Annotated in this window: 103 protein-coding genes, 3 pseudogenes and 1 riboswitch; of the genes and pseudogenes, 39 read left to right on the forward strand and 67 right to left on the reverse strand. The window is 59.2% G+C overall.

What is annotated here, in order from left to right; all coding sequences use genetic code 11:
• Window positions 1-166: 166 nt before the first annotated feature.
• From SNL23_RS12095 to cobO, 6 genes are read right to left on the reverse strand one after another with little or no spacing between them, the layout of a single operon-like run.
• On the reverse strand, window positions 167-1,618 hold the full coding sequence (locus SNL23_RS12095) for a cobyric acid synthase (protein WP_318302358.1): 1,452 nt from the start codon (window positions 1,616-1,618) through the stop codon (window positions 167-169).
• Window positions 1,615-2,604: a threonine-phosphate decarboxylase CobD gene (cobD, locus tag SNL23_RS12100; RefSeq protein ID WP_167662677.1), complete on the reverse strand. Its 990-nt coding sequence runs from the start codon at window positions 2,602-2,604 to the stop codon at window positions 1,615-1,617. The genes SNL23_RS12095 and cobD overlap by 4 nt, the downstream gene beginning before the upstream one ends.
• Window positions 2,597-3,505, reverse strand: coding sequence for an adenosylcobinamide-phosphate synthase CbiB (cbiB, locus tag SNL23_RS12105; protein WP_167662678.1), 909 nt, complete (start codon window positions 3,503-3,505; stop codon window positions 2,597-2,599). Before cbiB ends, cobD begins: the two co-directional genes overlap by 8 nt.
• Complete coding sequence (bluB, locus tag SNL23_RS12110; protein WP_076014744.1) at window positions 3,502-4,152, reverse strand: 5,6-dimethylbenzimidazole synthase; 651 nt, start codon at window positions 4,150-4,152, stop codon at window positions 3,502-3,504. The genes cbiB and bluB overlap by 4 nt, the downstream gene beginning before the upstream one ends.
• A complete protein-coding gene (locus SNL23_RS12115) occupies window positions 4,149-5,540 on the reverse strand; it encodes a cobyrinate a,c-diamide synthase (protein WP_167662680.1) in 1,392 nt (463 codons plus the stop codon). Before SNL23_RS12115 ends, bluB begins: the two co-directional genes overlap by 4 nt.
• Window positions 5,537-6,148, reverse strand: a complete 612-nt coding sequence (gene cobO / locus SNL23_RS12120) for a cob(I)yrinic acid a,c-diamide adenosyltransferase (RefSeq protein ID WP_003210751.1) — start codon at window positions 6,146-6,148, stop codon at window positions 5,537-5,539. Before cobO ends, SNL23_RS12115 begins: the two co-directional genes overlap by 4 nt.
• A gap of 80 nt (window positions 6,149-6,228) precedes the next feature.
• Window positions 6,229-6,465, reverse strand: a riboswitch (cobalamin riboswitch).
• A 99-nt stretch (window positions 6,466-6,564) separates the two neighbouring features.
• On the opposite strand from cobO, the gene SNL23_RS12125 reads away from it, so the two are divergent.
• A complete protein-coding gene (locus SNL23_RS12125; protein WP_167662681.1) occupies window positions 6,565-7,878 on the forward strand; it encodes a PQQ-dependent sugar dehydrogenase in 1,314 nt (437 codons plus the stop codon).
• 51 nt (window positions 7,879-7,929) lie between these two features.
• Here the strand turns inward: SNL23_RS12125 and SNL23_RS12130 are convergent, their stop codons facing one another.
• From SNL23_RS12130 to SNL23_RS12150, 5 genes are all read right to left on the reverse strand, one after another.
• Entirely contained in the window at window positions 7,930-8,472 is a 543-nt protein-coding gene (locus SNL23_RS12130; RefSeq protein ID WP_076014747.1) for a C40 family peptidase, read from the reverse strand.
• A gap of 144 nt (window positions 8,473-8,616) precedes the next feature.
• Entirely contained in the window at window positions 8,617-9,246 is a 630-nt protein-coding gene (locus SNL23_RS12135) for a C40 family peptidase (RefSeq protein ID WP_076014748.1), read from the reverse strand.
• 213 nt (window positions 9,247-9,459) lie between these two features.
• Window positions 9,460-10,164: a DnaA regulatory inactivator Hda gene (gene hda, locus SNL23_RS12140; protein ID WP_076014749.1), complete on the reverse strand. Its 705-nt coding sequence runs from the start codon at window positions 10,162-10,164 to the stop codon at window positions 9,460-9,462.
• A 217-nt stretch (window positions 10,165-10,381) separates the two neighbouring features.
• On the reverse strand, window positions 10,382-11,455 hold the full coding sequence (locus SNL23_RS12145; protein WP_076014750.1) for an AI-2E family transporter: 1,074 nt from the start codon (window positions 11,453-11,455) through the stop codon (window positions 10,382-10,384).
• Between the two features lie 53 nt (window positions 11,456-11,508).
• Window positions 11,509-12,549 (reverse strand): DUF2066 domain-containing protein, encoded by a 1,041-nt coding sequence (locus SNL23_RS12150; protein ID WP_318302359.1) that lies wholly within the window; start codon window positions 12,547-12,549, stop codon window positions 11,509-11,511.
• Between the two features lie 359 nt (window positions 12,550-12,908).
• Between SNL23_RS12150 and purM the strand changes: the two genes are divergently transcribed.
• The 4 genes from purM to SNL23_RS12170 all read left to right on the forward strand — a co-directional run bounded on the left by purM (window position 12,909) and on the right by SNL23_RS12170 (window position 15,781).
• A complete protein-coding gene (gene purM, locus SNL23_RS12155) occupies window positions 12,909-13,967 on the forward strand; it encodes a phosphoribosylformylglycinamidine cyclo-ligase (RefSeq protein WP_063032448.1) in 1,059 nt (352 codons plus the stop codon).
• Window positions 13,967-14,617, forward strand: a complete 651-nt coding sequence (gene purN, locus SNL23_RS12160) for a phosphoribosylglycinamide formyltransferase (RefSeq protein WP_017479128.1) — start codon at window positions 13,967-13,969, stop codon at window positions 14,615-14,617. The genes purM and purN overlap by 1 nt, the downstream gene beginning before the upstream one ends.
• Window positions 14,618-14,625: 8 nt before the next feature.
• On the forward strand, window positions 14,626-15,339 hold the full coding sequence (locus tag SNL23_RS12165; RefSeq protein WP_003210742.1) for a DUF3108 domain-containing protein: 714 nt from the start codon (window positions 14,626-14,628) through the stop codon (window positions 15,337-15,339).
• 253 nt (window positions 15,340-15,592) lie between these two features.
• Window positions 15,593-15,781, forward strand: coding sequence for a hypothetical protein (locus tag SNL23_RS12170; RefSeq protein WP_076014753.1), 189 nt, complete (start codon window positions 15,593-15,595; stop codon window positions 15,779-15,781).
• A 198-nt stretch (window positions 15,782-15,979) separates the two neighbouring features.
• Here the strand turns inward: SNL23_RS12170 and SNL23_RS12175 are convergent, their stop codons facing one another.
• The 14 genes and pseudogenes from SNL23_RS12175 to SNL23_RS12240 all read right to left on the reverse strand — a co-directional run bounded on the left by SNL23_RS12175 (window position 15,980) and on the right by SNL23_RS12240 (window position 30,970).
• On the reverse strand, window positions 15,980-16,525 hold the full coding sequence (locus SNL23_RS12175) for a DUF2058 domain-containing protein (protein WP_076014754.1): 546 nt from the start codon (window positions 16,523-16,525) through the stop codon (window positions 15,980-15,982).
• A 25-nt stretch (window positions 16,526-16,550) separates the two neighbouring features.
• Window positions 16,551-17,384, reverse strand: a complete 834-nt coding sequence (mazG, locus tag SNL23_RS12180; protein WP_076014755.1) for a nucleoside triphosphate pyrophosphohydrolase — start codon at window positions 17,382-17,384, stop codon at window positions 16,551-16,553.
• Window positions 17,385-17,523: 139 nt separating this feature from the next.
• On the reverse strand, window positions 17,524-19,767 hold the full coding sequence (gene relA / locus SNL23_RS12185; protein WP_076014756.1) for a GTP diphosphokinase: 2,244 nt from the start codon (window positions 19,765-19,767) through the stop codon (window positions 17,524-17,526).
• Window positions 19,768-19,902: 135 nt separating this feature from the next.
• A complete protein-coding gene (gene rlmD, locus SNL23_RS12190) occupies window positions 19,903-21,255 on the reverse strand; it encodes a 23S rRNA (uracil(1939)-C(5))-methyltransferase RlmD (protein WP_076014757.1) in 1,353 nt (450 codons plus the stop codon).
• The gene (cysM, locus tag SNL23_RS12195) at window positions 21,255-22,157 is read right to left on the reverse strand and encodes a cysteine synthase CysM (protein WP_076014758.1); all 903 of its coding nucleotides are present in this window, start codon (window positions 22,155-22,157) and stop codon (window positions 21,255-21,257) included. The genes rlmD and cysM overlap by 1 nt, the downstream gene beginning before the upstream one ends.
• A 152-nt stretch (window positions 22,158-22,309) precedes the next feature.
• Window positions 22,310-22,609 (reverse strand): annotated as a pseudogene (locus SNL23_RS12200) (transposase); the annotation flags it as partial.
• A 33-nt stretch (window positions 22,610-22,642) separates the two neighbouring features.
• On the reverse strand, window positions 22,643-23,725 hold the full coding sequence (gene dinB, locus SNL23_RS12205) for a DNA polymerase IV (RefSeq protein ID WP_076014760.1): 1,083 nt from the start codon (window positions 23,723-23,725) through the stop codon (window positions 22,643-22,645).
• A gap of 23 nt (window positions 23,726-23,748) precedes the next feature.
• Window positions 23,749-24,192 (reverse strand): hypothetical protein, encoded by a 444-nt coding sequence (locus SNL23_RS12210; RefSeq protein WP_318302360.1) that lies wholly within the window; start codon window positions 24,190-24,192, stop codon window positions 23,749-23,751.
• A gap of 130 nt (window positions 24,193-24,322) precedes the next feature.
• Window positions 24,323-25,855 (reverse strand): annotated as a pseudogene (locus SNL23_RS12215) (ornithine decarboxylase); the annotation flags it as partial.
• Window positions 25,830-27,044 carry an MFS transporter gene (locus SNL23_RS12220; protein WP_318302361.1) on the reverse strand — a complete coding sequence of 405 codons (1,215 nt, stop codon included), beginning with the start codon at window positions 27,042-27,044 and terminating at the stop codon, window positions 25,830-25,832. The gene SNL23_RS12220 and the pseudogene SNL23_RS12215, both read right to left, overlap by 26 nt.
• A 21-nt stretch (window positions 27,045-27,065) precedes the next feature.
• On the reverse strand, window positions 27,066-28,472 hold the full coding sequence (locus SNL23_RS12225; RefSeq protein ID WP_318302362.1) for a coproporphyrinogen-III oxidase family protein: 1,407 nt from the start codon (window positions 28,470-28,472) through the stop codon (window positions 27,066-27,068).
• Entirely contained in the window at window positions 28,469-28,843 is a 375-nt protein-coding gene (speD, locus tag SNL23_RS12230) for an adenosylmethionine decarboxylase (protein WP_318302363.1), read from the reverse strand. The genes SNL23_RS12225 and speD overlap by 4 nt, the downstream gene beginning before the upstream one ends.
• Window positions 28,844-29,462: 619 nt before the next feature.
• Window positions 29,463-30,071 carry a tRNA-uridine aminocarboxypropyltransferase gene (locus SNL23_RS12235; RefSeq protein ID WP_076014765.1) on the reverse strand — a complete coding sequence of 203 codons (609 nt, stop codon included), beginning with the start codon at window positions 30,069-30,071 and terminating at the stop codon, window positions 29,463-29,465.
• A gap of 5 nt (window positions 30,072-30,076) precedes the next feature.
• Window positions 30,077-30,970 (reverse strand): LysR family transcriptional regulator, encoded by an 894-nt coding sequence (locus tag SNL23_RS12240; protein WP_003210734.1) that lies wholly within the window; start codon window positions 30,968-30,970, stop codon window positions 30,077-30,079.
• A gap of 244 nt (window positions 30,971-31,214) precedes the next feature.
• Here SNL23_RS12240 and speB point away from each other — a divergent pair, with 244 nt between their 5' ends.
• From speB to SNL23_RS12260, 4 genes are all read left to right on the forward strand, one after another.
• The gene (gene speB / locus SNL23_RS12245; RefSeq protein WP_003210733.1) at window positions 31,215-32,165 is read left to right on the forward strand and encodes an agmatinase; all 951 of its coding nucleotides are present in this window, start codon (window positions 31,215-31,217) and stop codon (window positions 32,163-32,165) included.
• A complete protein-coding gene (locus tag SNL23_RS12250) occupies window positions 32,165-32,590 on the forward strand; it encodes a YybH family protein (RefSeq protein WP_076014767.1) in 426 nt (141 codons plus the stop codon). Before speB ends, SNL23_RS12250 begins: the two co-directional genes overlap by 1 nt.
• Before the next feature lie 21 nt (window positions 32,591-32,611).
• Complete coding sequence (locus tag SNL23_RS12255) at window positions 32,612-34,117, forward strand: purine-cytosine permease family protein (RefSeq protein ID WP_318302364.1); 1,506 nt, start codon at window positions 32,612-32,614, stop codon at window positions 34,115-34,117.
• A 100-nt stretch (window positions 34,118-34,217) separates the two neighbouring features.
• Window positions 34,218-35,600, forward strand: coding sequence for a sodium:solute symporter (locus SNL23_RS12260; RefSeq protein WP_076014769.1), 1,383 nt, complete (start codon window positions 34,218-34,220; stop codon window positions 35,598-35,600).
• 62 nt (window positions 35,601-35,662) lie between these two features.
• Here the strand turns inward: SNL23_RS12260 and SNL23_RS12265 are convergent, their stop codons facing one another.
• From SNL23_RS12265 to ptrR, 3 genes are all read right to left on the reverse strand, one after another.
• Entirely contained in the window at window positions 35,663-37,762 is a 2,100-nt protein-coding gene (locus SNL23_RS12265; RefSeq protein ID WP_318302365.1) for an amino acid dehydrogenase, read from the reverse strand.
• A gap of 989 nt (window positions 37,763-38,751) precedes the next feature.
• Window positions 38,752-38,874 (reverse strand): PA1414 family protein, encoded by a 123-nt coding sequence (locus SNL23_RS12270; protein ID WP_003210728.1) that lies wholly within the window; start codon window positions 38,872-38,874, stop codon window positions 38,752-38,754.
• Between the two features lie 137 nt (window positions 38,875-39,011).
• Window positions 39,012-39,905 (reverse strand): putrescine utilization regulator PtrR, encoded by an 894-nt coding sequence (gene ptrR / locus SNL23_RS12275; protein ID WP_167662693.1) that lies wholly within the window; start codon window positions 39,903-39,905, stop codon window positions 39,012-39,014.
• Between the two features lie 104 nt (window positions 39,906-40,009).
• Here ptrR and SNL23_RS12280 point away from each other — a divergent pair, with 104 nt between their 5' ends.
• Window positions 40,010-41,218, forward strand: coding sequence for an MFS transporter (locus tag SNL23_RS12280; protein WP_076014773.1), 1,209 nt, complete (start codon window positions 40,010-40,012; stop codon window positions 41,216-41,218).
• Here the strand turns inward: SNL23_RS12280 and SNL23_RS12285 are convergent.
• The 3 genes from SNL23_RS12285 to SNL23_RS12295 all read right to left on the reverse strand — a co-directional run bounded on the left by SNL23_RS12285 (window position 41,130) and on the right by SNL23_RS12295 (window position 44,159).
• Entirely contained in the window at window positions 41,130-42,572 is a 1,443-nt protein-coding gene (locus SNL23_RS12285; RefSeq protein ID WP_318302366.1) for an NCS1 family nucleobase:cation symporter-1, read from the reverse strand. The genes SNL23_RS12280 and SNL23_RS12285 overlap by 89 nt on opposite strands.
• A 200-nt stretch (window positions 42,573-42,772) precedes the next feature.
• Window positions 42,773-43,180: a DUF2177 family protein gene (locus SNL23_RS12290; protein ID WP_318302392.1), complete on the reverse strand. Its 408-nt coding sequence runs from the start codon at window positions 43,178-43,180 to the stop codon at window positions 42,773-42,775.
• Window positions 43,181-43,322: 142 nt separating this feature from the next.
• A complete protein-coding gene (locus tag SNL23_RS12295) occupies window positions 43,323-44,159 on the reverse strand; it encodes a CvfB family protein (RefSeq protein WP_076014775.1) in 837 nt (278 codons plus the stop codon).
• 324 nt (window positions 44,160-44,483) lie between these two features.
• Here SNL23_RS12295 and SNL23_RS12300 point away from each other — a divergent pair, with 324 nt between their 5' ends.
• The 3 genes from SNL23_RS12300 to SNL23_RS12310 all read left to right on the forward strand — a co-directional run bounded on the left by SNL23_RS12300 (window position 44,484) and on the right by SNL23_RS12310 (window position 46,528).
• Window positions 44,484-44,663, forward strand: coding sequence for a hypothetical protein (locus SNL23_RS12300; RefSeq protein ID WP_003210722.1), 180 nt, complete (start codon window positions 44,484-44,486; stop codon window positions 44,661-44,663).
• 206 nt (window positions 44,664-44,869) lie between these two features.
• Window positions 44,870-45,595 carry a TorF family putative porin gene (locus SNL23_RS12305; protein WP_003210721.1) on the forward strand — a complete coding sequence of 242 codons (726 nt, stop codon included), beginning with the start codon at window positions 44,870-44,872 and terminating at the stop codon, window positions 45,593-45,595.
• Between the two features lie 66 nt (window positions 45,596-45,661).
• Window positions 45,662-46,528, forward strand: coding sequence for a DUF6279 family lipoprotein (locus tag SNL23_RS12310; protein WP_318302367.1), 867 nt, complete (start codon window positions 45,662-45,664; stop codon window positions 46,526-46,528).
• Between the two features lie 3 nt (window positions 46,529-46,531).
• Here SNL23_RS12310 and SNL23_RS12315 read toward each other — a convergent pair whose 3' ends face one another.
• A complete protein-coding gene (locus SNL23_RS12315) occupies window positions 46,532-46,921 on the reverse strand; it encodes a transcriptional regulator (RefSeq protein WP_167662698.1) in 390 nt (129 codons plus the stop codon).
• 154 nt (window positions 46,922-47,075) lie between these two features.
• Between SNL23_RS12315 and SNL23_RS12320 the strand changes: the two genes are divergently transcribed.
• The gene (locus SNL23_RS12320; RefSeq protein WP_063032478.1) at window positions 47,076-47,351 is read left to right on the forward strand and encodes a hypothetical protein; all 276 of its coding nucleotides are present in this window, start codon (window positions 47,076-47,078) and stop codon (window positions 47,349-47,351) included.
• Between the two features lie 46 nt (window positions 47,352-47,397).
• Here SNL23_RS12320 and SNL23_RS12325 read toward each other — a convergent pair whose 3' ends face one another.
• Entirely contained in the window at window positions 47,398-48,744 is a 1,347-nt protein-coding gene (locus tag SNL23_RS12325; protein WP_318302368.1) for a DEAD/DEAH box helicase, read from the reverse strand.
• A 193-nt stretch (window positions 48,745-48,937) separates the two neighbouring features.
• On the opposite strand from SNL23_RS12325, the gene SNL23_RS12330 reads away from it, so the two are divergent.
• Entirely contained in the window at window positions 48,938-50,236 is a 1,299-nt protein-coding gene (locus SNL23_RS12330) for a mechanosensitive ion channel family protein (RefSeq protein ID WP_318302369.1), read from the forward strand.
• A gap of 414 nt (window positions 50,237-50,650) precedes the next feature.
• On the opposite strand, the gene SNL23_RS12335 is transcribed toward SNL23_RS12330, so the two are convergent.
• The 4 genes from SNL23_RS12335 to SNL23_RS12350 all read right to left on the reverse strand — a co-directional run bounded on the left by SNL23_RS12335 (window position 50,651) and on the right by SNL23_RS12350 (window position 53,903).
• Window positions 50,651-51,622 (reverse strand): hypothetical protein, encoded by a 972-nt coding sequence (locus SNL23_RS12335; RefSeq protein WP_076014781.1) that lies wholly within the window; start codon window positions 51,620-51,622, stop codon window positions 50,651-50,653.
• Between the two features lie 142 nt (window positions 51,623-51,764).
• Complete coding sequence (locus tag SNL23_RS12340; protein ID WP_318302370.1) at window positions 51,765-52,634, reverse strand: carboxylate/amino acid/amine transporter; 870 nt, start codon at window positions 52,632-52,634, stop codon at window positions 51,765-51,767.
• Between the two features lie 203 nt (window positions 52,635-52,837).
• Entirely contained in the window at window positions 52,838-53,437 is a 600-nt protein-coding gene (locus SNL23_RS12345) for an FMN-dependent NADH-azoreductase (RefSeq protein WP_076014783.1), read from the reverse strand.
• Between the two features lie 151 nt (window positions 53,438-53,588).
• A complete protein-coding gene (locus SNL23_RS12350) occupies window positions 53,589-53,903 on the reverse strand; it encodes a hypothetical protein (protein WP_026078195.1) in 315 nt (104 codons plus the stop codon).
• Between the two features lie 49 nt (window positions 53,904-53,952).
• Here SNL23_RS12350 and SNL23_RS12355 point away from each other — a divergent pair, with 49 nt between their 5' ends.
• The 5 genes and pseudogenes from SNL23_RS12355 (at window position 53,953) to aqpZ (ending at window position 59,053) form a co-directional block, all read left to right on the forward strand.
• On the forward strand, window positions 53,953-54,876 hold the full coding sequence (locus SNL23_RS12355) for a LysR family transcriptional regulator (RefSeq protein WP_076014784.1): 924 nt from the start codon (window positions 53,953-53,955) through the stop codon (window positions 54,874-54,876).
• Between the two features lie 13 nt (window positions 54,877-54,889).
• Window positions 54,890-55,692: pseudogene (locus SNL23_RS12360) on the forward strand (alpha/beta fold hydrolase).
• Window positions 55,693-55,695: 3 nt separating this feature from the next.
• Window positions 55,696-56,259 carry a peptidylprolyl isomerase gene (locus SNL23_RS12365; protein ID WP_167662706.1) on the forward strand — a complete coding sequence of 188 codons (564 nt, stop codon included), beginning with the start codon at window positions 55,696-55,698 and terminating at the stop codon, window positions 56,257-56,259.
• 83 nt (window positions 56,260-56,342) lie between these two features.
• Window positions 56,343-58,175: an ABC transporter ATP-binding protein gene (locus SNL23_RS12370; protein WP_318302371.1), complete on the forward strand. Its 1,833-nt coding sequence runs from the start codon at window positions 56,343-56,345 to the stop codon at window positions 58,173-58,175.
• 179 nt (window positions 58,176-58,354) lie between these two features.
• Window positions 58,355-59,053 (forward strand): aquaporin Z, encoded by a 699-nt coding sequence (gene aqpZ / locus SNL23_RS12375; protein WP_318302372.1) that lies wholly within the window; start codon window positions 58,355-58,357, stop codon window positions 59,051-59,053.
• A 313-nt stretch (window positions 59,054-59,366) separates the two neighbouring features.
• On the opposite strand, the gene SNL23_RS12380 is transcribed toward aqpZ, so the two are convergent.
• The 7 genes from SNL23_RS12380 to aceK all read right to left on the reverse strand — a co-directional run bounded on the left by SNL23_RS12380 (window position 59,367) and on the right by aceK (window position 70,314).
• Window positions 59,367-60,491, reverse strand: a complete 1,125-nt coding sequence (locus SNL23_RS12380) for a GNAT family N-acetyltransferase (RefSeq protein WP_318302373.1) — start codon at window positions 60,489-60,491, stop codon at window positions 59,367-59,369.
• A 228-nt stretch (window positions 60,492-60,719) separates the two neighbouring features.
• Window positions 60,720-62,054, reverse strand: coding sequence for an OprO/OprP family phosphate-selective porin (locus tag SNL23_RS12385; protein ID WP_076014790.1), 1,335 nt, complete (start codon window positions 62,052-62,054; stop codon window positions 60,720-60,722).
• Between the two features lie 339 nt (window positions 62,055-62,393).
• The gene (locus SNL23_RS12390; RefSeq protein ID WP_258344241.1) at window positions 62,394-62,627 is read right to left on the reverse strand and encodes an anti-sigma factor family protein; all 234 of its coding nucleotides are present in this window, start codon (window positions 62,625-62,627) and stop codon (window positions 62,394-62,396) included.
• Entirely contained in the window at window positions 62,621-63,235 is a 615-nt protein-coding gene (locus SNL23_RS12395; protein ID WP_017479164.1) for an RNA polymerase sigma factor, read from the reverse strand. Before SNL23_RS12395 ends, SNL23_RS12390 begins: the two co-directional genes overlap by 7 nt.
• Window positions 63,236-63,260: 25 nt before the next feature.
• Entirely contained in the window at window positions 63,261-64,382 is a 1,122-nt protein-coding gene (locus SNL23_RS12400; RefSeq protein ID WP_318302374.1) for a beta-ketoacyl-ACP synthase III, read from the reverse strand.
• Window positions 64,383-64,610: 228 nt separating this feature from the next.
• A complete protein-coding gene (gene hrpA / locus SNL23_RS12405) occupies window positions 64,611-68,522 on the reverse strand; it encodes an ATP-dependent RNA helicase HrpA (protein WP_318302375.1) in 3,912 nt (1,303 codons plus the stop codon).
• Between the two features lie 70 nt (window positions 68,523-68,592).
• Window positions 68,593-70,314 (reverse strand): bifunctional isocitrate dehydrogenase kinase/phosphatase, encoded by a 1,722-nt coding sequence (gene aceK / locus SNL23_RS12410; protein WP_318302376.1) that lies wholly within the window; start codon window positions 70,312-70,314, stop codon window positions 68,593-68,595.
• Between the two features lie 426 nt (window positions 70,315-70,740).
• Between aceK and SNL23_RS12415 the strand changes: the two genes are divergently transcribed.
• Together SNL23_RS12415 and SNL23_RS12420 are read left to right on the forward strand one after the other, a co-directional pair.
• On the forward strand, window positions 70,741-72,351 hold the full coding sequence (locus SNL23_RS12415; RefSeq protein WP_371916624.1) for a methyl-accepting chemotaxis protein: 1,611 nt from the start codon (window positions 70,741-70,743) through the stop codon (window positions 72,349-72,351).
• Between the two features lie 72 nt (window positions 72,352-72,423).
• Window positions 72,424-73,320 carry a DMT family transporter gene (locus SNL23_RS12420; protein ID WP_318302377.1) on the forward strand — a complete coding sequence of 299 codons (897 nt, stop codon included), beginning with the start codon at window positions 72,424-72,426 and terminating at the stop codon, window positions 73,318-73,320.
• 109 nt (window positions 73,321-73,429) lie between these two features.
• Here the strand turns inward: SNL23_RS12420 and SNL23_RS12425 are convergent, their stop codons facing one another.
• On the reverse strand, window positions 73,430-74,290 hold the full coding sequence (locus SNL23_RS12425) for a DMT family transporter (protein WP_318302378.1): 861 nt from the start codon (window positions 74,288-74,290) through the stop codon (window positions 73,430-73,432).
• Between the two features lie 447 nt (window positions 74,291-74,737).
• Between SNL23_RS12425 and SNL23_RS12430 the strand changes: the two genes are divergently transcribed.
• Window positions 74,738-75,280 (forward strand): hypothetical protein, encoded by a 543-nt coding sequence (locus SNL23_RS12430; RefSeq protein WP_318302379.1) that lies wholly within the window; start codon window positions 74,738-74,740, stop codon window positions 75,278-75,280.
• A 43-nt stretch (window positions 75,281-75,323) separates the two neighbouring features.
• A complete protein-coding gene (locus SNL23_RS12435; RefSeq protein WP_318302380.1) occupies window positions 75,324-75,497 on the forward strand; it encodes a hypothetical protein in 174 nt (57 codons plus the stop codon).
• Window positions 75,498-75,540: 43 nt separating this feature from the next.
• On the opposite strand, the gene SNL23_RS12440 is transcribed toward SNL23_RS12435, so the two are convergent.
• Window positions 75,541-76,479 carry an aspartyl/asparaginyl beta-hydroxylase domain-containing protein gene (locus SNL23_RS12440; protein WP_076014799.1) on the reverse strand — a complete coding sequence of 313 codons (939 nt, stop codon included), beginning with the start codon at window positions 76,477-76,479 and terminating at the stop codon, window positions 75,541-75,543.
• A gap of 186 nt (window positions 76,480-76,665) precedes the next feature.
• Window positions 76,666-77,640: a cysteine synthase A gene (cysK, locus tag SNL23_RS12445; protein WP_318302381.1), complete on the reverse strand. Its 975-nt coding sequence runs from the start codon at window positions 77,638-77,640 to the stop codon at window positions 76,666-76,668.
• Between the two features lie 123 nt (window positions 77,641-77,763).
• Between cysK and SNL23_RS12450 the strand changes: the two genes are divergently transcribed.
• The 3 genes from SNL23_RS12450 to SNL23_RS12460 all read left to right on the forward strand — a co-directional run bounded on the left by SNL23_RS12450 (window position 77,764) and on the right by SNL23_RS12460 (window position 81,112).
• Window positions 77,764-78,840, forward strand: coding sequence for a DUF748 domain-containing protein (locus SNL23_RS12450; protein WP_076014800.1), 1,077 nt, complete (start codon window positions 77,764-77,766; stop codon window positions 78,838-78,840).
• Between the two features lie 236 nt (window positions 78,841-79,076).
• Complete coding sequence (locus tag SNL23_RS12455) at window positions 79,077-79,922, forward strand: AAA family ATPase (RefSeq protein WP_003189627.1); 846 nt, start codon at window positions 79,077-79,079, stop codon at window positions 79,920-79,922.
• A gap of 11 nt (window positions 79,923-79,933) precedes the next feature.
• Window positions 79,934-81,112 (forward strand): vWA domain-containing protein, encoded by a 1,179-nt coding sequence (locus SNL23_RS12460; protein ID WP_003210689.1) that lies wholly within the window; start codon window positions 79,934-79,936, stop codon window positions 81,110-81,112.
• Between the two features lie 136 nt (window positions 81,113-81,248).
• On the opposite strand, the gene SNL23_RS12465 is transcribed toward SNL23_RS12460, so the two are convergent.
• The 3 genes from SNL23_RS12465 to SNL23_RS12475 are packed head-to-tail and all read right to left on the reverse strand — an operon-like array spanning window position 81,249 to window position 83,613.
• Window positions 81,249-82,172 (reverse strand): biotin-dependent carboxyltransferase family protein, encoded by a 924-nt coding sequence (locus SNL23_RS12465; protein ID WP_076014801.1) that lies wholly within the window; start codon window positions 82,170-82,172, stop codon window positions 81,249-81,251.
• On the reverse strand, window positions 82,169-82,873 hold the full coding sequence (locus SNL23_RS12470) for a 5-oxoprolinase subunit B family protein (RefSeq protein ID WP_076014802.1): 705 nt from the start codon (window positions 82,871-82,873) through the stop codon (window positions 82,169-82,171). The genes SNL23_RS12465 and SNL23_RS12470 overlap by 4 nt, the downstream gene beginning before the upstream one ends.
• Window positions 82,870-83,613, reverse strand: a complete 744-nt coding sequence (locus SNL23_RS12475; protein WP_076014803.1) for a 5-oxoprolinase subunit PxpA — start codon at window positions 83,611-83,613, stop codon at window positions 82,870-82,872. The genes SNL23_RS12470 and SNL23_RS12475 overlap by 4 nt, the downstream gene beginning before the upstream one ends.
• 176 nt (window positions 83,614-83,789) lie before the next feature.
• On the opposite strand from SNL23_RS12475, the gene SNL23_RS12480 reads away from it, so the two are divergent.
• Window positions 83,790-84,719: a LysR family transcriptional regulator gene (locus SNL23_RS12480; protein ID WP_318302382.1), complete on the forward strand. Its 930-nt coding sequence runs from the start codon at window positions 83,790-83,792 to the stop codon at window positions 84,717-84,719.
• A 6-nt stretch (window positions 84,720-84,725) separates the two neighbouring features.
• Here the strand turns inward: SNL23_RS12480 and SNL23_RS12485 are convergent, their stop codons facing one another.
• The 3 genes from SNL23_RS12485 to SNL23_RS12495 are packed head-to-tail and all read right to left on the reverse strand — an operon-like array spanning window position 84,726 to window position 86,632.
• Window positions 84,726-85,268 carry a DUF2937 family protein gene (locus SNL23_RS12485; protein ID WP_017479178.1) on the reverse strand — a complete coding sequence of 181 codons (543 nt, stop codon included), beginning with the start codon at window positions 85,266-85,268 and terminating at the stop codon, window positions 84,726-84,728.
• An 11-nt stretch (window positions 85,269-85,279) separates the two neighbouring features.
• Window positions 85,280-86,056: a class II glutamine amidotransferase gene (locus SNL23_RS12490; RefSeq protein WP_003210683.1), complete on the reverse strand. Its 777-nt coding sequence runs from the start codon at window positions 86,054-86,056 to the stop codon at window positions 85,280-85,282.
• Window positions 86,057-86,086: 30 nt separating this feature from the next.
• A complete protein-coding gene (locus SNL23_RS12495; RefSeq protein ID WP_167662720.1) occupies window positions 86,087-86,632 on the reverse strand; it encodes an MFS transporter in 546 nt (181 codons plus the stop codon).
• 21 nt (window positions 86,633-86,653) lie between these two features.
• On the opposite strand from SNL23_RS12495, the gene SNL23_RS12500 reads away from it, so the two are divergent.
• Window positions 86,654-88,708 carry a S9 family peptidase gene (locus SNL23_RS12500; protein ID WP_318302383.1) on the forward strand — a complete coding sequence of 685 codons (2,055 nt, stop codon included), beginning with the start codon at window positions 86,654-86,656 and terminating at the stop codon, window positions 88,706-88,708.
• A gap of 84 nt (window positions 88,709-88,792) precedes the next feature.
• Window positions 88,793-89,266, forward strand: a complete 474-nt coding sequence (locus SNL23_RS12505) for a cyclic nucleotide-binding domain-containing protein (protein ID WP_076014807.1) — start codon at window positions 88,793-88,795, stop codon at window positions 89,264-89,266.
• Here SNL23_RS12505 and SNL23_RS12510 read toward each other — a convergent pair.
• Window positions 89,263-89,550 (reverse strand): hypothetical protein, encoded by a 288-nt coding sequence (locus SNL23_RS12510; RefSeq protein WP_017479183.1) that lies wholly within the window; start codon window positions 89,548-89,550, stop codon window positions 89,263-89,265. The genes SNL23_RS12505 and SNL23_RS12510 overlap by 4 nt on opposite strands.
• 78 nt (window positions 89,551-89,628) lie before the next feature.
• Between SNL23_RS12510 and SNL23_RS12515 the strand changes: the two genes are divergently transcribed.
• Window positions 89,629-90,315: a spermidine synthase gene (locus tag SNL23_RS12515; RefSeq protein ID WP_167662722.1), complete on the forward strand. Its 687-nt coding sequence runs from the start codon at window positions 89,629-89,631 to the stop codon at window positions 90,313-90,315.
• Between the two features lie 22 nt (window positions 90,316-90,337).
• On the opposite strand, the gene rarD is transcribed toward SNL23_RS12515, so the two are convergent.
• The 3 genes from rarD to SNL23_RS12530 all read right to left on the reverse strand — a co-directional run bounded on the left by rarD (window position 90,338) and on the right by SNL23_RS12530 (window position 93,965).
• Window positions 90,338-91,222: an EamA family transporter RarD gene (rarD, locus tag SNL23_RS12520; RefSeq protein WP_076014825.1), complete on the reverse strand. Its 885-nt coding sequence runs from the start codon at window positions 91,220-91,222 to the stop codon at window positions 90,338-90,340.
• 559 nt (window positions 91,223-91,781) lie between these two features.
• Window positions 91,782-92,687, reverse strand: coding sequence for a ParB/Srx family N-terminal domain-containing protein (locus SNL23_RS12525; protein ID WP_318302384.1), 906 nt, complete (start codon window positions 92,685-92,687; stop codon window positions 91,782-91,784).
• Window positions 92,688-92,720: 33 nt separating this feature from the next.
• Complete coding sequence (locus tag SNL23_RS12530; RefSeq protein ID WP_318302385.1) at window positions 92,721-93,965, reverse strand: OprO/OprP family phosphate-selective porin; 1,245 nt, start codon at window positions 93,963-93,965, stop codon at window positions 92,721-92,723.
• Window positions 93,966-94,251: 286 nt separating this feature from the next.
• Between SNL23_RS12530 and SNL23_RS12535 the strand changes: the two genes are divergently transcribed.
• The 3 genes from SNL23_RS12535 to SNL23_RS12545 all read left to right on the forward strand — a co-directional run bounded on the left by SNL23_RS12535 (window position 94,252) and on the right by SNL23_RS12545 (window position 95,677).
• Window positions 94,252-94,626 (forward strand): YajD family HNH nuclease, encoded by a 375-nt coding sequence (locus SNL23_RS12535; protein WP_003210675.1) that lies wholly within the window; start codon window positions 94,252-94,254, stop codon window positions 94,624-94,626.
• Window positions 94,627-94,789: 163 nt separating this feature from the next.
• Window positions 94,790-95,257, forward strand: a complete 468-nt coding sequence (locus tag SNL23_RS12540; RefSeq protein ID WP_003210674.1) for an RNA methyltransferase — start codon at window positions 94,790-94,792, stop codon at window positions 95,255-95,257.
• 69 nt (window positions 95,258-95,326) lie between these two features.
• Window positions 95,327-95,677, forward strand: coding sequence for a YgaP family membrane protein (locus SNL23_RS12545; protein ID WP_318302386.1), 351 nt, complete (start codon window positions 95,327-95,329; stop codon window positions 95,675-95,677).
• A 45-nt stretch (window positions 95,678-95,722) separates the two neighbouring features.
• On the opposite strand, the gene SNL23_RS12550 is transcribed toward SNL23_RS12545, so the two are convergent.
• Entirely contained in the window at window positions 95,723-96,961 is a 1,239-nt protein-coding gene (locus tag SNL23_RS12550) for a hypothetical protein (protein WP_076014812.1), read from the reverse strand.
• 12 nt (window positions 96,962-96,973) lie between these two features.
• Window positions 96,974-97,423, reverse strand: a complete 450-nt coding sequence (locus SNL23_RS12555; protein WP_076014813.1) for a YcgN family cysteine cluster protein — start codon at window positions 97,421-97,423, stop codon at window positions 96,974-96,976.
• Between the two features lie 153 nt (window positions 97,424-97,576).
• On the opposite strand from SNL23_RS12555, the gene SNL23_RS12560 reads away from it, so the two are divergent.
• A complete protein-coding gene (locus tag SNL23_RS12560) occupies window positions 97,577-98,176 on the forward strand; it encodes a nitroreductase family protein (protein WP_076014814.1) in 600 nt (199 codons plus the stop codon).
• A gap of 84 nt (window positions 98,177-98,260) precedes the next feature.
• On the opposite strand, the gene SNL23_RS12565 is transcribed toward SNL23_RS12560, so the two are convergent.
• The 6 genes from SNL23_RS12565 to SNL23_RS12590 all read right to left on the reverse strand — a co-directional run bounded on the left by SNL23_RS12565 (window position 98,261) and on the right by SNL23_RS12590 (window position 106,614).
• The gene (locus tag SNL23_RS12565) at window positions 98,261-101,728 is read right to left on the reverse strand and encodes an OspG family effector kinase (protein WP_318302387.1); all 3,468 of its coding nucleotides are present in this window, start codon (window positions 101,726-101,728) and stop codon (window positions 98,261-98,263) included.
• A gap of 121 nt (window positions 101,729-101,849) precedes the next feature.
• A complete protein-coding gene (locus SNL23_RS12570) occupies window positions 101,850-102,782 on the reverse strand; it encodes a D-2-hydroxyacid dehydrogenase (RefSeq protein ID WP_076014816.1) in 933 nt (310 codons plus the stop codon).
• Between the two features lie 117 nt (window positions 102,783-102,899).
• Window positions 102,900-103,193: a YcgL domain-containing protein gene (locus SNL23_RS12575; protein ID WP_003210667.1), complete on the reverse strand. Its 294-nt coding sequence runs from the start codon at window positions 103,191-103,193 to the stop codon at window positions 102,900-102,902.
• A complete protein-coding gene (rnd, locus tag SNL23_RS12580) occupies window positions 103,190-104,323 on the reverse strand; it encodes a ribonuclease D (RefSeq protein ID WP_318302388.1) in 1,134 nt (377 codons plus the stop codon). The genes SNL23_RS12575 and rnd overlap by 4 nt, the downstream gene beginning before the upstream one ends.
• A 122-nt stretch (window positions 104,324-104,445) precedes the next feature.
• Window positions 104,446-105,096 carry a class I SAM-dependent methyltransferase gene (locus tag SNL23_RS12585; RefSeq protein WP_076014817.1) on the reverse strand — a complete coding sequence of 217 codons (651 nt, stop codon included), beginning with the start codon at window positions 105,094-105,096 and terminating at the stop codon, window positions 104,446-104,448.
• 144 nt (window positions 105,097-105,240) lie between these two features.
• On the reverse strand, window positions 105,241-106,614 hold the full coding sequence (locus SNL23_RS12590; RefSeq protein ID WP_318302389.1) for a glutamine synthetase family protein: 1,374 nt from the start codon (window positions 106,612-106,614) through the stop codon (window positions 105,241-105,243).
• Between the two features lie 386 nt (window positions 106,615-107,000).
• Between SNL23_RS12590 and SNL23_RS12595 the strand changes: the two genes are divergently transcribed.
• Complete coding sequence (locus tag SNL23_RS12595) at window positions 107,001-107,777, forward strand: transporter substrate-binding domain-containing protein (RefSeq protein ID WP_076014819.1); 777 nt, start codon at window positions 107,001-107,003, stop codon at window positions 107,775-107,777.
• On the opposite strand, the gene cynR is transcribed toward SNL23_RS12595, so the two are convergent.
• Entirely contained in the window at window positions 107,752-108,618 is an 867-nt protein-coding gene (cynR, locus tag SNL23_RS12600) for a transcriptional regulator CynR (protein ID WP_318302390.1), read from the reverse strand. The genes SNL23_RS12595 and cynR overlap by 26 nt on opposite strands.
• 110 nt (window positions 108,619-108,728) lie before the next feature.
• On the opposite strand from cynR, the gene SNL23_RS12605 reads away from it, so the two are divergent.
• The 3 genes from SNL23_RS12605 to SNL23_RS12615 are packed head-to-tail and all read left to right on the forward strand — an operon-like array spanning window position 108,729 to window position 110,765.
• Window positions 108,729-109,370 carry a carbonic anhydrase gene (locus SNL23_RS12605; protein ID WP_063032552.1) on the forward strand — a complete coding sequence of 214 codons (642 nt, stop codon included), beginning with the start codon at window positions 108,729-108,731 and terminating at the stop codon, window positions 109,368-109,370.
• Window positions 109,371-109,399: 29 nt separating this feature from the next.
• Window positions 109,400-109,870, forward strand: coding sequence for a cyanase (cynS, locus tag SNL23_RS12610; protein ID WP_076014821.1), 471 nt, complete (start codon window positions 109,400-109,402; stop codon window positions 109,868-109,870).
• A 55-nt stretch (window positions 109,871-109,925) separates the two neighbouring features.
• On the forward strand, window positions 109,926-110,765 hold the full coding sequence (locus SNL23_RS12615; protein ID WP_318302391.1) for a cache domain-containing protein: 840 nt from the start codon (window positions 109,926-109,928) through the stop codon (window positions 110,763-110,765).
• 99 nt (window positions 110,766-110,864) lie between these two features.
• Here the strand turns inward: SNL23_RS12615 and SNL23_RS12620 are convergent, their stop codons facing one another.
• The gene (locus SNL23_RS12620; RefSeq protein WP_083676733.1) at window positions 110,865-112,172 is read right to left on the reverse strand and encodes an IS4 family transposase; all 1,308 of its coding nucleotides are present in this window, start codon (window positions 112,170-112,172) and stop codon (window positions 110,865-110,867) included.
• Window positions 112,173-112,265: the final 93 nt, after the last annotated feature.

Raw genomic sequence — 112,265 nt, forward strand, 5'->3', positions numbered from 1 at the left:
CGTGCCGGAGTGCGGGCATGCCGAGCCTAAGCGAGGCACCGAGTGGTGGGGCAAAGACCTTTTGGTTACTTTTGGGGCGTTTGCCAAAAGTGACCCGCTGTAAGAGCGGAACCCTAAGCGGCCGTTACCGCAGCAACGGATATGTACACGGTCCATTACAACCAACTCAAACCCCACACAACGAACGCAACAAACCCGTATCCAAATGCCGCTCTACCAAATCCGCCAACCGCTCAATATCCCGCTCCCGCAACCCGTGATAATCCACCGATTGCACATCCTCCAACCCAGCCCACCGCAACAACGCCCCACACGCCGCTGGGTTCTCAAACACCCCATGCAAATAGGTCCCAAGAACCTGCCCATCCTCACTCTGCGCCCCATCCCGACGCCCATCGTCCAACTGCACCGCAGCCCGCACCAAGCCAGCGCCACTGGTAACGCCCGCGTGGATCTCATACCCACTCACCTCGGCATCCTCCAGCAACAACCGCCCCCGCACATTACGCAGCTGCTTCTCCTGCGCAAGCGTCGTACTGAACGCCAACAACCCCAACCCCACACTCGACCCGCAAGGCCCTTCCAACCCAAGCGGGTCATGCACCTGCTCCCCGAGCATCTGCAACCCACCACAAATCCCCAACACCTTCCCGCCATAACGCAGATGCCGCGCCACCGCCGTGTCCCACCCATTGGCCCGCAAATACGCCAAATCACTGCGCACACTCTTCGAGCCCGGCAAAATAATCAGGTCCGCCGCAGGAATCGCCTGCCCCGGTCCCACAAACTGCAAATCCACCTGCGGATGCAACCGCAACGGATCAAAATCCGTGTGATTACTGATCCGCGGCAATACCGGCACCACCACCTTGAGCACCTGCGCCGCCTTGTCGATCTGGCGCTGGTCGATGCCGTCCTCAGCCTCCAGATGCAAATCCATCACATACGGCAACACCCCCACCACCGGCTTGCCGGTACGCGCTTCCAGCCAATCCAGCCCCGGCTGCAACAGCGCAATATCCCCGCGAAACCGGTTGATGATGAAGCCTTTGACCCGCGCCTGTTCGCTCGGCGACAACAATTCCAGCGTACCCACAAGGTGCGCAAACACCCCGCCACGATTGATGTCGGCAATCAACAGCACCGGGCAGTCCACCGCTTCGGCAAAGCCCATGTTGGCAATGTCGTTCGCCCGCAGATTGATCTCGGCCGGCGAACCCGCGCCCTCGACCATCACCACCGGATACGCCGCACTCAACCGCGCATGGGAGGCCAACACCGCCTGCATCGCGATGGCTTTGTAATCGTGATAAGCCACCGCATTCATGGTGGTCACGGCGCGCCCATGGATAATCACTTGGGAGCCCGTGTCGCTGTTGGGTTTGAGCAGCACCGGGTTCATGTCGGTGTGGGGCGCCAGGTTGGCGGCCTGGGCCTGCACCGCTTGGGCTCGGCCGATTTCGCCGCCTTCGGCAGTCACGGCGCTGTTGAGCGCCATGTTCTGCGGCTTGAAGGGCACCACCGGTATGCCCTGGCGCACCAGCCAGCGGCAAAGTGCGGTCACCAGCGTGCTTTTGCCCGCGTCGGATGTGGTGCCCTGCACCATCAAGGTACTCATGGGGCTTCCTTGTAGGCGCTTAGCGCCTGATCGAGCCGCAGCCAGTCGGCCTCGGTATCCGGCAGGCCGAAACGCAGACTGCTGTTGTCGACAAACAGGCGCAGCAGAATCCCGCGCTGGGCCAGGAATTCATGCAACTGCCCGGCGCGGTCGGTGATCATCCACTGGAACAACGCGCAGCCACCCTGAGGCCGCAGGCCATGGCGTTCAAGCAGGTCAAACAGACGCTGGCTGGCCGACTCGCAACGCAACCGCTGTTGCGCATGGCCGGCGGTATCACGCAGGCATGCTTGCCCAAGCACCCGCGTCGGCCCACTGACCGCCCACGGCCCCACCTGTTCGGCAAGCAGCTTGAGCAGCTTGCGCTCGGCCAGCACAAACCCTAGCCGCACGCCGGCCAGACCGAAGAATTTGCCAAAGGAGCGCAGCACAATCAGGCCAACCTGATGGGCTTGGCTCGCCAGGCTCAGTTGCGGGGTGATGTCCATAAACGCTTCGTCCACCACCAGCCAGCCGCCACGCTGGGCCAACCGTGCATGCCAGTCCAGCAGGCGTTGTGGCGTCAGGCTCAGGCCGGTGGGGTTGTTGGGGTTGACCACCACCAATACGTCGAGGCTGTCGAGGAAGAAGTCGACTTCCTGCTCCAACACTTCGCGCACGATATAGCCGGCGCGACGCCAGGCTTCAGCATGCTCGGCGTAGCACGGCGACAGCACCCCGACCTTGCCCGTCCGGCGCAGGCGCGGCAATAACTGGATCGCGGCCTGGGATCCGGCCACTGGCAGTACGTGGGTCGCGCCGTAATATTCGCAGGCGGCCTGTTCCAGGCCGTCATCGGTTTCAGGCAGGCGCGCCCAGGCCCGCAGCGGGATGTCCGGGATCGGGAACGGCCACGGCGCCAGGCCGCTGGACAGGTCGAGCCAATCGGCCTCCGGAATGCCGTATTGCAACGCCGCCTTGCGCAGGCGGCCACCGTGCTCAAGCATAAAATTCAGCCCCCACACACAGGATCAACAACCACAGCCACACGCCGCGTTGCACCAGTTGCCAGCCGCGCTCGATGGAATCCGCATCTGCCGGCGGGCCTTCGCCCAGTTGCGGGCGCTGGTGCAACTCGCCGTGATAAATCGCTGCACCACCCAGCTCCACGCCGAGGGCGCCGGCACCTGCCGCCATCACCGGGCCGGCGTTGGGGCTGTCCCAGGTCGGACCCTGAGTGCGCCAGCATTTGAGGGCCAGGCGGGTTTTGCCCAGCAGCGCGTAGGTCAACGCCACCAGGCGCGCCGGAATGTAGTTGAGCACGTCGTCGATCTTTGCCGCGGCCCAGCCGAAACGCTCAAAGCGTTCATTGCGATAGCCCCACATGGCATCCAGGGTGTTGCTCAACCGATAGAGCACTACACCGGGCACGCCAGCCACCACAAACCAGAACAGTGCAGCGAACACTGCATCGCTGCCGTTTTCCAGCACCGATTCGGTGGCCGCGCGGGCGACTTCCGTTTGGTCCAGTTCGCTGGTCTGGCGGCTCACCAGGTAGCTGACGCGTTGGCGTGCCTCGTCCAGGTCATCGCTGCGCAGCGCCTGCGCCACCGGCAGCACGTGTTCGCCGAGGCTGCGCATGCCCAGGGCGCAGTACAGCGCAAGGATTTCCAATACCCAGCCGATATACGGCGCCCACGAGAGGGCCGTGGCCAACAGGGTCAACGGCACCACCGCGATCACCCACGCGGTGACCCCATGACTGCGCCAGCCACGGCCGCCGGAGTTGAAACGCTGCTCGATGCGCCCGGCAAAATTGCCGAACGCCACCAGCGGATGCCAGCGCCTGGGCTCGCCCAGCAGCGCATCCAGCGCCACCGCAGCGACACTCAGCAAGGCCACACTCATTGACTCACTCCCCAAACATTCTCATACAACATGTCACTCAGTGGCCGTGGTTCGGTCCAGCCTTCGAGCTGCAACATCGGTGCCGGGTAGAACTCGGTCACCGGGCCCAGGCACAGCACGGCCAACGGCTTGGCGCCGGGCGGCAGGCCCAGCAGGTCGGCCAGGGCCTGGGGCTCGAACAGCGAGACCCAGCCCATGCCCAGCCCTTCGACCCGGGCTGCCAGCCATAGATTCTGGATCGCGCAGGACAACGAGGCCATGTCCATTTCCGGCAAGGTGCGGCGCCCGAAAATATACCGTTCGCGATCGTCCATCAACGCTGCCACCAGTACTTCGGCGCAGTCGTTGATGCCTTCGACCTTGAGCTTCATGAACTGGTCGGAGCGCTCGCCGAGGGCTTCGGCGGTGCGTACGCGTTCTTCTTCCACCAACTGCTGGATCCGCCCGCGCAGGTTGCGGTCGCTGATGCGGATAAAACGCCAGGGCTGCATCAAGCCGACGCTCGGCGCCTGGTGAGCGGCTTGCAGCAGGCGGTGGAGCAATTCAGGCGCGACGGTGCCGCCGCTGAAGTGGCGCATGTCGCGGCGTTCGGCGATGGCGCGGTAGACGGCTTCGCGGTCGGCCTGGGGAAAGGCGTTGTCAGTCATGGCCTCTTCGCGAGCAAGCCCGCTCCCACAGTAGATTGCGTTTCAACTCGGTCAACTGTGGGAGCGGGCTTGCCTGCGATGGCGGTCTCAAGGCTTGGCGCAAACAGGGCAGCCACCGCTGTCGGGTTGGACGGGAAGTAAAAGTGCACGTAGGAAGCCGTCATCCGGCCCTGACGATAAACCGCCTCGGCGCCGCGCCCGCCATTCGGGCTCAGGCCGCGGGCAATCGGCTGCCACTCGGTGCTGGTCAACGAATGATGGTAGGTGTGGCCGCGCAACAGGCCTTCGGGCAGTTCGACGTTTTGCAGGGCCAGTGCCGCCAGACGCTTTTGCATCACGGCATCACCCTGGAGCAGCCCGACCAGTTCGGCACGGGTGCCGTCGACATCGGTGAGCGAATCCAGCAGATAGAGCATGCCGCCGCATTCGGCCAGCAGCGGTTTGCCTGCAGCGTGATGGGCGCGAATGGCGTCCAGCATCGGGGTATTTTCCGACAGCGCCTGGTGATGCAGTTCCGGGTAACCGCCCGGCAGGTAGAGGCTGTCGGCTTCGGGCAGCGCGCGGTCGCGAATCGGCGAGAAGAAGCACAGTTCGGCGCCCATCGCCCGCAGCAGGTCGAGGCTGGCGCCGTAGGTAAAGGCGAAGGCTTCGTCGCGGGCCACGGCAATGCGCACGCCGGCCAGCAACGGTTGGGTCTCGATCACCTCGGGTGCGGCGAATTCCACCGGCGGTGGCAGCGCTACCTCGCAACTGCTGCCCAAGGCCTGGGCGGCGGCGTCGAGGCGCAGATCAAGGTCGTTCAGTTCGCTGGCCTGCACCAGGCCAAGGTGGCGGCTGGGCAATTCGATGCCGGTTTCCCGGGACAGCGCGCCGTACCAGCGCAGGCCTTCGGTAAGGCTGCCTTCGAGCAATTGCGCATGGCGCAGCGTACCAACACGGTTGGCCAGCACGCCGGCAAACGGCAGGTCCGGCTGGTAGCGCGCCAGGCCCAATGCCAGGGCGCCGAAGGTCTGGGCCATGGCCGTGCCGTCGATCACCGCCAGTACCGGCACGCCAAAGTGCCGCGCCAGGTCGGCGCTGGACGGCGTGCCGTCGAACAGGCCCATCACGCCTTCGATCAGGATCAGGTCGGCTTCCCCCGCCGCTTCCCACAGCAACCGGCGACTTTCCTGCTCGCCCACCATCCACATGTCCAATTGATAGACCGGCGCACCACTGGCGCGCTCGTGGATCATCGGGTCGAGAAAGTCCGGGCCGCATTTGAATACCCGCACCTTGCGCCCCAGGTTGCGGTGCAAACGGGCCAGCGCGGCGGTGACGGTGGTTTTGCCCTGGCCGGACGCCGGTGCGGCGATCAGGACAGCAGGACAGTGACGGGGCTGATTCAAAGTTCGATGCCTTTCTGCGCCTTGATACCGGCCTGGAAGGCGTGCTTGAGCATGCCCATTTCAGTCACGGTGTCGGCCATTTCGATCAATTCGGGTTTGGCGCCACGGCCGGTCACCAGCACGTGCTGCATGGGCGGGCGGGCCTGCAGGTCGCTGAGCACCTGGTCCAGGTCGAGGTAGCCGTGCTTGAGGGCGATGTTCAGCTCGTCCAGCACCACCAGGCCAATGGCCGGGTTCTGCAGCATTTCCCGGGAGACCGCCCAGGCGGCTTCGGCGGCCACGATGTCGCGCGCACGGTCCTGGGTTTCCCAGGTAAAACCTTCGCCCATCACGTGGAAGCGCACCTGCTCGGGGAAACGCCGGAAGAACAGTTCTTCACCGGTGCTGTTGCGGCCCTTGATGAACTGCACCACACCGCACTGCATGCCGTGGCCCATGGCCCGGGCCAGCATGCCGAAAGCGGAGCTGCTCTTGCCCTTGCCATTGCCGGTGAGCACCAGCAGCAACCCGCACTCGTTCGGTGAATTGGCAATGCGCTCATCAATCACGGCTTTTTTGCGCAGCATGCGCGCCAGGTGGCGTTCGTCACGATCGGGGGATTCAGTCATGGCAGCTCTCCGTTGGGGCTGGACAAAAACGGCGGGCAGGAAAAAGACACATACAGACAGCCAAGCATCGCCCACCGTGATGCTGTTGGATGGATCAGGCCGGTCTCCGGGCTCATGAGTGGCATTGGATGCCGAGGGTGCGCCTTCCCATATCGCGGGCGATACAGTGGCTTAAGGCACCGTCTTGACTCATTTACCGTTGCGGGGGCAGCGCCGGGATCGTGGCGGCACTGTAGAAAAATGCGCTCACTCACCGGCTTCCCTGTTTCACTCAGTCGACGCGTACGCCACAGAGCACCTGAAACAAGCCGCGAAGGTTAGTGGGTTGGGGGTGGAGCGTCAATTAAAGCCGGACATGCGCGTGAACCATCGGGCCGCTGTGCGCCTCTACCACTACAGGTATTAAGGAGAAAACCATGCACAAGACCCGACTTGCCCTACTGATCATGGTCGCCGGCACCCTCGCCGCCTGTGGTGAAAGCTCTACCCTTCAGGTGTCCGACGGCACCGGGCCCTCGCCCAAACTACCCGAGCCGAATAAAACCCTGATCCCCACGGTGAATATCGCCACGGCCATCGGCTGGCCCGAAGGCGCCAAGCCGACTCCCGCGGCGGGTACTCAGGTGGCAGCGTTTGCCGAAGGCCTGGATCACCCGCGCTGGCTGTACGTGCTGCCCAATGGCGACGTGCTGGTGGCGGAAACCAACGCGCCGCCCAAGCCGGATGATGCCAAGGGCATTCGTGGCTGGGTGATGGAGAAAGTCATGGGGCGTGCCGGGGCCGGCGTGCCGAGCCCGAACCGCATCACCCTGTTGCGGGACGCCGACCACGACGGTGTGGCCGAAACCCGTACGGTGTTCCTGGAGAACCTGAACTCGCCGTTCGGCATGACGCTGGTGGGCAACGACCTGTATGTCGCCGATTCGGACAAATTGCTGCGCTTCCCTTATCAGCCAGGGGAAACCTCGATCAAGGACGCCGGCACCACCGTCACCGACTTGCCGGGCGGCAGCATTAACCATCACTGGACCAAGAACGTGATCGCCAGCAAAGACGGCAGCAAGCTGTACGTCAGCGTGGGCTCCAACAGCAACGTCGGGGAAAACGGCCTGGAAGCCGAACAAGGCCGGGCCGCGATCTGGGAAGTGGACCGCGCCACCGGCCAGCACCGCATCTTCGCCTCCGGCCTGCGCAACCCCAACGGCATGGCCTGGGAGCCGCAAAGCGGCGCGCTATGGACGGCGGTCAACGAGCGCGATGAAATCGGCAGCGACCTGGTGCCGGACTACATCACCTCGGTCAAGGATGGCGCCTTCTACGGCTGGCCATTCAGTTACTACGGGCAGCACGTGGATGTGCGGGTCACACCGCAGAACCTGGACCTGGTAGCCAAAGCGATTGCACCGGATTATGCGGTAGGCCCACACACAGCCTCGCTCGGGCTGACCTTTGCCGACGGCAGCAAGTTACCCGCTCAATTCAGCAATGGCGCGTTTATCGGCCAACATGGTTCGTGGAACCGCAAGCCTCACAGTGGCTACAAAGTGATCTTTGTGCCGTTTGAGGCCGGCAAGCCCAAAGGCCAGCCGGTGGATGTGCTGACCGGGTTCCTCAACAGCGATGAGAAAGCCATGGGCCGTCCGGTCGGCGTGGTGATCGACAAGCAAGGGGATTTGTTGGTGGCGGACGATGTGGGGAACAAAGTGTGGCGAGTGTCGGCGGCTAAATAGCCGACCCTGAAAAGCACTGTGGGAGCCTTAGGCTCCCACAGTTGTTTTTGCTTACGGGTTTCGTGCCAGGCGATCGGCCGGCAACACGCGCTTGGCGCTCAGGTAGGCATTCTGCCAATAGGCCTTGGACAGCGTGTCCAGCTTCACCGTACCGCCGGTTTGCGGCGCATGCACAAAGCGCCCTTCACCCACGTAGATCCCGGCGTGGCTGACCTGCGAGCCGCCACCGGTGGCGAAGAAGATCAGGTCGCCGGTTTGCAGGTTGTTTTCGCTCACGTCCTGGGCGCGCATCACGATCAGCTCGCGGGTGGTACGCGGCAGGGAGATGCCCGCGGCATCACGGTAGACGAAACCGATCAAGCCGCTGCAATCAAACCCCGAGTCCGGCGTGTTGCCGCCCCAACGATAAGGCGTGCCGACCAGGCCCAGCGCACGAAAGAGCACATCTTCGGCCGCAGGCGAGAAATTTTGGGTAGCGTAGGTATTGAACACCGGCTTGGGCTTGACGGCCACGGGAGCAGGCGGAGGACGACTTGCGCAGGCGCTGAGCAGCGCGGCGCAAACGAGAAGAATTAGGCGGGCCGAGGTCGACATGGGCAGAACAATCCTGATCTGGATGCGGCTTTCGCTGCCGAACGTTGAAAAACAGAACGCGCAAGCAAAGCTCGCGCGATCGATTTACAACAATGTCCAGGGATTCTAGCGCTTACACGTCAAACTTCAAGTATCACTTTAACTTTACTTGCTGGCGGTAACGGTAGTCGGAGCCATCGCCAGGGCGCGCTTGGCTTCGATGAAGGTTTTGCTCCAGTAACTGTCACCCAGGTTGTCGACTCGTACACCACCGCTGCGGCGGCTGCTGGAGTGGATAAACTGGTTGTCGCCCAGGTAGATACCGGCGTGGCTGACACGACCACGGCCGGCCGTACTAAAGAAAAGCAGATCACCGGGCTTGAGGTTGTTCCGCGCGACCAACGGTGCATCCACGTTGATCATTTCGCGGGTGGAGCGCGGCAGATTCATGCCGGCTTCCTCACGGAACAGGTAGCCGATGAAACCGCTGCAGTCGAAACCGGCTTCAGAGGTACCGCCGAAACGGTAACGGGTACCGATCAGGGACATGCCACGTTCGAGAATGCTGTCGGCCAGAACTGGAAGCTGGTAAGGCTTGCTGCCGGCGAAGTCGGCGAGTTCTTTTTCGGTTGCGATCTCTTCTTCGTAAACAGTAGAAGATTGGGATGCAACGAATTTTGCCTGGGACTGTTGTGCTGGTTTTTGCTGCTCAGCCACGTTTTGAGTGTGGGTGGCGCAACCAAACAACAGGGTAACGAGTGCGAGAGGCACGAGGGGTGCGAAGCGATTTAGCATGGGCACGACCGTGGCTGATGTGTAAAGAAGCCGAGACTATGCCCTCTATCACATCGATTTGCAAATTCAATCGTGATCTATGTGACTTCTTGTTTGGACTATGACATCTAAGCCCTTAACACCCTATTCGACCCATTTGCGTGGCCAAAACGGCCAAAACGCGGGTTTTCTGACGCCTGGAATTTGCCGGAAGCCCCGATTTTAAAGGGCTGGCTACCAGCCCAGGGTTTCTTTAAGGAAGGGAATCGTCAGCTTGCGCTGGGCCTGCAAGGAGGCCTGATCGAGCTGTTCGAGCAAGTCGAATAGTGCGCTCATGCTACGGGTGCCGCGAGTGAGGATAAAATGCCCGACCTCGTCGGTCAGGTGCAGCCCGCGGCGGGACGCACGCAGTTGCAGGGCACGCAATTTGTCTTCGTCGGACAACGGGCGCATCTGGAAGATCAGTGCCAGGGTCAGCCGCGACTTCAAGTCGGCCAGCTTCACCGGCAACTCACGTGGCGAGGTGGACGCGGCAATCAACAAACGCCGGCCGCTGTCACGCAAGCGGTTGAACAGATGGAACAGCGCCTCTTCCCAATCCGCCCGCCCCGCTACCGCGTGCAAGTCGTCCAGACAAACCAGTTCGTATTGCTCAAGGTTGTCGAGGATCTCGATACCACGGTCCAGTAGCTCCGCCAGCGGCAAGTAAACTGCTGGCTCCCCCATCTGCTCGAAGCGCAGGCAAGCGGCCTGTAACAAGTGGGTACGCCCCACGCCATGCTTGCCCCAGAGGTAGATCAGGCTTTCGGTCCACCCGGCGTCGGCTTCGCAGAGCCGCTCGACATAGCCGAGTGCAGCGGCATTGGCGCCTGGGTAGTAATTGATAAAGGTAGCGTCGTCACGCAGACGCACACCTAGGGGCAGCTGAATCGGTTTCATGCTGACTGAACGGCTCCAATCGAACCGTTAGTGACCTCTGTGTAAAGTTTGCAAAGTTTATACCCGTGACGCCGGGCGCACAATGCAGCAGACCACAAGCAAAATCAAAGGTTTGCGTTAACTTGTTGGATTTGGTGGAGATTGTTTGACGCAATGGCGAAACGCCAGAGCCGATAAACGACAAACCCGGCCTTGAGCCGGGTTTGTGATACTGCGGTTATAACTCCGGATCCTCGACCCCGGCGTACATGTCCGAGTCCTTGTACAGGTCGTGCACATGGCGCACCAGCACCATGATCACCGCCGCCACCGGCAGCGCCAGGAGGATGCCGGTGAAGCCGAACAGCTCGCCGCCCGCCAGGATCGCGAAGATCACTGCCACTGGGTGCAGACCGATCCGGTCACCCACCAGCAACGGCGTCAGCACCATGCCTTCCAGGGCCTGGCCGACCATAAACACCGCGACAATCCCGAGCATCGGGTACAGGTCGCCGTGAAACTGGAACAGCCCGGCCACCAGCGCCGCGCCAATACCGATCACAAAGCCCATGTACGGCACGATGGCCGCCAGGCCGGCGATCAGGCCGATCAACAACCCCAGCTCCAGGCCGATAGCCATCAGCCCCGCCGCATAGATGATCCCCAGAGCCAGCATCACCAGCAACTGGCCACGGACGAAGGCGCCGAGCACCTCATGGCATTCCCCGGCCAGGGAGACGATGCGCTCCTCGCGGTCGCGCGGCAGCAGGCCGCGGATTTTGGCCATCATGATGTCCCAGTCCCGCAACAGGTAGAACGCCACTACCGGAATCAGTACCAGGTTGGTCAGCCAACCAATCAGCGCCAGGCTCGAAGCCGTCGCCTGGCTCAACACCACGCCGACGATATCGGTAGTCTGGCCCATGTGCTCGCTGATGGCAGCCTTGACCTTGTCGAACTTCCAGAACCCGTCTGCCAGCCCCAGCTTGGCCTGCGCCCACGGCATGGCCGTGTGTTGCAGCCAGTCGAGCATCTGTGGCGCCAGCTCATAGAGCTTGAACAATTGCTTGGCCAGCATCGGCACCAGCACCAGCACCAACGCCGTGATGATCAAGGTGAACAACGCAAACACCGCCACCACGCCCCAGGTACGTGACAGGCCGATCTTTTCCAGGCGATCCACCACGGGATCGAACAGGTAGGCCAACAGTAACGCGACCAGGAACGGCGTCAGGATCGAATGCAGCAGGAACACAAAAACGCACAGCAGGACAATCCCGCCAAGCCACACCCAACGACGCGTATCCGCCATAAACCCTTCCCTCTGTTATTTGCTTCCTGCTTCTATATAAGAAGGAAGAACGCTTACCAATGAAAACGTAACTGCGGCGTCGGCTCGACCGGCGCCGGTTGCGAGCCTTCCACCACCGGCTGCGGAGCCGGCACTTCACCCGCCGGGATTTCCTGCAACTTGGCCAAGCTCAACTGGGTGCGCAACTGCTCGGGGCTGCCATTCACACGATAGACGATGCGGCTGCCATCCACCCGCACCGGCTGGGCACCAAACGGCTCAAGCAGATGACCCAAGGCGGCGTAATGCTCCAGGTTCATGCCCTGCACTTCGAGCAACTGATCGCTGGTGGCCGCGCCGGCCTTGACCGCAAAGCGCGGTGCCAGGCGTTCGCTGACAGCCAGCAGCACGGCGTCGGCCAGCGCGGCGGTGTCAGTACCGGTGGCGGTGCCCTGCTCACTTTTATCGCCCAACCACAGCCGCCACTTGGCCGACCATTGGCCGCCGTCTTCGCGGGCATGCACCGCCAGCAAGGCGTCGGCGCCGTAACGTTCGGACGCGGCACGCAGAGGCGTGGCGTCGGGGCTTTCAAGATTCGGGGCAGTGGCGACGATTTGTTCGTCCAGGTCACCCAGCGGCAGGCGCAAAGGCAAACCACGGTGCTGGGCCGCGCGACGCAGCGGTTGGGCGACGGCCTGGCCATCACCCACCAGGCTGCTGCCTTCGACGGAGTCGTTCAGCCACCAACCGAGGATCGACGGCCGGTTGCTGCCCCACAGCGCCAAGCCCGCCCCACGCAAGGCGCGGTCGGTACTGACGGGATCGAAATCCACTTGCAGGCTTTCCGGCGGGCCGGCGTCGTAGCCGTATTGGCTGATGATCTGTTGCGGGTCTTTGCGAATCGCCGCCAGGCCCGGGCCATCGGCGGCCTTGGCGTCGCCGGTCAGGCGGATCACCAGGGTTTGCAGGGCACGCTGGGTCGCCTGGTCACGCTCCTGGGGAGATTGGCTGCTGACTGGCTCCAGCACTTGATAGAGGCCATTGAGGGTTTCGGCATGACTCGCCAGGCTGACAAACGACAAGCAGCCCACAAAAAAATATTTACTCAGACCCATGAAAGAAGATTCCCGAACGACAAATAAGCGGTTGGAACAGACCGCGTGAACACTGTTGAGCAAGGCTGTGACCACAGCGACCGGCAAAACATTCACAGGGCCTCGGTAAGTTTTTGTACTGTCATAACGATAGCGAGTTAAAGGCTATACCTTAATACGGCCCGTGACCGACTCGATTAGCGATTTTTTTAACAGCTATTGCCCCTGCCCGTCGGCCCGAGGATGGCCGCTGCCCCTCAAGCCTGATAAAATCGCGCGCCTTCGCAGACCGTCAATGGCAGGCCATGCTGAAACGTCAGGTTTCGGTATTCCCGCCGCATTCGGTCGTTACCCCTGAATCCCCCCTAAAGGCCTGGATCATGAGCAAGCAACCCTCCCTGAGCTACAAGGACGCCGGTGTAGACATCGACGCCGGTGAAGCATTGGTCGAACGCATCAAGAGCGTCGCCAAGCGCACTGCGCGCCCCGAAGTCATGGGCGGCCTGGGCGGTTTTGGCGCCCTCTGCGAGATCCCGGCCGGCTACAAGCAGCCTGTATTGGTCTCCGGCACCGACGGTGTGGGCACCAAGCTGCGCCTGGCACTGAACCTGAACAAGCACGACAGCATCGGCATCGACCTGGTTGCCATGTGCGTGAACGACCTGGTGGTGTGTGGCGCCGAGCCGCTGTTCTTCCTTGACTACTACGCCACCGGCAAGCTCAACGTCGAGACCGCGACCCAAGTGGTTACCGGCATTGGCGCTGGCTGCGAACTGTCCGGCTGCTCCCTGGTCGGTGGTGAAACCGCTGAAATGCCAGGCATGTACGAAGGCGAAGACTACGACCTGGCCGGTTTCTGCGTCGGCGTTGTAGAAAAATCCGAAATCATCGACGGCTCCAAAGTCGCTGCCGGTGACGCCCTGCTGGCCCTGCCATCGTCCGGCCCGCACTCCAACGGCTACTCGCTGATCCGCAAGATCATCGAAGTTTCCGGTGCCGACATCGAAACCATCCAGCTCGACGGCAAGCCTTTGACCGACCTGCTGATGGCACCGACCCGCATCTACGTGAAGCCGTTGCTCAAGCTGATCAAGGACACCGGCGCCGTCAAGGCCATGGCCCACATCACCGGTGGCGGCCTGCTGGACAACATCCCGCGCGTACTGCCTAAAGGCGCCCAGGCGATTGTCGACGTGGCCAGCTGGCAGCGCCCGGCAGTCTTCGACTGGCTGCAAGAGAAAGGCAACGTCAACGAAACCGAGATGCACCGCGTGCTGAACTGCGGCGTGGGCATGGTCATCTGCGTGGCTCAAGAGCACGTTGAAACCGCGCTGAACGTACTGCGTGAAGCCGGCGAGCAGCCTTGGGTCATCGGCCAGATCGCAACCGCTCCTGAAGGCGCGGCTCAGGTTGAACTGAAGAACCTTAAGGCGCACTGATGCCTGCAACCTGTGATGTCGTGGTGCTGCTCTCCGGCACCGGCAGTAACTTGCAGGCCCTGATCGACAGCACGCGCACCGGCGACAGCCCGGTGCGCATCGCTGCGGTGATCTCCAACCGCAGCGACGCCTACGGCCTGCAACGCGCCAGGGACGCGGGCATCGACACCCGCTCCCTGGATCACAAGGCTTTCGAAGGCCGCGAGGCCTTCGACAGCGCCTTGATCGAACTGATCGACGCCTTCAACCCCAAACTCGTGGTACTGGCCGGTTTCATGCGCATTCTCAGCGCTGACTTCGTGCGCCACTACAACGGGCGCCTGCTGAATATCCACCCGTCCCTGCTGCCCAAATACAAAGGGTTACACACCCACCAGCGTGCCCTTGAGGCCGGCGACACCGAGCACGGCTGCAGCGTGCACTTTGTTACCGAGGAACTCGATGGCGGGCCTCTGGTCGTACAGGCAGTAGTTCCGGTAGAGTCTGCGGACTCTGCGCAGACGCTTGCGCAACGGGTTCACACCCAGGAACACAGGATTTACCCGCTGGCTGTTCGCTGGTTCGCTGAGGGGCGGTTGATTCTTGGCGACCACGGTGCATTATTGGACGGTCAGTTACTTGCGGCCAGCGGCCACTTGATTCGAACCTAGGAGACTTTATGCGTCGCGCCCTGCTCTTCGCCTTTGCGCTGTTCGCCTTGCCTGCCGTGCAAGCGGCAGACCTTCACCCTTTCTCCGCCAGCTACACCGCCGACTGGAAACAGTTGCCCATGAGTGGTTCGGCAGAACGCAGCCTGACCAAGAATGACAACGGCAGCTGGACCTTGAATTTCAAGGCTTCCATGATGATCGCCAGCCTGACTGAAACCAGCGTGATTCGCTTCGACAAAGACGCCCTGCAGCCGGTGAGCTACACCTTTGAACGCGGCGGCCTGGGCAAGACGAAGAAGATCAACCTCGACTTCGATCAGACGGCCAAGAAAGTCACCGGCTTTGAAAACAAGGACCCGGTCAACGTGGCCCTTCAAAGCGGCATGCTCGACAAGTCGACCTACCAGTTGGCACTGCAGCGCGATGTGGCAGCCGGCAAGAAAAGCATGAGCTACAACGTCGTCGAAGGTACTGATGTCGATACCTACGACTTCCGCGTGATTGGCCCGGAAAAGGTCCAGACCAAAGCCGGCTCCATCGATGCGATCAAGGTCGAGCGCGTGCGTGACCCGACTCAAAGCAAGCGCATTACCCAAATGTGGTTTGCCAAGGACTGGGGCGGCATCCTGGTTGCCCTGCGTCAGGTTGAGACCGACGGCAAGGAATACAACATCATGCTGCAAGACGGCACCGTTGACGGCAAGGCTGTCAAAGGCAGCTGATCCTCTGCGCAATAAAAGAGCCTCGCGTATGCGGGGCTTTTTTTCGCCTGTCACCTGACGCCAACATGAAACTTTTGTCATATAACTCAGCGCCCTGCGACGCAATGTCGCGGTTTGCGTGGGCTCGGGCGATTACTTCAATTTCTGTAAAGGTGTGTTGCAATTCCTGGTTATTTACTTAGCAAGCTAACAAATCATATAACAAAGGCCTGCGACGCCTTGCCGCAGATCAACCAGAGATTGGAGCAAGCAGATGACTGTAAAAGTAACTGAACGCGACGATGAACATATGTCCCACGAAGCAGTAGCCCACGGGATTCACATCTGGGATGTACACCAGCAAGACCTGCTGGTCGGCATGTTTCACGACGAGAGCGAAGCTCATAATTATAAAAACGAGCTCGAGACCCTTGAGATGAAACGGCAGGCGCAAAGCTCCTGAAACTCTGAAATCCTGTAGATAGCCAGCCCCACGCAGCTGGAGTATCTAAAAACACAAACCCCGCCTTTTGAGCGGGGTTTGTGTTTTTTGGGGTTTGGGATTTTAGGGTTTTGGATCTTGGGGGGCGCTTCGCGCCCCAGCGGGAGCAAGCTCCCTCGCCACAGCAAGCTCACTCACCACAATGTCGTTTCTATAGCCTTACCACATCAGGTCATCAGGGATCTGGTAGGCGGCGTACGGATCATCCTCATCCGGCACCTGGCTTTCGGTCAGGACGTTCATCTGGACGATACGCTCTGGCGCCCGCTCCTGGATCTTCAGCGCGGCTTCGCGCGGGATTACCTCGTAACCGCCACCGTGATGCACGATCGCCAGGGAGCCGTTGCTCAGCTTGTTGCGCATCAGCGTGTTGACCGACAGGCGCTTGACCTTCTTGTCGTCCACGAAGTTGTAGTAGTCCTCGGTGGTCAGCTTGGGCAGGCGCGAGGTTTCGATCAGTTGCTTGACCTGTGCAACACGGGCCTTGGCCTCGGCTTTTTCCTGGTGCTGACGGTTCAGCTCCTGGTCGCGCTTGACCTTCTCGGCATGCGCCTCAATGGCCAGGCGCGCCTGGCTATCGTCCGCCGTGACCTGGCCTTTATGCACCAGGCGCTGCTGTTTCTGTTTCTCTTTGCCGACCTGCTTGGCCTGCTTTTGGTTGACCAGGCCTGCTTTGAGCAACTGGTCGCGAAGGGAAATGCTCATGGTGCTTACTCACTTGGGCAACGGCTCAGCCGCAGCTGGACAGATTCTTTTCCTGGCGTTTGGCTTCGCCCCACAGGGCGTCCAACTCTTCGAGGGTGCAATCTTCTATGGATTGGCGTGTGTCGCGCAATGCCTGTTCGATAAATCGGAAACGTCGTTCGAATTTAGCGTTGGCTAAACGCAAGGCCGCTTCCGGGTCGACCTGGAGGTGACGAGCCAGGTTGACCGCTGCAAACAGCAGGTCACCCACCTCATCCGCGATGGCAACCGGGTCGTTATCGGCCATGGCTTCGAGCACTTCATCCAGCTCTTCGCGCACGTTATCCACTACTGGCAACGCGGCTGGCCAGTCAAAACCCACCTGCCCGGCGCGCTTTTGCAATTTGGCGGCGCGGGACAGCGCCGGCAAGGCCGTGGGTACGTCATCCAGCAGGGATAATTGCTGTGGCGCGTCGGACTTTTCCGCACGCTCCTCGGCCTTGATCTCTTCCCAGCGCTGCTTGACCTGTTCCTCGCTCATCTGCGGGATGTCCAGCGGCGCATACAGGTCGCCGGTGGGGAATACATGCGGATGGCGACGAATCAACTTGCGGGTAATGCTGTCGATCACCCCGGCAAATTCGAAGCGCCCTTCTTCCCGCGCGAGCTGGCTGTAATACACCACCTGGAACAACAGGTCGCCCAGCTCTCCTTGCAGGTGATCAAAATCCCCGCGCTCGATGGCGTCGGCGACTTCGTAGGCTTCTTCCAGGGTATGGGGCACGATGGTGGCGTAGGTTTGCTTGATGTCCCACGGGCAACCGTATTGCGGGTCGCGCAGGCGGTTCATCAGGTGCAGCAGGTCTTCAAGTGAATACATCAGTCAGTCTCTTTATCACCCCCTGTAGGAGCGAGCTTGCTCGCGAAAAACTCAGCAACGACGCGTTTATCCAGAAAGCACGCGTTATCGTTGACCTCCTTCGCGAGCAAGCTCGCTCCTACAGTAAAGCGCTCCCGATTTAGGGTGTCCGGTTGCGCCGGGTCTCAATGATGTTCGGCAACTGGGAAATACGCCCCAGCAACCGACCCAACGCGTCCAGCCCCGGAATCTCGATAGTCAGGGACATCAACGCAGTGTTGTCCTCTTTGTTCGAGCGGGTGTTGACCGCCAGCACGTTGATCCGCTCGTTGAGCAGCACCTGCGACACGTCGCGTAGCAGGCCGGAACGGTCGTAGGCGCGAATGACGATGTCCACCGGATAGGTCAACACCGGCACCGGGCCCCAACTGACCTGGATGATCCGCTCCGGCTCGCGCCCGCCCAGTTGCAACACCGAGGCACAGTCCTGGCGGTGAATACTCACCCCACGGCCTTGAGTGATGTAACCGACGATAGCGTCGCCCGGCAACGGCTGGCAGCAGCCTGCCATTTGCGTCATCAGGTTGCCGACACCCTGGATCTGGATATCGCCACGCTTGCCTGGCTTGTAGCCGGTGGCTTTACGCGGAATAAGCTCAAGCTGCTCGCTGCCACGCTCCGGCTCAACCAGTTGCTGGGCCAGATTCACCAACTGCGCCAAGCGCAAATCGCCGGCACCCAAGGCAGCGAACATGTCTTCGGCGATCTTCATGTTGGCCTTGTCGGCCAGCTTGTCGAAGTCCACCTGCGGCAGGCCCAGGCGTGCCAATTCGCGCTCAAGCAAGGTTTTGCCGGCGGCGACGTTCTGGTCGCGCGCCTGCAATTTGAACCAGTGGACGATCTTCGCCCGCGCCCGGGAGGTGGTGATGTAGCCCAGGTTCGGGTTCAGCCAGTCGCGGCTCGGCGTACCGTGCTTGCTGGTGATGATCTCGACCTGCTCACCGGTCTGCAGGCTGTAGTTGAGCGGCACGATGCGCCCGTTGATCTTGGCGCCACGGCAGTTGTGGCCGATCTCGGTGTGCACACGGTAGGCAAAATCCAGCGGCGTGGAGCCCTTGGGCAGGTCGATCGCATGGCCGTCGGGGGTGAAGATGTAGACCCGGTCGGGTTCGATGTCCACCCGCAACTGGTCGGCCAAACCACCGATGTCGCCCAGCTCTTCGTGCCATTCCAGCACCTGGCGCAACCAGGAGATTTTCTCTTCGTACTGGTTGGACCCGGCCTTGACGTCGGTGCCCTTGTAGCGCCAGTGCGCGCATACACCCAGCTCCGCTTCTTCGTGCATCGCATGGGTGCGAATCTGCACTTCCAGCACCTTGCCCTCGGGGCCGATCACTGCCGTATGCAACGAGCGGTAACCGTTTTCCTTGGGGTTGGCGATGTAGTCGTCGAATTCCTTGGGGATGTGCCGCCACAGCGTGTGCACGATACCCAACGCGGTGTAGCAGTCGCGCATTTCCGGCACCAGCACGCGCACGGCACGCACGTCGTAGATCTGGCTGAAGGCCAGGCCCTTGCGCTGCATTTTGCGCCAGATGGAATAGATGTGTTTGGCGCGGCCGCTGATGTCGGCTTCAACGCCGGTGGCCTGCAATTCCGTGCGCAGTTGGCTCATCACGTCGGCGATGAAGCGCTCACGGTCCAGCCGCCGCTCATGGAGCAGCGTGGCAATCTGTTTGTATTGATCGGGTTCGAGATAACGGAAGGACAAGTCCTCCAGTTCCCACTTGATATGGCCGATGCCCAGGCGGTGGGCCAGGGGCGCGTAGATGTCGAACACCTCGCGGGCGACGCGGTTGCGCTTTTCGTCGTCGGCGGTTTTCACCGCCCGAATCGCGCAGGTGCGTTCGGCCAGCTTGATCAGGGCGACGCGCACGTCGTCGACCATCGCCACCAGCATCTTGCGCAGGTTTTCCACCTGGCCCTGGGTGCCCAGCACCATAGACTGGCGCGGGCTGAGGCTGGCACTGATCGCCGCCATGCGCAGCACGCCGTCGATCAGCTTGGCCACCACCGTGCCGAAGCGCTGGCTGACGGTGGGCAGTTGAATATGCCCTTCGCGCACGCCGCGATACAGCACCGCCGCGATCAGCGAATCCTGATCGAGCTTGAGATCGGCGAGGATCTCGGCGATTTCCAACCCTGTGCGAAAGCTTGAAGTGCCTTCGGCCCACAGGTTCTTGGCCGCATTGTCTTGCTGCTCAGACTCACGAGCGAACTCGCAGGCTGCTTTCAAGGCTTCACGGTCCAGTGCCGGGTCGACACTGATGGCATGATCCAGCCATGCCTCGAGATTGATACTGCCGTCGGTGTTGATCGGCTGGTGTGCTCTCACCTGTACCATCTTGCTTACCTTCCCTACGACGCACCTTTTAGTGCGTCAAAATCATCGCTGACCTGCTTTACAAAAAAGCTTGTGCACGCTCCCTGGCAGGTCACAGGCCCAGGAGATGCAGGCCAGTCGGATTAAACGGGCATCCTAGCCCGCTTCAAATAACGCCATGGCCTCGACATGGGCCGTCTGGGGAAACATGTCGAGGATCCCGGCACGTTTTAGCCGGTAGCCTTGCTTGACCAACTCGACCGTGTCCCGCGCCAGCGTTGCCGGATTGCAGGACACATACACCAGGCGATCAGCCCCCAGAGTGGCGAGCTTGCGCACAGCCTCCAGGGCACCATCGCGGGGTGGGTCCAAGAGTACCGCAGAAAAGCCCTGTTTGGCCCATTCCGCGTCGGTCAAAGGCTGGGACAAATCGGCCTGAAAAAACTGCACATTATGCAAATTATTACTGGCGGCATTTTGTGCCGCCCGGTCCACCATGGCCTGCACGCCTTCCACCGCCACCACTTCCCGCACTTGGCGGGCCAGCGGCAAGGCGAAGTTGCCCAAGCCACAAAACAAATCCAGTACCCGCTCGTCGGGCTTCGGCGCCAGCCATTCCAGGGCCTGGGCGACCATCGCCTCGTTGACCCCGGCGTTGACCTGCACAAAGTCTCCCGGGCGGTACGCCAACTGCAAATCCCACTGCTCCAACCGGTAGCCCAACGCCTGGTCTGGCTCGAAAGGCTGCGGCTGGCCCTCGCCATGCAGCCACAGCTGGGCTTCATGGAAGTTACAAAATTCCTGCAGGATCGTCAGGTCCGCTTCGGACAAGGGCGCCATGTGTCGCAACAACACGGCGATCGACGATCCGCTGAACAACTCCACGTGCCCCAACGCCTGAGGTTTGCTCAAGCGTCGCAGCATGTTTGGCAAACGCTGCATGATCGGCTGCAAGGCCTGTACCAGCACCGGGCAATCGTCGATGGCGACGATGTCCTGGCTGGCCACGGCACGGAAACCCACCTCGAGTTTCTTCGCCTTGGCATCCCAGCGCACGGCCACACGGGCGCGGCGGCGATAGCCGAATTCCGGCCCGCTCAAAGGCGCGGCCCACTCCTGGGGTTCGACACCGGCCACACGGGATAATTGCTCGGCGAGCATGCGCTGTTTCAGGGCAAGTTGTTCGTCATGGGGCAAGTGTTGCAGGCTGCAACCGCCACAGCGGCCGGCGTGGACACAGGGTGCCGGACGGCGCAGTTCGCTGGCGGTAAATACGCGCTCGGTGCGGGCCTCGACCACTTTGCCGTGGGCGCCCAACACCCGCGCCTCAACCTCTTCGCCAGCCAGGGCACCCACCACAAACCAGGTGCGGCCTTCAAAGAACACGATGCCACGGCCGTCATTGGCCAGGCGCTCGATGGTCAGGCGCTGCTTCTTGCCTACGGGAATCTGCGGGGCGCGGCTGCCGCCCGTCGGTTGGAAGCGCAGGCCTCTCTCGTGCTTGGCCATCAGTTGGGCGCGTCGAAAATGCCGGTCGACAGGTAACGGTCGCCACGGTCACAGATGATCGCGACGATCACCGCATTTTCCAACTCCTGGGACAAGCGCAACATCCCGGCCACGGCGCCACCGGACGACACGCCGCAGAAGATGCCCTCTTCACGGGCCAACCGGCGGGTGGTGTCTTCGGCTTCACGCTGGGCCATGTCGATGATGCGATCAACCCGAGCGGCGTTGTAGATCTTCGGCAAATACTCTTCGGGCCAACGACGGATCCCCGGGATCGCCGAGCCTTCCATCGGTTGCAGGCCGACGATCTGGATCTTGGGGTTCTGCTCCTTGAGGTAGCGCGAGTTGCCCATGATGGTGCCGGTGGTGCCCATCGAGCTCACGAAGTGAGTGATGGTGCCCTGGGTCTGACGCCAGATTTCCGGGCCGGTGGTGGTGTAGTGCGCCTCGGGGTTGTCGCCGTTGGCGAACTGGTCCAGCACCAGGCCACGGCCTTCGGCGGCCATACGCTCGGCGAGGTCGCGGGCGCCTTCCATGCCTTCTTCCTGGGTGACCAGGATCAACTCGGCGCCATAGGCGGTCATCGCTGCCTTACGCTCGGCGCTGCCGTTGTCGGGCATGATCAGGACCATCTTGTAGCCCTTGATCGCCGCAGCCATGGCCAAGGCAATCCCGGTATTACCGGAGGTGGCTTCAATCAGGGTGTCGCCGGGCTTGATCTGCCCACGCAACTCGGCGCGGGTGATCATCGACAACGCCGGGCGGTCCTTGACCGAACCGGCCGGGTTGTTCCCTTCGAGCTTGAGCAACAAGGTATTGCTGGTGTTGCCCGGCAGGCGCTGCAAGCGGACCAGCGGGGTGTTGCCGACGCAATCGGCGATGGTGGGGTACTGCAAGGTCATGGCGTATTCGCAATCCAGACTGCGGGGGCGACCATCATACCGGGAAAGGCTGGCGGGCCATATCACGCAAAGTGTAGTGCATATATCCAACAGCTATAAAGTGCGCACAATCATGCACAGTCATTTATCAATCTTCCCCCAAACAGGATGGGGTCGAGTATCCAGCTTTCCATATCGATCACCCCATCCTCATTCACCCGGGTTCGCAATCGGTCCAATATATCTTCCAGGGTCCCGTCGTTTCGCCAATCACGATAACGTTGATACACCGTCGACCATGCTCCGAAACGCTCCGGCAGATCGCGCCAAGCTGCACCGGAACACATAATCCAGAGTATGCCGTTGAGCATCAGGCGATCGTCATGGCGTGGTCTACCTGTTTTTTGTGTCGCCGACATCAGATCCATGATCAAACTCCATGCTGAATTGGGGAGCTCATAGCGCCTAACCATTTGAGATTCCTTTCAATCAGGTACGTCACTTGTCTACCAGGAAAACGCTAGCTGGTTGTCGTCCTGATCCTTTTTTTGGACTTTAACAGAGAGCCCGATCAACCGAACGGACCTGCCGTTGCGGCGGGTATTCCAGAGCACTCGACAAAGCGAGGTGACAGTGGGTTGGCAAAGGGAGTTAGCGGGTGCTTCTGTGGATGAGATGGAGAAATCGGAGAACTTGAGTTTCACTAAATTTTTGGTTATCAGGTAATCACTACCCAGCTCTGCAATACGGTCCCTTAAGCCTTCAGACAATCGATCCAGTTCTTTCAGGCAGTAAGAAAGCGTATCGCAATCGAGGGGGAGCGTTCTCTCAATGCCGACGGACTTGATATCGCAACCGCGCTCGTCACGCTCTTCGATACCTTGGCATCGCTCCCAGACATAAAACCCATGCACGCCGAGATAGCGCATCAGCGCGGGAATTTTTTCCTCTGTAATATCCTTGCATTGTCCACATCCCAGATTTTCCAGTACCGCGTAAGTCTTGGGACCGACGCCTGGTATTTTACGAACATCCAACTCCTCGAGAAATGCACGTACCTGACTTGGTGTAATAACGAACATTCCATCAGGTTTTTTCATTTCCGAAGCAATCTTGGCCAAGTATTTCAAAGGAGCAACGCCTGCAGATGCCGTCAGACCAAGTTCCTGCCGCACGGTGGCGCGAATGTGCGCGGCTATGAGAGTGGCCGACCCGTTGAAGCACGTCTGCCCCGTCACGTCGAGAGCAGCCTCGTCCAGTGACAGAAACTCCACTTTGTCGGTATATCGCCTGAAAATCTCGTCAAGCTTTCGTGTAACTGCCTCATACGCCCCGAAACGCACTGGAAGTAATACTAAATCGGGACACAAACGATGCGCCGTTGCGGTAGCCATGCCACTTTTCACACCAAACTTTCTGGCGATGTAGTTCGCCGTACTGATGACTCCGCGCTCAGCAGCTGTACCGCCCACTGCGACTGGGCGTATGCCCAAATGGGGCGAGTCGAGAAGCTCAACGGAGACAAAAAAAGAGTCCATATCTATATATATGAACTTTCGCTCGCTTATACCCGCTGTAGTAGCAGCCATTTACTGTCCTGGAGCCCTTGGCATCAGACCCCCTCCAGTACATGGACCTGCAGGGCCACGGTACCGTCGGCGTGCAGACCGTAGTAGACGCCTTGAATATGGGGCGCAAACTCCGGGTAGGCACTAACCAGAGCTTGCACAGCCGTGAGGTAACCAATCAATGCCGTGTTCCAGCACTCTCCGGGCGCAATGCACATGATGCCTGGTGGATACGGGATCACACCCTCAGCGGCCACGCAGCCGATAACATCTGCAATAGCTGCCAGCCTGAACTGTCCGCGTACAAAAGCTTGATTTGCCGCATACGGAGTCAACACTGCCTGCGCCGAGACTACAGAGTCTGAATATGTCCGATTGGAGCTGTTCGATGTGGTAGCGCTGGAACACGTTGTTGATGACACAGCAGAGTTCACGCAACGAAACATTTGCATAACGATCCCCGGCATTTGCAAGCGACGGTAAGACATCGGTCACTAATACACCGTCCAACAGCAATCGCTCCAACCGCTCCAATGCGCGCGCCACTAGAGTGAGCTGAGTAGCATCGGAAGAAGGAGACACCAGCAACGTGAAGTTATAGAAGTCGGACTTTTCCGGGGTGACGTTCATCTCTCTGAGGTAACAGGTGACGATACTGGCAGGAATAGAAACATCCCCAAAGTCTGTTGCTTTTTTACTCGCACGCGTAGTAAGCACAACCTTGCACGGGTCCAACTAGTGCAAACCGTCTTCTATTGAGCTGGCGTTACGACTGACAGGGTGAAAACCCTCTGAAGCCTGCACCATCCTATTGCCGTAGTAAGCCCTGATGACCCGACAGTGTTGATCGACCTGCCGCCTGAATTCACTGGCCACCGAGGCTGCGGCGTTCCATAACCGCTGACCGTTACCATTCGCATGAATGGCCGCATTCACCTCTAGTGACATGAACAACGGGTAAAACGGGCTAGTCGATGAATGCAGCATAAATGCACTATTGAACACGCGCTCAGAACAATAGCGATGCTGAGATTGAATATGCCTGTCCTTTTTATGAATCTGCGAGGTTTGCGAAAGACCTGACATCTGCTTATGGACAGACTGCGTCACGATAATCCCTGGAGCATCCGACGAAAGTGGAATGTGTAGCGGTGATAGATCTGCGAGCACGTCAACAAACGGCTCGTAGCCCAGCCAGGCAGAGTCGAACAGAACGTAATCGCAGAGGTGACCTATTCGTTCCAGCAGCGCACCAGCGTCCACCACGACCCCATCACACGTGGCGTGCTGCACGATTGCCAAGCGAAACGGCCTTGGCTTCCGAGCCTTCGTCTTGTCGATTTCGGCAACTCTTGCCCTGAGAGAATCCTCTTGCAGTGCGCCTCTTCGGTAACCGCCGAGCACTCCGCAGTCGTCACGAAAATTATCGAGGTACACGGCACGAGCCGCGCTTTGAACAAGCGCTCCCAAATACACAGACTTGTGGTTGTTTCGATCCATCAGCACAAGATCGCCCGCTGTGAGCAAGGCGCTGGTGACAATCTTGTTAGCGGTTGAGGTGCCGTTGAGGACAAAGTATGTTTCGTCGGCATTGAACACATGGGCAGCAAGATCCTCTGCGTGCCTGATGGCCCCTTCATGACTGAGCACATCACCCAGTTCGGGTGCTGCGTGGGGTACATCTACACTGAAGACCTTTGCACCCAACAATTGTTTGAAGCGCACGCCGGAGGGGTGCAGATCAAGGAATCGCCCACCCTGATGACCGGGGCACGCAAACGTAGGTCTTTTCCTTGAGACGAATTCAGCGAGAGTAGAACTGAAAGGCGGCAACGCCGTCGATTCGAAGGTTCTGGCGGCATCAATGACGCGGGCCGTGGCGACATCAGACAATGGCACCCTGAGAACGGTTGGCTGAAGTTTCACAAGTATGGAGGAACACAAATTCCGCGCGTCGTCCTGAATCACAAACAGCGGAATCCGCCACGTGCCCACGCAGTCGATTACGCGATCCGTCAACACATCCTCCAAACTTAGAACGAGCGCAGAAGCCCTGAGTAGATCGTTGCACTCTGCAAAGGAAACGACCGTAAGCCCTGGCCTCTCGCCAAAGAAAGCGGTGACGCTACAAACGATCCTTATCTGCATCATCTCTTTTTACACTCCAACCCAACGAAGCAACACACAGCATGAGTGTCATGCCAATAAAAGTGGCCGGCCCCACGACCAGAAACATAAGGCTTGCAATAAGTCCGGACACGGCATCGCCAATAACAGCTGTAAAGTAGTATAAGGAAAAATTCTTGCCAACCTCATGCGGGTTCGACAGGCATTGAATATTTGTGATAATTGCAATGTCGACAAATGCGCCCACAAAACCAACACATAACAGTAAAAAAATAAACAAGTAAGCGTTGAATTCCAGAGTAATGGCCGCGAGTAAAAAAAGCACACCATAGAGCAACCAGTAATGGATGACCGTACGCACAGTTGTTGCCGCATTGAATTTCAAGTAAAACATGCTGCCAACCACTGTCCCTATAGCAAGCAGGGAATATATGTAGCCTACCGCGGCTTCTGAGTGGAAAGTCTCAATGACCGCAGCCGGCAGAACAAAGCGTATAACAGATGTTGCAAACATGGCACACAATGTGGTGCAACAAATAACTGCAAACAGCGGTTTATTAAATTTCCGCAAACTGCCTACACCGCGAATGGCGTCCTTGAAAATAGCCGACAGGCTGAATGACTTCTTTTCTCTTCTTGCTGACGACACCAAAGTCAACGTACAGGCCACCGAGACCAACAAGCTAACCGAGAAGAATGCAAACACATAGTTAGAGGCTAGCAAAACAGCGATAAGGGAAAATATAAGAGGCCCAACAATCGAAGAGACATCCTCCACAACTTGCAACCCGCTATTAACAGAAGGGAGTTCATCACCCTGCACGATATCGGGAAAATAAGCACGAAAGGTTGGCGTGTACAGGCAGTCAAGTGCAGTCATGAGCATCGACACTGCGATTACAACCCCCACTGTAGCCTGGGAGTACTCAAACACCAAAAACAACACAACCGCCACTGCACACTTCACTAACTCAACGGCCACAAGCGTTGATTTCTTTTCAACGTTATCGGCCAGCCATCCGCCGACAGGGGAAAACAACGCGCTCGGCAAGTAACGAAAAAAATAGATCAGACCAATCAATAGAAGATTCGCCTCGGTCAGCGTAACAACAGCAACGGCAAAGGCCGTTTCAAATGCAAACTCGCCACATTTTGAAAAAAAATAAGCAACCGATAATCTTTGAGTTTCATGATTCAGCGCAAGTGCCCACATAGTTAATTTCCGCCTGGAGATTCAACCTGTAGAATAAATCAACTCATCCCGAGTTATATCTCTACCATTGGCACTAAGCTTTTCGAAAACAATTTTCTTTAAAATATTTTGTTCATCTTCCGGAATTAAATAAAACATAATATTGCTATACCATAGCCAGCCCAACTTCGTCAGTTCGAAGGTCGTAGCTGTTTCGATGACCAGATCCGCTTCGATCAACTCTTGCAGTCGATCAAGTAGCCCTTGAGGCAAGTCACTCATCGCCACTTGAGACTTTTCGATTTCTCCGTGGTAGGGAAGCCGCAGGACGACAGGTTTGACAAGATCAAGTACCGGAGAGTGTTGACTGACCTGACAGATATATTCGCCGGTGGTCATTTTCGCGATGTATTGCTCTCGCAACGAGGTGTTGGTTATAACGTTTTCTGCAAACGATGAGATAGCTCCGACGCCAAATCCCAGCAGGTCATGATCGGCATAGCCATAAACATGCTCGTGGTAGATGAACGAGTAATCTCGTGTAATCAATGCTGATTGGCTATTGGTTTGCCGTACATACCCATGCCCATTGTAGGGGTAGTAACCCTTTTGACGCATATGCTCGTCAATCATTAACTTCATATTCAATTTGCGCATGGCAGGAAAAACCTCGGCTGTCCTCTCCTTGATTTTTTTATGAAGCTTTACCGATGTAACAACGTTGTTGATGGGATAAATATCAATATTGCTCACTCCCAATTCTACAGCCTTGTCAATATCCGCTAGAGTCTGAGACTCGCTACTACCGTTCATGCCATACATAATGTCGCAAAGGACATGCTTGAATGTGGGGACCAATAAGTTAGCCGCTCGCTCAATTTCGGTAATGTCCTCATTGAGATTGAATAGCTTTCTCCAGCCGGGGTCGATGGTTTGTAAACCGAAGCGAGCGTGTGTAACCCCAATATCGGCCAACACTACAGCGCGTTCACGGGTGACGCTGGTAATGTTGAATTCAAAAGAAAACTCCTCAACCGTCGACATATCGAAAAAACGGTGTAGTGCTTCGCCAATGTCATTGATATTCTGCGGCGATAGGAGTGAAGGCGTGCCCCCACCGAAGAAAATCGCCCTTACTGGAACGGCTTTAAAATCCATCAACCTAGACTTGTATTCAATCTCCTTTATCAGCGCCTCAGTGTAACGATCAATATCTTCTTCATTCTTGTACAAGCCGCGGGTAAATGGACAAAACGAACAGATGGCTTCGCAGAACGGGATATGAAAATACAATGCCCGCGACGCTGCTTTATTATTGGCACCATTTAGCAAGCCAGACAACTTTTTTTCGTCGGGTTGAAAAACATCAAGTGACTGCGACGGAAAGAAAAAATTGTATAAGGGGAACTGGTAGTCAAATTTAACAACCCCGTTATTAACAAGCTTCATTTTTCCGCCTCCTTGAAAACAACATTACTTCCACGTAATAGTGTACGCGTGACGATCTGTACACCGCTGCCGAAAAAATTTCGAATACATTCATTAATAGAAATATTGTTCGAGCCGCAGGTATAAACGTCAATGCTGATGTAATGGGTTTCCGGGTAGGTGTGATAGGACAGATGGGACTCAGACAATAAATATAGGCCCGTTACGCCTTCGCCCCCCACATCAAACTTGTATATCAGATGATCGAGAACGGTGAACCGCGAGTATTGCAAAGTGCCGAGAAAAAAATCATGCAGTGCAGATGCATCTTTTAACAGATACGAATCCGCCCCGGTAATATCCCAAATCGTATGATAGCCAAAGTCGTCCATACGAACATCGCTCCTACCCCTGATATGCGCAATCTAGAAGCTAAAGAAAAAGGGAGATTAACTCCCTTCTTCCTCACGCACTTACCAGAGGCAAACGCCCTTGGTAGAAACGCCAGTCACGTCGGTTTTAAATAGTTCGATTGCAGATTTCATGATGTGCTCCTTTTAAGTTTCTGTGTTTCTCGGCGTTACCGAGAACCTAAAAGCTAGCAGGAAGTTACTATTGAGAAACTCTAGAAATGTAAAAAAATCTTTCAGGCTTCCTCATAACCAAACCAAGGTTACTTTTTACGAACATGTACACCTTAAGTTCCCCAGTACAGCTTTTTTCACTCGATGCTCGCCCCCACCATTACACGACGGCTTAATATAGGGCCCCACGCTTGAGATGATGAATTTTCCTACGCAAAAGTCGGTATGTATTAGTTTTCCTAGCCCGTACTTTTCGTACAGAACCAAGGCTCGAATACAGCAAAAAAAGAAATACTCAGACTTATCGTTCGTTTTTTTTAAAACTTGTTTTGTTCTTACACTCAAATTTCAGTCTGTCTTAAGCATCTATACAACGGACCTTAAACTCAATTCTCGCAAGCCAGATAAAGCCGTAAGTGCTTCTGACTTAGCTACGGGAGCTCAAATCACAATGGTTTCGCTGGAACACTTCATCGCCCATCGCTGCAATTTGTCCGTCGATCAATGCCTCAAAAGGTTTCAGCAGCGGCTCAAATGACGTGGGCGCTTCGAGCACCTGCAACGCCTGCACGATGGCCTCCACCGTCGACAATGCCCCGGGCCCCGGCGCCTTGCGCAGCCGGTAACGGGACACGGCGCCTTCCGCCAGCGTCACCCGAGGCAACGCCGCCAACAACGGATTGAGGTGCAGCAGCTTGCGCGCCTTGCGCCAGGTGCCGTCCGGCACCACCAGCAGCAACGGTTCGTCGGATGGCGCGTAGGCCTGCAACGGTTGTGCATCCTCGGCAGGGAATAACAATCGCGCTTGATAACCCGGCGGATTCAACAACGCCTGCAAATCCTCAAATATCTCGCCCACTACCAACTGCGCATTCACCAACCCCAGCGCCGCCAGCCGCGCTGTATTCAAGGCATGATTGACCTCGCTTGGATGCTGCAACAGCAACACGCGGGTACGGCTATCCAGGCTGGGGATCAGCGCGCACAGGCAATGAGTGGTGGGCCGCAGGCAGCGGGGGCATTGGGGTCTGGACATGGTTTTCAGGCCTGGTTGAGCTGGGCTTTGAGTAAATCGCGGAAGGTCTGGATCAGGGGTTCGCGGCTGCGGCCCCGGCGCATGATCATCGAGAACGGAGCCTGGTAACCAAAGGTCGCCGGCAGCAGCACCCGCAAATCCCCCTTGTCGGCCCAGGCCTGGGCGTAGTGTTCCGGCAGGTAGCCGATGTAGGCGCCGGACAGCACCAGGATCAGTTGCGCCTCCATACTTTCCACCGTGGCAGCGCTGTGCTTGAAGCCGTGGCGCGCCAGTTCGGCCTGGCTCCAGTAACCACGACCGACCATGCGTTGCTGGGTGATCACCTGTTCGGGAATGCGCCGCTCGTTGAACAACGGGTGGCGGGTGCTGCAATACAGCCAGTGCTGTTCGCGGTACAGCGGCATGTAGATCAGCCCGCTCATGCGGTTGGAGAAGGCGCCGATGGCCAGGTCCAGGCGATTGTCCTGGACGCCGAGCTGCAACTCGTAAGGACTCATCACCGACAGGTGCAAATGCACCGCCGGGTGTTCCTGGCTGTAGGCGCCGATGACTTCGGCAAACGGCAGGGCTTTGTCACTGACGGTGGAGTCGAGCACGCCAAGCTTCAGGGTGCCGCGCAACTCGCCTTTCAGCGCAGCGGCGTATTGCTCGAAGCCTTCCAGCTCGCCCAGCAGGCGCAAGGTTTCCTGATGGAACAACTCGCCCTTGCTGGTGAGGCTGAAACCACCCCGGCCGCGATGGCACAGCACCAGGCCCAACGCGGCTTCCAGTTGGCTCATGTAAGTGCTGATGGCCGAGGTCGACAGGTTGAGTTCGTGCTGGGCATTGGCGAAACCCTGGTGCCGCACGACGCTGACGAAGATGCGCAGGAGTTTCAGGTCGGGCAAGGCGTTGGCCATGGGCTCTCCAGAGGCAAACATAAAACCTGTGGGAGCGGGCTTGCTCGCGAATGCGGTGGATCAATCGAACCCTCCGTGACCGACACACCGTATTCGCGAGCAAGCCCGCTCCCACATTTGAACCGAGTCTACCTCAGGCATTAGTTTAGAAAAATCTGAACTAAGTATTTGCCCCTGCCGATTCTTCCCTTCCCCTGCATTTCGCAGAATCGGCCTCTAATAAACACAACGATGAGGCAATCCCGTGGACAAGATTTTCCACCAACCACTGGGCGGCAACGAAATGCCGCGCTTCGCCGGCATCGCCACCATGATGCGTCTTCCCCATCTGCAATCGGCCAAGGGCCTGGACGCCGCGTTTGTCGGTGTGCCCCTGGACATCGGCACCTCCCTGCGTGCCGGCACCCGTTTCGGGCCGCGGGAAATCCGCGCTGAGTCGGTGATGATCCGCCCTTACAACATGGCCACCGGCGCTGCGCCGTTTGACTCGCTGTCGGTTGCCGACATCGGCGACGTGGCGATCAACACCTTCAACCTGCTGGACGCCGTGCGCATCATCGAAGAAGCCTACGACGAAATCCTCGAACACAACGTGATCCCGATGACCCTGGGTGGCGACCACACCATCACCCTGCCGATCCTGCGGGCGATCCACAAGAAACACGGCAAGGTCGGGCTGGTGCACATCGATGCCCACGCTGACGTCAACGACCATATGTTCGGCGAGAAAATCGCCCACGGCACTACCTTCCGCCGCGCGGTGGAAGAAGGCTTGCTGGATTGCGACCGCGTGGTCCAGATCGGCCTGCGCGCCCAAGGCTACACCGCCGAAGACTTCAACTGGAGCCGCAAACAGGGCTTCCGTGTGGTTCAGGCTGAAGAATGCTGGCACCACTCGCTGGCGCCCTTGATGGCTGAAGTGCGCGAGAAAGTCGGCGGCGGCCCGGTGTACCTGAGCTTCGACATCGACGGCATCGACCCGGCCTGGGCGCCTGGCACCGGCACCCCGGAAATCGGTGGCTTGACCACCATCCAGGCGATTGAAATCATCCGCGGCTGCCAAGGCCTGGATCTGATTGGTTGCGATCTGGTAGAAGTTTCGCCGCCGTACGACACCACCGGCAACACCTCGCTGCTGGGCGCCAACCTGCTGTACGAAATGCTCTGCGTATTGCCGGGCGTGGCGCACCGCTGATGAGCGCCCAGGCCGAGGTAATAAAAGCCGCGGCCGACCTGGTGTCGGCCTTCGCCCGCAATGACCGCGCCGCCTACTTCGGCGCGTTCAGTGCCGACGCCAGCTTCGTGTTCTACACCCTCCCCCAGCCGCTGCTGAGTCGCGATGCCTATCAGGTGTTGTGGGACAGCTGGCGCCGGGACGAGGGTTTTGAGGTGCTGTCCTGCACCTCAAGCAACGCTTTCGTCAGCCTGCACGGTGACGTCGCGGTATTTGTGCATGACGTGGCCACCGAGCTGCGCATGAACGGGGAGCAATGCTTTAGCCAGGAACGCGAGACCATTGTCTTCAAGCGACAAGGTGATCGCCCACAACAAAAAGAAGGCCTGTGGCTGGCCTGTCACGAACATTTGTCCGCTATGCCGGAAGGGCTGCCGCCCCATTAGCCAATGTGATCGGAGCAGATCATGAATAATAAAAACAACGAAAACAGTATTCGTAACATAGAAACCAACGGCGTCGAACAGATCCCGGACCACGAACGTACCGCCGGGCCGAAGGATTTGTTTCGCCTGATTTTCGGCGGTGCCAACACCTTCGCCACCGCCGTGCTGGGGAGCTTTCCGGTGCTGTTTGGCTTGTCGTTTCAGGCCGGCGTCTGGGCAATTGTGCTGGGCGTGCTGGTGGGTGCGGTGATCCTGGCGCCCATGGGCCTGTTCGGTCCGCTCAATGGCACCAATAACGCCGTGTCTTCCGGTGCGCACTTTGGCGTGCACGGGCGGATTGTCGGCTCGTTCCTGTCACTGCTGACCGCTATCGCGTTCTTCTCACTGTCGGTGTGGAGTTCAGGCGATGCGCTGGTAGGCGGTGCGAAACGGCTGGTGGGCTTGCCGGAAACCGACTTGACCTTGGGCCTGGCCTACGGCGTGTTCGCCATTCTGGTACTGACGGTGTGCATCTACGGCTTTCGTTTCATGCTGTGGGTCAACCGCATTGCAGTATGGGCGGCGAGCCTGCTGTTCCTGTTGGGCATCTTCGCCTTCGCACCCGCTTTCGACAGTCACTTCGCCGGCACCGTTGCCCTCGGCCAGACCGGTTTCTGGGCGGCGTTTATCGGTGCGGCACTGGTGGCCATGAGCAACCCGATTTCCTTCGGGGCGTTCCTCGGTGACTGGTCGCGCTACATCCCGCGGGAAACCTCGAAGATGCGGATCATGCTGGCGGTGGTGTTCGCACAGATCGCGACGTTGATCCCGTTCCTGTTCGGCCTGGCCACCGCGACCATCGTGGCGGTCAAGGCACCGGACTATATCGCGGCCAACAACTATGTCGGCGGCCTGCTGGCGGTGGCACCGAGCTGGTTCTTCCTGCCGGTGTGCCTGATCGCGGTGATCGGCGGCATGTCCACCGGCACCACGTCGCTGTATGGCACCGGGCTGGACATGTCCAGCGTGTTCCCGCGCCTGCTGTCCCGGGTCAAGGCGACGCTGCTGATCGGGGTGATGTCGATTGCCTTCATCTTTATCGGACGTTTCGCCGCCAACCTGGTGCAGAGCGTGTCGACCTTCGCCGTGCTGATCATCACCTGCACCACGCCGTGGATGGTGATGATGATCATCGGCCTGATCGTACGCCGGGGCTACTACTGCCCGGACGACCTGCAAGTGTTCACTCGCGGTGAAACCGGCGGGCGCTACTGGTTCAGCCACGGCTGGAACTGGCGCGGCCTGGGGGCCTGGATCCCGAGTGCACTGGTGGGCCTGTGCTTCGTCAACCTGCCAGGACAGTTTGTCGGGCCGCTGGGCAACCTCGCCGACGGCATCGACATCAGCTTGCCGGTGACGCTTGGGCTGGCCTCGCTGGTGTACCTGACGCTGCTTCACATGTTCCCTGAACCGGCTTCCGTCTACGGGCCGACTGTGGCGAGGGAGCTTGCTCCCGTTCGACTGCGCAGCAGTCGCGAGGCCGCCTGATGAATTGTTTTGAGAGCACTGGGGCTGAACGGGAGCAAGCTCCCTCGCCACATTGCGCCCCTTAGCCCCACATAAAAAAGATAATCGGAGACTCGCCGTCATGGCTTTAGATCTATTCGTCGTCCTCATCTACGCCGCCGGCATGCTGGTGCTCGGCTACTACGGCATGCGCCGCGCCAAGACCCATGAAGATTACCTGGTGGCGGGCCGCAACCTCGGCCCTACGCTGTACATGGGCACCATGGCCGCCACCGTACTGGGCGGTGCCTCCACCGTCGGCACTGTACGCTTGGGTTATGTGCATGGTATTTCCGGCTTCTGGCTATGCGCCGCGTTGGGCGCCGGGATCATTGCGCTGAACCTGTTCCTGGCCAAGCCGCTGCTGAAACTGAAAATCTTCACCGTGACCCAGGTCCTGGAGAAACGCTACAACCCCATGGCCCGCCAGGCCAGTGCAGTGATCATGCTGGCCTACGCGCTGATGATCGGCGTGACCTCGATCCTCGCCATCGGCACCGTGCTGCAAGTGCTGTTCGACCTGCCGTTCTGGATCTCGGTGTTGGTGGGCGGTGGCGTGGTGGTGGTGTATTCGACCATCGGCGGCATGTGGTCGCTGACCCTGACCGACATCGTGCAGTTCGTGATCAAGACCGTTGGCCTGATGTTTATCCTGCTGCCGATCTGCCTGTACCGCGTCGGCGGTTGGGACGAACTGGTGGCCAAACTGCCCGCGTCGAATTTCAGCTTCACTGAAATCGGCTGGGACACCATCATCACCTACTTCATGATCTACTTCTTCGGCATCCTGATCGGCCAGGACATCTGGCAACGGGTGTTCACCGCCCGTGACGAAAAGGTCGCCAAGTACGCAGGCACGTTCGCCGGTTTCTACTGCATCCTCTACGGCCTGGCCTGTGCGCTGATCGGCATGGCCGCCCACGTACTGATCCCGGACCTGGACAACGTCAACAATGCGTTTGCCGCCATCGTCAAAGTCTCGTTGCCGGACGGTATCCGCGGCCTGGTAATTGCCGCAGCACTGGCTGCGATGATGTCCACCGCCAGCGCCGGTTTGCTCGCCGCTTCCACCGTGCTGACCGAAGACCTGCTGCCACGCCTGCGGGGCGGTAAACAGTCGAGCCTGAAGATCAACCGCCTGTTTACCTTGCTGACCGGTATCGCCGTGCTGGGCATCGCACTGGTGGTAACCGATGTAATCAGCGCACTGACCCTGGCTTACAACCTGTTGGTGGGCGGCATGTTGATCCCGCTGATCGGCGCGATTTTCTGGAAACGCGCGACGACGTCCGGGGCGATCACGTCCATGACCCTGGGTTTTGTGACGGCGCTGGTGTTCATGATCAAGGATGGCTTGGATGCCAACACGCCGATCTACTACAGCCTGGGCGTGGGCCTGGTGAGTTTTGTGGTGGTGAGTTTGCTGTCGCGTCGTCCGGAGGCTGTAGCAGCTCGGGCGATCTGAACGAACAGTTGAAAGAAGCTTTCTTCAGCGGGTGCGACGTCGGATGTCGCACCCGTTTTTTTTCATCCCCACATTGCCGAGACTGCTGGCGCTCTTGCCTGGATGACTTCCTGGACCAAAGACGCCCATACCAATCCCTGGGTTGTGCCTGCGGCATACGTTGCCCCGGCGACAATTCGGTTGTATGCCGACCAATAAACGATTGAAAGTCCATCTGCGATGCCGGGCCTGGCACATTCAATAAGCTGCAAGTCGCCACGTTCGATGGCCATGGTGTAGGACTGTGGAAAGTGCCGAGAGACAGCAGCCAGACACGCCGCCCGTATCTGCTCCTTGTACTGCGGCGTCGAATCGGGCGGAACCTGCCCGCCGGAGACAAGAATGTAGTCCCCGTCCAACCGGCAATTCATGACACCGATTGGCAGATCGTACTGCAGCTTGAGTCCGCGCATTTCGACACCTTCATTGCCAACAGCGCGAAGCTTGAAAAACCAGCCAATGATCGCGACTACTTCGGGCTCCTCTACCCCCATGGCAGTGACGACGAAATGCTCTCTACTCAGATCAGCAATTTGGACTGGGCTTAGGTGCCGGGGCAGGAACTGAACCCCAGAGCGCTGCAATAGCGTCTCTATTTCATCCATAAGATCGCCAAACTCCAGATCGTAGCCAGATACCTCAATAGCCCGACCGACCCCGGGCACTCCATAAGTTGCCTGGAATTGCAGTTGACTGATCTCAGCAAGTTCACGTCCCGGCTTACCACTCGGCCAAGGCCTGTTTTCGATATCACGTTGTTCGCAGATCGCGGTCTCTACGCCGCTGGCGTCGTCCACATAGGCTCGTACAATCCGCGAACGGGCAAATTTTGCCAGCGATGGGTTGTCAGCCAGGAGCTTTTCAAAAAGTTCGATACCTGCACGATTGCACTCGACGGCCAGATACTGATTTCCAGGAGTCAGGTAATCGTTATGCAGCGGCTTTGCAGTCGTCTCCGTTGCTGACAAATGACGCATGTTCACCTGATTATGACTGGCACCATCCCGTTCCTGATTTCCTCCGTAAACCATGACCTGATAATTCGCCAGGCGGAACATCACGGCTTGGAGCAGGCCGTTGATACCTCTGCCAATGATCGACACACGCGGCGCACCGGCCTCTGCCTGTTCAGCGGGGATCATCAATGATTGTGCAAGTTTTCGTCTGACAAGGCCGTGCAAGGCCATCAAGCTCAGTTGCACTGAGACCGCATAGTCGAGGTCGCAATGGCAGGCTTCAGTGGTTGCCGCCTGTGTCGTCAGCGTCGCCGGCTTGTACCATGTGGAGACACTGCAACCGAGCGCTTGTGTGCGCACCCGAAACGCATCCAGTGTCCTGGGCCCGTAGTCCAATACCAGCTGGATGTCTTCGGCCGTCGCCAGGGTCTGCAAAGCGTCATCGCTGAAGACATCCGGCTTGGCGACACAGACCAGGCGAGCTTGTCTGTGGATGCACTGAATGAGGGTCCGATCAATGCGATGCGCGGATTCATCATTCAACGACAAGCATATGGCGACCGCATAGGCACCCTCCAACGCCTCGAGCCAGTCTGTGACAAATGAAACTCTGCAATTGGAAGAGGCTTTCCCGATCTTGTCAGGCACGCGATCGCGCCGTTCCAACACCTTAATCCGAACATCCGGATCTCGATCAAGCAACAACTTAACAAGCTCTTTCCCTACATTACCGTATCCCAGCACGCAGATTTCACGGGGTATGGAGCCATCGGAGTGTGTCAGCCAGTGCGCAATATAAGCAGCAACATGCGGCGCGTTAACCCCTGGCGTATTGATCACTCGAATATTGTTAGATTCGCAAAGATCCAGCCGAACTTTATCCAGACTCGCACCTCTGCGGACTAAGTGAAGGTCTCCAAATGGGTGCGATATACGCCATTGAGCAATGATATCTGCATCAATAGTTTGGTCCCCGACAATGATCGTTGACGGGCGCAGGAGACCGATCTGTATGAGCAGAACTTGCTTGGTTAATGTCGGAGGGAAAAACACTACGTTGCTGGGTGCGTCAGCCTTCCAGCCTCTCGATACAGGTGCGATATGTAAAATATTTTCGGTTGTGGCGATGAGTGACGCGGCGACTGGCGGAACGGAAGAGAACACCATAGTTTTGTCTCCAACAATTCTGACTGACTTATGCCCAGGAGAGCGGAATTCAATAAAGTTGGGGGATCGCATAAATGCAAACGATACAAATCTTTTCGTGATGAAACTCAACCTACGCTTGTCTTTAAAATCAAATAAGCCAGCCAACTCTGATAAATAGGTAGTCCAATTCCGACACTTAACGCCAAAGCCTGACTGATGTGCACGAATTCGGACTACTTATCTGTATGACGGTGAAACTATTAAACAATATATTTGAAGAGCTTTTCCTGAAAGCAGGCGCTTCCATCCGAACGATCGTTCAGATCACCCGCTTTTTGCCTGTCCGAACTAGTGCCTTGCCCCTGAAAACATATCGTCGCACTCTTTGCAGGCGAAATATTGCTCCGCCGCAGGGCACGCAATCACGCCAATGCCCCCCGCCCTCACCTGCCATGTGCAGGCCTTCCCGCTGTATTTCAATCTTCCTTCAAGGTAACAAGGCGCCCATTCGTAGTCGTCATGCAACGCTCGGCTATCGATGGTTATGGCGCGCTGGAAAAAGCTCATTACCTGGTTCTGGTCGAGAGGCACGTCGGAGGGTCGGCAGCTACCAGGCTCTTGGGACTGGAAGCCGGAGACGGCGATGTCTCCCAAGTTGTTAGAGTCAAACGTGTGCGGCTGTGCGCAACCGGCCAGGAGTGTCAGCAGCGCCGCCAACCAGAGCATGCGTTTCACTTGCGAACCACGCTGGAGCCATGCATCGACATATGACGACTTCCTTCTTCAAGAAAGGCAGAAATATAGAGCGCTGAAATAATCGAGACGACAGAACAACAGGAAATGTCCGACCAGGATACTTCCGCAGTCAGACAGATACGTTTTGTTGGAGTGGCAGAAAAATCACACCTGCAAGCAACACTTCAGGTGACAGGAATACACCCTGGAAATGACCAGCCCGTCAGCGCCCACACGATAAAACCTACAGTCGCGAGAGCGCTTTTCAGGACTTACCTGCGACGCGGGCGACGCTGCTCGTCATCGGTGCGAATTGGCACCGGTTGCAGCGGTGGCTCGATCAAGCCGAGTGCGACGCCGAGGTCGTGCAGCCAGTTTTGCAGTTTCTCTTTCATGGTGCCCCCTTGGGGTAGTGCCGAGCGGCTGGAATTCTGTAGCCGCTTCCTACAGATAATAGTCTTAAGTCCTACGTATTGCTTGAACGAAACCACAACGAACTATTACTGAATTGATCAAAATCCTGACGGATCGTTCAAGCAATCGCTCGTCTGTCTGCTTCGGGTACGACTTTGCCCTCTTGCTGCAGGTCAATCCATGCATTGAGATTAGCGCCGAGCATGCCCTTGCGCCACATCAACCAGGTGGTAGCGCTGGCAAAAGGCTCTGCCAACGGATGAATGGACACGCTGTCCTTGCCCGGCAGGCTGTCGAGCATCGATTCAGACATCAATGCCACGCCGGAACCGGCGATCACACAGGCCAGCATGCCTTGGTAGGACTCGATTTCGATGGCCCGGCCCATGGCCACACGGTCGTGGGAAAACCAGGCTTCCAGACGTGCCCGGTAGGAACAGCTGCGTCGGAAAGTGAACACCGAGCGGCCAGCCACATCCTGCGGCCCACGCACGGGCGGATGATCGGCCTCGCAAATCAGCAACAGACGCTCTTCGCACAGCGGCACGCCATCGAGAGTGGCCAGCGCCAGCGGCCCGTCTACGAGGGCGGCATCCAGGCGACCGGTAATCAAACCTTCCAGCAGTTCGCCACTGGGGGCCGACTGCACCTGCAGGTTCACCATCGGATACGCCTTGTGGTAACGCGCCAGCAGCTTGGGCAAGTGAATCGCCGCCGTGCTGTACATGCTGCCCAGCACAAAGTCGCCGGCCGGTTGCCCGCCTTGCACCGCGCCATGGGCTTCGTCGTGCAGGGCCAGCAGGCGCGCGCTGTAGTCCAACAGCACTTTGCCTGCGGGAGAAAGCTGCAAACGTTGGCGCTCGCGTACGAACAGTTCGACGCCGAGCTGTTCTTCCATCTGCTTAAGCCGGGTCGACAAGTTGGACGGCACCCGGTGCAAACGCTCCGCGGCACGGGTGATGGAGCCCTCCTCGGCCACGGCCTGGAAAATCCGCAATTGACTAAACTCCATCACCTTTCTCCAAAACTGAACAAGTTACTCACTATTATTCATTTTTAAAGAAAGTCAATCCGCTTTAGCCTGATGGTTACTCGCTTCCCGTAGGAACCTTGACCATGTCACCGCTGATCCGCTTAATCGCCAGCTTTATCGCCTTGATGATGGCCATGGGCATTGGCCGCTTCGCGCTTACCCCGCAAATGCCGCATTTGCTCAGTGAAGGCCAGATCGACCTGACCGGCGCCGGATTGATCGCGGCGGCCAACTACCTGGGTTATTTCGTCGGGGCGGTGGATTCGATCTTTGCCCGCAGCCATCACCATGTACGCGGACGTTTATACGGTGGGCTTTGGTTGTGTGTGCTGCTGACCCTGGCGTCGTACTGGGCCCACGGGTTCTGGCCGCACCTGCTGTTGCGCTTCGGTACCGGTGTGGCGAGCGCTTGGGCGTTGGTGATGATCACCAGCCTGAGCCAACCGCTGGCCATTGCGGCCGGGCGCCCACGCTTGGGTGCACTGGTGTTTGCCGGACCGGGGCTGGGGATTCTGTTGACCGGGTTGCTGGCGTTGGGCTCCAACCTGCTGGGGCAAAACTCTGCCACTTTATGGCTGGTGTATGGCGTGGTCGCCCTGGTCATGCTGCTGGCAATCCTGCCGTTCCTGCCCAAGCCTTCCGCTGCCAACGCGCCCGTTGCCAGCCACACCGACATGGCCAGCAACGGCAGCATCACACACCTGTGCTGGATCTACGTGTTGTACGGCCTCGGCTACATCATCCCGGCGACGTTCCTGTCACAGATGGCCAGCGCGCAATTCAAAGGCGCCTGGCAAGCAGACCTGTTTTGGCCCTGCTTTGGCCTGGCCGCCGCGATTGGCGTGGTGGTCGCGAGCCTGCGCCGCAAGGACCCTGACACCACCCGCCGCTGGCTGATGACCACCCTTTGGCTGCAAGCGGCCGGGGTGTTTGCCTGCCTGCTGGGCAACGGTTGGGGCCTGGCGTTGGGAGTGTTGCTGTGCGGGGGGCCATTCCTGGCGTGCATGCAACTGGTGATGGCGCGCTTGCGTGAGGTCGCCCCCCACGGCTACCAGCGCAGCACCGGGTTGCTGACCGCCAGCTTTGCAATCGGCCAATTGAGCGGGCCGTTGCTGGCGTCGGTCAGCAGCCACCTCAGTGGTGGCCTGCAACCGGCGCTGGTGGTCGCCGGCGCCGGTTTATTAGTGGCGGGCTCGGTACTGGTCAGCCGGCAACCATCGGTGCAGGCGCACGAACCTGTTCACGCCGCGCCAACACCAGGAAAAACAGCCCACCCAGGAAGCAGCCGGTAAACCAGGCGAAGTTGGCCATGCCCTGCAGCGCCGGGGTAAAGGTGATAGCGACGCCCACCAGCGTCGCGGGCACCAGTGCCTTGACCGCCGTCCAGTTCACGCCTCCATCAAAGTAGTAGCGCCCACTCGGGCTGTCATCGAACAGCGCATCCACATCGATCTTCTGCTTTTTGATCAGATAGAAATCCACCAGCAGAATCCCGAACAACGGCCCGATAAACGCCGCGAGGATGTCGAGGGTGTAGTGGATCGTCAACGGGTTGTTGAACAGGTTCCACGGAGTGATGAAGATCGAGGCCACCGCCGCAATCATCCCGCCGGCGCGCCAGCTGATTTTGCTGGGTGCCACGTTGGCAAAATCAAAGGCCGGCGAGACGAAGTTCGCCACGATGTTGATGCCGATGGTCGCGGTGACGAAGGCGAACGCCCCCAGCAGCACGGCCATGTCGTTGTCGATGCGCGACACGGTGGCAATCGGGTCGTGGAGCATTTCGCCGAACACCGGCAAGGTGCCCGAGACGATGACCACGGTGACCAGGGAGAACGCCAGGAAATTTACCGGCAAGCCCCAGAAGTTTCCGCGACGCACATCCTTCATCGTGCGGCAGTAGCGGCTGAAATCACCGAAATTCAAGGTCGGCCCGGAAAAGTACGAGACCACCAATGCCGTCGCCACGATGATTTGGCCAAACGCCTGCCAGCCTGACAGCGACTTTTCCGCCAGGGTGAAGCTGATATTCGCCCAGCCCGCCTTCCAGACGATCCAGCCGGCCAGGGCAAACATCACCGCATAGACAATGGGCCCCGCCCAGTCGATGAAACGACGGATGGATTCCATGCCGGCCCAGAACACCAGCGCCTGGAGCGTCCACAGGCTGAGGAAACCGAACCAGCCCAGGTAAGACAGGCCGGCAAAATGCGGCTCTGCGTATACCGCCATCTGTGGGAAAAAGCGCAGCACCACAATGATCAGTGCGCTGGACGCCAGGTACGTCTGGATTCCGTACCAGGCCACCGCAATTAAGCCGCGAATCACTGCCGGAATATTCGCACCGAATACACCAAAGGCCAGCCGGCAGATCACCGGGTACGGTACCGCCGCCTGTTGGCTCGGCTTGGCCACCAGGTTGGCGATCAATTGCACAATGCAGATCCCGGCGAGCAAGGCGATCAATACTTGCCAACTCGCCAGCCCCAGGGCAAACAGGCTGGCGGCGAATACGTAACCGCCGACGCTGTGCACGTCGCTCATCCAGAAGGCGAAGATGTTGTACCAGTTCCACGTTTGCGGCAGCGGTCCCAGGTCCTGGTTGTACAGGCGCGGGCTGTAGCCTTTGGGCAATTGTTCGGTCATCGCAGGGCTCCTCGTAAATACCGGCCTGCCACCCGCGACGGGAGTGCGTACGGGAGGCGGCATGGTTTGTATACGAGTTGATGAGCAGAATGCGTGCCAATGGAATGAAACTCGGCACAATCCCTCTGTGCACGCGGGACTATCCGGAGATAGGCAGTGCCGCTTCGCTCAGGGATGGTGCAGATGATTCCTGTACACAATCAATTGTGCACCCTGCGTGCACATTGATAGCCCACGGTGCAGCAAACCGCACTCAGAAAGGTGCCCCAAGCGATGTCCATGACAGCCAGCCCGGCAGACCATCCTTGCAAGGTCGCCCAATTGCTCAGGTCATAAGTGCCATAAGCCACCAACCCAAGAAGTGCGCCAAGCCGCGCTGCACGTTGCCAGCCGCCGCTCGCCAAAGCCGGAAGGACAACAAACACCACACAACCGAAGACATAGAGGAGATAGAACGCCACAGCCGGGAACAGCCGCGGCTGATCGAGCATCAGCGGGCCGAGCAGCGCTTTGTAGGTCGGCCCCATAAGGACGCCGAGCCACAGGCCGTCAAGGATCAGAAAGGCGAGCAAGGTGCCGAGGTAGGCGAAGAGCGTTTTCCTGGACATCGTCGTGACCCATGTAGGAGCGAGCTTGCTCGCGATGGTCGTCAACGATAACGCGCCCAGTCTGAATGAACACGTTGCCTTGACGTTCTTCGCGAGCAAGAACTAGGCGTCCCCCTCGCTCCTACAAAAGAGCAAACCGCGATCAGCTTAGTTCAATGCGATCCGCGTGGATCACAATGTGACCCTGCTTGTAGAGGGCGCCGATGGCCTTCTTGAAGTTGCCTTTACTGACACCGAACAAACTGCTGATCAGTGCCGGATCGCTTTTATCGCTGACCGGCAGGGTGCCGTTATTGTCACGCAACTTGGCGAGGATCTTAGAGTTCAGGCTGGAGGCCGCTTCTTCACCCACCGGCTGCAGGCTGAGGCTGATATTGCCGTCGGCGCGGATTTCCTTGATGAAGCCTTTCTCTTCCTTGCCCGGGCGCAGGAACTTGAACACTTCGTTCTTGTGGATCAGGCCCCAGTGCTTGTTGTTGATAATGGCCTTGAAGCCCATGTCGGTAGCTTCGGCCACCAGCAAGTCAACTTCCTGGCCAACCTTGTAGGTGGCCGGGGTCTTGTCCAGGTAACGGTCAAGGCGCGCGGTGGCGGTGATGCGCTTGGTGTGTTTGTCGAGGTAGACGTGCACCACGCAATATTCACCGGCGGTCAGCTGGCGCTTTTCTTCGGAGTAAGGCAGCAGCAAATCCTTGGGCAGGCCCCAATCGAGGAATACACCGATGCTGTTGACTTCAACCACTTTCAGACTGGCAAATTCACCCACCTGTACTTTTGGTTTTTCGGTGGTCGCGATAAGTTTGTCATCGCTGTCCAGATAAATAAAAACGTTGAGCCAGTCTTCATCTTCACTGGGAATATCTTTGGGGATATAACGGTTGGGCAAAAGGATTTCGCCCTCTTGATCACCATCCAGGTACAAACCAAAGTTAGTGTGTTTAACCACTTGCAAGCTGTTGTAGCGCCCGACTAAAGCCATTTCCAATACCCTCATTGCGTGGGCGGCATTCTACCCGAGTTGACGGCGGCGGTCCCGTGTAGCGGCGCACAGGCCTTAAAAATCACGGGTTTGCCGGGCAGCGCCCCGCTCGTCAGATCAGCCACCTGAATTCTGCCGGTGCCCACGGCATGTTTTTCCCGCAGGTTTGTAGTTAAAACAGCGAGTTAGGTGACTATTTCAATCACTAATTTCGGGCGATTCATAAACCCTCTGTATATTTCAGGGGGATATTTGCCAAGCAATTGTCAAGCATTTCATGTACGATGCATGGCCAAGTTAATTTTCTACAGGTTAGTGGCCGCCATGCGCGTAAAAGCATCCAACAGCAAAGCAAAGCCAGCTCCCGCCGTTGAAACCAGCGAATCGATCAACAGCCAAATTGCTGCATTCCTCAAGCAGGGCGGCGAAATCCAGCAAATTGCCAAAGGCGTAAGCGGCCAGACTTTCGGCCCGTCCAAGCAGATCACCCTGGGTAAAAAGTAATACCGCGCATCACACCTGGTCCCTAAGCGCTTTGCCTTTCAAGGCGCTAGGACTAGAGCCCGTAACACCCTCTGATCCACCCCCTTTAACACCAATCGACGAACGGGCTTCATCTGCGAACCATCGCCGGTATGCTTGCACACGTCTAGATCGGGCATTTGCCTGATATTTCCCGTTACTGCTCCTCGCTTTTCATGGAGTGAAGCATGCTCAAATCCTGCATTTTCCTGGCCGGTGCCTTGTTGGCCAGCCCCCTCGCCGAAGCGCAGGTTTTCCAGCGTGAATTGGGTGACTTCGACCTTAAATTGGGCACCACGCCCAGCCGCAGCATGGCCCAAGGCCTGGTAAAACCCACCGCACCCGGGAGCGACTCGTTCCACGGCGGCCTCGACCTGAGCCACGGCAGTGGCCTGTACCTCGGCCAATTCTCACCGAGCATGGGGATTTCCCCTACCAGCAACCTGGAAGTCGACTCCTACCTGGGCTTCAAGCGCCCCTTCGACCAGACCCTGGGTTATGAACTGGGGATGATTCACTACAGCTATCCCAAGCTGAGCCCACTCGACAGCCAGGAGTTCTACGGCGGCCTGACCTTACTGGGCAACCGCTTCGGCGCCTCCTTCAGCAACGACCCGGACCGCCAGGACAGCACCTTGTTTGCCGACCTCGGCGGCACCAAGCCTTTCGGCATCGGCGTCAGCATGAAGTACACCACCCACCAGTTGGGCACCCCGGTGTCGGTTGCCGATGGCAGCTCCATCCGCAGTTTCAGTGACTGGTCGGTGCAATTCTCCCGGCCGTGGATGGGTGTCGACCTGAACCTGATCTACAGCGATTCCAGCCTCAGTGGCGGCGATTGCTCGGCCTACTCCGGACACAACTCGCAATGCGACGGGCTATTGACCTTAAAAGCAGAGCGAGCGTTTTATTGATGAGCTGAACTGTCGCTGCACTGACGGGTTCAGATGCAATAACCTCGTCTGCGCAAGGACTCGCCCATGCTGCGTCGCTTAAAACTTCTGGTGATGTTGCTGACCCTCAGCCTGGTGCTCGCCGGCTGCAATCGGGTAGGCCTGGCCTATCGGAATCTGGATGTGATCATCCCCTGGACCCTGAGCGACTACCTGAACATGAATGCCGGGCAAAAGAGCTGGTTCAACGACACCCTCAAGGAACACCTGGCCTGGCATTGCACCACCCAATTACCGGGTTACCTGAACTGGCTCGACCGCTTGCAACAGATGGTCGACAACAACCAAGTCACCGACGCCGCCCTGCAAACCCGCACCGCCGAGGCCAAGCAAGCCATTGCCGAAAGCGCCCGCGCAATCACGCCATCCGCCGTCGAATTATTGCAGGGGCTGGACGACCAGCAAGTACGGGATATGGAGCAAGCATTCGCCAAGGACCTTCGCAAGCGTCAGGACGAGTACCTGAAACCACCCCTCGAGCAGCAGATCAACGAACGCGCAGAGCGCATGAACAAGCGCCTCGATGCCTGGCTCGGGCCGCTAAGCGCCAGCCAGCAGAATCGCGTCACTGCCTGGTCGATCGCCTTGGGTGACCAGAACCAACAATGGATTGGCAACCGCGCCCACTGGCAAACGCTCTTTATCGCAGCGGTCAAAGACCGCCACAGCAGCGACTTCCCCCAGAAGATCGAGCAACTGCTGGTGGACCGCGAAAGCCTGTGGACGCCGGAATATCGCCAGGCCTACGCCCAGACCGAAATTGCCGCCCGCAGCCTGGTCGTCGACCTGATGGCTGAAAGCACCATGCAGAAACGCCAGAAGCTGACACAGAAGATCGACAAGGTGCGCAGCGACTTCAAAGCCCTTAAATGCCTGAAGGCTGGCACCCCGTAGTCATCAGGCAATCTGTGCTTTCGACGCCACTTCATCAAACGTCGCCGGATCCAGCGCATCCGCCTGCTCGTCCAGCACCTGCCGCGGGTGATTATCGCCGGGGATGCTGCTGTCGATCAGGCTCAGCAACTGTGAGCCGCGCGGGGTTAATTTGAAATTCTCACCATTGCCGCACTCTTCCTCTGACCTCGACTCAATAAAGCCGTGCTTGAACAATAACGCCTCGTAATCTGCTGCAAGCTTTTTAAACTCATCGAGATTACCGATGCGCTCTCCGGCGGCAGCCCTTTTAGTCGCTTCCTCTTCGGCATATTTGCGCGGGGCGAAGCTGGCGCCACCGTTCTGTACCTCATGCAGCAATCGTTCGATCAAATCCCAATCGTAAGTCGTCATCCTGATTCCTCCTGAAGGCACACGAAATAGGCCCTTCAAAGGTGTGACATGCCGGACCCATCGTCCGTTCAGCCTAGCGGACAGGCGCAATTTTGCTGAACTTTTCAGCGCTTGCGGCCCTCAACCGAACATCATCGCCATGGAGGTCCGAACAATGAAAACCCTGCTGAATATGGCCGTCGCCGCCACCCTGCTCGCAGCGCTACCCGCGTGGGCCTGCACGCTGGAAGAAGCCACCGCCAAACGTGAGCAACTGGCCAAGGAGGTGACCAAGCTCACCCAACAGAATCCAGAGAAGGCCAAGGAAATCAACGAAGAGCTGCAGAACATGAAGCTGGAAACCGCCAGCGCAGACCTGCCCGACAAGTGCCAACTGATCGACCAGCGCCTCAAGGAAATGGACGAGGCCGCTGCAAAAGCCAAAAACTGAGGCGAAAAAAAACCGGACATCGTCCGGTTTTTTTGTGGCTAAAGCCTTACTCGGCAGCCGGTGCTTCCGGCTTGCGGCGCTTCAGAGGCGCCATGCCGTCCTTGCTGACCAACGACAGGTTGTCGGTCTTCGGGCGGTTGGCAATCTTGCGCTTGGTCGGCGACTTGGCACCGGCCTTCTTCTTCTCGCCCTTGGCGTCGACTTTTTTCTTCTTCACGCCAACAGCCTTGCCCGATGCCTTGACCTTCTTCGGCCCGCCGTAAGTGCCTTTGACTTCCTTGATGGTGCGGCGCTCGAACGACTGCTTCAAGTAGCGCTCGATGCTCGACATCAGGTTCCAGTCACCATGGCAGATCAGCGAGATCGCCAGGCCATCGTTGCCGGCACGCCCGGTACGACCAATACGGTGTACGTATTCGTCGCCGCTGCGGGGCATGTCGAAGTTGATCACCATGTCCAGGCCGTCAACATCCAGGCCGCGGGCGGCAACGTCGGTGGCGACCAGGATCTTCACGCCGCCTTGCTTGAGGCGGTCGATGGCCAGCTTGCGGTCCTTCTGGTCTTTCTCACCGTGCAGGACGAACGCCTTGTACTCCTGAGCCACCAGGCGACCGTAGATGCGGTCCGCCATGGCCCGGGTGTTGGTGAACACGATAGCCTTTTGATAGGTCTCGTTGGCCAGCAACCAGTTGAGGATCTGCTCTTTGTGCACGTTGTGGTCAGCGGTGATGATCTGCTGACGGGTGGTCGAGTTCAGGTCGCTGACGTTGTTGACCTGCAAGTGCTCAGGGTTGTTCAGGATCTTGGCGACCATGTCGCGCAGGGTCGAACCACCGGTGGTGGCCGAGAACAGCATGGTCTGCTGGCGGTTCACGCACTCTTGCACCAGGCGCTGCACGTCGTCGGCAAAGCCCATGTCGAGCATGCGGTCGGCTTCGTCGAGCACCAGGACTTCAACTTCCTTGAGGTCCAGGTTGCCGGCGTTCAGTTGTTCGATCATCCGGCCCGGAGTGCCGATCAGGATGTCCGGCACCTTGCGCAGCATGGCGGCCTGGACCTTGAAGTCTTCGCCGCCGGTGATCAGGCCGGACTTGATGAAGGTGAACTGCGAGAAGCGCTCCACTTCCTTCAAGGTCTGCTGGGCCAGTTCGCGGGTTGGCAGCAGGATCAGGGTCTTGATGCTGACGCGGACTTTAGCCGGGCCGATCAGACGGTTAAGAATCGGCAGGACGAAAGCGGCGGTCTTGCCACTCCCGGTTTGAGCCGTCACCCGCAGGTCACGCCCTTCGAGCGCGAGCGGGATGGCCGCTGCTTGCACAGGCGTTGGCTCGACAAATTTAAGCTCGGCCACGGCTTTGAGCAGGCGTTCGTGCAGGGCGAATTGGGAAAACACGGGTGCTACCTCGAAGAAATACAAAAAAACAGCTGCATAGGGTAACGGTTTCGGGCGCTCAGGCCGAGTTTCTTTACGCGAACTGCGTTAATCAGCCGCTTTTTTGTCAGGGAATTTGTCCACAACGACAACTTTGACTGACTTAAATGCTCTAATCGCCCCGTCACGTCCTACAGAAGAATCGCGTTTACCCATGGATATCAAACAGCTCTGGCTCAACGTCAAAGACCTTTGGGGCACCCTCGACGAGCACCCGTTGTTGCATTCCAGCCTGGCGCTGATGGTGTTGCTGGTGGTGGCATTGCTGCTCGGACGAGTGGCTCGCTACCTCATCCTGCACGCCGTCAAGTTGCTGGGCCGGCAACCCGCGCTGCACTGGCTCAACGACCTGCGGCACAACAAAGTCTTCCACCGCCTGGCGCAGATGACGCCGTCACTGGTGATCCAGTTCGGCCTGTACCTGGTGCCGGACCTCAGCAAGACCGCCACCCTGTTCATCGGCAATGTCGCCCTGGCGTTCACCATCCTGTTCATGGTGCTGGCGATCAGCGCCCTGCTCAACGCCCTGCTGGACATCTACGCCCGTACCGAACACGCCCGCACCCGCTCGATCAAGGGCTACGTGCAGTTGGCGAAAATGGTGTTGTTCGTGTTTGGCGCAATCATCATCGTCGCCACGCTGATCGACCGCTCGCCGCTGCTGCTGCTTTCCGGTCTGGGTGCAATGTCGGCGGTGATTCTGTTGGTCTACAAGGACACCCTGCTGTCGTTCGTCGCCAGCGTGCAATTGACCAGCAACGACATGCTGCGGGTCGGCGACTGGATCGAAATGCCCCAGGTCGGTGCCGACGGTGACGTGGTGGACATCACCCTGCACACCGTCAAAGTGCAGAACTTCGACAAGACCATCGTCTCGATTCCCACTTGGCGCTTGATGTCCGAGTCGTTCAAGAACTGGCGCGGCATGCAAGCCTCAGGGGGCCGGCGGATCAAGCGCAGCCTGTATATCGACGCCAGCGGCGTGCGTTTCATCCGCGACGACGAAGAGCTGAAGCTCACCCAGGTACGCCTGCTGACCGACTACATGAGCCGCAAAAAGGCCGAACTCAAAGCCTGGAACGAAGCCCAGGGGAATGTCGCCGCGATGTCGGCCAACCGTCGGCGCATGACCAATATCGGCACGTTCCGCGCGTATGCCTTGGCTTATTTGAAAAGCCACCCGGAAATCCAGCCGAACATGACCTGCATGGTGCGGCAGATGCAGACCACCGCCCAGGGCATTCCGCTGGAGATTTACTGCTTCACCCGCACCACCGCATGGGCCGACTACGAGCGGATTCAGGGCGATATCTTCGATTACCTGCTGGCGGTGCTGCCGGAATTTGGCTTGAGCCTGTACCAGCAGCCGAGTGGCGGTGACTTGCGGGCGGGGATGTTGCCGGCGGTGCTGGGGGCCAGTCATTTGCCGGAGGTTGAAATACGTCATGGTTGACTAGGTCGGCATGCCGTGGCGAGAGGGCCGCTCCCTCGCCACGGAGGCCTCACCACTTCTGCCAAACAAACCCTATGCAGCAAGCCAGGAGCCAAATGGCCCCAAAGTAAAAAGGCCAAGTAACCCAGCACCGGAGACCCCGTGGCACCGAATCCAACTCTTGCTCAGTCACATCTCCACGCCTCACATGGACTTTTGGCAACGTAAAAAAACCGATAATCACGCTCAACCGCATCGTTTTATCAATGGGTTGATTCCTCCCCCAGAATCGCTTGTTACGCTGAACACATTCGTTTTCGCTGAAGTAGCTTTCCAGCTCATCCAGTTTTTTGTACTCGACAAACCAAGTCAGAACCAGGCCAACAAATGGGGTAATGAGTACCAGGATCAAGATGAATAACTTCAGAGACATTGTTACGGCCCTACCGATTCATACAGCAGGTCACCGACCTCTTCTCCGAAGGCCCCCAACTCATTTCCACCGACATAACCGCCAGTTGCTCCTCCCACAATTCCACAAGCAAGCTCGCCCTTCCCTCGAGTAACGATCCCCAAAATCAACTTACAAGCGTAACGTCCAACCTCTGCACCCGCCTTCCCACCCCACGCAGCCCCCGCTACCCCACCCACCAACTTCCCACCCTGCACATACCTTGCCCTACTGCACTGCGCTTCCCGCCCCTGCATACACGCCTCCTTGATCTCCAAACCCGTCACGCCCACATCCAAGGCCATCCCCACATAAGTCCCCTTGCCCAAAAATTTCGACGTTTCAGCAATACTGCGAATCCGCTGCGTATACCCGACGATTTCACTCTTGTGCAAATAGCTCTTGGTGGAAATCCCCAACACTTTCTTCAGCGACTTATTCGTTTGCAGGCTGGTACCCAACCGCGCCGCGCCTTGCAGTTGAGCATCCAAACGACGGAATAACATTTGCCGCTGCTGGATAAACACATCCTTGTTCAAAGCACCACTCTTCAGTTGCTGATGCAACCGTTCAATCGCTTCCAGCGTGTGCTTGACCTCATCCAAATGCCGCCCCCAGGCAGACGCCGCACTGCCGATGCCAATCGAGCTGTACCCCAGCAAACTTTGCAACAAGTCATAGTTATTGATCACCGCCGCCCCCGCCGATGCGTCCAGTTCCAGATTGCGGCGAATCTCTTGGGCATGGCGCATCAACCACGCATCGTCGGCGGTACACGCCACACCGTAGTCGTCTGGAATGATCACCATCTGTCCCGGCGTTACCAGCAGGTCCTGGCGCAAATGCAGATTCAGCGCATCGAATTGATCGGAGCGTTGCCGATTGGACCCGGTCAGCAACCGGGATTTCAAACTGAGGTAGTCCGTGGTGCGCTCATTGATGTATCCCTGCGCCACAACTTACATCCCTGATGTAATGAATATGGCGTCGGAATATAAGCAGGCGAGTACGCCCGGGACACAAGCCTGGAAAGGCTGAAATCACATTTGGGAAATCACCTACTCAGCAAGTGATCAAGGCCTACAAAAACACCTCGAGTTAACGAGCCAAACTGCCGGACGACTTTATGCCCAGCCGGCTGATCCACACCGCTCCCAGAATCACCAACCCGCCCAGCAGCAACCTGCCCAACGGCTCGTGCTGATTCCAGATCAGCAAATTCAGCAGCAGCCCCACTGGCACATGCAGGTTGTTCATCACCGCCAACGTGCCGCCGTTGACCATGCACGCGCCCTTGTTCCACCAGTACATGCCCAGTGCCGTGCTGACCAGCCCGAGGAACACCAAAACGCCCCATTGCAACGGCGCTTCCGGCAAGAAGTTGGCCTTGCCGAACATCAGGAACGCCGGCAACGCCACCGCCAATGCACCCAGGTAGAAGTAACCAAACCGCCGGTAGTGCGGCAGATCACTCGGATGGCGGGCCACCAAGTGCTTATAGAGCACCTGCCCGGCGGCATAGGTAAAGTTGGCCAGTTGCAGCAACAGGAAGCCCACGAAGAAGTTCGGGGTGATCTGGTCAAAGCGGATCACCGCCGCTCCCGTCACCGCTACCAATGCGGCCACCAGCGCCCACGGATTGAAGCGGCGGTTCAAGGCGTCTTCGATCAGGGTCACGTGCAACGGCGTGAGGATGGTGAACAGCAACACCTCCGGCACCGTCAGTACTCTGAAGCTCAAATACAGACACACGTAAGTCACGCCAAACTGCAGCGCGCCGATCACCAGCATGCCGCGCATGAACGCCGGTTCTACCGAGCGCCAGCGGGTCAGCGGGATAAACACCAGCCCGGCCAACAACACGCGCACCAGCACCGCGAAGTAGCTGTCGACGTGACCGGCCAGGTATTCGCCGATCAAGCTGAAGGAAAACGCCTGGATCAGCGTCACAACAAGTAGATAGCCCATGCTCGCCTCATTTTGAATGGGCGCGACATTAGCGGTTTTCCGGGCTTTACGAAACTCAAGGCAAAAAAAACCCGACCTCGCTAAAAGCGTCAGTCGGGCGGGAGCACTCAGGAGCAAAAAGTGCAAAGGGAGGTTCGATACGCGTACTTGAAGGGTTGCGTGGAGCTATCTAAACAGCGGGCGATTATCTGACGATTAACATCTCACGCCACTTGGGCGAGCAGTGCCTTGGCCTGGCTCACGCCTTTTTCCTGGAAATCACCGCCCAGATTCACCCCTTCGGCATGAATGAACGTGACGTCGTGGATGCCGATAAAGCCCATGACCTGACGCAGGTACGGTTCCTGGTGGTCGGTGCTGCCGCCAGCATGAATGCCGCCGCGGGCAGTCAGCACAAAGGCGCGCTTGTCGGTCAGCAGGCCCTGGGGGCCGGTGGCGGTGTACTTGAAGGTCACACCGGCACGCAGCACATGGTCGAGCCAGGCTTTCAGAGTGCTGGGAATCGCGAAGTTGTACATCGGCGCAGCCATCACCAACACATCGGCGGCCAGCAGCTCATCGGTCAGTTCGTTGGAGCGATCCAGGGAAGCCTGTTCGAGCGTGCTGCGCTGTTCGGCGGGTTTCATCCAGCCGCCCAGCAGGTTGGCGTCCAAGTGCGGCACGGGGTTGATGGCGAGGTCACGCACGGTGATCTGATCAGCCGGGTGGGCGACCTTCCATTGGCTGACGAATTGCTGGGTCAGTTGGCGGGAGATTGAGTCCTGCTGACGGGCGCTGCTTTCGATGATCAGAACACGGGCCATGATTATGTAAGCTCCATCGGTGAATGCTGTAAGGCGATGGAGTGAAGGTTAATCAGAGCCCGTTCGATTAAAAAGCGTAAAAAATTGCTATAACCCATCTAGAAATTTGTTTATAAGCGGAGTATTGCTGTGGGCATCCTCCGCTTTTGCCTTATTTCGGTGCGCAGGTCAGTTGGATACGCATCTTGATAATGGCCCGGCTGAAATTGACCGTGGTGTTGGTGGTCTTACCCGCCGCAACCGTGACCTTGCGGGTACGCGGGGCTTCCGGGCCATTGGTAAAGCGCACCTTGCACTCCGCGTCATTGGGGCCGTAGTTGGTGAGTTGGATCGAACTGATATTGCTGTCGACGTCCGACGCGCTGTAATCGATCTTCACGCCCTGAATGTCTTTCGTCACATCGGTACTGAATGCAAACGCACTCAACGGCAGCAACGCCAGCAGCACACAACAGAATTTTCTCATTCGGCAGTCTCCAATAAGGACTGTCAGCTTAGGACAAGAGGAGCTCATCTTGAAAGCGCCCCGCGTTACCCTCGATCAATGGCGCACCCTGCAAGCCGTGGTCGACCATGGCGGCTTCGCCCAAGCGGCCGAAGCGCTGCACCGCTCGCAATCCTCGGTAAGCTACACCGTGGCCCGCATGCAGGACCAACTCGGTGTGCCGCTGCTGCGCATCGACGGGCGCAAAGCGGTACTGACCGAAGCCGGCGAAGTACTGCTGCGCCGCTCCCGGCAACTGGTGAAAAACGCCAGCCAACTGGAAGACCTGGCCCACCATATGGAACAAGGCTGGGAAGCCGAGGTGCGACTGGTGGTCGATGCCGCTTACCCTAACGCCCGCCTGGTGCGCGCCCTTACCGCCTTTATGCCGCAGAGCCGCGGCTGCCGGGTGCGCCTGCGTGAAGAGGTGCTATCCGGTGTCGAAGAGCTGTTGATAGACGGCATGGCCGATCTGGCCATCAGCAGCTTTATCATTCCCGGTTACCTGGGCACAGAAATGAGCGACGTCGAATTTGTCGCCGTGGCCCACCCGGAACACCCACTGCATCGGCTGCACCGCGAACTGAGCTTCCAGGACCTGGAAAGCCACATGCAGGTCGTCATCCGCGACTCCGGCCGCCAGCAGCCACGGGACGTCGGCTGGCTCGGCGCCGAGCAGCGCTGGACCGTCGGCAGCCTGCCCACCGCCGCGACCTTCGTCAGCAGCGGCCTGGGCTTCGCCTGGTTACCCCGGCACCTGATCGAACGCGAACTCAAGGAAGGCCTGCTCAAGCTATTGCCCCTGGAACGGGGTGGCAGCCGCAACCCGACCTTCTATCTTTACTCGAACAAGGACAAACCCCTGGGCCCGGCCACGCAGATTCTCGTCGAGTTGCTGCGCACCTTCGACACCGCCCCACTGGACGCGCCGTTCGCCGCACCGCAGCAAGCCTGAACAAGGAGTTCCCATGGCCTATTTCGAACATAAGGCTGCACCCTGCATTACGAGGAATATGGCCATGGCGCGCCGCTGATCCTGATCCACGGCCTGGGCTCCAGTTGCCTGGATTGGGAGCTGCAAGTGCCCGTGTTGGCGCAGCACTACCGGCTGGTGTTGGTAGACGTGCGCGGTCACGGACGCTCCGACAAACCCCGGGAGCGCTACAGCATCGCGGGCTTCACCGCCGACCTGGTGGCCTTGATCGAACACCTGCAACTGCCCCCGGCCCACGTGGTGGGCCTGTCCATGGGCGGCATGATCGCCTTTCAACTGGCGGTGGATGAGCCGCAAATGCTCAAGAGCCTGTGCATCGTCAACAGTGCGCCCCAGGTCAAGGTTCGCACTGCCGGCGATTATTGGCAGTGGGCCAAGCGCTGGAGCCTGGCACGCGTCCTCAGCCTGAGCACCATCGGCAAAGCCCTGGGCAACATGCTGTTTCCCAAGCCCGAACAAGCCGAACTGCGCCGCAAGATGGCTGAACGCTGGGCAAAAAACGACAAACGTGCTTACCTCGCCAGCTTCGATGCGATTGTTGGCTGGGGCGTACAGGAACAACTTTCGAAAATCTCCTGTCCAACCCTGGTCATCAGCGCCGACCACGACTACACCCCCGTGGCGCAGAAAGAAATCTATGTAAAACTGCTGCCCGATGCGCGGCTGGTGGTGATCGAAGATTCCCGCCATGCCACACCGCTGGATCAACCCGAACACTTCAATAACACCCTGCTCGATTTTCTCAAGACAGTCGAAACCACAACCCAGGATCACTGACCCATGCTGAAAAAAATCGCCTTCTTTGCCGGTTCCGTACTGTTCGCTGCCAACCTGATGGCGGCCGAACCCGCCAAGGCACCCCACGTCTTGATCAGCACCACCAATGGCGACATCGAAATCGAACTGGACCCGGTCAAGGCCCCGATCAGTACCAAGAACTTCCTGGCCTATGTCGACAAGGGCTTCTACACCAACACCATTTTTCACCGGGTAATCCCGGGGTTCATGGTGCAGGGCGGTGGGTTCACGTCGCAAATGTCGCAAAAGCCGACCGAAGCACCGATCAGGAACGAAGCCAGCAACGGCCTGCATAACGTGCGTGGCACCCTGTCGATGGCACGCACCAACGACCCGAACTCCGCCACCAGCCAATTCTTCATCAACGTTGCGGACAATGCCTTCCTCGACCCGGGCCGTGATGCGGGTTACGCGGTATTCGCCAAAGTGGTCAAGGGCATGGACGTGGTCGACATCATCGTCAACTCGCAAACCACCACCAAACAGGGCATGCAAAACGTGCCAATCGATCCTGTCCTGATCAAGTCGGCCAAGCGCATCGACTGAAGGCTACAGGGAGTTTCGCGCGGTGCCCCCGAGGCTCCGCGCGCCTTTGAACAGGAGAGCCCGCCGCGCGGGCGTCATACCTAATGCTCTATCGTCGTTTTGAAAAACTGATCGACATCTTCCGCGACGCTCCCAGCGCGGCCCCTCCCGATAAAGTCCTGCCGTTCTACATCTATTACCTGCGCCAGGTGTGGCCGTGCTTTGCCGCCTTGCTGGTGGTGGGCCTGATCGGTGCGCTGATCGAAGTGGCGCTGTTCAGCTACCTGAGTCGCATCATCGACCTGGCCCAGGGCACGCCGCCCGCCAACTTCTTCCAGATCCACGCCAATGAGCTGATCTGGATGGCCGTGGTCGCCCTGCTGCTGCGCCCGATCTTCGGCGCCCTGCATGACCTGCTGGTGCACCAGACCATCAGCCCGGGCATGACCAGCCTGATCCGCTGGCAGAACCACAACTATGTGCTCAAGCAGAGCCTGAATTTTTTCCAGAACGACTTCGCCGGGCGCATTGCCCAGCGCATCATGCAAACCGGCAACTCCCTGCGCGACTCCGCGGTGGCCGCCGTGGACGCGATCTGGCACGTGGCGATCTACGCCATCAGCGCCCTGGTGCTGTTCGCCGAAGCCGACTGGCGCCTGATGATCCCGCTGATTACCTGGATCATCGCCTACAGCCTGGCCCTGCGTTACTTCGTGCCACGGGTCAAGGAGCGCTCGGTGATCTCCTCCGAGGCACGTTCCAAATTGATGGGACGGATTGTCGACGGCTACACCAACATCACCACCTTGAAGCTGTTCGCTCATACGAATTTCGAGCAGAACTACGCCAAGGAAGCCATCGTCGAGCAGACCGAGAAAACCCAGCTGGCCAGCCGCGTCGTGACGAGCATGGACATCGTGATCACCACCATGAACGGCCTGCTGATTGTCTTCACCACCGGCCTCGCCCTATGGCTGTGGACCCAATCCCTGATTTCGGTGGGCGCCATCGCTTTGGCCACCGGCCTGGTGATTCGTATCGTCAACATGTCCGGCTGGATCATGTGGGTGGTCAACGGCATTTTCGAAAACATCGGCATGGTTCAGGACGGCCTGAAAACCATCGCCCAGCCGCTGGCAGTCACCGATCGCGAGAATGCCCCGCGCCTGGAAGTGCCCCATGGTGAGGTGCGGTTCGATCAGGTGGACTTCCACTACGGCAAGAAGAGCGGAATCATCGGCGGCCTGAACCTGGACATTAAAGCGGGTGAAAAAATCGGCCTGATCGGTCCGTCCGGCGCGGGCAAATCCACCCTGGTCAACCTGCTGTTGCGCCTGTACGACCTGCAAGGCGGACGCATCCTGATCGACGGCCAGAACATCGCCGAAGTCGCCCAGGAAACCCTGCGCGAACAGATCGGCATGATCACCCAGGACACCTCGCTGCTGCACCGTTCAATCCGCGACAACCTGCTGTATGGCAAGCCGGACGCTACCGACGAAGAGCTGTGGGCCGCGGTGCACAAGGCCCGCGCCGACGAGTTCATCCCGTTGCTGTCGGATGCCGAGGGCCGTACTGGCCTGGACGCCCACGTCGGTGAACGCGGGGTCAAACTCTCCGGCGGGCAACGTCAGCGGATCGCCATCGCGCGGGTGCTGCTCAAGGACGCGCCGATCCTGATCATGGACGAAGCCACCTCGGCACTGGACTCGGAAGTCGAAGCGGCAATCCAGGAAAGCCTGGAAACCCTGATGCAGGGCAAGACGGTAATCGCCATTGCCCACCGGCTTTCTACCATTGCCAGAATGGACAGGCTGGTGGTGCTGGAAAAAGGCCAGATTGCCGAAACCGGCAGCCATGCCGAATTGCTCGCACACGGCGGTTTGTATGCGCGATTGTGGCAACACCAGACCGGCGGGTTCGTCGGAATAGACTGATTCCGTTGGTTAACTGCCCCCTCAATTCCGAACAATTCTGACAGTTTTCTCTATCCCGCTGGTCTTGCGACACAATCCTGCTGTACTGCAATCAGGCCCCAGGAGGGCCCTGATTTAAGGCAGCAGGGAAGCGTCACAGACCCGTTAATCAGCTAGAGCAATCTACTAAGGATGTGTTCATGTCACTGTTCAAGCGTTCCGTTACGGAAGGACTGGGTACGTTTTGGCTGGTGTTGGGTGGCTGCGGCAGTGCGGTGTTGGCCGCATCGTCGCCCGTCGGGATCGGGGTGCTCGGTGTGGCCCTGGCGTTCGGGCTCACGGTGCTGACCATGGCATTTGCCATCGGGCACATCAGCGGTTGCCACCTTAACCCGGCAGTGTCAGTGGGGCTGGTAGTGGGCGGAAGGTTTCCGGCCAGGGAGTTACCGGCGTACATCATCTCCCAGGTCATCGGCGGCATCGTCGCTGCCGCGTTGCTGTATTACATAGCCAGCGGCAAGCCAGGGTTCGAACTGGCCTCGGGCCTGGCCAGCAATGGCTACGGCGAGCACTCACCGGGCGGTTATTCGATGGCGGCAGGGTTTGTGTGTGAGCTGGTGATGACGGCGATGTTCGTGCTGATCATCCTCGGCGCCACCGACCGCCGTGTGCCGGCGGGTTTCGCGCCGATTGCCATCGGCCTCGCGTTGACGCTGATCCACCTGATCTCGATCCCGGTCACCAACACCTCGGTCAACCCGGCCCGCAGTACTGGCCCGGCACTGATTGTCGGCGGCTGGGCGCTCCAGCAGTTGTGGATGTTCTGGCTCGCGCCGATCCTGGGTGCAGTGATCGGCGGCATTACCTATCGATGGCTGGGCGCGGAAAAAACCGCCTGAGCCAAACGGGTTCAGTCCTGCCGGTAAGGCAGGGCTGCCCTTAATACTGTTCAGTTAAAGAGTGCCGGCGTCCAAACAAAGCAGCTCAAGGTGGGAGCTGTCGAGCCCCGGCGAGGCTGCGATGGGATCACCGCGCTGTACCTGCCAGACCGCAGCGCCTGCATCGCAGCCTCGCCAAGGCTCGACAGCTCCCACACTTGATCGATTTTGCGTCCAAAACATCGTCAGTCATCAGAAGATAGGCGCGCAGTTAATTCGTCTTCGTTCTGATCCATGCGCCATCGGTGATTGCTTCGCCCCACCTATACGGTATTTAGCCCTGCCGGTAAGGCAGGGCTGCCCTCGCCTCCTCGGCATACGCCAGAATCCCCACGCTTTCGCGCGCCAGGAAATCCGCCACCGCCGTCTTCAATCCCGAATGTCGCAGGTAATGCCAGGAATGCGTGATCACTGGCTCAAACCCACGAATCAACTTGTGCTCGCCTTGGGCACCGGCGTCAAAACGCTGCAGGCCATGGGCAATCGCGTAGTCCATGCCCTGATAGAAACAGGTCTCGAAATGCAGCCGGTCGAACTCCGCCAGGCAGCCCCAGTAACGCCCGTAAAAGCTGTCGCCGCCGATCAGGCTGAAGGCCATGGCCACCGGCCGTGAGCCTTGTTTGGCCAGCACCACACGAATCGCTTCCGGCATGCGCTCGGCCAGCAGGCTGAAAAAATTCCGGGTCAGGTACGGCGATTGTCGGCGGATGGCGTAAGTATTGGCGTAACAGGCATAGACAAAATCCCACTGCGCCTCGCTCAACTCATGGCCTTGCAACCACTCGAACTCAATGCCCTGCCCCGCCACCTGTTCACGCTCTTTGCGCATCTGTTTACGCTTGCGCGAACTCAAGGCGTCGAGGAAGTCCTGGAAGTCGCGGTAACCGCGATTCTGCCAATGAAACTGGCAGCCCAGGCGTTGCAACCAGCCTGGCTGTTGAGCCAGCGCGGTATCCGCCAGGGCGTCGGTAAAGTTGATATGGGCGCTGGAAAGGCCTTCGATCTCCAGGTAACCGGGCAGGCTTTTAAGCAGCTCGAAACCGTCCTCGGCGCTGGCAGCCAACAGACGCGGACCGCTGACCGGGCTGAAGGGCACGGCCGTCAGCAGCTTCGGGTAGTAATCAATGCCGGCACGCTCGCAGGCGTCAGCCCAACCATGGTCGAACACGTATTCGCCATAGGAATGCCATTTGCGGTAGCTGGGCAACGCGGCGATCAGCCGGCCACCTTCATAGTGCAGCAAATGCTCCGGCTGCCAGCCAGAGTGCGGGCCGATGCTGGCGCTGTCTTCCAGGGCACTGAGGAACGCATGGCGCAGAAACGGCTGATCAGCGGGGACCAACGCATTCCATTCATCGGGCGCAATCTCGGACAGGTTATTCAAACGTTGTAACGGCATCCCATTCCCCGACGGTCACGGCTTTGTGTAGGAGCGAGCTTGCTCGCGATGGTCGTTAACGATAACGCGACCATTCTGACAGAACGCGGCGGCCTCTGGTTCTTCACGAGCAAGCTCGCGCCGACCAGACCCGACGCAAAAAAAAGCCCCGCCAAACGGCGGGGCAAACCAAATGAGGAGCGCTTTGACGGATGAAGAAAGAGCGCTTTAAAGCGGTATTACAGGTGCTTAGAACACGTACTGCACGCGGGCCACGATGGCGTCGCCGCTGTCGTCGCCGGCGGCGTTGACCACGTTGTCGGTCTTGGCCTTGATGTAGTTGGCGGAGACTTTCACCGCCTCGTTGGCGTACCAGTTCACCCCGATGATGTTCAGGTTGGCCTTGGCATCGCCCACTTCACGGGTGGCGGTGTTGCGCACTACGTTTTTGTCATCAACGGTGATGTTGTCGTAACGGTAGAACACTTCCCACGCGCCGTACTGCTTGTTCTCGGGCTTGATGGTGTCGAACTTGGCACCGTCGAGTTTGTAGACGCGGGACTCGCCGGTCAGGGTGTAGGCCACCTGGCCGTAGAAGCCGCTGGCTTTCACGTCCTGATAGGCACTGCTGTCGGCCTTCATCTTGCGGTTCAGGTATTCGCCCTGCAGGGACAACGGGCCACGGGCGAATGCAAATTCGCCGCCGAACACGGTGTCAGTGTCGTAGGCATCATTCGCCGTCAGGCTGCCGGAATCCAGACCCACACCGCCGCCGAAGGTCGCACGGTTGCCGTTGGCGCCCGCATCGTTGCCGCCGTTGGTGGACACCCCGCGAACGCCGAGACGTGGACGAATACGCGAGTCGAAGGCCGTGTCCTTCAGGTCACGTACCGCGTAATCCAGGCCCAGGTGCAGCACGTTGCCGGCGTCATGCATCGGCGCGAACACCGCACGGGCGTTGAATTGCTTCACGCCTTTGCCGTTCTTGTCGTTGATGTCCTTGGAAGAAACGCTGGCCGACAGGTAAGCCATGTCGCCGACCACCGAACTGGCCTGGATGCCCATGCCGTTGGCGTGGGAGTGGATCCAGTCCGCGACTTCATACGCTGCGTTGCGGTCAACACCGGTGACCCACTTGGAGCTGGTGGCTTTTTCCAGGCCGAAGTCTTCGTCGAAGCGACCGGCGCGAATCACGACAGGCTTGAAGCCGGTGTAAGACATGGACGCTTCATCGAAGTAGCCATCGTCTGCGTTGCCGGAGTTATGGGACAGATCGTAGTTGACCTGATATTTCCAGTCCTTGTAGACGGTGCCGCCAAACTCGATGTACGCGCGGCGAAAATAGGCCGCGTCAGCCGAGTCACCGTTCTTGGTGTAATAGCCATCAAACGTGCCGTAATCGGCCTGCAAGCGACCCCCCAGCTTGAAGCTGAAATTCTGGTCGGTGGTTGCAACCTCAAGGCCGCCCTTGGTTTTGACAACGATATCGGCGCCGTCAGTTGTGACAGTACCGGCGAAAGCCTGGGCGGTGACAGCCAGGGCCAAGGCGCTGGCCGCGAAACCGGCGAAGTGCTTACGGATCATCGAAGAATTCCCCTAATTGATGGTCTTTTGCATTGGTAAAACACGCGGTTTAGAGCCGCTGGTGTTGGGGGGCGATCTTGGCGAGGGGATATTTCAGTCGGGTTGCTGGAACATAAAGATTTTGTTACTCGGGAACTTTTTAATAGCCATTCGAAATAAGCCGAAGCCTACGCAAATCAAGGCTCCAGCCCATAAAACTGGTGAAAATGCCAGATGTTGCGAAATGTAAAAACACCCGAGAAAAATGAATAATTTTTCATGTTGATTATTTTTTGAGCAAAAAAAAGCCCGCATCATTTATCGATGCGGGCTTGGTTTTTGTGTGAAAAGTGACGGGTATTACGGGTCGCGGGAACGCTCGGCGGCCAGACGCTCGGCCAACGCGTCGACATCGGCAATGGGCGGCTCGGGCAGAATCTTCAGTGTCGCCTGCATCAAGCGCATCTGCCGGATAAAGCGTCGGCAGTTGGCGCAGAACATCAGGTGATGACGCACCAGCAGACGCTCGCGAAAGGTCAGTTGCCCATCGAGATAGTCACTGGAACGCGCCACTTGTTCTTTACAGGTCAACATTCGCCGGTTTCCTCAAAATGCTCCACCGTGGCGAAGACTTTAAGCCGTGCTCGATGCAGCAGCACACGAACATTTGAGAGCGATAGCGTCAGAAGATTACAAATCTCCTCCAACTCCAGGCCCTGACGCTCGCGCAGCAGCAGCACGCTGCTTTGCAGTTCGGAAAGACTCGCCAGTGTGTGCTCAAGGCATTTACGCAGTTCGTCTTCGGTAAGCAGCGCTTCGGGAGTGTCCTGATGCCAGGCAAACGGCGCGACGGCCCAGTGGCCATCGTCAGGCACAAAGCGATCATCGCCGATGGTGCCGTGGGGTGACGGCAGGTCATCAAGCAGCACTTCCCGGCGATTTTGCTTGTAGCGGCCTTTTGCCGAGTTGGCCGTGATGGTCAGCAGCCAGGTCTTGAGGCTGGAGCGCCCCTCGAACTTCGCCAGGTTGCGCACCACCGACAGCCAGGCGTCCTGGACCACCTCATCGGCATGGCGCTGGCCAACGATGGCATAGGCCACGGCACGCATCGCGCTCTGGTAGGTGGTGACCAACTCCTTGTAGGCCCGCTGCTCACCCTTGAGCAATCGTTCAAGCAGGTGCGCGTCGTCCGCTGCTGCCATTCAAGACCTCGATTTCAAAACATGATCAGCGTTTGCGCAAAATCACGCTACCAATCGAATACCCGGCGCCAAACGAGCTGAGCACGGCCACAGCGCCCTTGGGCAAGTCGTCCTGGTAGGTGTGAAACGCAATCACCGAACCCGCGGAGCTGGTGTTGGCGTAAGTATCGAGGATCACCGGCGCTTCTTCCACCGAAGCCTCACGGCCCAGCAGTTTCTTGACGATCAGGTGGTTCATGCTGAGGTTGGCCTGGTGCAGCCAGAAGCGCTTCACATCGCCGACATTCAGCTGGTTTTCCGACAGGTGCGTGCCGATCAACTCGGCGACCATCGGGCAGACATCACGGAAGACTTTGCGGCCTTCTTGCACGAACAGCTTGTCGGGGGCACCGATGCCCTCTTCTGCTGCGCGGTTGAGGAAGCCGAAGTTATTGCGGATGTTGTTGGAGAACTTGGTCAGCAGCTTGGTGCTCACCACGTCGAACTGATGCTCGGAAGTGGCCAGGTCGGCCCGCTCCAGAATCACGGCGGTGGCCGCATCGCCAAAGATGAAATGGCTGTCGCGGTCGCGGAAGTTCAGGTGGCCGGTGCAGATCTCCGGGTTGACCATCAGGATCGCCCGGGCCTGGCCCAGCTGGATGCTGTTGGCGGCATTCTGGATACCGAAGGTCGCCGAGGAACAGGCCACGTTCATGTCAAAGCCGAAACCCTGGATACCCAACGCTTCCTGGACTTCAATGGCAATTGCCGGGTACGCCCGCTGCAGGTTGGAACAGGCAACGATCACACCATCGATGTCAGCGGCGGTCTTGCCGGCGCGCTGCAAGGCTTGCTCGGCAGCACCTACGGCCATCTGGCAGAGGATCGACCACTCGTCGTTGGAGCGCTCCGGCAGGCGCGGCGCCATGCGCTGCGGGTCAAGAATGCCGGCCTTGTCCATGACAAAGCGGCTCTTGATGCCTGAGGCCTTTTCGATGAAGGCGGCGCTGGATTCGGTCAGTGGCTGGACGTCGCCGCGTTCGATGGCTGCGGCGTTATCCAGGTTGAACTGTTGCACGTAAGCATTGAAAGACTGCACCAGCTCTTCGTTGGAAATGCTGTTGGCCGGGGTGTACAGGCCTGTGCCGCTGATGACGACGTTATGCACGGTCGTTCCTCTAAATCTGTTCAGGCAGAAGGGTATTGGTACCGTCGTACCAAACCGTAAGTAGTTTTATGCCGCCCAGCGGCCTTCAAACTGGTAACGCTTTATTCCATCGCGCCACGGCTGCACCAGCCCAACTCGACGATCCCGGCATTTATAACCGCGAAGTTTGCCATAAAGCCTGGGGTTTGGCGCCATTTGCTCGACAGGCGCCTGTCCCCAGGATCGTGGTCACGCTTCGACCAGGCTCCATTGCTTGCTCAGACGCTTGTCGGAAATCGGCACCTTGGTGCCCAACTGCTGCGCAAACAGCGACACCCGGTATTCCTCCAGCCACCAGCGATACAGCTCCAACTGAGGGTCGCGCTTACCTTCCTGGGCGTGTTTGTTGAGGCGATTCTGATACTGGCTCCACAACCCACTCAGTTCGGTACTCCAGACCCGATCCTTCTGCACCTGGCTCGGCAGTTTCTCCAGGCGCAACTCGATGGCCTTGAGGAAACGCGGCAGCTCCTTGAACCATTGCGCCGGGGTTTCCCGCACGAAACCGGGATACACCAGGTTGCTCAGTTGCTGCTTGATGTCATTGAGAGCCACGGCCTGGGCCAGGTCAATCTTGCCCTTGAAGCGTTTTTGCAGGCCATGCCACAGTTTCAGGATGTCGAGGGTCAAGCGCGCCTGGCGCTCGGCATGTTCGGTCCAACTGCCACGCTTGCGCTCGGCCAAGGCGGCCAGGCCGGCGCCGTCACGCGGCAGGCTGGCTTCGCCTTCCAGCACGCAGCTGTCGAGGCTGGCCAGCAGAATGTCTTCCACCAGGGCTTCGATACGCCCCAGCTCGCGGTACATCAGCCCCAACTCGGTCAGGCCGGGCAACTTGCCCCGCAGGAATTTTGCCGGCTCGGCCAATTGTTGCAGCAGCAAACGTTGCAAGGCCCGACGGTGCTGGAACTCCGCCTCGGCGGCGGTGGAGAAACGCCCTTCCTTGACCGTACCGTTTTCTTCAACCAATGCCGGATACACCGTCATCGACAACCCGGCGATGTTTTGCTGGGTTTTCTCGGCCACCGCTGCGAACACCTTGGCTTCCACCGGCTGCTGGCTTTTCGCCGTCTGCGGTACGGCCAACGCGGCCTGGCTGGCTTCGGCGAAACGTGCGGTCAGCTCGGCCAGGTCGCGGCCTTCACCGAGGAACTTGCCCTGGCCGTCGACCACTTCAAGGTTCATCTTCAGGTGGTTTTCCACCTGCTGCGCAGCCTCAGCCCAGGCTTCATCGCTGACCCTTGCCCCGGTCATACGCAACAATTCGCGCCCCAGCGCCTGGGGCAACGAGCCTTGGCCAAATTCGATGCGTTGCAGGGCCGCCTTGACGAAATCCGGCACCGGCACGAAGTTCTTGCGCAGGGCCTTGGGCAAGTTACGCACCAGGGCAATGCACTTGGCCTCGATCACACCCGGCACCAGCCACTCCAGGCGCTCGGGTGGCAAGGCCGGCAACAGCGGCGCCGGCACGCGCAAGGTCACGCCGTCCCGGGAATGGTTGGGTTCGAAGTGGTAACTCAAGGCCAGGGCCAGGTCGCCCAGGTGCAAGGTGTCCGGGTAATGGGCAGCAGTGACCTCACTGGCTTCGCGGGCCAGCACGTCTTCTTCGCGCATGATCAACAGTTGCGGGTCTTTCTGGCTGTTGACCTTGTACCAACTGTCGAAGGTTGCGGTCTGGTGGATCTCGGCGGGCAGGCGCGCATCGTAGAAGGCGTACAGGGTTTCTTCGTCCGCCAGGATGTCGCGCCGGCGGGCCTTGGCTTCCAGCTCATCGAGCTGCTCCAGCAGTTGCTGGTTGGCCGTCAGGCAGCGGGCCCGGGACTGAATCTCGCCGCGCACCAAGCCTTCACGGATAAACAGCTCACGGGACGTCACCGGATCAATCGGCCCGTAATGCACCGGCCGGCGCCCGACGATGATCAACCCGAACAGGGTGATCTGCTCAAACGCCACCACTTGGCCGCGCTTCTTCTCCCAATGGGGTTCGAAGTGGTTTTTCTTGATCAGGTGCCCGGCCAACGGCTCGATCCAGTCGGCGTCGATCTTGGCCACCATCCGTGCATACAGCTTGGTGGTTTCCACCAGTTCGGCGGTCATCAGCCATTGCGGGCGCTTCTTGCCGATGCCCGAGGAAGGGTGAATCCAGAAACGCCGCTGACGCGCGCCCAGGTAATCGCCGTCTTCGGTTTTCTGGCCGATCTGGCTCAGCAGGCCGGACAACACCGCCTTGTGCAGTTTCGGGAAATCCGCCGGTTCCTTGTTGACGGTCAACTGCATGTCGCGGCAGATCAAACTCAACTGGCGGTGGGAATCACGCCACTCCCGCAGGCGCAGGTAATTCAGGAAATTCTTGCGGCACCAGTTACGCAACGGGCTGGCGGTCAGTTCCTGGCGCTGTTCTTCAAAACCACGCCATAGATTCACCAACCCGGCGAAGTCCGAATCCGGGTCCTTCCACTGTGCGTGAGCCTGGTCGGCGGCTTGCTGGCGTTCCGGCGGACGCTCGCGCGGGTCCTGGATCGACATGGCGCTGGCGACGATCAGCACTTCCTGCAAGCTGCCGAGCTTGGCGGCTTCCAGCAACATGCGGCCCATGCGCGGGTCCACCGGCAAACGCGCCAACTGGCGGCCCATCGGGGTGAGTTGGCTGTTGCGGTCGACCGCCGACAACTCTTGCAGCAGGTTGAAACCGTCGCTGATGGCCTTGCCATCCGGCGGCTCGATAAACGGGAAGTCGGTGATCTCGCCCAGGCGCAGGTGCAGCATCTGCAGGATCACGGCCGCGAGATTGGTCCGCAGGATTTCCGGGTCGGTAAATTCCGGACGCCCGATAAAATCTTCTTCGCTGAACAAGCGCACGCAAATGCCCGGCTCCACCCGCCCGCAGCGGCCTTTACGCTGGTTGGCGCTGGCCTGGGAAATCGCCTCGATCGGCAAGCGCTGGACCTTGGCACGATAGCTGTAGCGGCTGATGCGCGCGGTGCCGCTGTCGATCACATACCGAATGCCCGGCACGGTCAGCGAGGTTTCCGCGACGTTGGTCGCCAACACCACGCGCCGGCCCGGGTGTGACTGGAAAATCCGCTGTTGCTCGGCCGGTGACAGGCGCGCATACAGCGGCAGGATTTCGGTGTGCTTGAGCTGGGCCTTGCGCAGCATGTCGGCGGCGTCGCGAATCTCGCGCTCGCCGGGCAGGAACACCAGCACATCGCCTGGGCTCTTGCGCTCGCTGCGTTCAAAGGCGGCAATTTCATCGAGGGTGGCGAGAATCGCCTGGTCGACGGTCAGGTCGTCCTCGACGCGGTTGCCCTCCTCGTCCTGCTCCAGGGTCAGCGGGCGGTACCAGGTTTCCACCGGGAAGGTACGGCCCGACACCTCGACAATCGGCGCATCGTCGAAGTGCTTGGAAAAGCGCTCCAGGTCGATGGTCGCCGAGGTAATGATGACTTTGAGGTCCGGACGACGCGGCAGCAGGGTTTTCAGGTAGCCCAGCAGGAAGTCGATGTTCAGGCTGCGTTCGTGGGCTTCGTCGACGATGATCGTGTCGTAGCGTTCGAGGTAGCGGTCGTTCTGGGTTTCGGCCAGCAGGATGCCGTCGGTCATCAGCTTGATCAGGGTGTTTGTATCACTCTGATCTTCAAACCGCACTTGATAACCCACCAGCGAGCCCAACGGCGTCGCCAGTTCTTCGGCGACCCGGCTTGCCACGCTGCGCGCCGCAATTCGCCGCGGCTGGGTATGACCGATCAGGCCGTATTGGCCGCGGCCGATTTCCAGGCAGATTTTTGGCAACTGCGTGGTTTTACCCGAGCCGGTCTCACCGGCAATGATCAGCACCTGATGCTTGAGCAGCGCCGCCTTGATTTCGTCGCGCTTGGCGGCGATCGGCAGGCTGTCGTCATAGCGAATCACCGGCAGGCTGGCACGCCGCGCCGTCACTTGCGCGCAGGAGGCCTGCATCCGCGTCACCCACTGCGCAAGTTTTTCCTCATCGGGTTTCTTGCGCAGCTCAAGCAGCTGCCGCCGCAAGCGGTGGCGGTCGGCGAGCATGGCGTGATCGAGGTTTTTCAGCAGTTGGTCGATAGCGGGCGCTTGGTCAGTCATCAGGTACGCAAAGGTCGTCTATGTATGCAGGGGGCGGATTGTCGCAGAAAAGCGCCGCCACGCGCTCCCCTCATTCGTTGTCCAGACCCTTGCGACGGTAGGGAAACACGTCAATCACCTTGCCGGCGCGAATCGCGTCTTGCAGGCCTTTCCAGTAGTCGGCGTTGTACAACTCGCCGTGCAGTTCGTCGAACAGCCGGCGCTGGCTGGCATCGGCAAACAGGAATGGCGGAAATTCCTCCGGGAACACATCCAGCGGACCGATGGAGTACCAGGGCTCGGAAGCCATTTCATCTTCCGGGGTACGCGGCGCGGGGATGTGGCGGAAGTTGGCCTCGGTGAGAAAGCAGATTTCGTCATAGTCGTAGAACACCACGCGACCGTGACGGGTAACGCCGAAATTCTTCAGCAGCATGTCGCCGGGGAAAATATTTGCCGCCGCCAGTTGCTTGATCGCCAGGCCGTAGTCTTCCAGCGCTTCGCGCACCTGGGCTTCGTTGGCGTTTTCGAGATAGAGGTTGAGCGGGGTCATGCGCCGCTCGGTCCAGCAGTGGCGGATCAGCACCGTATCGCCTTCCACTTCGACGGTGCCTGCGGCCACTTCAAGCAACTCGGCCAGGCATTCAGGCTCGAATTTGCCCAACGGAAAACGGAAGTCGGCGAACTCCTGGGTGTCAGCCATGCGCCCGACCCGGTCGACACTTTTCACCAGCCGGTACTTCTCGATCACCGTGGCGCGGTTGACGTTTTTCGACGGTGAAAAGCGGTCCTTGATGATCTTGAACACGGTGTTGAAGCCCGGCAGGGTAAACACGCTCATGACCATGCCGCGCACGCCCGGGGCCATGATGAACTGGTCGTCGGTGGTGGCGAGGTGGTTGATCAGCGCCCGGTAGAATTCGGATTTGCCGTGTTTGTAGAAGCCGATGGAGGTGTACAGCTCGGCGATGTGCTTGCCCGGCAGGATGCGCTTGAGGAAGCCGATAAACTCCGCCGGCACCGGCACATCCACCATGAAATAGGAGCGGGTGAACGAGAAGATGATCGACACATCCGCTTCGTCGGTGATCAGCGCGTCGATCTGGATGCCGCGCCCTTCCCGGTGCAGCAGCGGGATCACCAGTGGCCACTGTTCGTCGCGGGTGTAGATGCGCCCTACGAGGTACGCGCCTTTGTTGCGGTACAGCACCGAGGAGAATAGTTCGACGTTGAGGTCCGGGTCCTTGCAGACCCAATCCGGCAGGTTCTCGCGCAATTGCGCTTCCAGGCGGCGCAGGTCGGCGGGCAAGTCGGCGTAGGGTTCGCTGAAACCGTAGTCGGCGAAAATCTGTTCCAGCATTCCCGTCAGATTGCCCTCCGGCTTGTAGGTGCGGGTTTGCGCGGCTCGGGCACGGCGCAGGCTGGGCCGCGTGGTGTGAATGAACATGCAACCGTCGCTGATCAGGTCATGGCTGAACAGCCCGCAAAATGTCGAGTTGTACCAGGTCTCGGACAGCTCATCGTCAAACCGCAGGTCGATCAGGCTGATGTAGGCGCTTTTCACCAGCGGCCATGCCGCAATGTCGAGTAATACAGCTTCATCGAAGGCTGCCCGCAGCCGCGCCGTGACTTCACTGACCTTGTCTTCATACAGGTTGATGCGCGCCGCCGAGGCCGCCTGCCCTTGCTGCCACTGCGCCTTTTCGAAACGTTCCCGGGCGCCATCGGTGATCTGGCGGAAGTGCTCGCGGTAGTCGTCGAAGCCGTCGAGGATCATCTGTGCAATGTCGAGGGCTGGCGTTTGCTGCGGCATTTGGGAAACCTCTGCGGGCATTTGGAGTGAGCTGAGCTTAGCCAGTGTGCAGGAACAGGAGAAGGGACATTTTTTCGTTCAGCCTTGTACAGGTTTGTTCACTTTGTACATTTATTTTCAATTTTATTAAGTAGACCATTCGGTCAATAAAAAACCTCGAAGTCATTTCAGCCAAGTTAAACGTTTCATCTGAAGGCCTCTAACCACGGGCCTCCCCCGGGAGCCCCTGGAAAACCCGAGTATTTGCTCTAGCACGCTGGACCTCGGTTCCCTTTGGAGCATTGGATCCAACGTAAGGGAAACCCTGATTACCTTCATGATGGCTCTTTGCTATATAGCGCGCCCTCTCCCACCTAACAAGGTCAGAAGACCGGTCCGGGAACAGGTTCTAATCGCCCAAGGAGCATTGAGATGTCATTGAGGAATATGGGGATCGGTCTGCGCGCCGGTCTGAGTTTTGGGGTTTTGGCCAGCCTGTTGATCGTGGTCGGCCTGTTTGGTTTAGGCCAGATGGCCAAACTGCGGGAAAGCGCGCTGATCATCGAAGAATCGTGGATGCCAAGCATTGAAAACATTCACGACAGCGCCGCCTATGTCGCCAGCATCCGCCTGGAAGCGTTGCGCTTGCTCACCACCGACGAGTCCCGGGTGCGTGACAACAGCAGAAACCTGATCACCCGCCAGCGCGGCGACCTTGAAGAGCTGCTGAACCGTCACGAAACCCTGCTGAGCAACGAGCAAGAACGCGACCTGCTCAAGCAGTTGAAAGCCAACGTTGCGAGCTATATGACGATCGTCGCCCAGATGATTCAACTGGTCGACCAGGACCAGCAGCAAAACGCCATGGACCTGCTCAACAGCCGCCTGGCGCCCCAAGGCATGGTCCTCAATAAAAGCCTGGAAGACATGATCACCTTCAACCAAAAAGGTGTGGAAGACGCCGCAACGTCGGCGGCGCAGATGTACACCAGCGCCCAATGGGTGGTCGGCAGCATCATCGTCACCGCCCTGATGGCAACATTACTGCTGGCCTGGCTGCTGACCCGCAGCATCACCACGCCCATTGGCCAGGCACTGACGGTGGCCCGCACCATCGCGTCCGGCGACCTGAGCCGGCCGATCGTCGTGGAAGGGAAGGATGAGCCGGCGCAATTGCTCACCGCATTGGCCACCATGCAGACCAACCTGCAGGACACCATCCGTGGCATTAGCGAATCGTCGCAGCAGTTGGCCTCGGCGGCCGAAGAGATGAGTTCGGTGATGGAACAGAGCACCCGCGGCCTGCAGGCGCAGAACGATGAAATCGAACTGGCTGCCACCGCAGTGACGCAGATGAGCGCGGCAGTGGACGAAGTGGCGGGCAATGCGGTGTCCAGCGCCGAAGCGTCCAAGGCCTCCGACGAAGACAGCAAGCACGGCCACTACCAGATCAGCGAAACCATCAGCTCGATCCAGAACCTTGTGGACGAAGTGCTCGAGGCCTCGACCAAGGCCGAAGGCCTGGCGGTGCAGGCCCAGGACATCAGCAAGGTACTGGAAGTGATTCGCGGGATTGCCGGCCAGACCAACCTGCTGGCGCTCAACGCGGCGATTGAGGCGGCCCGCGCAGGCGAGGCCGGTCGCGGTTTTGCCGTGGTGGCAGACGAAGTGCGCTCCCTGGCGCAACGCACCCAGGACTCCACCGAAGAAATCGAGCAGATGATCAACGGTATCCAGCAAGGCACCCAGGACACCGTCGGTGCCTTGAACAGCAGCGCCGAACACGCCGGCCAGACCTTGCAGCGGGCCAACAGCGCCGGCAGTGCACTGGAGAAAATCACCGCGGCGATCTCGCAGATCAGCCAGCGCAACCTGGTGATCGCCAGCGCCGCCGAGCAGCAGGCACTGGTGGCCCGAGAGGTGGACCGCAGCCTGGTGAACATTCGGGACCTGTCGACGCAAACCGCCGCCGGTGCCACCCAGACCTCGGCGGCCAGCCAGGAACTGTCGCGGTTGGCGGTGGACCTCAATGGTTTGGTGACGCGCTTCGTGCTGTAAAACATGTATTAGCGATTGTGTCAGACAGGTCCGTGGGCAACACTTCCGCCCTTATCAAACAGGAGTTTTTCCGTGAGACCTGTCGACACCCTGCACCTGTTGGTGCTGGCCGCTATCTGGGGCGCGAGTTTTTTGTTCATGCGAATAATCGCACCGGAAATCGGCACCATTCCTACAGCATTTTTCCGGGTGTCGATTGCCGCCACCGGCCTGCTGGTGATCCTCGCCATGATGCGGGTAAGTTGGGATTTCCAGGGCAAGCTCAAGACGGTCCTGTTGTTGGGCGTCATCAACTCGGGGATTCCCGCGACTATGTATTCGGTGGCGGCCCAAGTGCTGCCGGCCGGTTACTCGGCGATCTTCAATGCGACGACGCCGCTGATGGGCGTGCTGATTGGCGGGCTGTTTTTCAGTGAGCGCCTGACGCCGTCGAAAATTGCCGGGGTGTGCCTGGGGCTGTTCGGTGTGGGCATCCTGACCCGCGCCGGGCCGGTGGCCTTCGACATGGAACTGCTGATGGGCGCGCTGGCGTGCCTGTTGGCGACCACCTGCTATGGTTTTGCCGGCTTTTTGGCACGGCGCTGGCTCGATCAAAGGGGCGGGCTGGACAGTCGTCTCGCAGCCTTGGGTAGCATGCTCGGGGCCACGCTGTTCCTGCTGCCGCTGTTTGCCTGGAGTGCCATCAGCCATCCACCGGCCAGTTGGGGTGGCTGGCCTGTGTGGTTGTCTTTGTTGGGATTGGGACTGGTGTGTACGGCGTTTGCCTACATCCTGTACTTCCGCTTGCTGACCTCCATCGGCCCGGTGAAGTCGATGACCGTGACCTTCATGATTCCGCCGTTCGGGGTGTTATGGGGTGCATTGCTGCTGGATGAGCCGCTGTCCATGGCGCATCTGTATGGCGGGCTGTTGATTGCGGGGGCGTTGTGGCTGGTGCTTCGGCCGGGGAAATTGGCTAAATCCTTGTAGGAGCGAGCTTGCTCGCGATGGACGTCAACGATAACGCGCCGTGTCTGAATGAACGCGGCGCCTTGACGTTTTTCGCGAGCTAGCTCGCTCCTACAAAGGCAGGGGCTGATCAGCGCTTACGGAACACAAAAGCCAATCCGACAATGATCAGGCCCATCCCCAGCAAGCTCAGGATTGCCAGCTTGTTGCCGAAGATCAGGTAATCCATCACCGCCGTCACCGCGGGCACCAGATAGAACAAACTGGTGACATTCACCAGGTTGCCCCTAGCGATCAGCCGGTACAGCAACAGCGTCGCCAGCAGCGACACCACCAAGCCCATCCACAGTACCGGCACGAAAAAGCCGCTGCTGTGTTCAAAGTGGAACGGCTGGAACGGCACAAACACCGAGCACAACAACAAGCCGGCCAGGTACTGCACCGGCAGCGTGCCCAGCGGGTTATCGGTGATGCGCTTCTGCATGATCGAGCCAAAGGTCATGCTGGCCAGGGCCAACAGGCCAAAGAGCATGCCCGCCAGGGACATGCCGGACATGCCGATGCCCTGATACACCACCATGATCAACCCCGCCAACCCCAGCGCCAGGCCGAACATCCGGCTCCAGGAACGCTGACGCTCCATCAACACCACGGTCAGGATCGGCTGCACACCCATGATGGTTGCCATCATGCCGGGGGTGACTTTGAGGTCCAGGGCCAGCAGATAGAAAATCTGGTAGGCCCCCAAAAGCACCAGCCCGGTGGCCGCCGCGTAGAGCATCGGCCTGCCAGGGCGCGGCAACTTCAGCTTGAGGATCGGAACCAGTATCACCAACCCCGCCAGGGCGATGGCAAAACGGATCAGCAAAAACGCAAAGGGCGAAGCGTGGGCCAGGCCCCATTTGGAGAAAATCGCCCCGCTGCTCCACAGCAAGACAAACAGGCTCGTCGAGGCCGCCGCGGCCACGGATTGTTTCGAAAGAACAGACATGGATACCACCTGTAATCAGGCAAAAAGCCAACTCAGCAAAGGCTGAAATTCAGTAGGTTATTTCAGCCGGGCACAGGGAAACAGCAATCAGCTGATCAGCCCGAAATGCCAACACCCGGCGGTGATACGACTGCGTACACCGGCGTGCTACTGACAGGTGGGGGGTAGTGACTGATCTGCGCAGGCTGCTGGCTCCCGCACGGCACGACCGCAGCGTTGACCGCTGAATCGACTACCGCTATGCGCAAGGAAGCTGGCATGTGCTGATCTTTTTTGAGGGGATAAACAAGGTGTCTGAGAACACCTGTGGCCGACTATAACCAGCTGGGGACATGCTTTGCAATGACTTCGCCAAAAGGCCAGTAAGGACAGCTTGGGTCAACGCCACTAGCCTTGGGAAAAACCAATCCGCTCCGAATCCGGGGGGCTTTTAACTCATGATGACCAATGCCAAAAAAACGCGATTCTCTGCGCTATCAGTTATACCGCTCAAAGGCGCTACACCTTGCGAAAGCCTCTACAAGGCAGTGGTACGAAGCCCTTAAACAGGATGAAAGCAATGACGTCGACTTGACCAAGGTACGATTTGAGCCCATCAACACCGAGGCATTGATTGCCTATCAAGAATGGGATGAGGCCCCACACTTTTACTGGGAGGAGATTGCAACGTGGAAAGCGCATGAGCCACTGGCGTTTGACCTGTCCATTTGGTTCGACGTCGAATTATGTGGATTGTGCTTTGCCAACCCAAATCAAAGTCGGTTGCGGATCAAAATCATCCGCCTAGAAGGAAAACCCGGAAAAACCCATCCACTGAAAAGCCGTATTGCTGCGCTGACGATGATCGCCGTTGATCATTACGCACAGATCATTGGCAGTCAGTGGATAGAGATTCAAGAACCCGCGCCTGGTGCAATTCCCGTCTATAGAAATCTAGGCTTTGACTTCGACTCCCAAGGAAGGCTTGTGATAGCAGTAGAGAAGGCTTAGCATCGTAACCATGCTCAATTATTGATCAACAGTGGAGGCTAATATGAGAGCAGCTCCTAAAAACTCCGTCACCCAGAAATCATCATCGAAGCTAATAAAAGAGCCTGGAGCACCAGCACTCACCGCCAATCAGCGTCGTTTTCTCAGTGCAGCCATGACGACCAGTGTTGATGAGCCCAGCCTATTAGCGGGCAACCCCGACAAATCAAAAGCATAAAAAAACCGCTCAATCGAGCGGTTTTTTTATGCCTGTAAAAGCCTTAACCAAACAACCAATACCCCAACGCCGTCAGCACCACCACCGCCAACACCGGCCGCAGGATGCGATAAGCCTTCGGATGCTTGCGCTTCCACTGCTTGACCACGCCGCTGAAGCTGTCGCTGAAGCGCTTGCTCCAGGCATACGCTTGGTTGATCCCGCCAACGCGTTCATCATCCAGGTTCTGCGGCGCGGTAGCGCGGCCCAACTGGGCGCTGACCCAACGGTTGATGCGCGTCATCACGCGGCTGCTCAGCGGGCGTTCGATGTCGCAGAACAGGATCACCCGGGTGTGCTCGGTTTCGTTCTTCACCCAGTGCACGTAGGTCTCGTCGAACATCACGTCTTCACCGTCACGCCAGGCATACACCTGGCCGTCGACGAAGATGCGGCAGTCGTCGGAGTTGGGCGTGGACAGCCCCAGGTGGTAACGCAGGGAACCGGCAAACGGGTCACGGTGCGGGTTGAGGTGGCTACCACCGGGCAACAGGGCAAACATCGCACCCTTGACGTTGGGAATGCTGCTGACCAGGGCCACGGTTTTCGGGCACAGCAATTCAGCCGACGGCAACGGTTTGTCGTACCACTTGAGGTAGAACCGCTTCCAGCCCTTCTTGAAGAACGAACCGAAACCGGCGTCGTTGTTCTTCTCGGCTGCGCGGATGTAGCCCTCGTCAAACAGGTGCATGGCCTCTTCGCGAATCACTTCCCAGTTGTCCTTGAGCACGTCCAGCTCCGGAAACTTGCTGCGGTCCAGGTACGGCTTGGACGGCACGGCGGAAAAGATGTACATCAAGGCGTTATACGGGGCGAACAGCGCCGAATGGTTGACGAACTGACGCAACATCGGCAAACGGGCCTTGCCACGCAAATGCACATACAGCGTGCTGCCGATGAACAGCAGCAACACCGACAGTTTGGCGGCCAAAGAAAAGGTCATGCAGCAACTCCTGGAAATAGGCGTCTGGCCATTAGCCTCCCGTTATGGGGAAACCAGACGTAGCAGCCGGCCATGATAAACACTCCGGGCCTCGGGAAAAACCCGCGCACTCCAACAATCAGCATCTAGCGGTGCGCGATAACGGGCCAATTATGCATAAGGGCCGCGCTATCGCGCTGATTTGAATCAAGCCTGGTTTTCCTGATCGGTAAACAAATCGGCGAACAACATGCTCGACAGGTAACGTTCACCGGAGTCCGGCAGTACCACCACGATGGTCTTGCCCTGCATTTCCGGCTTCTCTGCCAGGCGCACCGCCACGGCCATTGCCGCGCCGCAGGAGATACCGCACAAAATTCCCTCCTCCTGCATCAAGCGCAACGCCATGGCCTTGGACTCTTCGTCGCTGACCAGTTCGACCCGGTCGACCATCGAGAGGTCGAGGTTTTTCGGCACAAACCCGGCGCCAATGCCCTGGATCTTGTGGGGGCTGGGCTTGATCTCTTCACCGGCCAGCGCCTGGGTAATCACCGGCGAGCTGATCGGTTCCACCGCGACCGACAAGATAGGCTTGCCCTGGGTGTTCTTGATATAGCGCGACACACCAGTGATGGTGCCGCCAGTGCCCACGCCCGCCACCAGCACGTCTACCGCGCCATCCGTGTCATTCCAGATTTCCGGACCGGTGGTTTTCTCGTGGATCGCCGGGTTGGCCGGGTTTTCGAACTGGGCCGGCATAAAATACTTGGCCGGGTCGCTGGCGAGGATTTCGCCGGCTTTTTCGATCGCGCCCTTCATGCCCTTGGCCGGCTCGGTCAACACCAGTTCGGCGCCGAGGGCCTTGAGCACCTTGCGTCGCTCAATGCTCATAGAGGCGGGCATGGTCAGCAACAGCTTGTAGCCACGGGCGGCGGCAACAAACGCCAAGCCGATCCCGGTATTGCCGGAAGTCGGCTCGACAATGGTCATGCCCGGTTTGAGTTTGCCGCTGCCTTCGGCGTCCCAGATCATGTTTGCGCCAATCCGGCACTTCACCGAATACCCCGGGTTACGCCCTTCGATCTTGGCCAGGATGGTCACGCCACGCGGGGCGATGCGGTTGATCTGAATCAGGGGCGTGTTACCGATGGAGTGCGCGTTGTCTGCAAAAATGCGGCTCATAACGGGTCCTTAAGGCAATTTCAGGAAGGTCCCAAGGGTATGCCTCGTGTTGCGAAGCGTCCAGTCAAGCGAACGTCCAGCGGCTGTAGGAGTCAATCGCCTACACGGATGGAGAAAATTCCTATGAAACGTCGCTACAGTTGGCCGCTCTGGACCCTTGTCGGGGTCGTGGTACTGCTGGTCGTCCTGGATATCGCCCTGCCCTATCTGGTGCGCAATTACCTGAATGACAAACTCGCCGACATGGGCGATTACCGCGGCCAGGTCACCGATGTCGACCTGGCGCTGTGGCGCGGCGCCTATCGAATCAACGGGTTGCAGATCGTCAAGGTCGACGGCAAGGTGCCGGTACCGTTCGTGAAGGCGCCGGTGATCGACCTGTCGGTAAGTTGGCATTCGCTGTGGTACGACCATGCAGTGGTGGCGGAGGCACAGTTCATCAAGCCGGAGCTGAACTTCGTCGACGGCGGCACCAACAAGCAGGCATCCCAGACAGGTCAAGGCACCGACTGGCGGGCCCAACTGAGCAAGCTGTTGCCGATCACCCTGAACGAGGTGCGCATCGACGACGGGAAAATCGCCTTCCACAACTTCAGCTCGAAACCACCGGTCAATATGTACGCGACCCAGGTCAACGCCAGCTTCTACAACCTGACCAATGTGGTGGACGTCAAAGGCCAGCGCGACGCGCGCTTCGACGGCAAGGCGCTGTTTTTGGGCCAGGCGCCGCTGGAAGCCACCGCCACGTTCGACCCCTTGAGCAATTTCGAAAACTTCGAATTCCGTTTCCGGGCCCGGGATATCGAACTCAAGCGCATGAATGACTTCGCCTCGGCCTACGGCAAGTTCGATTTCAGTGCCGGCAACGGCGACCTGGTGGTGGAAGCCCAGGCTGAAAAAGGCCAATTGACCGGCTACATCAAGCCCTTGCTGCGGGATGTCGAGGTGTTCAACTGGCAGCAGGATGTCGAGAACAAGGACAAGGGCATCTTCCGTTCGATCTGGGAGGCGGTGGTCGGCGTCAGCGAAACGGTGCTGAAGAACCAGCGTAAAAACCAGTTCGCCACCCGCGTGGAGCTGAGTGGCAACGTTCACCAGCAAGATATCAGCGCGTTCCAGGCATTTTTGCAGATTTTGCGCAATGGTTTCGTCCAGGCCTTCAACGCCCGCTACGAACAGCCCAAACCCAGCGCAGACTGAAACATTGGCCCCTGTAGGAGCGAGCTTGCTCGCGAAAAGCCCCAATGCGCCGCGTTTATTCAGAATGCACGCGTCATCGTTGACGTTTTTCGCGAGCAAGCTCGCTCCTACAATTCAGAGACTGAATAGCCCGTCTGCGTTCACAGTCGCCGGGGCTGCGCGGTATAGTCGGGGCAAGCTGATTACTCGCCCGCTTCGGTCTCGGACCGTTCGGCGTCACGTTCGAGGATTGATAGATGAAGTTCGAAGGCACCCAGGCCTACGTTGCCACCGATGACCTGAAACTGGCCGTCAACGCCGCCATCACGCTGGAGCGGCCACTGCTGGTCAAGGGCGAACCGGGCACCGGCAAGACCATGCTCGCCGAGCAACTGGCCGAGTCCTTTGGCGCCAGGCTGATCACCTGGCACATCAAGTCCACCACCAAGGCCCATCAGGGCCTGTACGAGTACGACGCGGTCAGCCGCCTGCGGGACTCGCAGCTGGGCGTGGACAAGGTCCACGACGTGCGCAACTACCTGAAAAAGGGCAAACTCTGGGAAGCCTTTGAGTCCGAGGAGCGGGTCATCCTGCTGATCGATGAAATCGACAAGGCCGACATCGAATTCCCCAACGACCTGCTGCAAGAACTCGACAAGATGGAGTTCTACGTCTACGAAATCGACGAGACCATCAAGGCCAAGAAGCGCCCGATCATCATCATTACGTCCAACAATGAGAAGGAGCTGCCGGACGCATTCCTGCGCCGCTGCTTCTTCCACTACATCGCCTTCCCGGACCGCACCACCCTGCAAAAGATCGTCGACGTGCACTACCCGGACATCAAGAAAGACCTGGTCAGCGAAGCCCTCGATGTGTTCTTCGACGTGCGTAAAGTCCCGGGCCTGAAGAAAAAACCGTCCACCTCCGAACTGGTGGACTGGCTCAAGCTGCTGATGGCCGACAACATCGGCGAAGCGGTACTGCGCGAGCGCGACCCTACCAAAGCCATCCCGCCCCTGGCCGGTGCCCTGGTGAAGAACGAGCAAGACGTGCAGTTGCTGGAGCGCCTGGCGTTCATGAGCCGTCGCGGTAACCGATAAGGGCGATTGCCATGCTGCTCAACCTGTTCAATGAAATGCGTGCAGCCAAGGTGCCGGTGTCGGTGCGTGAGCTGCTGGACCTGATCAACGCGCTGAAACAGCGGGTGACCTTCGCCGACATGGACGAGTTTTACTACTTGGCCCGTGCGATCCTGGTGAAGGACGAACGGCATTTCGACAAGTTCGACCGGGCCTTCGGCGCCTACTTCAACGGCCTGGAAAAACTCGACGATCACCTGCAGGCACTGATCCCCGAAGACTGGCTGCGCAAGGAATTCGAACGCTCGCTGACCGACGAAGAGCGCGCGCAGATCCAGTCCCTCGGCGGCCTCGACAAGCTCATCGAAGAATTCAAGAAACGCCTCGAAGAACAAAAGGAACGCCACGCCGGCGGTAATAAATGGATCGGCACTGGCGGTACCAGCCCGTTCGGCTCCGGCGGTTTCAACCCCGAAGGCATTCGCGTGGGTGATGCCGGCAAACGTCAGGGCAAGGCGGTCAAGGTCTGGGACCAGCGCGAGTACAAGAACCTCGATGATTCGGTGGAACTAGGCACCCGCAACATCAAGATCGCCCTGCGCCGCCTGCGCAAGTTCGCGCGTCAGGGGGCGGCGGAAGAGCTGGACATCGACGGCACCATCGACCATACGGCGCGGGATGCCGGGTTGCTGAATATCCAGATGCGCCCGGAGCGGCGTAACACCATCAAGCTGCTGTTGCTGTTCGACATCGGCGGCTCGATGGATGCCCATGTGAAGACCTGCGAAGAGCTGTTCTCAGCGTGCAAGACCGAGTTCAAGCACTTGGAGTATTTCTACTTCCACAACTTCATTTATGAATCGGTGTGGAAGAACAACATGCGCCGGGGTTCGGAACGCACCTCGACCCAGGATTTGCTGCACAAGTACGGCGCCGACTACAAAGTGATCTTTATCGGTGATGCGGCCATGGCGCCGTATGAAATCACCCAGGCCGGCGGCAGCGTCGAGCATTGGAATGAAGAGCCAGGCTATGTGTGGATGCAGCGGTTCATGGAGAAGTACAAAAAGCTGATCTGGATTAATCCGTATCCGAAAGATACTTGGGGCTATACAGCGTCCACCGGGATTGTTCGGGACTTGATCGAGGACCAGATGTTTCCGTTGACGTTGCGTGGGCTTGAGGAAGGGATGCGCTTTTTGTCGAAGTAACCCGTTTCCCAGGCAACCACGAACAAATGTGGGAGCGGGCTTGCTCGCGAAAGCGCGGTGTCAGTCACCGGATATATTGGCTGATACACCGCCTTCACGAGCAAGCCCGCTCCCACACTTTGTCCTGCGGTGGCCTTTAGTTTCTGGCGAAGCGGCGTAAATACTCCACCTGCTGCCGATGCGCCGTCTCCTGCACCACCGGCGCCAACCTCACTTTCTCCCCCGGCAAACACTGGGCCAGCCGTGCCAGCGCCAATGGCGTCAACGCCCCCAGTCGCGGATAACCGCCAATGGTCTGCCGGTCATTGAGCAACACGATCGGCTGCCCATCCGGTGGCACCTGGATCGCGCCCAGCGGGATGCCTTCCGAAATCAGAGACGGCCCCTGATATTCCAGCGGCGTACCCAACAAGCGCATGCCCATGCGGTCGGCGCGGCTGTCGAGGGTCCATTCGCTGTTGAACACATCAAACAGACTCTGCCCGCCGAACTGGCCGATCTGCGCCCCGAGGATGACCTCCAGTGGCGCCTTCGAATCCAGTTTCGGCAATTGCCCGGCGGACAACTCCCGCATCGCGCCGCCCACACCTGAGTACGCCAGTTGCCCGCCCTCCGCCAGCGCGCGGCCAAAGCCATCCAGCCCACCCAGTTCTTCACGCGCCACCGTGGCGCAACTGCCCAGAACCTGCGGCGCATCAAACCCGCCCGGCGCGGCCAGGTAAGCCCGCGCGCCGCTGAACGGCTGGGTAAAACGCAATCGCTGGCCTTTTTGCAGAATAAAGGTGCGCCCCGGGCTGATCGCTCTTTCATCGACATAAGCGCCCAAATCCGCCCCGGCCAATGCCAGCAGACAGTAATCCTCGGCCTGCACGGTGAAACCACCCAAAGTGATTTCCACCACAGGCGCATCCAGAGAGTTGCCCAGCATCCAATTGGCCCACGACATCGACACCCAATCCAGTGCGCCGCCCTGGGTCACACCCAAATGCCTCACACCAAAACGTCCGGCGTCCTGCAACAGGCACAGCGGGGTGCTGGCCTCGATCAACAAGCGGCTCATGCCTGGGCCTCCAACGGTGTGTCATCGCCACCCAGGTTGATGAATTCGCTATGGCTGACCGCTTCGTAACGCACGGTGTCCCCCGGCTGCATCAGGCTGTAGCCCTCGCGCTCTCGATCAAACAGCTTGGCCGGTGTGCGGCCGATCAGGTTCCAGCCGCCCGGCGATACCACCGGATAGGCCGCCGTTTGCCGCTCGGCGATCCCCACGCTGCCCGCCGCCACCCGCTTGCGCGGCGTATTGAGCCGAGGTGCTGCGAGCAGTTCGTCCACCAGGCCCATAAAGGCAAACCCCGGGGCAAAGCCCAAGGCGAAGACCTGGTACTCGTGCTGGCTGTGGCGGCGGATCACCTCCTCCACCGCCAGCCCACTGCGCTGGGCGAGTAACGGCAGCTCGGGGCCGACACTCAAGTCATACCAGACCGGCAACACATGGCATTGCCCGCTCCCCTTGGGCTCTGGTTGCAGTGCTTTAAGCGCCTGATCGATCAGCTCCCGCGCCTGGGCCGGGCTCAGCGCCATCAGGTCGTAATGCACCATCAGGGTCGTGTAGGACGGCACCAGGTCCACCAGCGCCGCGCCAAAACCTTCCCGCAAACGGCGGGTGGCGGCGAGCATCCAGGGCATGTTGTCTTCGGCGATCACATCAAACAGGCGCACCATCAGGCTGTCGATGGCTACGACTTCAATCCGTGGTTTCATGCTGGGGTCAACGCCTCGCGGATGCGCTGCACGGCGGCCACCGAGCTGGCGTTATCGCCGTGTACACACAACGTATTGGCCTGCAGGTGCAGCGGGCTGCCGTCGCTGGCGACCAGGTGCTCACCGCGAGCAATGATCAAGGCTTGCTGGATGATCTTTTCCGGATCGTGATGCACCGCCCCCGGCAACTGGCGGGAGACCAGATGCCCGGCACTGTCATAGGCACGGTCGGCGAAGGCTTCGAACCACAGGGTCACGCCATATTCGTCACCCAGGGCCTGGGCGGCGCTGTTGTCGCGGGTGGCCATCAGCATCAAGGGCAGGCTGGCGTCGTAGGCCGCCACGGCCTGGATCACCGCGCGCAATTGCGCCGGCTTGGCCATCATGTCGTTGTACATCGCACCATGGGGTTTGACGTAGCTGACCCGCCCACCCTGAGCCCGGCAAATGCCGTCGAGGGCGCCAATCTGATAATGCAACAGGTCCTGGATTTCCTGTGGGGTGTAGGCCATGGAACGGCGGCCGAAACCCACCAGGTCCTGGTACGCCGGGTGCGCACCCACCTGCACGCCATGCTCGAAGGCCAGGCTGACGGTCTTGCGCATGATGCTCGGGTCGCCCGCATGAAAACCGCAGGCAACGTTGGCGCAGTCAATGAACGGCATGACCTCGGCGTCCAGACCCAAGGTCCAGTTGCCAAAGCTTTCGCCGATGTCGCAGTTCAATAGCAGGCGGCTCACGGTAGGGCTCCTGTAGGCTTTATTTTTTTGTAGTGTGGGATCTTTTACCAAGATCTCGCAACGATGTTGTCCCGAGCCCCAACGACGCTTATCGTGAGACAGCTCGATTTTTGGCGGTTGCGGCACGCTGCGTCCAACTAATAAAAAACAATCCATGCATAAGAAAAGTTGATCCCATGAATTTGAAGTTCCTCGAAACCTTCGTCTGGGTGGCCAAGCTCAAGAGCTTTCGCCTCACGGCAGAGAAGCTGTTCACTACCCAGGCCTCGATCTCCAGCCGCATCGCCGTGTTGGAAAGCGAATTGGAGGTGAAGCTGTTCCTGCGCGATTCCCGAGGTGTGAGCCTGACGCCGGAAGGCTTGAAGGTGCTCGATTATGCCGAGCAGATGATGGCGACCATGCAAGGGCTCAAGCAGTCCCTGGAAACCACCAGCAGCAAGGTCGGGCGCATCCGCATCGGGGTGATGGACACGGTGATCCACACCTGGCTGAGCGCGCTGGTGGCAGAACTGACGGACAACTTTCCGCGGGTAGAAATCGAGTTGGTCGCCGATACCGCGCTGAACCTCTGCGATCAGTTGCAAAAAGGCTTTCTCGACCTGATCCTGCAAACCGACCTGCTGCGCCAGGAAACCTTGCGCAGCCTGGAACTGGCCAGCCACCCAATGGGCTGGATCGTCGCCAGCCACTCGATCTACAACCGTGACTACGCGTCCCTCGCCGAACTGGCCCAGGAGCGCATCATCACCTACTCGAAAAACTCCTGTCCGCACCAGGATGTGCTCAGCCTGATGCAGGCTAACGGCGTATCCGCCCCACGGATGAACTGTGTGAACTCGGTGTCAGCGATCACTCGCCTGCTGCGGGACGGGTTCGGGATTGGTGCGTTCCCGCCCGTATTGGTCAGTGAAGAGCTGGCACGAGGAGAATTGACCATGCTGCCCATGGAACAACGACCGCCGAACCTGCAGGTGGTGGTGTCGTGGCGAGTGGGCGTGGAATTGGTGGAGGAGATTGTGGCGCTGTGCCAGAGCGTGGTGGGGCGGTATGCGCAGAAGGTCGGCGAGGACTTGATGGTGTTGAGCAAATCCTCGACCGGAGTGTGATCGGCCTTACAGCCCCTTCAAGTCCCGCTCTTCAATCGGCCGGCTCTGGCGCAGGCGCTTGCCGCCCAACACCACCCAGTCGATCAGGCGGAACAGGCATTCCAGGCCAAACGACAACAGCATCGCGCCGCCCAGGCCCCAGCCCATGGCTTCCGGGGTCAGCAACAGCATATAGCTGTAGCCGTTCCAGGTTTCCTGGCGAATCGCCGGGTCGGCGGCCACGGCCACTTGCAGCGCGCGGATGTACCACGGGCCCTGCATCGCCTGGAACTGTTTATCCAGCGCCACCTGGCGGTCGAGCAACGTGCCCAGGCTGTTGGCATCGCTGCGAAACACCGGGTCGTCACTGGCACGGTAATGGGCCACCAACGCCTGCAAGTCACCGTTGAAGAACTGCTGCGCCGTGGCATCAAAGCCACGCAGGCCGGTCTGGGCCTCGATCAGGTGGGCTTCGACGCGCTTGGCGTAGTCACTGATAAACCCCGGTACCTGCACACCGACCAACAGACCCACGGCAAACAACACCAGTCGCAAATAGCTGAGCAACATATTCGACGTCCTTATTCCGTTTTGCCTTGGCTGACACATTCACCGCGTCGCCACAGGCTCCACTGGCCCGGTTCGTAGCGGGTCCAGGTCTCGTTTTCGGTCAGGGGTTCGGTGGCAATCACCGTCACCACATCATTAGGCGTGGTTTCGGCCTGAAAATCGACGATCACGTCGACATCTTTCAACCGCGCGGGGCCAAACGGCGCACGCCGGGTGATCTGTGCCAGTTTGGTCGAGCAATAGCAGAACAGCCAGTCACCGTCGCTGAGCAGGCAATTGAACACGCCCTTGCTGCGGTATTCGCTGCAGGCGGCGATCAGGTCCGGCAGCACCTGTTCGATGTCCACCGGCTCCGGAAACGCTTCGCGGACACGGTTGAGCAAATCGCAGAACGCCGCTTCGCTGTCGGTATCGCCCACCGGGCGGTAGAACGTGGCGCGGGGGTTGAAGTCCGCCAGTTGGCCGTTATGCGCGAAGCACCAGTTGCGGCCCCACAGTTCACGCACGAACGGGTGGGTATTGGACAGGCACACCTTGCCGACATTGGCCTGGCGGATATGGCCAATCACCACTTCACTCTTGATGGGATAACGCTGCACCAGCAGCGCGACTTCCGATTCGCTGCTGGCCGCCGGGTCCTGGAACAACCGCAGGCCGCGGCCTTCGTAGAAGGCGATGCCCCAACCGTCGCGGTGGGGGCCGGTACGTCCGCCGCGCTGCATCAGCCCGGTAAAGCTGAAGACGATATCGGTCGGTACGTTGGCACTCATGCCCAATAATTCACACATGCCAGGCTTCTCGATACAGGGCGTACAACGTTAAAGGCGCGGTTCGACCCGCATACCGCTGACAGGGGCCGGGCGACCGTATCGCTCATCGGCGAAGGGTTCGTCGTCATCCGGCTCGGCGGCAGCGGCTGCCGCAGCGGCGGCCTTCTGCTCCCGGCGGGCCCTGGAGGCACGCTCGATGGGCCAGCGGATCAGCACAAACACCAGGTACACGCCAAACGCGATCATGGAGTACATGAACAAATCGGAAATCGCCCGCCAGGCGTTGTTGCCGACCTTGAGTACCAGGTCCAGGGCGGTGATGGCGACGGCCGGGGCGAACTGGGTCTTCACCGGGTCGACAATGGTCGGGCTGAACAGCAGCACCGCCATCAGCAACCGCAGCGGCTCGCGCAGCCAGCGCCACATCCAGCGGGTCATGGCAAACCACACCAGCAGGCAACCCAGGGCTGCGAAGGCGTAGAGGCCCCAAGCGATCAGATAGTCGTTCTCGGTCATGGTGTCCATGGCAAGGTAGGCAAACAGGCCGCTATGATAACGGCTTTTCAGTGCCGAGGCTGCAATGCCGTCGGCCAACCGCCAGACAGAGAGTGATCCATGCCCCCATCGACCCACATCACTGCCGCCCCGATCGCCCGCAAGGCCCCAGGCACCGACCCGTACGCCTGGCTGCAAGCGCGGGACAGCGCCGAGGTGCTCGATTACCTCAAGGCGGAAAATACCTGGCAAGACGCTCAACTGTCCGACCAACAGGCGCTGCGCGAGACCCTGTTCGAAGAGATCAAGGGCCGCATCCTCGAAACCGACCTGTCCCTGCCCTCGCCCTGGGGCCCGTACCTGTATTACACCCGCACCACCGCCGGCGACGAATACGCCCGCCACTACCGCTGCCCGCGCCCGGCGGATGACAGCCAACAGGTCGACGAAAGCGCGGAAGAGCTGCTGCTCGACCCGAACGTGCTGGCCAATGGCGGCTTTTTCTCCCTTGGTGCCTTCAGCATCAGCCCGGACCACCAGCGCCTGGCCTACAGCCTGGACACCAATGGCGAAGAGATTTACACCCTCTACGTGAAGGAATTGGCCACCGGCAAGGTCAGCGAACTGGAGTTCGAAGATTGCGACGGCAGCATGACCTGGGCCAATGACAGCCTGACCCTGTTCTTCACTGAACTGGACGACACCCACCGCCCGCACAAGCTGTATCGCTATCGCCTGGACGGCACCGCCGCCGAAGAAGTGTTCCACGAGCCCGACGGGCGTTTCTTCCTGCACTGCTACCGCTCAAGTTCCGAGCACCAGTTGCTGCTGGCCCTGGGCAGCAAGACCACCAGCGAAATCTGGGCCCTGGACGCCGAGCAGCCGCAGCAGGCGTTTACCTGCCTGGCACCACGGGTCGAAGGCCATGAGTATGACGTCGACCACGGCAAGCTGGACGACCAGTGGACCTGGTTTATCCGCAGCAACCGAGACGGCATCAACTTCGCCCTGTTCCAGGCCGCCGACACCGGCAGCGTGCCGACCCAGGACGACTGGCAGAACCTGATCCCCCACGACGACGCAGTGATGCTGGATGGCGTGAGCCTCAACGCCCGGGCCATGACCCTGAGTTTGCGGATCGGTGGTTTGCCGATCATCGAAGTGCGCCCACAAGGCCAGGCCGCTTATCGGGTGGAATTACCGGATGCGGCCTACAGCCTCTATGTGCAAAACAGTCTGGAATTTGTCAGCGACAAGATCCGCCTGCGTTATGAAGCCTTGAACCGCCCGGCCCAGGTCCGTCAGCTGGAACTGGCCAGCGGCGCACAACAGGTGCTCAAGGAAACCCCGGTACTGGGCGTATTCAACGCCGACGACTACGTCAGCCAACGGTTGTGGGCGACGTCGGCCGATGGCACTCAGGTGCCGATCAGCCTTGTAGTCCGCCGCGACCAGTTGGGTAAGCCAACGCCGCTCTACCTGTACGGCTATGGTGCCTATGGCCAGAGCCTCGACCCGTGGTTCTCCCACGCCCGCCTGAGCCTGCTGGACCGTGGCGTGGCCTTCGCCATTGCCCATGTGCGCGGCGGCGGCGAACTGGGCGAAGCCTGGTACCGCGCAGGCAAGCAGGAGCACAAGCAAAACACTTTCAGCGACTTTATCGCCTGCGCCGAACACCTGATCGCCCAGGGCCTGACCACCTCCAAGCAACTGGCTATCAGCGGCGGCAGCGCCGGCGGCCTGTTGATCGGCGCAGTGCTCAATCAGCGCCCAGAGCTGTTCCAGGCGGCGATTGCCGAAGTGCCGTTCGTCGACGTGCTCAACACCATGCTCGACCCTGAATTGCCGCTGACCATCACCGAGTACGACGAATGGGGTAACCCTGAGGAGCACGAGGTGTATGAACGGATCAAGGCCTACGCGCCGTACGAAAACGTCAGCGCCCAGGCTTACCCTGCGACGCTGGTGATCGCCGGCTACAACGACAGCCGCGTGCAATATTGGGAAGCGGCCAAGTGGGTGGCCAAGCTGCGCGATACCAAGACCGACGATAACCTGCTGCTGCTCAAGACCGAACTGGGCGCAGGCCATGGCGGCATGAGTGGGCGTTACCAGGGATTACGTGACGTAGCACTCGAATATGCATTTGTTTTCAAGGCGCTGGGGCTGATTTAAGGAACTCCGCCTGGCGGACGGGTCTGAACACCTGACCGCCGGGCGCGCGCCCTGCACGATTTATGGACGAAGACTGTAAGCCTCATGCCAGAACCGACCTTACTCAATAACGAAATCCGCGACATGCTGATGGATTGCGGCCTGTTCGACCCGTTGCTGCCGGAAGACTTCCACGTAGCGGCGGGCTATTTCAATATCAGCACCATTGCTCGCGATGAAGTGATATTCCTCGAGGGCGACGCCGGCACCTTCATGTGCATCATCCACTCAGGCCAGGTGGCGGTGCAGAAGACCAACCATGAAGGTCAGCGGCTGACCATCGCCACCTTGCGCAGTGGACGGGCCTTCGGCGAGATGGCCGTGCTGGATGGCGAGCGCCGGTCCGCCAGCTGTGTGGCAGCCAGCGATTGCGTGCTGTTGAACCTGGGCAAGGATTCCCTGGAAAAAATGCTCAACGATGCACCGAAAATCGCGGCCAAGATCATTCGTGCGATTGCTATCGCCCTGTCCAGGCGCCTGCGCATGGCGGACGGGCAATTGCTGTCCCAGCAGTTTTAACCGCCTGGGGTCTTGGGCTTGATGTCGTTCTGCTGCAAGCCCGGGATTGTCTGGTCCTTCGGCGGCGTGGGCAGCACGATAGGCGCCAACAACGGTTCACCACTGCCGGCCGCCTTTGGCGTCGCCGGTGGTGTGACTTGCGGGTACGGTGTGGGCGTTGCAGTACCCGGCGAACCCGCCGTGGGCGCGGGGGTAATCGGTACGGTTTGCGACTCCTGAGCCTGGGCCACACCGCCAAGGGCGAGCGCGCTCCACACAATGACCGTTAGAATGCTGCACTTCATCGATGGCTCCATGGCCTGACCGTAAAGTCGTAAGGCTACTCCCAACCGCGCAAGAATGCCCTTCCCAATGAGATTTCCATGAAACGTTTTGTTCTGCTGGACACCACTCCGATCCCCGACAACGGCGGTGCCTTGTGCCTGTTCGAATACGGTGAGGATTTTGTCATCAAGATTCAGGGCGGTGACGGTGGCCAGTTGATGAACACGCGTATGCACGGTTCCGAGGATGCGCTGGCGGAGATTCCGTGCCGTAAAGTCGCCGGTCGGCCCGGCTCCAGGGTGTTGATTGGCGGCCTGGGCATGGGCTTTACCCTGGCTGCGGCGCTCAAGCACCTGGGTAAAACCGCCGAAGTGGTGGTTGCCGAACTGGTGCCCGGCGTAGTGGAATGGAATCGCGGGCCGCTGGGGGAAAAGTCCGGCCGCCCGCTGCTGGACCCGCGCACCGTGATCCGCCTGGAAGACGTGGCCAAGGTGCTGCAGGCCGAGCCCCAGGGCTTTGATGCGATCATGCTGGACGTCGACAACGGCCCCGAAGGCCTGACGCAAAAAGCCAACAGTTGGCTGTATTCCGCCGGCGGCCTCAGCGCCTGCGCCAAGGCCCTGCGGCCCAAGGGCGTGCTGGCCGTGTGGTCGGCCAGCGCCGACAAACAGTTCAGCGAAAAACTGCGCAAGGCCGGCTTCAAGGCCGAGGAAGTGCAGGTGTTTGCCCATGGCAACAAGGGCACGCGGCATACCATCTGGATTGCTGAAAAGCTCAAGGGCTAAGCATTAACTGCGTGGGTTGCCGTCAGATCGACCGGCGCAGTCGATTCAAATGCCTCAAGCCTTCCAGCACCAACACCACCACCGCCAGCCAGATCGGCAGGTAGGTCATCCACTGGCCCGGCTTGAGGGCGTCTCCCAGCATCAGCGACACGGCCACCAGCAGCACCGGCTCCGCGTAACTGAGCAAACCGAACAGGCTGAACGGCAACAGCCGGCTGGCCATGATGTAGGAATAACCCGCCGCTGCGCTGACCAACCCCATCAGTGGCACCAGCCAATAGAGCGCCGGGCGCTGCGCCAGGGTCTCGCCGATGGGTTCACCACCCACGACGAACCACAGTGCGACCGGGATCATCAGCATCATATCCAGCCACAGCCCGCCCAGGTTGTCGGTCCCGCAGCGCCGACGCAGCACGAAATACATTGGATAACCCACGCACACCACCAGCGTGGTCCAGGAGAACCCGCCCGTGCGGTACAACTCATTGGCCACGCCCACCGCCGCCAGCGCTGCGGCAATCTTTTGCAGATGTGAAAGGCGTTCGCCGTAAACGATGCGGCCAGTGATGACCATGGTCAGCGGTAACAGGAAATAGCCCAGCGACACATCCAGGCCGTGGCCATTGAGGGGCGCCCACATGAATATCCACAACTGCACCCCCACCAGCGCACTGGTGACCACGACACAGGGCAGTAGGGCGGGTTTCTCCCGCAGCCGTTTATAGATCAGCGGCACCCACTTCCAGTCCCCGGAGAGGACCAGCAGCAGCGTCATGAAGGGCAACGAAATGAGCATTCGCCAGCCAAATATCTGCTGACCATTCAAGGGCTCAAGAAGGGAGGTAAAGAAATACAGCACGCCAAACAGGAAGGAAGCGGAAACCGCCAGAACAACGCCTTTAGACACAACAGCCTCTACAAAAAATTGCATGTTTTAAATTGAAGCCGGTCGTTATATTCACGCAGTGCGAATAGGAGCGAGATGAACATCAGAACTTATTAACAGACACCACAAATTTATAACTCACGAAGACATAAGCCCCAAGTTATAAACTTACAAGAACAGGTTAATTCGTCGGTTTTTTTATTATTTTCAAGACGATCATCAGACTCTTCAACCAACCCGGTTTCGGTCATTGGAAGCAGCACGCTCTGGACGAGCGACTCTGATTTGAAACGCCACAACGTCAGCCACAGGGGTTGAAATCGTGAAGGGAAATCCCGATTTACGGGAAACTAACAGTTGCCAGGAAAGACCTGAGCCATTGAACACCTGACAGTGGGCCAGGAGACGCCACACTAAAGAAGCTGACAAAGTTAGTCCACTACTTTCTTGCCCGCTCTAACTATTTTTAGATTTCATCTAATTAACGGTGTTTATATCGATATCAGGTCGACCATTACTGTATATTTAGCCGTTATACGCTTTGCAGAAGCGACACAAGGTCGCCCCCGCCAGCCGCCAACTATTTGCTTCTACTGTCGATAACGTAGGGCACTTTCGTTTCGAAGGTACTCTTCAGTTCTTTGCGATTCAGCGTGGTGAAACCGCCGAGTTGCCGGGCGTTGAAGCCGCTGTCTCCCACCGGCGCATCCGGCGCCAGGCTGACCATGCGCTGGGCAACCGCTTTGATCGCATCCTGATACCCGCCCTGCTTGTTCAGGTTGAAGGCGCGCAGGTCAATCAGCGGCCGCAGCCAGTTGCCCCAATAAAACTCTAGAAATTCTGGCACGACCGCGCCCGAATTCGGTTTGCCATAGGACGCCTTGCGGGCGAAGTACACCAGGCTGCGGAAGGAATCGTCACTCAGGTTCTTGAAGCCCAAGTGCGCGGGAAGTTGCGCAGGCGTTATGGCTTGGCCGTTGCGGTCCTTGAGCCAGACCTTGTGGCCTTGTTCCATACGTTTCCAGAATGTGGCCATGTCCGGGCTATTGCTGAAATCGTCCGTCACCCTTACCCACATCTTCAACTGCGGCCCGGCGCCCGGCTGTTCCCACAAAGTGCTGAAACTGTGGTGACCGTCAGTCAGGTACAACTGGCCTGCAGGACCGACCACCACGGTTTTCATGTCCGCCGGATGAGCGCCCACCGGCTCCTTGCAGGTGAAGCTGTCGGGATTCTGCAGGTTCGCATCCTTGGGAACCTTTTTGGTGCCGCCCTGGCCATTGGTTTCGCAATATTCGTCGAACACCAACTTGGGTGATTCGGCAAACGCCCCCAGTTTGTAATGGATCTGATCAAAGCCGATGACCGCCTGGGTCGGATGAAGTTGTTCCAGTGCCACCTCAATCACCTGGCCCGGCTTGGGCGTGGAGAACGCCTGGGCTTGAAAGGTGCTCGCGCACAACAGCAAGGCTAATAACAAACGCATGAATTTCAATCCTTAATCAATGGAGGCAATCCTTCAAAACACGTACTGCACGCGCAAGGCCATGGCATCACCGTCCTGATCGCCGACGGCGTTCCCGAAGCCGTCGGACGAAGCCTTGACGTAGTTGGCCGAGATTCTCACTGCGTCGTTGGCGTACCAGTTCACACCTAAGGTGTGCACCTTGGCGGCGTTATCCAACAAATCGTGTTCCCGGACATTGAGGTGGTCATAACGATAGAAGACTTCCCAGGCACCGAGGTGTTTATCCTGCGCTTTGATCCGGTCGAATTTACCACCGTCGAGCTTATAGCCCCTCGCCTCGCCGGTCAGGGTATACGCCAACTGGCCGTAGTAGCCGGTGGCATCACGGTCATGGTTGCTGACGCCAGACTTGGCTACCAACTGTCGCCGCAGATACTCGCCTTGCAGGGAAAATGGTCCGGCGGCGTAGGCAAATTCCAAGCTGGCGGCCGAATCGCCGTCAAAGGCACCCAGGGTCTTGGGTGCCAGTTCCGGACGGTTGCCGTTGTGTGTGGTCTGCGACACGCCCCGAACACCCAGGCGGGTGCGAATTCTTCCGTCGAAACTCTCGGCGTCGCTGTAGGCGTAGCTCAGCCCGAAGTGCAGGACATGCCCCGGCCGCGCCAGAGGCGCAAACACCAAGCGCAGGTTGTAGTTATTGGCGCCCTTGCCATCGGCGTCTTTGTTAGAAGACGGGCGCAGGACACTCGCCGAGCCGTAGAACATTCCCGTCCCCCCTGACACCTGTGCCCCCGAGCCTTCGTCGCGGTCACTGACCCAAGGCGCAAGGTCGTTGAGCACACTGCGCTCGATCGCGGTGGTCCACTTGGAACTGGTAGCGCCCTCAAGGCTGAAGTCCGGGTCGAAACGGCCGACCTTGAACCTCACCGGATCCAGCCCCAGATAGCGGATGGTGGCCTCCTTGATCGGCGTATCGGTACTACTCAACTCCAGGGCAAAATTGTAGCCCCAGACGCCATAGGCCTTGCCGGACATTTCCAGGCGACTGCGGCGAAAATAGGCAGCGTCGGCGCGGCTACCGTTTTCGGTGTATAGCCCGTCGAAGGTATCGAAGTCCGCCTGCAAGCGGCCGCCAATCTGGAAAGCGAACTGATCATCCGTGGTTGCCACCTCAAGGCCGCCCTTGGTCTTGATGACAAGATCGGCGCCGTCCGTAGTGACAGTCCCGGCGAGCACCTGGACGGCACCAAGCAGCGCAGTGGCGCCCAGCGTGAGACGTGCGGAAAATATCGACATTTCAACCTCCCCTTGGTCAGGCTCCGACTGCATGGTCGGACCCGTTAGTTGTGAGGGGCGGCAGCTTGGCGACGAACAATTTCAGGGAAGTTGCAACCCTACGCACATTTTATGACAGGGCAGTCGACGTTGATTTGGCCGCGTGTTTTCGGGACCGGCTCAAACATTCAATTACAAATAATCAGGTCCTACAGCCGGTCCTACAACCGAAAAAGCCAAGGGCTAATTACCGCGCAAGCAGCTAGAATCAACGCTATCCGTGATCCACTAAAAGACAGGAGCCATGATGAGCTCGACCAACCCGCCCTCCCACACCGCCAAGCTGGACCGCATCCTCGCCGATGCCCAGCGTGACCGGGAAATGGGCTACCGCGACAAAGCCCTGAAGATGTACCCCCACGTGTGCGGCCGCTGCGCCCGCGAATTCGCCGGCAAGCGCCTGAGCGAACTGACCGTGCACCACCGCAACCACAACCATGACGACAACCCCCAGGACGGCTCCAACTGGGAGTTGCTTTGCCTGTATTGCCACGACAACGAACACTCGCGTTATACCGACCAGCAGTATTTCGGCGAAGGCTCCACCAGCAGCCCGACGATTGCCAAGGCGACCCACAACCCGTTTGCGGCGCTGGCCGGGCTGATGAAGAAAGACGACTGAGTATCTTCGCTGAATGTGAAGGACCCATCGCGGGCAAGCCCGGCTCCCACAGGGGAATGCATTCCAAATGTGGGAGCCGGGCTTGCCCGCGATAGCGATCGCCCAAGCAATACATTAGCCCGAGGCCGTATAATCGCGGCTTTTCTCGAAGGCACCCTTTCCCGTGGGCAATAAACGCTACAGTTGCATCGGTCTGTACAACCCCAAATCCCCCGAAAACGTCGGTTCGGTGATGCGCGCCGCCGGCTGCTACGGCGTGGCCTCGGTGTTCTACACCGGCAAGCGCTATGAGCGGGCCCGGGACTTTATTACCGACACCAAGAAGGTCCACCACGACATTCCGCTGATCGGTATCGACGACCTGAAAAAGATCCTGCCCCTGGGCTGCATCCCCGTCGCCGTCGAGCTGGTGGAAGGCGCACGCCCTCTCCCCGAGTACACCCACCCGGACCGCGCGCTGTATATCTTCGGGCCGGAAGACGGCTCCCTGGATAAAGAGATTCGCGACTGGTGTGAAGACGTGATCTACATCCCGACCACCGGCTGCATGAACCTCGCCGCCACCGTCAACGTGGTGCTCTACGACCGCTTGGCCAAGGGCAACAACACCCGTTCGGGTCCCAAGTACTGATTTTTTGGGAACGTCCGAGGCCTGTGTGCAGTCAGTTGCATATCAATAAGCCCTTGTTGGAGACAGATCATGAGCGACAGCAAAACCCTGCGACCCGTTATCCGGTCCACGCCGTTGGAGAGCCAGCCCACGCAAAACGTCCAGGGCTGGGAACGCATCGGTTCCCTGGCTGGCGGTGTAGTGATGATGGGCAAAGGCCTGCGCCGTGGCGGCTTTTTCGGTTTGATCCAAGTAGCGATTGGCGGCGTGGCGCTGGCGCGCGGGATCAGCGGGCACAGCTCGGCGAAAGAGTTGCTGGAGCGCAGCCGCCAGGAGATGAACACCGTGCGGACCAAGATCGAACGCGCCGGTGAGGAATTGAAAAACCTCAAGACCAAGGCAGAAGTGGCGGCCGAAAAAGCGACCAAAACCACGGGTTAACCTCGATCAAATGTGGGAGCGGGCTTGCCCGCTCCCACATTGGTTTCAGTGCAGCAGCTTGGTGTCCAGCACTACCGAAGATTCGCCAATAATGCTCTCCCCCAACTGCACAAACTCCTTTGTGCTGATGCTGTTCAAGCGCATCAGCGCCTGAGTCAGATCATCCAGCGAGCGCTTGTTGTGGGTTTTCACACGAATCTCGCGGTCCAGCTCCTGCAACAGCACCACCGCCCGTGACACCGTCGCGCCGTTGGCGTGCTCGACCCGCAGGGTGGTCACATCCTTGCCTTCCTTGGCCAGCCGGGCCTGTATCGCGGCGTAACGATCGTCACTGATGCCGCCAGCACGGCGCATCAGTTCAATGGCGTAATACTGCGCCAAACCCTCGCTAATCCAATCGCTGCCTTGATGGTCGTTGAAGCGACCGATGGCCTGCACCACTTCGCGGATCAACGGGCTGCTGCCGTTTTCACTGACCAGCGGTGTACGGCTGCTGAGGTAGATCGAGTCCCGCGCCGAGTAAGCACCGCGCCGCATTGGGTCACCGGCGCCTACTACCAGCAGTTTTGCCGGGTGCCGCGGGAACGCCGCTTGTACTTGGGGCCAGACAAACGTCAGCAAGGTCAGCACATCCATGCGGTGCATACCCTGGCCTTTAGGTGAAGCCACGGTGATCTCGGTTTCCCCCAGGCGCATCCGGCGGCTGCCCAGGTTGCCGGCGAGCATCCAGCCGGTAGGCCGGTCAAACAGGCGGGAAACGTTATCGATGCGAAATTTATTCTTGCCGATACGCGGCCAGGACGTCTCGACGCTTTTCCAGCCGGCGGGCAGTTCAAACACCAGGCGCGACACCAGCTCAATGCCGTCCTGTTGATCCAGGCGTGCGGCGGGCACCAGGTCTTCGCCGCGAAACAGCGCCCAGCTCGGGCTCATGCGTGCTTCGTAAACGCCTTTCTTGCGCGCGTGGGTCAGGCGTACACGGTAGGTCAGGCTGGCCTTGTCGGCGCCGGGTTGCCACAGGCCACGGCTGTCACCCGGCGTATTGCCGGGCAACACCTGCCATTGACCATCGGCCTTGAAGTCGCTGTAGTCGCCGTCGCGACCCAGGTCGAAGTTGAGGCTGCGCACCGCCGAGCCCTGGGACAGGCTCAAGCGCACCTCTGCCTGATCACTTTGGGGCAGCAGCTTGACGTGATAGTCCAGGTCGACTTTCTTCGCAGCCCACGCCGACGTACTCAATGCGAGCAACAGCAGGCTTGCCGCCAGCTTGGCTCCAACCGTCATACACACTCCTTTTCAGCCCGCACGGAAAATCAGGTAATCCTCCCAGTCATCCTCGGGCACGCTGCCTTCGCTGAGCATGCGCCCGGACTGGGATATGCGTTGCTGGTGCACGACGTCGCGATCACCGCAAACCAAGTGGTGCCAAAGCGGTAGCTCCTTGCGCTCGCTGACCAGCCGGTAACCACAGGTAGGCGGCAGCCATTTGAACTGGTCGGCCTGGCCCGGGGTGAGCTGGATGCAATCGGGCACCGAGTCCCGGCGGTTGGGGTAATCGGTGCACTGGCAGGTTTTCAGGTCCAGGAGTTTGCAGGCGATGCGCGTGTAATAGACGCTGTTGTCGTCTTCATCCTCGAGCTTTTGCAGACAGCACAGGCCGCAGCCGTCGCACAACGACTCCCACTCATCCTGATCGAGTTGTTCGAGGGTTTTGCGGATCCAGAAAGGTTCGACTTTAGCGGCCATGGCTCTACATCAGTATCGGTATGTTAAAAGGCCGCCAGTCTAGTGCCCATGGGCCCCGGGGCCAAGCGCTTACGACTGCCGGTAGAACAAGACTTGTCAGCCACCCGGCGGCGAAGTAGTTTTGAACCCCGGTTTTTCATCAGGATCAGCCCAATGAGCAGCAACCCACGCGTCGCCGACTACCCGATCCACCCACAATTTACCGACCGCTGGTCACCGCGCGCCTTTACCGGCGAGAGCATCCCGGTGGACACCCTGCTGAGCTTCTTCGAAGCCGCGCGCTGGTCGCCATCGGCTTACAACTCGCAGCCGTGGCGCTTTCTCTACGCGCGCCGCGACACGCCGAACTGGGAACGTTTCCTGGGCCTGCTGAACGAATTCAACCGTGGCTGGGCGCAGCATGCCTCGGCACTGGTAATCGTAGCGTCGAAAACCGACTTCCTGGTACCGGGCGCCACCGAAGAAACCCCGGCCCTGTGGCACACCTTTGATACCGGTTCGGCCTGGGGCCACTTGGCGCTGCAAGCGAGCCTCAGCGGCTGGCACACCCACGGCATGGCCGGTTTCGACCAAGAGCTGACCCGCAAGGAACTGAAGATACCAGAAGGTTACGCCCTGCACGCGGCCGTGGCGATTGGCAAACTGGGTGACAAATCAACCCTGGCCGAGTACCTGCAAGCCCGGGAAACCCCGAGCCCGCGCAAGCCATTGAGTGAGCTGGTGTCGGAAGGCGATTTCAATCACAACGATTGAATACGACCTGAAAATGGGTTGAGACTTTAAAAAACCCTGCTGTTATAAACAGCGGGGTTGGTTAACCCAAGTGTAATTTCGACGTCAAGACGGCTTTACGATCAGCGTTTCATAGGCTTTACGCAGTTCTTCTTTACTGCGCTTATACATATTAAAGAGTATTGCCCCAAGGTCCTCACGTTCCAGTGCATTCAAATCCACTGGATAAATTTTATTATCCTTTGCGGAGTACATAAAATTCTTCAGTTGCAGGTCATTATGATAAATATTTTTCTGTTCCATTTCCCGGAATACATCATCAAGTAACGAACTAGCCTCTGGAGGCAAACTTCCCTTGGAAAATTTGCTCAGATCAGCCCCGTCTATTTTCCCCATCTTTAAATAGCGGCGACCATTTTCATACATTGTTGCTGCGAATCCCTCACCATAATAGTTATTCAAGCATAGGGTTTCGTTATCGGCGTAGCCGGCGGGAGGTGTCAAGGATGAAGGACCATAGTCTTTATAGACGCTTTTCCCATCGAGACTTTCGTAGATTACTCCCTCCCCGCCTCCGCCAATCCTGGGCCCCAGATCTGATGCGACCGTAGGCCCGTTTCCGCCACGGGCGCCCAGGCGCTGCCATTGGTCCCCCTGAAGGTGCTGCACCAACAGCGGCGTTTGCCGGTTATTGTGATAAATCTGCGCCTGCACGGCACCGTCGGCGGTGCGAGTCACTTGCCGTACTTCGTACACCGCAGTGTTGCCGGCGGTATCGGTATGGCGGATATGGGAAAGGTGACCCTCCGGCGCCACATAGATGCCCTGACTGTTGCGCGCAAGCCCGGCAATTTTCGATTCAGGGACCTTGTAGTCGCCAAACAACCGATTGTTCAGTGCGCTGCCGGGGTCGATGGGTGTCGTGATAATCGCTCCATCCATCGCACTGGTTTTCGGGATGAACCCTTCAAGAGGGCTGCCGTATGCCCGCATCCTGTCCACGTCAAACGCATACCATCGACCGCTGTGGAGTACGGCGCCTCCATCAACGTTCTGGCCCGCAACCTTGAAGGTACCCGACGCCGCTGCGTCATAGTGTTTGCTGGCCGCTTTCAACAGGTCATAGCTACCGCTTGCGCCCTTGAGTTTGTCGACCGCCTCTGCGCCGGTTGAGCGTACAAAGCTGGCACCCTTGCCCAGCAGCCGAGCACCGCCCGCGACCAGATCGCCCACGCCATCCAACGGGTTGAACGCTTGAACAGCAGCCACACCGATCACCTTTGCCACCTGCAAGGCTTTGGCGGCGGTGCTGGCAACCTTGGCGCCGACCTTCGTAACCTTTGCTGCCACACCTGCGCCGGCCGTGACAAAACCGAAGACATCCAGCGCCAGGTCACTTGCACCCTCCACATGGTTACCCTTGGAAAAGTTGACAATGGCTGACCTGAGGGGAATCAGGTCCAGGAAGAAGTTGGTGACGTTCCACTCGGTTGCCATTTGTTTATCGAACGCCGTGACGCCCTTGGCGTAGGTCTTTACCTCATCGCTGTCGAGGTCAAGATGCTCAACAAACGCGTCGGCGATGCTCTGGGTTCGCACGCTGGAAAAGCTTGCGGGAGGCGTTGATGAGTGGTCTTGAGTTTTTTGGCTGAGGGCAGCATCGCTCACAGCCTTGGGCGTAAAGCGTTCGGTCTTGAACACCTTGTTGGCTTCCCGCGCCCTTTGTCTGGTTAATTCCGTGGGCGGCACCGCCTTGATCGCACCTGCCTTCAAATCAATTTCATAAACGGTGTCGTCATTCTTTCCGGTGGCCTTGACCCACAGCTTGCTCTCCGTGCCCTGTAGTTTTTTAGAGGTGAAGTCGAGGCCCAGTTCGTAAGTGTTTTTCTGAAAAAACTCGAGTTTTCCGAACTCCAGCTTTTCTCGGTCCGCCAGTGGCAGTGTTGCCACAAGGTGCTTGATGGTCGTGCCAACGCCTTGCTTGCGCGAGGTGATCGCTTGTTCGAATTGTCCGTTGAAAATTTCATTCACGCCGAAATCAAGGCTCTTGCCTCTGATCGCCGCAACGACGCGCGGGTCTTTACTCTCCCATTTGTAATGGCCAAGCCCGCTCATGGCGATATCCAGCAACGAAAAATGCCCTGCAGGTGCGCGGTTCGGATCATAAAGCGGCTGGACTGAAGAATGTTTCGAGTCGACAACCTTCAGCAGTTTTTCTTCAAAGGGAACGCCCTCTCCAAACCGCTCCTTCAGGTGAGCCAAGGCAATGTCTCTACGGCTCGGAATGGCGGTTTCCAGTAAACCGGTAGCCGCAAGCGTCGACTTCAGTTGAGCGTTGAACGCGGCCCTTACAGTGTCGATCTCGGCGGCGCTGTAATGGTCACTTTGCTGCTCAGTGACAATCCCGTTGACCACGCCCCAGTCCACCAGGGCCGCTTTCTGCGCGTGTTCAGTGGCGGCCCGATGCGTCACCATCGCGCTTTCAGCGCTGGACATGACCTGGGCAAAGGTCGTGTGCGCCACCGTTCCGGGGAACTGCGCTTCTATGGCCGCCGCCGCGACAGTGAGGCTTACCCAGGCCGGGCTGCCGTACGTCACACGGTCGGGAATGTCCTTGATCAAAAACTCGGGGGCCTTTCTTGCCAGTAACAGATAGGCACCGGCCTTGGCCATCTTGGGACTGGTCTTGTGATTTTCGTGCAGGTAAGTGCTCAGGCGCTCGAGCACTGCCGAAGCCGGCCTGCCCCAGTGCGCTTGTTGGGCGAGGTCGAAACCCGCCACACGGTTGCGGTGCGGCGCGGTAATGGACTCGGGATCCAGCAGCAGGTGGATCGCGCTCAGTGCGTATTCGTTCACGCTGGCATGGGTGGCGATGCCCCCGAGTTGGTCCTGGATGGCTTGACCCAGTGCCTGCCCCCGAGTGGAGCTGACGAGGGTTTCGAGGGCCTTGGCAGGATCAGTCAATGCCTCGCCAGACAAAGGCTGGTTCGCGTTCAGATATTCCAGCACACCCACGCTTGCGCCGATATGCGGTGCATTGGGGTTCTGGCTGCCATGGTCGGTCGCCGCCGCCAGCACCCTGCGCAGCTGACCGGCGCTCATGGGAACAGGCCAGGACAACCCGCCGCCAAAATTGCCGAGCGGATGCTCCAACGCCCTGTCGCTCACCGCGTGGGCATGGCCGGTCAGTTGAAAATGATTGGTGGGCAACCCCAAGCCGATACTTCTGAGAAAGGTCTCTAGCGTCGCGGCTTTATTCGCCTGAGCCGGGAAAGACGAGTCGGCGCGTATCTGCATCGGTGTCGTTTGCAACGCAGCCAGCACCGCCTGGGGGCTGGCATTCACGCCCAGGCGGGTGGCGACTTCGCTGAGTTTTTGCCCAAGGGTATGCAAATTTTCGCGGTCGCCCAACGCAGCCTTAAGACCCGGTTGTCGAGGGTTTGGAACACTGATTTGCGTGTTGGGATCGGTAGCAATGATCGGAGTCGACGAGCTCGCCGCCGGATCAATCGAAAGAGGGTAAATGACCGAAGTTACCGGTGCAGACAGGGGTACAGTGCCAGCATTCAACATGAGAACGTACCATTATAAAAAGGGTACGAGCCTCACATACGACCGGCAAAGCGGACATCTGATTAGTGTTTGCAGAAATTTGTAAGCGCCCGGCAACATGCGTCGCCGGGCCGTCGCGCTATCAGTAACCGCGCTCGAAACTCACTTCGCCGCGCAACGTTTCCTGCGCCTGGTACGCCCGCAAATTCTCGACAAACAACCGCACCATCATCCCCGGCGAAGTCGGCGCCGAGCTGTGCCCGGTCAGCAGCAAGCCCCAGGCGGTCCAGAACGGATGGCGCTGGGGCAATGGTTCTTGCCGGCAAACGTCAATCACCGCGCCCGCCAGATGGCCTTCCTTCAAAGCTTCCACCAGGTCCGCATCGACCACCGCCACACCGCGCCCGACGTTGATGAACAACCCGGTCGGCTTGAACTGTTTGAACAACGCCGCATTGTACAAATCATGGGTGTTCGGCGTGTTGGGCAGCAGGTTGACCACGTAGTCCACCTCGCCCACCAGGCGCGGCAACTCTTCCAGCCCGGCGACTTCGATAAACGGCGCCTGCTCACGGGCTTCGCTGGCGATGCCATACAACTCAACACCAAACGGCAGCAGGAATTGCGCGACGCTACGGCCGATATCACCCGTACCTACGATCAGCACCTTGCGCCCCGCCAGGCTCTGGCCCATGCGGTTATCCCACTTGCGCTCGACCTGGCTGACCAGGCGCGCCAGCACTTCACGCTCATGGCCGAGCATGTAAGTCAGCACGTATTCGGCCATCACCTGGCCAAAAATGCCTACGGCGCGGGTCAGGCGATAATCCCGGGGCAGGCCTTCAGCCAGCAGCGGCGTGATGCCTGCCCAAGTCGATTGCAGCCATTGTGGCTGATGGCCCTGGCGCAACAAGGTGGCCAGGAGATCCGGCTGGCCCAGCCACACCGGGCAGTCGGCCGCCAGGCGCGACAATTCAGCGGAGTCGCCGCTGGTCATGACCTCAAGGTCCGGCGCCGCTTCGCGCAGCAGCCGGGCGTACAGCGGGTGATCGTGTTCAGCAATCAGAACGCGCATGGTTCAAACCTTTCAAAAACACTGCAGGCGGCCGCCGGTCCACTTCACTGTCCCTTGCGGCCGCCGCCAAAAATTGAATTCCATTGATGAATGTGCCCCGGACGGGGCACTGACCGATCACATCGGGTCATTCCGTCGCAGCAGCTCTTCGGGCAAGTGTTCGATGTACTCGTCCTCGGCCGGCGGCATTTGCAGGTGGTAGCCCTGCTTCTCGAGGTTCTCCAGAACCACGGTGATGTCCTCGCGGGACAGCTTGCGCTCCGGGCTCAGCACCAGGTCAAAGGCGTGGTGCGGTTTGCCGAAAGCGGCCAGCAGACTTTCCGGCACGCGCTCCAGTGCATCGCTTTTCAGCACGTAGAGGTACATCTCGTTTCGTTTGAGGCTGCGATAGATGGAGCAGATACGTTTCAAGGCTGTTCTCCGGCAGTGGCCAGGCTGTCCAGCAGCGCTTGGCCCATCAATTCGCGGCGCCAGCCACGCAGCGAATCTGGCAATTGGTAAGGCCCCTCGGGGTAGCCACTCTTGACCAGGGCTTCGAGGGTTTTCTTGCGCAGCATCAGTTCCGGCGCCATGTCCAGGCGTTCAGCCTCGGCCTGGCCAAGGGCGCGCAGTTGCTTGATCAGCGTGGCGGCGTCCACCGGCAATGGCTCGGCGACCGCCGGTGGCCACTGGTCCATGGGCACGCTGCTGGCACGTTTGATCAGGCCCAGCAGGAACTCGCCGTCCTGGCGCACCGTGCGCGGGTGCATGTCTTCGATTTTGCCCAGCGCGGCGAGGTTATCCGGCTGGGATTTGGCCAAGGGCCATAACGAGTGTTCACGAATGATCCGGTTGCGCGGCAAGTCCCGGGCACGGGCTTGCTGCTCGCGCCAGGCGCACAGTTCGCGCAATACCGCGAGCTGGGCACGGGACAGTTTCCAGGCCAGCTTGGCGTCGCGGTAGACCTCGTAGGGGTCGACTTCGCGGCGTAGGTTGGCCACCAACTCGGCACCGTCTTCCAGGACCCAGGCGTATTTGTCGTCGGAAAGCTTCGGGCGCAGGCGTGTGTAGACTTCCGCCAGGTGCACCGCGTCTTCGGCGGCGTAGCTGATTTGCGTCTCGGACAATGGCCGCTGCAGCCAGTCCGAACGGGTTTCACCCTTGGGCAGGTCGATATCGAGGACGGCTTGCACCAACCGCGAATAGCCCATGGAGAAGCCGAGGTTCAAATACGCCGCCGCCAGTTGGGTGTCGAACAACGGCACCGGCAAGCTGCCGGTCAGGCGCAGCAACACTTCCAGGTCTTCGCTGCAGGCGTGCACCACCTTGATCACCGCCGGGTTTTCCAGCAAGGCGGCCAAGGGTTGCCAATTGTCGATGGTCAGGGGGTCGATCAGGTAAGCGCGAACGCCATCACCGATCTGGATCAGCCCGGCAATGGGATAAAAGGTGTCGACCCGCATGAATTCGGTGTCGAGGGCGACGAATGGCAACTGCTGCCATTCGGCGCAGTGCTGGCCGAGGCTATCGTTGTCGCAGATCCAGTGAATATCGATGGCCACACGGCTCTCCCTTGAAGAATGGCGCGCAGTATATATCGCGAAAGGGAGTTGCGAGCATTCGCAGTACAGCATCCGCCATGAAAACTCTTACAGGAGCTGAAGAATAGTCCGACAGTCGGTGCTTATCCTCTCTTACGCAGGACATAGACCCGCCACATGGCCGAACCGGGCATGAATTCCTGTTGAGTGAGGACCTTGAAACCGGCCTGGCGAAACTCGGCTTCCACTTGAGCCCGGTGGCTGGCGAGTGGCGTCCCGGCCGGCTGCAACGCTCGATAGCCGCTGTCACTGTTGACCGAGACGATCACCGTGTCGCGACTCACGCGGTGAAATTCAACGAGCAGCGCCAGGCGCCCTTCGGCCGTCGGCACATGACGAAACAACTCCATGCAAAAAATGCAGTCCACCGCGTTGGCCGACAGGCCGATGGAAAACGCCGAGCCCTGGAAGGTCTTGATCCGCTTGAGCAAGGCAGGCGCGTGGTGGGTACGGGCGTGGTCGAGCATGTCCTGGGAGTTGTCCGACGCGAGGATCACCCGATTGGTGTGCTCGGCCAGTACCGGCCAAAACCGCCCCGTGCCGCACGCCAGGTCAAGAATCAGCCCCGGCTCGCCGGCGATTTTCAGCGCACGGCGCACCAACTGCTCATCGCGCCAAAACCCCAGGCGCCGCAGCAAACCCGGAGGGCGCGTGTCGGCGCAGACCCGGGCATGCTCCTGGCCTGTGCGTTCGGCAAATTCAATCTCGATGGAAGACGGCGGTTGCGACGGCATCACACGACTCTGTTAGTGGATCAGACATTCGCAGCTTAACCACTGACTCGTGAAAAAAAGGTCGAAGGATTGTTCGCCGTTCGTACCGAGCCAGTATCCAGCGCACAGCCTGTCTGTTAACTGTCTGTGATCAGGGCTTCATCTTCAGGCCTGGTGCAAATACCAGCGCCAGTCCTGTTCGCCCACTTCGCCCATGAACTGGCGGTACTCGGCCCGCTTGACCGCCAGGTACACGCCGAGGAATTCGCCGCCAAACGCTTCCCGCGCCCAGGTCGAACCTTCGAGTGCGCGCAAGGTGGTCAGCCAATCGGTGGGCAACAACTCCTTGGCCTGGGCGTAACCGTTGCCTTCCACCGGCGCGCCGGGGTCGCGCTGTTCGCGGATACCCCGATGGATACCGGCCAGAATCGCCGCCGCCGCAAGGTACGGATTGGCGTCGGCGCCGCAGATGCGGTGTTCGATATGCCGGGAAAATGCCGGCCCGCCGGGCACCCGCAGTGTAACGGTGCGGTTGTCCACGCCCCAGGTGGCGGCCAGCGGCGCGTAGCTGTTGGTCTGGAAGCGCCGATAGGAGTTGGCGTTGGGGCAGAACATCAGCAACGAGTCGAGCAACGTACTGAGCATGCCGCCCACCGCATGGCGCAACAGCGGCGTGCCGTCGGGAGCTTCGCTGGCAAACAGGTTATTGCCGTCGCGGTCCGCCAGGCTGACGTGCATGTGCATGCCAGTGCCGGCCAGATCATCGAAAGGCTTGGCCATGAAACACGCGGTCATCCCGTGCTTGTGGGCCACGCCCTTGACCAGCCGTTTGTAACGCACCGCCTCGTCCATGGCTTGCAGGGCATCGCCGCGATGTTCCAGGGTGATTTCCACCTGGCCCGGGGCGTATTCGGAAATCGCCGTACGCGCCGGAATGCCCTGGAGTTTGCAGGCGCTGTAGAGGTCGGCGAGGAACGGTTCGATCTGTTCCAGCTCCCGCAAACCGTAGACCTGGGTCGAGCGCGGTCGGCCGCCATCGACATCCCGCGCCGGTTGCGGGCGGCCGTTGCTGTCGGGTTTCTGGTCAAGTAAATAAAACTCCAGCTCCGCCGCCATCACCGGGTAATAGCCGTCGGCCTTGAGGTCGTCGATGACCTTGGCCAGCAAGTGCCGGGGATCGGCCACGGTGGCGGGCATGCCTTCGGTGGGGTGCATGCTGACTTGCACCGCCGCCGTCGGGATCAGCCGCCAGGGCATGCGCTGCAAACTGCCGCTGACCGGGTAGGCGCGGCAGTCGATATCGCCGACTTCCCAGACCAGCCCGGAGTTCTCCACGTCGTCGCCATTGATGGTCAGACCGAGGATCGTACTCGGCAGCGGCCGGCCACTTTCATACACCGCCAGCAGTTCATCGCGGTGCAACAGCTTGCCCCGGGGCACGCCGTTGTTATCGAGGATGAACAGCTCGAACATCTCGATATCCGGGTTCTGTTCAAGAAAGGATTGGACTTCGTGCAGGGTGGCAAAGGGCGTGCTCATGGGCATTCTCATACGTTCGCGTCAGGCAGGCGCGCAGGCGCTGCCGGGCAGATGCGCGGGGCATCCATGGGGCAAATCAACGTAGGAGAAAAGTGTCCGGTGGGCGTGCGTGGCGGCAGTGCCACAGCGCCCAGAAGGCGAGTTCGGAAGGAAGTGCATCAGCGGTGATCCGACGACGATCCGGACGGCTGGACGCGGTAGCGCCTGGCGATGTCTCAGGGTGTGTGTCGGGGGAACCGTCCATGCGCAAATCACAGTGAAGAGATGCCGGGCAGCCTCACACGCGAGGTTAAGCCGTTAAATCCAGTCTTGACGGAGTTTGGTTGTGCCGTGGCTAAACATTTGCAAATAATGGCGCCCCTGCTCATGCCCAAGGACCCGACCGCATGAAAGCTATGCTGACTCTTTCCCTGCTGGCCGGCCTGTCCGCCCAGGCCCTGGCCGACAGCCCCGTGTCGCGCCTGGATGAAGTGCTGCAACGCGGTGAAATGACCGTCTGCACCACCGGCGACTACAAGCCCTACACCTATCTGCGCCCGGACGGCAGCTACGAAGGCATCGACATCGCCATGGCCCAATCCCTGGCCAAGAGCCTTGGGGTACAGGTGAAGTGGGTGCCGACCACCTGGAAAACCCTGATGCCGGACTTCCTGGCCCAGCGCTGTGATATTGCGGTGGGCGGTATTTCGGTGTCCCTCGAACGGCAGAAGAAGGCATTTTTCAGCCAGCCATTGGGCGTCGACGGCAAGATCCCGCTGGTGCGCTGCGCCGATGTGCAGCGCTATCAGACGGTGGAGCAGATCAACCAGCCGCAGGTTCGGGTGATCGAGCCTTCGGGCGGTACCAATGAAGTGTTTGCACGGGCGCACTTGGGTAAGGCACAGCTGACGCTGTTCCCGGACAACGTGACGATTTTCGAAGAGCTGCTGGCCAACAAGGCCGACGTGATGATCACCGACGCCAGCGAAGCCCGGTATCAGCAAAAACTCAAGCCGGGGCTGTGTGCGGTGAATCCCGAGCGCTACATGCAATACAGCGAGAAAGCGTTTTTGCTGCCTCGCGATGACGTGGCATGGAAGAGTTATGTGGACCAGTGGCTGCACTTGAGCACGGTGACCGGGGTGTATGACGGCATCATCAATCAGTGGTTGGCTGCGCCCTGACCAGATCGACAAACGCCCTGCACGCGGCGCTGCGATAGCCTCCCTTGCGACTGAGCAACGCCGCCGTGCGTTGCGGCAACGGCGGGCTTAGCGGCACCGCCTGCAACCCCGGTTGTACCTGGGCAATCGCACTGGGCAGGATGGTCGCCAACTGGGTGCTCCGTACGATTTCGATAATCGCGCTGATGGAATTGGCCTCCATGGCAATCAGAGGTTTCACCGCCTGGCTGCGAAAATATTCATCGATATAGCGGCGCGTGGCGAAGCCTGAGTTCAGCAACACCAGTGGTTGCTGAAGCCACGACTGTTGGCCGATATCAGCATGGCCAGAACTCACCACCACACTCAACGCTTCGACAAACACCCCTTCACACGCGATATCCGGCAAATGCTCGCCGGTAAAACCGATGCCGATATCCAGCAAATCTTCCGTCAGTGCTGCCTCCATGCGGTCCTGGGTCAGTTCCTCGACACTCACTGTAATTCCCGGATACAGCCCGTTAAATCGGGCCAGCAACGGCCCGATCAGGTAAGCGGTAAAGGTCGGCGTCATCGCCAGGCGCAAGCTGCCACGACTCAAGTCCTGCACGTCATGCATGGCGCGGGTGCCGGCCTGCAGATCCTGCAACGCCAGGCGCGCAAACCGCACATAAGCCTCGCCCGCGTCGGTCAGGCTGACGCTTCTGCCGGAGCGATCCAGCAGCGGTGCGCCCAAGGTATCTTCCAGTTGCTTGATCTGCTGCGACAAGGTCGGCTGCGACACATGCAGCGCCTCGGCCGCCCGAGTGAAATTACGGTGCTCGGCGACGGCCAGCAGGTAGCGGATATGACGCAGCAACATGAATGGCTCCAACTATAGGCATGACTTATAGAAACCATAATAAGCCGGTCTTGGACGCTATAGCTGAAAACTTCCATCCTTGCCCCATCAGCGACGCAAGGAGAACCACCATGCAAGACCTCATCGACGGCTTTCGCAAGTTCCAGGGTGAAGCCTTCACTCAACGCAGCGACCTGTTCAAGCACCTGGCTACCACACAAAACCCCGGCACGCTGTTCGTGTCCTGTTCCGACAGCCGCGTAGTCCCGGAGCTGTTGACCCAGCAGGAGCCTGGTGACCTGTTTGTAATCCGTAACGCCGGCAACATCGTGCCGTCCTACGGACCAGAGCCCGGCGGCGTGTCGGCCACCGTCGAATACGCGGTAGCCGTTCTCGGCGTCAGCGACATCGTGATCTGCGGCCACTCCGACTGCGGCGCCATGACCGCCATTTCCACCTGCAAATGCCTCGACCACTTGCCTGCCGTGGCCAACTGGCTGCGCCACGCCGAGTCGGCCAAGGTGATCAACGCCGCCCGCACTCACGCCTCCGACGCCGACCGGCTGAACTCGCTGGTGAGGGAAAACGTGGTCGCCCAGTTGGCCAATCTCAAGACCCACCCTTCCGTGGCCCTGGCCCTGGAACAAGGCCGGCTGAGCCTGCACGGCTGGGTCTACGATATTGAAAGCGGCGGCATCGACGCCCTGGATGGCCGCAGCGGGCGCTTCGTGTCCCTGCTCGACCACCCGACCACCCGCGCCCACGCGGCTTGAACCTTATTCAACCCCAAGAGGAAATCATCATGTTGCAATCCCAATTCGCCCAATCCCCTCGCCTGGCCCTGGCCGACACCGTCATCGACATCAAGGCGCGCAAGAACCTGTCGTGGCAGGACCTCACCGACGGCACCGGCCTGAGCCTGGCGTTCGTCACCGCCGCCCTGCTCGGCCAGCATCCACTGCCGAAAGATGCTGCCGATGTGGTCTGCGAAAAGCTCGGCCTCGACCAGGACGCCAGCCGCCTGCTGCAAACCGTGCCCCTGCGCGGCAGCTTCCCCGGCGGTGTGCCGACGGATCCGACCATGTACCGCTTCTATGAAATGTTGCAGGTCTACGGTTCGACCCTCAAGGCCCTGGTGCACGAGCAGTTTGGCGACGGCATCATCAGCGCGATCAACTTCAAGCTGGACATCAAGAAGGTCGAAGACCCGGACGGCGGCTCCCGCGCGGTGATCACCCTGGATGGTAAATACCTGCCGACCAAACCGTTCTGATTTGCCGGTAAACCGTCTACGCTCTTGGCACACCAACAAGAACGAGGGACGGGTAATGAAGGCAATGCTCCGAGCCACCTGGCTGCTGCTGTTGTGTTTTGGCCAGGTGCACGCCGCCACCGCTGAGGAGGCGGATGCCCAAGCCGCCAAGGCCTTGTTGGAAAAGGCCTTGGCGTATTACCAGAGCAATGGCGACAAAGCCTTTGCGGCGTTCAGCCGACAGGGTGAGTTCGTCGATCAGGACCGTTATGTGTTCGTGGTCAACACCAAGGGCGTGCTGCTGGCAAGTGGCGGGCCCTCTTCTGCGTTGATCGGGCGCAATGTTTCCGAGGTGCTGGGGCCGGATTTGAACAAGTCGTTCAAGGATGCGTTGGGGGTGCCTGAGGGCAGTGGCATTCAGCAGGCCGATTACCGTTGGCAGAATTGGAATGACGGTAAGGTTGAGCGCAAGCATGTGTATTACCAGCGTGTTGGGCAGCGGATTCTGGCCGTCGGCTACTACCTGCCGCGGGCGACGCCGGAACATGCCAAAGCCCTGCGAAACAAAGCCGTCAAGGCGCTGGAGAAGGACCCGGTTGGGACGCTGAAGGCGATCAACGACATGCAGGGTGGTTTTCTGCAGGACGATTTGTATGTGTTTGTGGTTGATCTTGATACCCGGCGTTATGTGGCCCATGGGACGACTCCGCGGTTGGTGAATACGGATTTCAGCAAGATCAAGGATCCCGACGGGAAGCCGGTGGGTGAGCCGATATTGGCGGTGATGGCGGAGCAGGATCAGGGGGAATACAAGTACCGCTGGAAAAATCCGGTGACCGGGAAGGTTGAGAACAAGCATGCGTACTTGCGCAAAACCGGACATTTCATGGTGGCTGTGGGGTATTACAGTCCTTGATGGGTGTATATCCGTTTTTTGGGTTGGGGCTGATATGGGTTCCGCTCTTACAGCCATCCCTTTCAAGGTCTGTGTTTAAAGCCTTGTTTAAAAACATGTTTAAGTCCGTTTATCCGACTTGGCCGCCTTAAGCACCCTAGCTGTTGAGACATGCGCCCGTGCCGCCTTACCTTCAAGCCATTCCTTGGGCTTGGCGACTTTAGGACCGCGAGGGCTTTTCGCGACGGACTTGGGTTTGATCAACCTCGCCAGGGCCAGCAACCGCTCTGCCAGCCCTTGCGGGGTCTTTTCAAGAGGGAAATTTTCCGCAGGCAATGCGATCTGCAAGCCTTGATAATCACTGCGAACATGCACCGCCAAGTGGAAAATCGAAACCTCCCAACCCTCAGGCTGCGTTTCGCGGTGCGCCTGCTCAACGCTACGCTTGAGAACCGACAAAACGTTGTAAGCCAGGACCGCCGAGGCAAAGCCCAATAGCGCGGCTTTCGGGCTGCCAAGGCTCTTAATTTCACTGTCCAGTACCGACTCAAGGCGCTGAAACATCCCCTCAATACTCCAGCGACGACGGTATAAATCGGCTATCTGCTGGGCACTGATGGTGTCGGGCAAATTGCTCCAGAACCACATCACCAAATCACCTGAGTCATTCGCCGTTTGCAGGCTCAACTCAACGCGTCGCCAGCGGCGGCCACCCGTCACTTCGATGATTTGTTCGCGAACGGTTCCGCTATCGACCGTTCCTGAGTCTTGCCACTCACTTTCCTGGACCAGGCGCGGATGCTTGCTGGGTTGGCGAACGATGAACGAAGCCCCCGTGTCCTCGCAGGCTTGCAGGACAGGCAACGTGCAATAGAGCCGGTCAGCTATCCACAACTGGCCCGCGCATGCGCGGGCCAGTAGCGGTAAAACACTGACTCGCTCACTGGCGTAGGCATCTTCCCACGGCTGAAGATCAACGACTAAATCCAGATCCGGATCGTAGGCAACTACTGAAAATCCTGGGCGCGCTGCGCCGCGCTCATTGCGCAGAGCGCCTAGACGTTTTTCAGTGGCCGGCAGGTGATTGCCATCAACAATACGCAACTGCCAGCCGGGCAAGATCGATGAATGGCCGAGCTTTTCAACGGTAGGTATCAAACGCTCGGCACTGCCCGAAATGAGGGCGCGGAGTAGCTCGGGTTCGGTTCGTTTGATCTTGTCGTAGAGCGCCGAAACGCTGACCGAAAGGCCCTCCATCTTGCGCGCCGCCGCGTGTAACGACGGCCTCAAGCCCAATGAAACAAGGGACATCAGCTCAACAACGGTTGAAAATAAAAGCTCACGTGAGTACTGCCGTTGGCGGTGATCATCGAACACCTTGTCAACCCACTCGGCATCTACCGCCTGCTCTAAGACCAACTTGGTCATGACACTGGCTGGTGCTAGTTTTTCAAACCGTTCTAAAACCTTGTCCCACATAGTTTCGTCGCCCTGACTGGATTGGTTAGGGGATTTTAAACC

It is taken from the genome of Pseudomonas sp. SED1 (assembly GCF_034044025.1).
GTDB lineage: Bacteria > Pseudomonadota > Gammaproteobacteria > Pseudomonadales > Pseudomonadaceae > Aquipseudomonas.

Coding starts and splice junctions, on each gene's coding strand:
- SNL23_RS12095 (WP_318302358.1), bottom strand. CDS start 1,618: ATGAGTACCTTGATGGTGCAGGGCACCACATCCGACGCGGGCAAAAGC.
- cobD (WP_167662677.1), bottom strand. CDS start 2,604: ATGCTTGAGCACGGTGGCCGCCTGCGCAAGGCGGCGTTGCAATACGGC.
- cbiB (WP_167662678.1), bottom strand. CDS start 3,505: ATGAGTGTGGCCTTGCTGAGTGTCGCTGCGGTGGCGCTGGATGCGCTG.
- bluB (WP_076014744.1), bottom strand. CDS start 4,152: ATGACTGACAACGCCTTTCCCCAGGCCGACCGCGAAGCCGTCTACCGC.
- cobO (WP_003210751.1), bottom strand. CDS start 6,148: ATGACTGAATCCCCCGATCGTGACGAACGCCACCTGGCGCGCATGCTG.
- SNL23_RS12125 (WP_167662681.1), top strand. CDS start 6,565: ATGCACAAGACCCGACTTGCCCTACTGATCATGGTCGCCGGCACCCTC.
- SNL23_RS12130 (WP_076014747.1), bottom strand. CDS start 8,472: ATGTCGACCTCGGCCCGCCTAATTCTTCTCGTTTGCGCCGCGCTGCTC.
- SNL23_RS12135 (WP_076014748.1), bottom strand. CDS start 9,246: ATGCTAAATCGCTTCGCACCCCTCGTGCCTCTCGCACTCGTTACCCTG.
- hda (WP_076014749.1), bottom strand. CDS start 10,164: ATGAAACCGATTCAGCTGCCCCTAGGTGTGCGTCTGCGTGACGACGCT.
- SNL23_RS12145 (WP_076014750.1), bottom strand. CDS start 11,455: ATGGCGGATACGCGTCGTTGGGTGTGGCTTGGCGGGATTGTCCTGCTG.
- SNL23_RS12150 (WP_318302359.1), bottom strand. CDS start 12,549: ATGGGTCTGAGTAAATATTTTTTTGTGGGCTGCTTGTCGTTTGTCAGC.
- purM (WP_063032448.1), top strand. CDS start 12,909: ATGAGCAAGCAACCCTCCCTGAGCTACAAGGACGCCGGTGTAGACATC.
- purN (WP_017479128.1), top strand. CDS start 13,967: ATGCCTGCAACCTGTGATGTCGTGGTGCTGCTCTCCGGCACCGGCAGT.
- SNL23_RS12165 (WP_003210742.1), top strand. CDS start 14,626: ATGCGTCGCGCCCTGCTCTTCGCCTTTGCGCTGTTCGCCTTGCCTGCC.
- SNL23_RS12170 (WP_076014753.1), top strand. CDS start 15,593: ATGACTGTAAAAGTAACTGAACGCGACGATGAACATATGTCCCACGAA.
- SNL23_RS12175 (WP_076014754.1), bottom strand. CDS start 16,525: ATGAGCATTTCCCTTCGCGACCAGTTGCTCAAAGCAGGCCTGGTCAAC.
- mazG (WP_076014755.1), bottom strand. CDS start 17,384: ATGTATTCACTTGAAGACCTGCTGCACCTGATGAACCGCCTGCGCGAC.
- relA (WP_076014756.1), bottom strand. CDS start 19,767: ATGGTACAGGTGAGAGCACACCAGCCGATCAACACCGACGGCAGTATC.
- rlmD (WP_076014757.1), bottom strand. CDS start 21,255: ATGGCCAAGCACGAGAGAGGCCTGCGCTTCCAACCGACGGGCGGCAGC.
- cysM (WP_076014758.1), bottom strand. CDS start 22,157: ATGACCTTGCAGTACCCCACCATCGCCGATTGCGTCGGCAACACCCCG.
- dinB (WP_076014760.1), bottom strand. CDS start 23,725: ATGGCTGCTACTACAGCGGGTATAAGCGAGCGAAAGTTCATATATATA.
- SNL23_RS12210 (WP_318302360.1), bottom strand. CDS start 24,192: ATGTCTTACCGTCGCTTGCAAATGCCGGGGATCGTTATGCAAATGTTT.
- SNL23_RS12220 (WP_318302361.1), bottom strand. CDS start 27,044: ATGTGGGCACTTGCGCTGAATCATGAAACTCAAAGATTATCGGTTGCT.
- SNL23_RS12225 (WP_318302362.1), bottom strand. CDS start 28,472: ATGAAGCTTGTTAATAACGGGGTTGTTAAATTTGACTACCAGTTCCCC.
- speD (WP_318302363.1), bottom strand. CDS start 28,843: ATGGACGACTTTGGCTATCATACGATTTGGGATATTACCGGGGCGGAT.
- SNL23_RS12235 (WP_076014765.1), bottom strand. CDS start 30,071: ATGTCCAGACCCCAATGCCCCCGCTGCCTGCGGCCCACCACTCATTGC.
- SNL23_RS12240 (WP_003210734.1), bottom strand. CDS start 30,970: ATGGCCAACGCCTTGCCCGACCTGAAACTCCTGCGCATCTTCGTCAGC.
- SNL23_RS12250 (WP_076014767.1), top strand. CDS start 32,165: ATGAGCGCCCAGGCCGAGGTAATAAAAGCCGCGGCCGACCTGGTGTCG.
- SNL23_RS12255 (WP_318302364.1), top strand. CDS start 32,612: ATGAATAATAAAAACAACGAAAACAGTATTCGTAACATAGAAACCAAC.
- SNL23_RS12260 (WP_076014769.1), top strand. CDS start 34,218: ATGGCTTTAGATCTATTCGTCGTCCTCATCTACGCCGCCGGCATGCTG.
- SNL23_RS12265 (WP_318302365.1), bottom strand. CDS start 37,762: ATGGTGTTCTCTTCCGTTCCGCCAGTCGCCGCGTCACTCATCGCCACA.
- SNL23_RS12270 (WP_003210728.1), bottom strand. CDS start 38,874: ATGAAAGAGAAACTGCAAAACTGGCTGCACGACCTCGGCGTCGCACTC.
- ptrR (WP_167662693.1), bottom strand. CDS start 39,905: ATGGAGTTTAGTCAATTGCGGATTTTCCAGGCCGTGGCCGAGGAGGGC.
- SNL23_RS12280 (WP_076014773.1), top strand. CDS start 40,010: ATGTCACCGCTGATCCGCTTAATCGCCAGCTTTATCGCCTTGATGATG.
- SNL23_RS12285 (WP_318302366.1), bottom strand. CDS start 42,572: ATGACCGAACAATTGCCCAAAGGCTACAGCCCGCGCCTGTACAACCAG.
- SNL23_RS12290 (WP_318302392.1), bottom strand. CDS start 43,180: ATGTCCAGGAAAACGCTCTTCGCCTACCTCGGCACCTTGCTCGCCTTT.
- SNL23_RS12295 (WP_076014775.1), bottom strand. CDS start 44,159: ATGGCTTTAGTCGGGCGCTACAACAGCTTGCAAGTGGTTAAACACACT.
- SNL23_RS12300 (WP_003210722.1), top strand. CDS start 44,484: ATGCGCGTAAAAGCATCCAACAGCAAAGCAAAGCCAGCTCCCGCCGTT.
- SNL23_RS12305 (WP_003210721.1), top strand. CDS start 44,870: ATGCTCAAATCCTGCATTTTCCTGGCCGGTGCCTTGTTGGCCAGCCCC.
- SNL23_RS12310 (WP_318302367.1), top strand. CDS start 45,662: ATGCTGCGTCGCTTAAAACTTCTGGTGATGTTGCTGACCCTCAGCCTG.
- SNL23_RS12315 (WP_167662698.1), bottom strand. CDS start 46,921: ATGACGACTTACGATTGGGATTTGATCGAACGATTGCTGCATGAGGTA.
- SNL23_RS12320 (WP_063032478.1), top strand. CDS start 47,076: ATGAAAACCCTGCTGAATATGGCCGTCGCCGCCACCCTGCTCGCAGCG.
- SNL23_RS12330 (WP_318302369.1), top strand. CDS start 48,938: ATGGATATCAAACAGCTCTGGCTCAACGTCAAAGACCTTTGGGGCACC.
- SNL23_RS12340 (WP_318302370.1), bottom strand. CDS start 52,634: ATGGGCTATCTACTTGTTGTGACGCTGATCCAGGCGTTTTCCTTCAGC.
- SNL23_RS12345 (WP_076014783.1), bottom strand. CDS start 53,437: ATGGCCCGTGTTCTGATCATCGAAAGCAGCGCCCGTCAGCAGGACTCA.
- SNL23_RS12350 (WP_026078195.1), bottom strand. CDS start 53,903: ATGAGAAAATTCTGTTGTGTGCTGCTGGCGTTGCTGCCGTTGAGTGCG.
- SNL23_RS12365 (WP_167662706.1), top strand. CDS start 55,696: ATGCTGAAAAAAATCGCCTTCTTTGCCGGTTCCGTACTGTTCGCTGCC.
- SNL23_RS12370 (WP_318302371.1), top strand. CDS start 56,343: ATGCTCTATCGTCGTTTTGAAAAACTGATCGACATCTTCCGCGACGCT.
- aqpZ (WP_318302372.1), top strand. CDS start 58,355: ATGTCACTGTTCAAGCGTTCCGTTACGGAAGGACTGGGTACGTTTTGG.
- SNL23_RS12380 (WP_318302373.1), bottom strand. CDS start 60,491: ATGCCGTTACAACGTTTGAATAACCTGTCCGAGATTGCGCCCGATGAA.
- SNL23_RS12385 (WP_076014790.1), bottom strand. CDS start 62,054: ATGATCCGTAAGCACTTCGCCGGTTTCGCGGCCAGCGCCTTGGCCCTG.
- SNL23_RS12390 (WP_258344241.1), bottom strand. CDS start 62,627: ATGTTGACCTGTAAAGAACAAGTGGCGCGTTCCAGTGACTATCTCGAT.
- SNL23_RS12395 (WP_017479164.1), bottom strand. CDS start 63,235: ATGGCAGCAGCGGACGACGCGCACCTGCTTGAACGATTGCTCAAGGGT.
- hrpA (WP_318302375.1), bottom strand. CDS start 68,522: ATGACTGACCAAGCGCCCGCTATCGACCAACTGCTGAAAAACCTCGAT.
- aceK (WP_318302376.1), bottom strand. CDS start 70,314: ATGCCGCAGCAAACGCCAGCCCTCGACATTGCACAGATGATCCTCGAC.
- SNL23_RS12415 (WP_371916624.1), top strand. CDS start 70,741: ATGGGGATCGGTCTGCGCGCCGGTCTGAGTTTTGGGGTTTTGGCCAGC.
- SNL23_RS12425 (WP_318302378.1), bottom strand. CDS start 74,290: ATGTCTGTTCTTTCGAAACAATCCGTGGCCGCGGCGGCCTCGACGAGC.
- SNL23_RS12430 (WP_318302379.1), top strand. CDS start 74,738: ATGCCAAAAAAACGCGATTCTCTGCGCTATCAGTTATACCGCTCAAAG.
- SNL23_RS12435 (WP_318302380.1), top strand. CDS start 75,324: ATGAGAGCAGCTCCTAAAAACTCCGTCACCCAGAAATCATCATCGAAG.
- SNL23_RS12440 (WP_076014799.1), bottom strand. CDS start 76,479: ATGACCTTTTCTTTGGCCGCCAAACTGTCGGTGTTGCTGCTGTTCATC.
- cysK (WP_318302381.1), bottom strand. CDS start 77,640: ATGAGCCGCATTTTTGCAGACAACGCGCACTCCATCGGTAACACGCCC.
- SNL23_RS12450 (WP_076014800.1), top strand. CDS start 77,764: ATGAAACGTCGCTACAGTTGGCCGCTCTGGACCCTTGTCGGGGTCGTG.
- SNL23_RS12455 (WP_003189627.1), top strand. CDS start 79,077: ATGAAGTTCGAAGGCACCCAGGCCTACGTTGCCACCGATGACCTGAAA.
- SNL23_RS12460 (WP_003210689.1), top strand. CDS start 79,934: ATGCTGCTCAACCTGTTCAATGAAATGCGTGCAGCCAAGGTGCCGGTG.
- SNL23_RS12465 (WP_076014801.1), bottom strand. CDS start 82,172: ATGAGCCGCTTGTTGATCGAGGCCAGCACCCCGCTGTGCCTGTTGCAG.
- SNL23_RS12470 (WP_076014802.1), bottom strand. CDS start 82,873: ATGAAACCACGGATTGAAGTCGTAGCCATCGACAGCCTGATGGTGCGC.
- SNL23_RS12480 (WP_318302382.1), top strand. CDS start 83,790: ATGAATTTGAAGTTCCTCGAAACCTTCGTCTGGGTGGCCAAGCTCAAG.
- SNL23_RS12485 (WP_017479178.1), bottom strand. CDS start 85,268: ATGTTGCTCAGCTATTTGCGACTGGTGTTGTTTGCCGTGGGTCTGTTG.
- SNL23_RS12490 (WP_003210683.1), bottom strand. CDS start 86,056: ATGTGTGAATTATTGGGCATGAGTGCCAACGTACCGACCGATATCGTC.
- SNL23_RS12500 (WP_318302383.1), top strand. CDS start 86,654: ATGCCCCCATCGACCCACATCACTGCCGCCCCGATCGCCCGCAAGGCC.
- SNL23_RS12505 (WP_076014807.1), top strand. CDS start 88,793: ATGCCAGAACCGACCTTACTCAATAACGAAATCCGCGACATGCTGATG.
- SNL23_RS12510 (WP_017479183.1), bottom strand. CDS start 89,550: ATGAAGTGCAGCATTCTAACGGTCATTGTGTGGAGCGCGCTCGCCCTT.
- SNL23_RS12515 (WP_167662722.1), top strand. CDS start 89,629: ATGAAACGTTTTGTTCTGCTGGACACCACTCCGATCCCCGACAACGGC.
- SNL23_RS12525 (WP_318302384.1), bottom strand. CDS start 92,687: ATGCGTTTGTTATTAGCCTTGCTGTTGTGCGCGAGCACCTTTCAAGCC.
- SNL23_RS12530 (WP_318302385.1), bottom strand. CDS start 93,965: ATGTCGATATTTTCCGCACGTCTCACGCTGGGCGCCACTGCGCTGCTT.
- SNL23_RS12535 (WP_003210675.1), top strand. CDS start 94,252: ATGAGCTCGACCAACCCGCCCTCCCACACCGCCAAGCTGGACCGCATC.
- SNL23_RS12545 (WP_318302386.1), top strand. CDS start 95,327: ATGAGCGACAGCAAAACCCTGCGACCCGTTATCCGGTCCACGCCGTTG.
- SNL23_RS12550 (WP_076014812.1), bottom strand. CDS start 96,961: ATGACGGTTGGAGCCAAGCTGGCGGCAAGCCTGCTGTTGCTCGCATTG.
- SNL23_RS12555 (WP_076014813.1), bottom strand. CDS start 97,423: ATGGCCGCTAAAGTCGAACCTTTCTGGATCCGCAAAACCCTCGAACAA.
- SNL23_RS12560 (WP_076014814.1), top strand. CDS start 97,577: ATGAGCAGCAACCCACGCGTCGCCGACTACCCGATCCACCCACAATTT.
- SNL23_RS12565 (WP_318302387.1), bottom strand. CDS start 101,728: ATGTTGAATGCTGGCACTGTACCCCTGTCTGCACCGGTAACTTCGGTC.
- SNL23_RS12570 (WP_076014816.1), bottom strand. CDS start 102,782: ATGCGCGTTCTGATTGCTGAACACGATCACCCGCTGTACGCCCGGCTG.
- SNL23_RS12585 (WP_076014817.1), bottom strand. CDS start 105,096: ATGCCGTCGCAACCGCCGTCTTCCATCGAGATTGAATTTGCCGAACGC.
- SNL23_RS12590 (WP_318302389.1), bottom strand. CDS start 106,614: ATGAGCACGCCCTTTGCCACCCTGCACGAAGTCCAATCCTTTCTTGAA.
- SNL23_RS12595 (WP_076014819.1), top strand. CDS start 107,001: ATGAAAGCTATGCTGACTCTTTCCCTGCTGGCCGGCCTGTCCGCCCAG.
- cynR (WP_318302390.1), bottom strand. CDS start 108,618: ATGTTGCTGCGTCATATCCGCTACCTGCTGGCCGTCGCCGAGCACCGT.
- SNL23_RS12605 (WP_063032552.1), top strand. CDS start 108,729: ATGCAAGACCTCATCGACGGCTTTCGCAAGTTCCAGGGTGAAGCCTTC.
- cynS (WP_076014821.1), top strand. CDS start 109,400: ATGTTGCAATCCCAATTCGCCCAATCCCCTCGCCTGGCCCTGGCCGAC.
- SNL23_RS12615 (WP_318302391.1), top strand. CDS start 109,926: ATGAAGGCAATGCTCCGAGCCACCTGGCTGCTGCTGTTGTGTTTTGGC.
- SNL23_RS12620 (WP_083676733.1), bottom strand. CDS start 112,172: ATGACCAAGTTGGTCTTAGAGCAGGCGGTAGATGCCGAGTGGGTTGAC.